The sequence below is a fragment of the Kitasatospora sp. NPDC030952 genome (assembly GCF_055571335.1).
The window spans coordinates 111497-226839 of sequence record NZ_JBVIFM010000010.1 but is presented as its reverse complement, the minus strand read 5'-3'; the positions used below and the strand labels follow the sequence as shown (position 1 = coordinate 226839).

The window sequence follows — 115343 nt, the reverse complement described above, 5'->3', positions numbered from 1 at the left end:
TCGGTTATCTGGTCTGGCACGACCGGGGGCCGAGTACCGGGCAGTCCGGGCAGGCCGGGCAGGCCGGCCCGTCCGCAGCCGCCACGGGCCTCGCCTGCGCCCCTGCCGACACGGCCGACACGGCGGTCGTCGGCTCGGACGGGATGGAGGCCGACCTGGTCAAGAAGTGGACGGCGGACTTCGGCAAGGCCTGCCCGAGCAACCGGCTCAGCTACCGGGCCCCGCTCGTCGGAGACCCGAACAACCCGTACAGCAACACCAACGTGGCCGACTTCGCCGCCGGCCGCCTCGAGGCCGCCACCGTCGATGAGGAGGCGCCCGACAGCCAACTGGGTACGTTCGGCAGGCATTGCGTCTCGGGACAGATGTCCCAAGTCCCGGTCGCGGTGCTGCCGGTCGCGGTCGTCTTCAACGTGCCGGGGGTGACGGATCTGGTGTTCGACGCACCGACGCTCGCCAAGATCTTCCGGGGCCAGATCCGGACCTGGAACGATCCGGCGATCAGGGCACTCAACCCGGCCACCGTGCTGCCCGGTTCATCGATCGACGTACGGGTCCCGACCGGCCTGTCCTGGTCCGCCTTCGTCTTCGCCCACTATCTCGGCAAGGCGGCACCCGCCGACTGGCCGTTCGATTCGGGCCCGGTCTGGGACTCCGGGGAGAAGACCGGGGCCGGCGCGACCGAAGCGGGCATCCCCGGTGCCATCGCGGGAGCCATGGGGTCGATCGGCTTCGTGCCGCTGAAGGACGTCGGCAGCCTCCACACGGCCCGGGTGCGGACCGGTGACGGCGACGTCGCCCCGAGCACCCCGGGCGCCAACGCGATGGCCGCGACCGGCACCGTGGCGGCCTCGGGCAGCAGGCTCTCGGTCGAGCTCGACTACCAGAAGCCGGTCAAGTCCGGTTACCCCGTGGTCGGTTTCGGCTACCTCGACTTCTGCGGGAGCGGTGGGGGCGCCGCCGTCATGGCGAGTTTCGCCTCCTACGCGGTCAGCGCGCCGGGCCAGGCGACGGGCGAGTCGCTGAAGTACGGCGCGTTGCCCCCGGCGATGACCCAGCAGGTGCAGGGCGTGCTGACCGCGCTGCGGTCCAAGTAGGGCCGCCCACTCGCCCGACCGTCCGTCGCTGCCTGCCGCCTGCTGCCTGCTGCCCGGTGCCCGGTGCCCGGTGCCGGTCAGAGGCTGCGGGCGGTGATGTCGCCGTTCGAGGTGGTGGCGCGGATCCGCAGCTCCGCACTGCCCCCGTTCCGGAGCGAGTCGGCGATCCGGCCGTGGCCGGTGCCGGCGTCCAGGGTGGCGGAGACGCCCGCGGCGGCGGCGACGGTGATGCTGCCGGACTGGGTGCTCAGCACCACCGCGCCGGGCCCGGCCTCGGCTATCCGGATGTCACCACGCGAAGTGCTGATGTCCGCCGTGCCGTTGATCCGGCCGACCTCGATGTCCCCGTCGACCGCGGTGAGGCGCAGGCCCGCGGCCTCGTCGACGCTGATCCGGCGGTACGCGCCCCGGTAGTCGACGTCGCCGAGTCGGCCGGCGGTGCGCAGCTCGGTGCTCTCCGTCCGGGCCTCGACCCGGGAGCCGGCGGGCAGCTGGACGGTGACCTCCAGCGCGCCGGGGCCGAGCAGCGCGTTCCCGGGGGCGGCGGTGTGGATCCGCAGCACGCCGTCGGCGTACTCGACGACGGCCTGCTCGGCGGTCTCCACGTCCCGCTTCTTGGCGGGGTCGGCGGGCCGCACCTCGACCACGGTGTCGGTGCGCTCGGAGGCGGCGAACCGGACGCGCCCGGCGGGGACGTCGAGGATGGCGGTGATCGCGGCGGGGGTGTCGAACTTCTGCATGATGCTCTCCTCGGTCTGCGGCGCGGGCCCCTGCGGCCCGTCGTTTCTGACAGTGGAAACGCTACGTTGCATTCGGTGAAGTGGCAACCGGTGAGCTGCCGTGAATCTGGATAGCAGCACGTAGATGACGGTAAATCATTGCAATGTGCTGGAGCGTAATGCAATGCCCCGACGAGGCATCGTTGCAATGGAATGGGAGTGAATGCTATGCCCGAGCCCATTCCGCCCGGCTCCCCGCCCCCCACCCCCACTCCCGGCCCCGGCCCCGGAAAACGGAACGCGCGCCCGGTCGCGATCGACCGGGCGCGCGGGGGTCCGCCGGGGCGTCTACTGCTCGACCCGGACCTTGTCGGCCTGCAGGCCCTTCTGTCCCTGGGTGACCTCGAAGGAGACCTTCTGGCCCTCCACCAGGGACTTGAAGCCGGTCGACTCGATCGACCGGAAATGCACGAACAGGTCGGGGCCGGACTCCGGGCTGATGAACCCGTAGCCCTTCTCGTCGTTGAACCACTTCACGGTGCCGTTCTGGCGCTCGGCCATGCCTACTCCTCGGGGTCGGATCACGGTGACCTCGCGTGATCTTCTCACGCAGGGCGCTCGGGCCGATACGAGGCGTAGTCGGCGCGCTGCGGTCGGCCGACGGGGAGGGGCTCCCGTCCGGGTGGGTGAGGGGCGCGGCGCCGACGTGACGGCTGGTCAGGGCCGGCCAGGGTGGGGCGACGTGGGCCCCGGGCTGCGCGACCACGCGCCGTCACCCCCTCGGGTCGATCGGGGTGAGGGTGCCGAGCCGGTCCTCGATGTGCTGGGCGGCGGCCAGGCAGAGGTCCTCGCGGAACGGGCGTCCGACGAGCTGCACCCCGGCGGGCAGGCCGTCGGCGTCCAGCCCGGTGGGGACGGCGACGGCCGGGACGCCGACGAAGCTGGTGACCGAGCAGAGCCGCATGGCCATGGCGACCCGGTCCCGTCCGGCCTGGTCCCGGGACTCCAGGCCGGGTTCGACCGGCGGCTCGGTGAAGACCGGGCCGAGCAGCAGCGGGTGCTCCGTCAGGAACTCCGTCCAGGAGCGGCGGACGTTCATCCAGGTGCTCATCAGCCGGATCAGCCCGGTGGCATCGGCGGGCGGGGCGCTGCGCATGGTCAGCTCGATGAAGCGGTCCCCGCCCTCGCCCAGCAGCTGCCGCACGGTGGGCCAGCTCGGGGCGAACTCGGTGACGGCGAGCCGGTGGTAGGTCTCCAGTGCCTCGTCGAGCCGGGGCACGTCGGGCACCTCCTCCACCTCGTAGCCGGCGTCGCGCAGCGCCGCCGCGGCGGCCTCGACCGCCCGGCGGACGGCCGGGTGGACGCCGTGGCCGCCCGGGTCGGCGACCACGGCGACCCGTGGCGGGCCCCCGAGCGGCTCGCCGTACAGCGGGGCGGGGACGGTGCGGGGGTCGCGCGGGTCGGGGCCGGCCAGGGTCTCGTAGGCGAGCCGGAGGTCGGCCACCGTCCGGGCCAACGGGCCGTCGGTGACCAGGACTTGGGAGGCCGGGCCGGGATCGTCCGGGCCCAGCATGCGCTGGTCGGCGGCGAACCGGCCGGTGGTCGGTGTGAGCGCGGCGACCCCGCAGAACGCGGCCGGGATGCGGACCGAGCCGCCGGAGTCGTCGCCGAGGCCGAGCGGGGCCATGCCGGTGGCCACTGCCACGCCGTCCCCGCCGCTGGAGCCGCCGGGTGTACGGGTGGCGTCCCAGGGGTTGCGGGTGTCGCCGTACAGCTCGCTGCGGGTGTGCATCCCGGCCAGGATCAGGGTCGGCATGTTGCTGTGCCCGATCGGGATCGCCCCGGCGTCGCGCAACCGGGCCACCGGGATGGCGTCGGTGGGGGCGGTGAGGTCGCGGAAGCGCGGGGTGCCGAAGGTGGTCGGGACGCCCTCGACGCGGATGCACTCCTTGACCGTGAACGGCACTCCGGCGAGCGGGCCGAGCCGCTCGCCGGCGGCGCGGGCGCGGTCGGTCTCCCGGGCGGCGGCGCGGGCGCGGTCGGCGAGGAGCTGGGTGACGGCGTTGGCCCGCGGGTTGACCTCGGCGATGCGGTCGAGATGGGAGTCCACCACCTCGCGGGCGGACACCTCGCCGCTGTGGACGGCGGCGGCGATGGCGAAGGCGGGGAGTTTCCACATGGGTCCTCCTGATGGGTTCGGAGTTCCGGGCTCTGGGTTCTGATGCGCTTGCATCGGAACCATAGTGGGCGAGCCGATACGCTTGCATCGGAATAAGCCGGAGCAAGGAAGGGAGGCGGGTGGCGGATGCCCAAGCAGGTCGACCACGAGGAACGGCGTCGGCACATCGCCGAAGCGGTGTGCGCGCTGATCGACGCCCAGGGGCTGGAGGGCGTTACCCTGCGGGACGTCGCCACCCGGGCCGACGTCTCCATGGGCGCCGTCCAGCGCTGCTTCCGCAGCAAGGAGGAGATGCTCCGGTTCGCCCTCGCCCACATCGGCGAACGCTTCACCGCACGGGTCCACCACCGGGTCCTGGCCGGCCCGGCCCAGTCCGCCGCGAGTACCGTCGGGCACGTCGCCGCCGAAGTCGCCCTGCTCCGCGAGGAACACCGCGCCGAAGCCCGGATCTGGCTCGCCTTCCTCGCCGCCGCCGCCGTCAACCCGGCCCTGGCCGCCGGCCTCCGCACCGGCTACGCGGACCTCGAAGGACTGCTCGCCCGGCTCGTCGCCGAGGCCGCCCCCGACCTCGACGCCCGGCGCGAGGCCCGTACCCTGCTCGCCCTCACCGACGGGCTCACCGCCCATGTCCTCATCGGTCACCGGACGGAGGCGGAGGCCGAGGAACTCCTCCACGCCCACCTCGCGGGGCTGTGGGAGCGGGTGGCCTAGGCCCTGACCGGCCGATCCTGCCGCGGGCTGATCCGCCGAGATCGGCCGGACAGGATCTGGATATCTCCGTTGCCAGGGAGGGGCGTTGCGGCGAGGATCCTGTTCGTGTCCGACTCCCGGCCCGAACTGACGCCCTATCCGAAGATCCCCGCGAAGGGGCGCCCCGGCCCACCCGGCAGCCGTGAGTGGATCGCGGCCGAGAAGGTGCACGGCGCGCACTTCGCCGTGGTCTGCGACGGGAGCTCCGTACGGGCCGCCAAGCGGCGCGACCTGCTCGGCGACGAGGACCTCGACGCCTTCTTCGGCGTCAGCCGGATCTGGCCGCAACTCCGGGTCGCCGCCGGGCGCTTCGCGGCGGTCGTGCTGCTGGAACACCCGGGCGCCGTCGTCACCGTGTACGGCGAGCTGGCCGGCGGCCGCTACCCGCACCCCGAGGTGCCCGCCGCCGACGGCGTCGAACCCGTCCAGACCGGCGTCTGGTACGCCCCGGGGCTGCGCTGGCTGCCCTTCGACGCCACGGTGGAGACGGACGAGGGCCGATGGTGGATCCCCGACCGCGAACTCCGGTCCGCGGCCGCCACCGCCGGGCTCACCTGCGTACCCCTGCTCGGGCGCGGCACCCTGAACGCCCTCCAGGACCTGCCCGTCGCCTTCCCCACCCGGGTGCCCGCCCTGTTCGGCCTGCCCGAACTGCCCGACAACCGCGCCGAGGGGTACGTCCTCAAGCCCGCCGGCGCCTGGCACGAGTCGGCGGCCGCCCGGCCGGTGATCAAGGTCAAGCAGCAGGCCTTCGCCGAGGACGAGCGCTACGACGGCGCCCGCCCCTACCTCCCCCCTCCCGAGGGCGCGGCCGGCGTCCCCGGCTGGCTCCTGGTCCAGGCCTCCGCGCTGCTCACCCCCGCCCGCGCCGCGGCGGCCGTCAGCAAGCTCGGCCCCCGCACCCCCGCGGCCGCAGTGGCCGCCGAGATCGCCCAGGACGTCACCGACGAACTCGCCGAAGCCCTCGGCGGCCTGGAGCCCCCCGTGCTCACCGCCCTCCACCGCGCCCTCGCCCCCGGCGCGCTCTCCCTCGCCGCCTTCGACGCCGCGGACCGGCACGGCCGCTGACTCCGCGTGGGTTCGGCGCCGCGCAGGGGGTTCTCGGGGACCGGCTCTTATTGTACTGTCCGTCTAATAAGCGGGTGAGCGGGAACCCGCAGGGGCAGGCACCAGGAGGCAGCCATGGCTCTCACCCGGCAGGCGGCGGCGGATCACGGTCACACGGCGGCCGACGACGACGTCTCGAAGCGGCTGCTGGAGTCGGCCGCCACCCTCTCCTACGACCCGATGACCGAGATCGACTGGGACGCCCCGCTCCCGGCGGAGCACTACGGCCTCAACCCCGAGTGGAGCACCCTCTACGGCACCCGGTTGTGGGACGAGATGACCGAGCAGCAGCGGGTCACCCTCACCCGGCACGAGGTCTGCTCGATCATGAACACCGGCATCTGGTTCGAGATGATCCTCCAGCAGATGGTGCTGCGCGACCAATACCTCAAGAACCCGGCCAACGCCGAGTTCCAGTTCGCGCTCACCGAGATCGCCGACGAGTGCCGCCACTCGATCATGTTCGCCCGCGCCTGCCAGAAGATGGGCGTCCCCGCCTACCGCCCCAACAAGGTGATCGCCCAGGCCGGGCGTGCCTTCAAGGCGCTCGCCAAGGGCGAACTCGCCTACGGCGGCATCCTGGTGGCCGAGGAGGTGCTGGACGTCATGCAGCGCGACTGGATGCGCGGCGAGAACGTCCTGGAGATCGTCCGCGGCACCTCCCGGATCCACGTGGTCGAGGAGTCGCGGCACATGAAGTTCGCCCGGCAGGAGATCCGCGAGCGGGTGCGCCACGCGAGCCCGGCCCGCCGCCGCACCTCGGCCACCGGCATCGCGATCGGCGCGTACGTCATCGTCAGCAGCATGGTGCACCCGGGCGTCTACAAGGCCGCCGGGCTGGACGTCGCGCGGGCCCTCGACGAGGTGCGGGGCAACGAGCACCGCAAGGCGATGATGCGCAACAGCTCCCGGCACCTGATGGCGTTCCTCGCCGAGACCGGGCTGATCACCAGCCGTGCGGCGGCGGTCTACCGCCGCGTGCACATGCTCTGACGGACCACCATCTCCAGCGAGGACGAGGACTCACCCCCGGCCATGGCCTACGCGATCACCCGGACCTGCTGCAACGACGCCTCGTGCGTGTCCGTCTGCCCGGTCAACTGCATCCACCCGACCCCGGACGAACCGGAGTTCGGCACCACCGACCTGCTGTACATCGACCCGCAGGCGTGCATCGACTGCGGCGCCTGCGCGGACGCCTGCCCGGTCGACGCGGTGTTCCCGGTCGACCGGCTGCGCGGGCCGGACGTCGTCTTCGGCGACCTCAACCGCGACTGGTACCGCGACCACCCCAACGACCACGCCTGGGGCGCGCCCAGCTTCCCGCGCAGTCTGCCGGGCGAGGTGGGCACCCTGCGGATCGCCGTGGTCGGCACCGGGCCCTCCGCCGGGTACACCGCGCAGGAGCTGCTGCGCTGCACCGGCGCCGAACTCACCATGATCGACCGGCTGCCGGTCACCGGCGGCCTGCTGCGGCACGGCGTCGCGCCCGACCACCAGTCCACCAAGCGGATCGCGGAGAGCTTCGCGAGCGTCTTCCACGACCCGCGGCTGCGGATGCACCTCAACCTGGAGGTCGGCACCGACGTCAGCCACCGGGAACTGGTCGCGCACCACCACGCGGTGGTCTACGCGGTCGGCGCGGCCGCCGACCGGCGGCTCGGCGTGCCCGGCGAGGACCTGCCCGGCAGCGTGCCCGCGACCTCCTTCGTCGGCTGGTACAACGCCGACCCGACGGTGCCGGCCGACGCCGTGGAACTGTCCGCCGAGCGGGTGGTGGTGGTCGGCAACGGCAACGTCGCGGTGGACATCGCCCGCATCCTGCTCACCGACCCGGACCGGCTCGCCGTCACCGACATCGCCGACCACGCCCTGGCCGCGCTGCGACGCAGCCGGGTGCGGGAGGTCGTGCTGCTGGCCCGGCGCGGGCCCGAGCAGGCCGCCTGGAGCACCCCCGAGTTCCTGGCGCTGCGCCGACTGCCGGGCGTCGAGCTGGTGGTCGAGGACCACCCGCGGGTGCGGGCCGCGATCGAGGCGGCCGCACCGGACTCCCGGGCCGCGCTGCTCGCCGACCTGCCGCTGGTGCGCCACGACGCGGCCGCGGCACCCGGGCCGGGGCGGCGGATCGTGCTGCGCTTCCTGTCGACGCCGGTCGAGCTGGCCGGGGAGCGGGGCCGGGTCTCGGGGCTGACCGTCGAGCGGACGATGCTGACCGGGGAAGGTGAGCCCGGCGGTTCGACGGGGGAGCGCGAGACCCTGCGCGCCGGACTGGTGGTGCGCTCCATCGGGCACCGGGGCGTGCCGGTGCCCGGACTGCCGTTCGACGAGCGGACCGGGACGGTCGCCCAACGCGGCGGACGGGTGGTCGACCCGGCCACCGGCCGGGCGCTGCCCGGCGCGTACGTGGTCGGCTGGGCCAAGCGCGGGCCGTCCGGCGGGATCGGCGCCAACCGGGCCTGCGCGCGGGAGACGGTGGACGCCCTGATGGACGACGCGGAGGCCCGGGCGCTGCCGGTGCCCACGGCGGGACAGGCGGAGTTCGAGCGGCTGGTGCGGCAGCGCCGGCCGGACGCGGTGGGGCTGCGGGAACTGCGCGCGGTGGACCGGGCGGAGCGCGAGCGGGGCGCGGCGCAGGGGCGGCCACGGGTGAAGCTGGCGACGGTCGCGGAGCTGCTGGCGGCGGGCCGGCGGCGCTGAGGCGGGGCTTCAGTGTGTCGGACGGCCCGCGTGGGGTGGACGCGCGGGCCGTCCGGTTGACGCGGCCGTGACCCGGGGCCCCTGGGGCGCGTTGGGCGGATGTGAGCAGTTTTGGGGTGATGCCGGCTTCCTGGCTTTGGCCGGCCGAAGAAACGATCCTGCCAGGCGCGGGGCGCCCTCCGGAACCTGGCCCTGGCCCGGAACCGGAACCGGACCCGGTGCCCGACCCCGGGGTGCCCATCTACGCCGAACTGGCCCGCCGCTGGCAGTCGGAGGGGCGGACGGTGCCCGGGCTGCCCGACCCCGTCTGGGAGTCGCTGGCCGCCCCCGCACCGTCTCCGGCCTCGATGCCCTCGGCGCCCTCGATGCCAGCGACGCCCTCGATGCCCTCGGCGCCCTCGATCCCGGCGGCGCCCGCGACGCCCTCGATCCCGGCGACGCCCTCCGGATAGAACTGCCGCGCCCAGCGCCGGAACAGCCCGATCGAGCGCTCCCCGGGCACGAGCCGCGGCTGCGCCAGGTACCGCTTGTGCGCCAGCACCGGCCGGTCCTGCTTGATGATCCGCACCGCGGCCCGCAGCGCCACCCAGGAGGCGGCCCGGTCCACGGCCCTCGCCGACCCGACCCCCGGCACCGGCACGGTGCTGGTCACGGCGAAGCGCACCAGGGTGCGCCAGGGCGCGAGCGGCGTCGGCAGCACCCACACCCGCAGCGTGCTGCCCAGTTCCGGCAGTTCGGCGGTCAGCCGCATCAGCCCCAGCCCGGCCAGCACCACCGGCTGCTCCAGGCTCACCGCGCCCAGCCCGGGGAACCGGGTGGTGGTGCGCTGGTGGACGGTGAACAGCGGGCCGTCCGGCTCCGGCGGCGCCGTCTCCCGGGTGTCCAGGCCGTGCAGCACCGCCACGTGCCGGAAGTCCACGCTGTTCTCCAGCACCTCCTGCGGATGCGAGAGCACCTCCCCGCTCCACCAGGCCAGCGGCCGTACACCGACCGCCGGCGGCAGCTCCCAGCCGGGCGCGGCACCGTCCGGCCCGCCCCGCCAGACGAACAACGCGCTGTCCCGTTCGACCAGTCGGCGCTTCGTCAGTTCACCCCGGAACCGGGTGCCGTCCGGCGAGCCGGTGCAGGAGCCGTCCGGGGCGAAGGCGAAACCGTGGAACGGGCAGACCAACTCCTCACCCCGGACCCGCCCGCCCGCGCCGAAGTGCGCGCCCAGGTGAGGGCAGTGCGGCCCGATCGCGCGCACCGCGCCCCGCTGCGTCCGGTACAGCACCACGTCCTCGCCCATCAGCCGGGCCGTGCGCACCCGGCCGGGCGGCAGGTCGCGGGCCCGGCCGACGCAGAACCAGCCGCTCGGGTACGGCAGCGGGGCGGAGTGCTCGTCCATGACGGTGGTCACCTCGAAGGCTTGACGGCGGTGTGAACGTACCAAACGACGTACTCGCGGATGGCGTACATCTCCACCGTGGAGCGGAGGTTGAGCCACTTCGCCGGATCGCCGCAGCGGCGCAGCAGCTCCCACGGAACGCGGAAGCAGGCGTGTACGGCCTCGGTGAACGGCCGGTAGTACGCGGTCGCGTCCAGCGCCTCCTCGACCTCGAAGCCGGCCTCGGTGAGCAGCCGCGGCAGGTTGCCCGCGTGGTAGAACCGGGCGCCGTTCATCGACATCGCGTCCAGGTACGGTTCGAGCAACTCGCCTGCGGCTGACGGGAGTTCCTCCAGCGGGCCGGGGGCCATCGGGCCGAGCAGCACCAGTCGCCCGCCCGGGCGCAGCACTCGGTGGAACTCGGCCAGGGCGCGGGCCGGGCGGTAGGAGTGGACCAGCGTCTCCATCGAGTACGCCCCGTCGAACTCCTCGTCACCGAAGGGCAGTTCGTGGTAGTCGGCCCAGGAGAAGGCGGTTCGTCCGTCCAGCGCGGCCCGGGCGCTCAGCCGGCGGGCCTCGCTGAGGTGGAAGTCCAGCACGTCGACCCCGGTGACCATCAGCCCGAACCGCGCCGCCATCGCCCGCGCCACCACCCCCGCCCCGCAACCCGCGTCCAGCACCCGCGCGCCCACCGGCAGCGCCAGCTTGCGCCCGAGCACGTCCTCCAACTGCCGCTGGGCCCGCCACAGCCGCCACTTCGACTGCCCAGGCTCCGTCCACCCCCAGTGCCGGGCGTTGCGCCCCACCCGGCGGTAGAACCACCGGCTCCCCGGCCGCCCGTACACCCGGCGCAGCCCGGTGAGATCGAGTTCCTGAACGCCCATGCGGGAACGCTAGCCGCGCACCCGCTCCCCTTCCCGGTGCCGCCACGCGCGACTGGGCCGCCGGAACGGATCGTGCGCTCGTCGGACGGGGTGACCATCCGACCGGGGCCTCCCGCGGCCGCGCACGATCAGCGCACGGTCAGCCCCATCGCCGCGCCGATCCGGGAGGAGGATCGGGTGCGCGACCGGTTCAGGCCGCGCCCGCCGCGGCGCGCGGGAGGGGCTGCCCGTCCCGGCCGCGCAGGGCCAGGGCCGTCGGGAGCACCGCCGCCGTCAGGGCGATCGCCGCGCAGGCGGCGGCGAGTGCGCCCATCGCCGTCCAGGGCACCATCGCGGGGGTCGGGCCGACCAGGGCGGTCAGCGCGGCCCAGGAGCCGCCGACGCTGATGGCGGTGCCGAGCACGCCGAGCAGGGTGCCGGCGGCCACGCACATCAGGGTCTCCACGGCGACGGTGCGCAGCACCTGGCCCCGGGTGGCGCCGGCCAGGCGGAGCAGGGCGAGCTCCGGCCGGCGGTCGCTGACCGTCATCACCAGGGAGTTGGCCAGGGCGATCGCCGCGTAGCCGATGGCCAGGCCGAGGATCATCAACAGGGCGTCCCAGGCGGCCTGTTCGGTGCTGTCGGAGGCGGCCGACCAGACCTCCTCGGGGGTGCTGAGCCGGGCGCCCAGCCCGGTCACGGCGGTCCGCAGCGCGGCGGCGGCCTGCTGGGGGTCGGTGCCGGGCAGCACCCGCAGGTCGATCCGGCCGGCGAGGGCCGGGCCGCCGACGCCGCCGGGGCCGTTGACGCCGGTGGTGACGGCGTCCGGGCCGGTCACCCAGGCCTGGACGGTCTCGGCGCCGCTGCCGAGCAGGGCGGCGACCCGGAGGTTCCGGGGGGTGCCGTCGGCCAGCCGGACCGCGACCTGCCCGCCGACCCGGGGCGAGCCCGGCCAGGTGCGGCTGAGCGCGACCGAGCCGGGGCCGAGGTCGGCGAGCGAGCCCGCGACCACCGGCAGCCGGTCGACCTCGGCCAGTGCGGCCGGGTCCGCCGTGGCGGCGCTGAGCGGCACCAGGGCCTGGCCGGTCGGGTCGACGGCCATCAGTGAGGTCGGGGTGATGACCAGCGCCCGCACCCCGGGGACGGCCTGGACCCGCTCCACCACGGCCGAGTTCAGCCCGGGGGTGCCGGCCGGGCTGACCACCAGGTCGGCGGCGGACAGCTGGTGGCGGACCTCGCTGACCTGCGCGCGGTTGATGGTGTCGATGCTGCCGAGCAGGCACCCGGTGAAGGCGATCACCAGCACCACCGGGGTGGTGGTCGCCGCGGTGCGCCGGAAGGCGGTCAGCGAGCTCTGCCGGGCGGTGGCCCAGACGATGCCGCCGGCCTCCTCGGCGGGGCGCCCGCGCAGCCGGCCCACCAGTGCGGGCAGTGCGGTCAGCAGCCGGATCGCCGGCCCGGCCAGGACGGCCGCGAGCAGCACGCAGCCGGCCACGACGGCCAGCAGCAGGGCCAGCGAGTCGGCGGCGTTGGCCGCCGCGTCCGGCCAGGTGCGGGCCGTCAGCACCAGGGCGACGATGCCGCCGCCCAGTACCACCAGGCCGCTCACCCAGCGGAACACCAGCGCGCCGCGCGAGCGCCGCTCCACGTCCGCGTCCGCGAGCGCCTCGCCGGGGCTGATCAGCCCGGCCCTGAGCGAGGAGATCAGCACGCCGCCGATCGCGGTCAGCAGCCCGACGGCGCCCGCGACCAGCAGCCCCCACCAGGTGACCGGGACGGTGAACTCGGCGGGCACCATGCCGTGGTCGACCAGCCAGCGGCCGGCCGGCGCCGCCCCGGCCGCGCCCAGTCCGCACCCGGCGGCGGAGGCCAGCACGCCGACCACCAGCGCCTCCCGGTTGACCAGGGTGCGCAGTTGCCGACGGGTGGCGCCGATCAGCCGCAGCAGCGCGAGTTCGCGGCGGCGCTGGGCGATGGACAGCGCGAAGGTGCCGGCCACCACGAACACGGCGGTGCCGCTGGAGACCGCGGCGGACAGGCCGAGCGGGGTCTGCACGTCGTCCAGCCGGCTGCTGACCTCGGCGTGGTGCGGGTCGACCTGGCCGCGCTCGGCGCCGGTGAGCACCCGGGCGACGCTCGCGCCGCCGGCCACGTCGACGGCCCGGCGCACCGCGTCGACGGGGCCGAAGGCGGCCAGCACGCCGACGGCGGGGCAGTAGCGGGCGGCCTGGGCGTCGGTGAAGAAGACGGCGTGCTCGAAGGCCTCGGCCGCGGTGACGCCGGAGACCGTCGCGGTGTGCGGGCCGTCGGCGGTGACGTACCGGACCTGCCGGCCGACCAGCTCCGGGCTCCCGCCGCCGATCACGACCTGGTCGTCGGCCGCGGGGGCGGTGCCGGCGGTGAGCCGGTAGCCGCCCAGGGCCGCGCCGGACCAGGCGCGTCCGACCTGGCCGCGCGGGCCGTCGGCGAGCTGGGCGTAGAAGGTGTGGTCGGCGACGGTCGGGCCGGTCGCGGCGACGGCGGTGATCAGGGCGGCGGGCAGGCCCGGCTGGGCGGGGACCGGGGTGGGCTGGGGGTCGCCGCCGCTCGCGGGGGTGAAGTCCACGTTCAGGTCGGCGGTCACCAGGACCGGGGCCTGGGAGAAGCGCTGACGGCCCTGGTCGGGGACGTCGGCGGTGGCGGCGATGACCAGCAGCGAGGTGGCCATCAGGGCGACGCCGCAGGCCAGCGCGATGAAGCTGCCGATGAACGAGGCCCAGCGGAGCCGGACGGAGGCGAGCGCGAGGGTCAGCATGCGACGGCCTCCAGCGAACCGGCGTCCAGGGAGTCGGCGTCCAGCGAACCGGCCGCCGGCGAATCGGCGTCCAGCGCGTCGGCCGCCGGCGCACCGGCCTCCAGCGCGGTCATCCGGGCTGCGACCTGCTCGGCGGTGGGCCGCTCCAGCGAGCCCGCCAGTCGACCGTCCCGGAGGAAGAGCACCCGGTCCGCGTAGGAGGCGGCGACCGGATCGTGGGTGACCATGACCACCGCCCGGCCCGGGTCGTCGGCCGTCCCGCGCAGCAGGGCGAGCACCTCGCGGCCACTGGTGGAGTCCAGCGCGCCGGTCGGCTCGTCGGCGAGCAGCACGGCGGGGCGGGCGAACAGCGCCCGGGCGATGGCGACCCGCTGCTGCTGCCCGCCGGACAGCTCGGCCGGTCGGTGCCCGGCCCGGTCGGCGAGGCCCACGGCGGCCAGTGCGGCGGTCACCTCGGCCGGCGCGGGGCGGCGGCCGGAGAGCCGGGCCGGGAGCGCGACGTTCTGGGCCGCGGTCAGCGCGGGCAGCAGGTTGAAGGACTGGAAGACGAAGCCGATCCGCTCCCGGCGCAGCACGGTCAGCTCCTTGTCGCGCAGCCCGCCGAGGACGGTGCCGTCGACCCGCACTTCGCCGCCGTCGATGGCCTCCAGACCGGCCGCCGACCGCAGCAGGGTCGACTTGCCGGAGCCGGAGGGCCCCATGACGGCGGTGAAGGTGCCGAACGGGAACCCGATGGTCACGTCGTCGAGGCCGATGACGGGTTCGGGCCCGCGCCGGTAGGTCCGGCGGACGGAGCGGAGTTCGACGGCGAGGTCGGTGGCGTTCATGATCCCCATCCCACCGTCCGGGGCGGGGGTGGCTCAATGGCCAGGGGTTCACTTCCGGGGGTGTAGCTGGCTACACCCCCCCCGCGCCACCTGCGCCTCGGCCGCACCCCCTCGGACCACCCGGCCTCGGCTACACCCCCTCGCGCCACCTGCGCTTCAGCTGCTCCCAGCGCGCCGACTGCTCCGGCGTCAGGGCGCCGCGCAGCTCCGCCAGCTTCAGCAGCTGGGCCTCGGCCTCGGCGCCGAGCGGCTGGGCCTCGGCCCGGTAGTGGTCGGTGAGCAGGGCGTCGAGTTCCGGCCGGGTGAGGGCGGGGTCGAGGCGCTGGGCGAGCTTGGCCATGTTGCGGTAGGAGCCCTGGAGCAGGAACGGCGGCTCGGTGCGGGCGCGGTCGTCCTGGGCGGCGGAGGCGAGGTAGGCGCGGTTGACGGCCAGCACGGTGCCGCGCAGGTGGAGCAGTCCGGCCAGTACGGCGGTCATCCGCTCGGCCTCGGCGGCCGGCCAGGCGCCGGCCAGGGTGCCGCCGGGGGTGCCGGAGGCGCGGGCGAGCAGGGTGTCCAGGTCGGCGCGTTCGGCGGTGGCCAGCGGGGCCAGGTGGGGGCTGGCGGGCAGGGCGTTCTCGACGAAGCTGAGGGCGAAGAGGTCCTCCCGACCGGCCACCGCGTCGCCGAGGTTCCAGACGTCGGCGCGGTAGGCGAGCATGTCGGGCAGCCGGAAGAGCCGGCCGGACTCGGTGTACGGGTTGGCGGCCATCACCACGGCGAAGCGCTTGCCGCGCAGGTCCCACTCACGGGCCTCGCCGTCCTGGACGCCGTCGATCCGGCGCTGGGCGTCGCAGAGCGGGATGAAGCGCTGCAGGAACTCGGGCGAGGTGTGCTGGACGTCGTCCAGGTAGAGCAGCACGTTGTCGCCCGCGTGCAGGGCGAAGTTGAGCTTCTCCAGCTCGCGCCGGGAGGTGGCGTCGGGGGCCTCGGCCGGGTCCAGTGAGGTCACCCGGTGGCCGAGGGCGGGGCCGCTGACCGAGACCAGCAGCAGGCCGAGCCGCTCGGCGAGGTACTCGACCAGGGTGGTCTTGCCGTAGCCGGGCGGGGAGACCAGCAGCAGCAGGCCGCTGCGGTCCACCGGCCCGCCGGTGTCGGCGGTGCCGAGCTGCTTGGCGAGGTTGTCGCCGATCAGCGGCAGGTACACCTGGTCGATCAGCCGGTTGCGGACGAAGCCGTTGAGCGGCGCGGGCCGGTACTGGTCGAGCCGCAGCCGGGCGTGCTCGGCGGTCAGCAGTTCGCCGCGCAGCCGTTGGTAGGCGCGCTGGCCGGGGGCGTCGACCCGCTCGAACTCGCGGACTCGGGAGAGCAGTTCGTCCAGTCGAAGGTCGAGTGACCCGCCGGTCAGCCGGGGGTGGTCGCCGAGCAGTCCGGTCAGCCGGGTGCCGACGGCGCCCTCGGCGGGGCGGCGCGGCAGGGCTGGGCAGAGCAGCACGGCGGCGGCCTCGGCGCGGTCGCCCGGGTCGGCGTCGCCGGCGGCCGACTCCAGCCAGGTGGCGGCCAGTTGGCGCCGTGCCGGGAGCAGCGAAGGGTCCTCGGGGAGGGCGGCCAGGGCCTGGGTCAGCCCGGCGGACTCGGGGGCGGCGTGGAACTTCTCCAGCAGCGCGCCGGCCCCGGCCGAGTGGGCGAAGCTCGGTGCGGCGGCGGCGAGTTCGGCCACCAGGTAGTCGCCAGCGCCGACCGCGCCGGGGGTGAACTCCGCTACGGCTGCGGAGAGTTCGCGAGCCAACTCGGTCAGCACCGGGACGGTTCCGCCGTACGCCTGCCGGGCGAGGCCGAGCGAGCGGGCACGGGTGTGCCAGACCAGCCGCTGCCGGTCGTCGGTGCCGTGCGCCCAGTACAGCTGGGCGGCCGCCCGGGCCTCCGCCGGGTGGCGCAACAGGCCTGCCTCGGCGTCGAGTTCGAGCAGGGCGCGGAGCACCAGCGCCGCATCGTGGTCGTGCACCCCGCGCTGGTAGCCCTCGTCCGGTCGCTGTTCGGCGGCCCGGCGGACGTACTCCAGGAGGTCCGCGTCGGAGGACAGCGAGCCCGCGTCGAAGGACAGCGCGCCCGGTTCGGCGGCCAGCAGCAGGCTGGCGGCCAGGTACTCGGCCCGGTAGAGCGCGGGTGTCTCGGAGGGCAGCGGGCGGGACCAGTAGCGCTCGGTGGCGGCGAAGGCCGGGTCGGTGACGGGGGCGCGGTAGCCGGTGCCGGTGAGGGTGAAGGCGGGGCGGCCGTGCCAGGGCAGCAGGGTGAGTTCGGGGCGCTGGGTGGTGACGGTGAACAGGTGGCGGCCGAGCCGCAGGGTGCCGGGGCCGTCCCCGGCGAGTTCGGCGCGGTCGCGCAGGGCGCGGTGGGCGCGGCCGCGGGCGGCGCGGAGCCGTCCGGTCAGCTCCTCGGCCCGGACGGTGTCGCCGAGTTCGGTCAACCGGCCGGCGAGGTCGCGGAGTTTGACGGCGGTCGGGTCGGCGGCCAGGGCGGCGTCGATCTCGGCGGCGGTGCCGAGGGCGGCGAGGCGCCGGTGCAGGGTGTCGAGGATGCGCTCGGCGGAGGCGGCCAGTCGGTCGGCGCGGCCGGCCCGCTCCTCCAGCAGGTGCTGGCGGCGGGCGGTGAGCGCGTCGTGGATCTCGGTGCGGCGTTCGGCGAGCTGTTCGCCGAGTGAGGGGTCGGCGTCGGCGAAGCGGGTCTCCAGCTGCTCGATCCGCAGCAGCAGTCGGCCGAGCCGGTCGTCGCAGGCCTCGGGGGTGTCGGCGGCGGCGAGGGCCGCGGTGACGGCCTGGGCGAGCAGCGCCGTCTCGGCGGCGAACTCGGCGGCGGCCTCGCGGGTGCGCAGTTCCCGGCGGCGGACGGTCAGTGTGGAGCGGCCCCGGTTGAGCAGCCCGAGCACGTCGGCGAGCCGGTCCAGGATCGCGGTGCGGGTGGTGGCGTCGGCCAGGTCGAGGGTGCCGACCAGCTCCGAGACGGTCTGCAGTGCCTCGCTCTGCTCGGCCAGTCGGGCGGACAGCGGCTCCGCCTCGGCGGCGGTGGTGATGCCCGCGCAGCGCTCGGCGAGTTCGCCGGCCCGGTGCCGGTGCGGCTCGAAGGCCGCGGGTTCGGCGAGCTGGCCGACGGCCCGGCCGGCGGCCTCGGCCAGCCCCTCGGCGAGGTGTGCGGAGAGTGCGTCGATCCGCTGGGGGTCGGCCCGGGGCAGGTCGCGCAGTGCCTCCACCCGGCCCTGGGCGCGGCGCAGGGCGGCCAGCCGGTCGACCCACTCGGCGGCGTCGGCGAGGGTCTCGCCGCGCGCGGTGCGCAGCAGGCCCTCGACGTGCTCGGCGGTCTCCTCGGTGCGGGCCGCGGCGTGCGCGGTGAGCTGGGCGATCGCCTCGTACTCGGCGATCACCTGCCGGGTGGTGTCGCGGATCCCGGCGAGCGGCGCGGCGAGGTCGCCGAGGCCGTCCTGGCCGAGCCAGTGGTGCCGGTCGGCGGTGCGGGCGCAGGCGGCGAGCACGGCCCGGTGCCCGGCCGGGGTGTCGGCGCCGGCGGCGGCCAGCCGGGCGAGGGCCAGGCAGTCGGCCAGGCCGCGGACCAGGTCGGCGTTGCCGATCCGGGCCAACGGGCCGGTGCCGGGCGGCTGTTCGGCGGCGTGCCGTTCGCTGGTGAACGGGCTCTGCCACAGCTGGACGGGGTGCAGCCGGGTGGGGCCGTCCTCGGCGGGGCGCAGCGCGATCAGGGTGCCGTCGTCGAGCAGCGCGTAGCCCTGGCAGGCGAGCGGGGTGGCGGCCTCCTGGCGGACGGAGTTGTACGGCTGGAGCAGCGCGTGCCCGTCGGTGGTGGAGCGGAACTCGTAGAGCACGTCCTCGCCGTTGGGGGAGAGGACGGTGCGCTCGTAGGCCAGGCCGTCCACCGGCTGGTCGAAGGTGCGCACGGTGCCGTCGGCGAGGTGGCAGCCGCCGGGGAAGGCGACGCCCTGGTCGGCGGGCAGTCGCAGGCAGGCCCGGCCGAGGGCGTCGATCCGGGTGACCTTGCCGGTGGGCAGGTGGACCACCAGGTGCCGGACGGTCTCCTCCTGGTACGGGCGCACCCGCACCAGCAGCAGGGTGGCGAGCCGGGCGTGGGCGATCTGGGCGTCGGCGAGGGTCTGCAGGGCCTCGGCGAGCGGCTCGTGGTGCAGTTCGCGGCCGTCGGGGGTGGTGAGGGTGAGCCGCCCGCCGTCCACGCCGAGGTGGACCTCCCCGGCGAGGTCGGCGCGCGGTGCGCTGCCGGGGGCGGCGGGCAGCTGGTCGTCGCGGGTGAGCGGCGTCCAGTCGAGCTGCTGGCCGTCGGCCGGGGTGTGGTCGCGTTCGCCGCGCCCGTCCTGGTAGTCGGCCCGGTCCTCGTCCAGGCGCCAGCGCAGCACCCGGACGTCGGCGGCGGCGGGGCCGGTGCGGAAGACGGCGAGCAGCCGGCCGCCGACCGGGCGCAGCCGTTCCAGCCGGGCGTCGCGGAAGTAGCGGCGCAGGTCGGCGAGGTCCTGGCGCAGCCGGGGGTCGTCCAGCAGGGCGCCGCCGGTGGGGGAGAGGTCGTCGGGCCGGTAGAGGCCGAGGACGTCGGTGAAGTCCTCGGCGCCGTCCAGTACTTCGGCCGGCCGGGTGCCGAGCAGCAGCCGGCCGCCGACGGCGGTGAGGTCCTGCGGCAGGCAGGGCCGGGCGGTGGTGAGCCGCCCGGTGCCGGTGAGCCGGAGCTCCCCGCCGCCGAACTCCTCGACCCGTCGGGCGTTCAACGCCTGTGCGCGGTCGGTGAGTTCGGCGGCGAACCGGGCGAGCCGGCGGCGCAGGACCTCGTAGCTGCCGGTGTCGGGCCGGGCGTCGTCGAGGGCTTCCACGGTCACGTTCCCCAGGTGCTCGGCGGGTGGCTACTTGCTGCCGTTCAGGGAGGCGCCGGCCAGCGCCCCGATCGGGGTCTCGGCGATCCCCAGCTTCTTGGCGGAGTCCAGCAGTTGGCGCAGCTGCCCGGCCTGCTCGCCGCCGCCGCCGATCAGCTTGAGCAGCAGCGCGGACACCGTGAGGTTCTGCACGTCCGCGGTGGACACCGAGGACAGCACCCGGGTGAGGTCCTCGGTGAAGCCGGCCCGGCCGTCCAGCCAGGGCCCGGCCAGGGCCTGGGCGGTCTGCGAGTGGCCGACGAAGGCGTCCACGCTCTTGCCGGCCGTCACCGACCGCACCAGCTTGTCGAAGAACACCGAGTCGCCGCCGACGATGTCGATCTTCGCCTTCTCCAGTCCGGTCGCGACCAGCGCGGCCTGGGCCTCGGCGATCTGCCGCTGCGTCTCCAGCCCGGCGAGCCGGACGTCCTTCTCGGCGGCCAGCCGCAGCCGGTACTCCTCGTGCCCGCGCGAGGCCTCGTCCAGCTTGGCCATCGCCGCGGCCTTCTCGGTCAGGCCCTCGGCCTCCGCCTTCAGCTTGGCGCCGACCTCCAGCGCGGCCGCCTTGGCCTTCTCGGCCTGGACGACGGCCTCGGCGCGGCCGACCTTCTCCACCGCCGCGGCCTCCTGCTCCCGCACCTGGACCCGGGCCAGCCCCTCGGCGGCGGCCTCCGCCCGGACGCCCTCGGCCAGCTTGACCTTGGCGGCGGCGTCCAGCTCGGCGGCCTGCTGCCGGGCCTCGGCCAGCACCAGCGACTCGCGGGCCTTGTGCGAGGCGGCCTGCTCGGCGGCCTCGGCGGCCTTGATGTCCTTGACGAGCCTCTCCTGCGCCTCCGCCTCGGCCTGGATGACGACGGCCTTGCGCACCCGCTCGGCCTCCTCGACGGCCCGCAGGGTCTTGACGGCCTCCTCCTGCTCGGCGACGGTGCGGTCGACCGCGACCCGCTCGCGGACCACGTCGGCGACCTCCCGGCGGCGCGACTCGACCTCCTTCTGCTTGGCCATGACGGCGAGTTCGGTCTCCCGCTCGCGGCCGACGACCTCCAGCAGCCGGTCCTTCTCGATCCGCTCGTTCTCCACCGCGATCACCCGCTCGCGGTTCTTCTGCGCCACCGCGACCTCGCGGGCCTGGTTCTCCCGCTGCACCCCGAGCAGTTCCTCGGTGCGCAGGAAGGCGGTCTGGGCGTTGAGCCGCTCCTCCTCCTGCACCCGGGCGATCACCGCGTCCTCCTTGGCCCGCAGGGTCTCGATCTCGCGGCGCTGGCGGATCTCGGCGTCGGCCTGGCGGCGTTCGAGCTCCAGGACGGTCTCCCGGGCGTCCACGTTCTGCCGGGTGATCTCCTTCTCCTCGGTGCGCTGGTACTCGTTGGTGCGCACGTGCTCGATCGCGGTCAGCTCGGTGATCTTGCGGATGCCCTGGGCGTCCAGGATGTTGTCGCTGTCCAGCTGGCTCATCGGGGTCTGTTCGAGGTGGTCGATGGCCGCGTCCTCGAGGGTGTAGCCGTTGAGGTCGGTGCCGATGACCGCGATGATCTGGTCCCGGAACTCGTGCCGGTGGGTGTAGAGGTCGGTGAAGTCCAGCTGCTTGCCGACGGTCTTCAGCGCCTCGGCGAACTTCGCCGCGAAGAAGTCCTGGATCGCCTGCGGGTCGGAGGCCCGGGCGGTGCCGATCGACTGCGCGACCTTGACGACGTCCTCGACGGTCTTGTTCACCCGGACGAAGAAGGAGATCCGGATGTCCGCCCGGATGTTGTCCCGGCAGATCAGGCCGTCCCGGCCGGCCCGGTGGATCTCCACCGTCTTCGCCGTGATGTCCATCAGCTCGGCCTTGTGCAGGATCGGCAGGACGATCGCGCCGGTGAAGGTGACGTCCACGCTCCTGGTCCGGGAGACGATCAGTGCCTTGCCCTGCTCGACCTTCTGGAACAGGCGGCCCACGAAGAGCAGCGCGGCGAGCAGGATGAGGAGCACGACGGCGATGAGTACGCCGAAACCCACGGCGATGGTGTCCATCACGGAGTCCTTTGACGGAGATGGTGGTGCGAAGTGGTTGTGGTCGGAGAAGAACTGACGTGACGTCAGAGACCTGGTGGGGACGGGTCGAACGGTGCGACCAGGAAGTGCTCGCGGTCCGCGTCGTAGTCGTAGATCAGCGCGGTGCGCCCGGCCGTCAATCCCGGCTCGGCGTCCGGGGTGCGGACCTGCACGGTCGCGGTGGAGCCGTCCTCGGCGGTCACCTCGGCCTGTCCGAAGTCGGCCGTTACCCGGCCGGTGCGGATCACGCAGACCCGGCCGACGAAGTCCCCCCGGGTGATCGGCCGGTCCTGCGGGAACAGTCGCCGCAGCGGCCGGACGAGCACCCGGGTGCCCGCCCAGGAGGCGACCAGCGCGACGGCGAACACGCCGCCGCGCGCCGGTGCCCCCGAGGTCAGGACGGTGCCGGCCAGGCTGACGAACCAGGCGAGCGCGACCAGCAGCGACACCGCCACCGTCGCGGGTACCCCGCCCAGCCCCAGCGCGTCCAGCACGCCCCCGTGGTGGCCGGTGCCCTGCCCCCCGTGGGCACCGTCGTGGGCGTTCCCCCCGCCGGCACCGTGCCCGCCGGACGCCCCGTGGGCCACGTGCCCCCCGACACCGTGCCCCCCGGCACCGTGTCCGACGTGACCCACCGGGCCCACGTGCCCGGCGTGCCCGGCACCCAGGTGGTGCCCGACGCCGTGCCCCCCGTGCAGGGCGTCGAACCCCAGGCCGCCGATCAGCATCAGCAGCCAGTACCCGATGACCACCACCAGCGCGAAGCTGAACAGCGCCGTCGGAAAGGCCAGCGCGGCCGCGAAGAAGTCCCCCGTCCCGGCCATGCCCCCCGCCCTTCCCACGGCGCCGCACGTCGGCGCCGGGGAGATCATGGCAGCGGGGGAGGCGTCCGCACATTGCCAGGATCCGGCAATCTTTACGGCCTTTTGACACCCTGGTACGCGCGCTCGCCATGACATTGCGACAACCGGGCAACAGGACGGCCCCGGGCGGGTCATCCGCGGTTTGCCGATCTCTCCCGGTGGCCCTTCCGGTGGCCCTCCTGCGCCCCTCCCGGTGGCCTCTCCCGGCGGCCCTTCCGGCGTTCCTTCCCGGCAGTCGTCCCGGCCGCGGCCTACAGCGGCTGCTCCGGCCAGTTCAGCAGCCGCGCCCCCATCGCCGCCGTCTCCAGGGTGAAGCGCTGCAGGGCGTCCGCCGGGTCGTAGCCGGTGAGCGCCCTGATCCGCTCCAGCCGGTAGCCGAGGGTGCGCACGCTCAGCCCCAGCCGGCGCGCCGCCTCCGCGTTCACGTACGCCGCCTCCGCCTGCACCGCGATGGTGTCCAGCAGCGGACGGGCGCCGCCGCGCGCCTCGGTCAGCGGGCCGAGCACGCTGCGCACCAGGTCGGCCATCGCCGCCCGGTCGCGCATCAGCACCGGGAAGACCAGCAGCTCCTCGGCCTTCAGCAGGCGGCCCGGCAGGCCGAGCCGCCGGGCGTAGTCCAGGGCGTCCAGCGCCTCGTCGTAGCTGCGCAGCACCCCGCTGGCGCCCGAGTGCCGGCGCCCGGTCGCCACCCGCAGCACCGGGCGGTAGCCGGAGCCGGGGCGCAGTGTGAGGTCCGCGAAGGCCTCCAACACGGCCCGCTCGGAGTCCGGGGCGATGCACACCAGCCGGCCGTCCTTGCTGGCCAGCAGGACGTCCCGCTCGCCGAACCGCCCGGCCAGCTCCCGCTCCACCCGGTGCACCAGCGGATGGACGTCCGCGAACGGCTCCTCGCCCACCGCCACCGCCACCGTGTACGCGCCCGCCAGTCGCAGCCCGAACCGCTCCGCGCGCTCGGCGAGCAGCCCGAGGTCGGTGCGGCCGTGCAGCAGGTCGTCGATGAACTCCCGTCTGGCCGCCTCCTCCTGACGGACCGCCAGGCGCTGGGACCGCTCGTGCCCCTCGCCCAGTGCGGCCAGTGCGGCGTCGGTGGCGGCCAGCACCGCGTCGCCCATCCGGCGCAGCTCGCCGACGCTGGCGGCGGCGGTCGTCCCGGGCAGCGTCTGCCAGGCCCGCCGGGCCGCCGCCAGGCAGTGCGCGACCACCTCGCGCAGCCCGTAGCCGGCCTCGGCGCAGTGCTCGCCCAGCCGGCGCAGGCCCTCCAGCTCGTCCCGGCGCAGCAGGCGCCCGGTGCGGGAGACGTCGGCGAGCAGGTGGAGGTAGGCCTCGGCCAGCTCGGTGGGTATGTCGTGCTCGTGCTCGTTCTCGTTGGTGTCGTTCACCGCGCGCTGCCAACCCCCGTGTGGCCTGGATTTTCGGCGGTGAACCTTATCAGGATCCTTACGGTCGGGGGCCCCGCGCGCGGCCCCGGTCCGCCGTTCCGAGGTGCCCCGGCGGGGTGGGGGCGGAGGATGGAAGGGGCGCCGCGGGAGGCCGTGGCTTGCCCGGCACCCCGGTGAGGCGTTAGACATCTAGATGTCCTGTTGGACGTCCTGCTCCGCCCGGCGCGGCTCCCCCCGAAAGGCCACCCGCATGTCCCTGGTCAACTTCCGCGATCCCGCCGTCCTGAGCGACCCCGAGGGCCTGCGGATCCGCCCCGGTGTGCTGTACCGCTCTGCCCAGCCCTACCCGGCCGCCGACGAGGCCGTCGTCGCCCAGCTGCGCTCCTGCGACATCCGCACCGTCGTCGACCTGCGCGACCCCCGGGAGACGCGCCCCGACGACTGGGCCGCCGCCGAGGCCGCGGGCATAGCCGTGGTCGCCGCCCCGGTGAACCCGGCCACCGACGTCCTCACCGCCCGCATGGCGACCATGACCACCGCCGCCGACCTCGGCGAGTTCTACCTGCTGCTCGCCGAGTCCGCCCCCGAGGCCGTCGCCGCCGCCGTCGAGGCCGCCACCCGCCCCGGCGCCGTCCTGCTGCACTGCGCCGCCGGCAAGGACCGCACCGGCCTGCTCACCGCGCTGCTCCTCGACCTCCTCGGCGTCCCCGCCGAGCGCATCGTCGCCGACTACGCCCGCACCACCGACGCCCTCCCGCAGATCTTCGCCAACCTCGCCGAGCGCCACCGCACCGCCCTCAACGGCCAGGGCACCACCCGCGTCACCGACTCCGACGGCCGCACCCTCACCATCCCCGCCCCGCTGCTGGAGGCTCCCGCTGAGGCGATGACCGTCTTCCTCGGCCAGGTCCGCTCCCGCCACGGCGGCGCCGAGGCCTTCCTCCCCGCCTGCGGCGTCCCGGCCGCCACCCTCGGGGCCTTCCGCACCAAGGCGGCGGTCACCACGGCCTGAGCCGGTCCCGCCGCCCCGCGCGCCCGCCCGAACGCCCGGAGCACCCGAACGCCCGAAACGCCCGCACCCGCTGCCCGCCGAGACCGGGTGGCGGCTCGGCGGGCAGCGGGTGCGGGAGGCCTCACACGTCCCGTCGGCGGACCACGGTCACCGTCACCGCCATCGCCACAACCGCCCACACGCCCATGGTGATCCACGAGTCCAGCACGCTCGGTGCCCACTTGCTGATCGTGGTCGAGGAGTCGGGGTTGTAGGTCAGCCGGTTCGCGGTCTCCATCGGCAGGTGGGCGCCGATCTCGTGCAGCCAGCGGTAGCGGTCCCCGCCGAACATCAGCGGCAGGATGAAGAACAGCATCACCAGGGAGACGATCGAGGCGGTGGCGTGCCGCAGCACCGCGCCCAGCGCCATGCCGATCAGCGCGCAGACCGGCACGATCGCCGCGTAGCCGAGGACGGCCCGCAGGCTGACCCCTTCGGTGATGGAGAGCCCGACGTGCCGGGAGGCCAGCATGGCGTTGCAGGCGAAGAAGGACACCGTCGACACCACCGCCCCGGCCAGCGCGGTGATCCCACCGATCAGCAGCACCTTGGCGCCGATCACCCCGCGCCGGTCGGGCACGGCGGCGAAGGTGGTGCGGATCATGCCGGTGGTGTACTCGCCGAACACGGTGATCGCCCCGAGGCTGCCGGCCGCGACGGCCATCAGATCGCAGGCGATGAAGCTGAGGCTGTGGTACAGGGCGTCGTACCGGTAGGGGGGGAAGCCGGGCATCGGGGCCGGCGGGTGGTCGATGTACGTCAGGTCGCTGTGGACGGCGTTCAGGTTGATCACGATCGCCGTCAGCGAGGCCAGCGCCAGCACCCAGTACGTCGAGCGCAGTGAGCGCAGTTTGATCCACTCGGCGGCGAGCAGGTCGGTGAACCGGGGCGCCGGGTCGGTGGCGCGGGCGGCCTCGGTCCGGATCATGGTCATGGTGCTCATCGGGTCTCTCCAGCCAGGTACTCGACGCTGTCGGCGGTCAGGGACATGAACGCCGACTCCAGGGACGACGTCCGGGCGGCCAGCTCGTGCAGCACCAGCCCCTCCCGCAGGGCCAGTTCACCGATCCGTTCGACGGCCATCCCGGTGACGATGCCGAACTGCGGCTCCACCAAGCCGACTTCGGCCCCCTCGGCGCGCAGGGCCTCGGCCAGCCGGGGGAGTTCCGGCGCCCGGACGGCCACGCTCGACTCCGCGTGGCGGGCCGAGAACTCGACCAGGGACTCGTCGGCGATCAGCCGGCCGCGGCCGATCACCACCAGCCGGTCCGCGGTGTGCTCCATCTCGGCCATCATGTGGCTGGAGACGAAGACGGTACGGCCCTCGTCGGCGAGCCGGCGGAACAGCCCGCGCACCCAGAGCACGCCCTCCGGGTCCAGCCCGTTCAGCGGCTCGTCGAAGAGGAGGACGGGCGGGTCGCCGAGCAGGGCGCCGGCGATGCCCAGGCGCTGCTTCATGCCCAGCGAGTAGCCGCCGATCCGCCGCCCCGCGGCCTTGCCGAGGCCGACCTCGGCGAGCACCTCGTCCACCCGCCCGAGCGGGATCCGGTTGCTGCGGGCCAGCGCCGACAGGTGGGCCCGGGCGCTGCGCCCGCCGTGCACGTCGCTCGCGTCCAGCAGTGCGCCGACGTGCCGCAGGCCGCGCGCCCGGCCGGCGAAGGGCACGCCGTCGACGGTGACGGTGCCCTCGGTGGGGGTGTTGAGGCCCAGGATCATCCGCAGCGTGGTGGACTTGCCCGCGCCGTTGGGGCCCAGGAAGCCGGTGACGGTGCCCGGCCGGACGGTGAAGGTCAACTGGTCGACGGCCGTGGTGCCGCCGTACCGCTTGGTCAGTCGCTCGATCTCGATCACGGGGACAACGGTGCCGGTCGGGGCCGTAGTCGGGCATCGGGCGGCGGGACACAACCGCGGGCCGCCACCCCCGCCCCCGGGATTACTCCCGCGGGCCAATGCGCCGCCACCGCGCCCGCCGCTACCATCGCGTCATGATCACCGAACCCCGCCCGCCCCTGCTCAGGCGCCTGCCCGCGGGCGTGTGGGTGGCGGCGTTCTGGACGGCCATCGTGGTGTTCCGGTTCTTCACCCGGGCCGACGAGTTGCACCACCTCTTCGACTACGACGGCAACACCGAGGACATGCCCCTGGTGGTCACCGCCGTGGTCACCACCCTGGTCGCCTTCCTGCTGGTCCGGCTGCCGCTGGCGGCCGTCGCGGCGGCGCTGGCGGGCGGCGTCTTCGCGCTCGGGATGTGGACGGTCGGGGCGACGTCGCCGGTGCAGTTCCTGATCGCCGAGGTGGTGGTCGGCTACTGCGTGGCCACTCGCTCCCGCCTGCTCTCGACGGTCGCGGTGGCGATGCCGCTGGCCGTGCTCGCCACGATGTACGCCTGGGGCACCGTCAACGACCACGTGGTGAACCCGTACGCCTTCCTGGGCCTCGCCGCCACCGTCCTGATCGCCTGGCTGATCGGCAACACCGTGCGCCAGAGCCGCGCCCACGCCGAGGCCCTGCGCGGCCGGGCCTCCGAGCAGGCCGTCACCGCCGAACGGCTGCGCATCGCCCGCGAGTTGCACGACATGGTGGCCCACAACATCGGCATCATCGCGATCCAGGCGGGGATGGGCAGCCGGGTCATGGACACCCAGCCCGCCGAGACCCGCAACGCGCTGGACGCCATCGAGGCCACCAGTCGGGAGACCCTGGCCGGGCTGCGCCGGATGCTCGGCGCGCTGCGGCAGGGCGACGGGGAGGCGGCGCCGCTCGAAGTCGCCCCCGGGCTGGACGAGTTGGACCGACTGGTGGAGCGGACGGCGGGCGCCGGGGTGCGGGTCGCGCTCACCCGGCGCGGCGAAGCCCGTGCGCTGCCGGCCGAGGTGGACCTCGCCGCCTTCCGGATCGTCCAGGAGTCGGTCACCAACGTGGTCAAGCACTCCGGAACCCGGGACTGCCACGTCACCGTCGAGTACGGCGCGGAACGGCTCGCCGTCACCGTCGTCGACCTGGGCGCGGGCACGGCCACCCCCACCCCCGGCACCGGCTACGGCCTGGCCGGCATGCGGGAGCGGGTCGCCCTGCTGCACGGCGAGTTCAGCGCCGGCCCGCGCCGCGAGGGCGGCTTCCGGGTCGCCGCCCTGCTGCCGATCCCGGCGGCACCGGTGGCACTCACTACGCCCGTAGTTCCTGCCGCACCGGCGGAGTCCACTACGCCCGTAGTGTCCGCCGCGCCCGCCGAATCCACTGCGCCCGTAGTGTCCGCCACGTCCACTACGCCCGCAGTACCCGCAACAGCCGCCGAATCCACTACGCCCGCAGTACCCGCAACAGCCGCCCTGGAGGTGGGACCGTGATCCGCGTCGTCCTGGTCGACGATCAGCCGCTCATCCGCACCGGCCTGCGGGTGCTGATCGCCGACGCCCCCGACCTGGAGGTGGTCGGCGAGGCCGGCAACGGCGCCGAGGCCGTCGAACTGGTCAGCCGACTGCGCCCGGACGTCGCCGTGATGGACATCCGGATGCCCGGCATGGACGGCATCGAGGCCACCCGCCGGATCCTCGCCGATCCGGAACTGCCCACCCAGGTCCTCGTCCTGACCACCTTCGACGACGACGACTACGTGTACGGCGCGCTGCGCGCCGGGGCGAGCGGCTTCCTGGTCAAGGACCTCGCCCTGGAGACCATCCTGGACGGCGTGCGGGTGGTCGCCGCCGGGGACGCCCTGCTCGCCCCCACCATCACCCGCCGCCTGATCGGCGAGTTCGCCGCCCGCCCGGAGGCGGCCGGCCGGCCCCGGAAGTCCGCCGAGGGCATCACCGAGCGCGAGCGCGAGGTGCTCACCCTGGTCGGCCGCGGCCTGTCCAACACCGAGATCGCCGAGGAACTCACCATCAGCGTGGCCACCGCCAAGGCGCACGTCGCCCGCCTGTTCACCAAGCTGGGTGCCCGGGACCGGGTCCACCTGGTCATCCACGCCTACGAGTTCGGCCTGGTCGCACCGTCCTGAGGCCCCCGGCCCGGGCCGAGAACCGCCCGGCCGGGACAGCGCGAAGCGCCGGGGCGGGTCCGCACAACCCGCCCCGGCGCCTCCACCCGCAACGGACCGTCAGGGCACGAGACCCCTCTGTCCCCTCGGATCCGCCGGATCAATCAGTCCCCGAGCCGCCCCACGCTGCTCAGGGAACGGTGGTCGGAGGGTGGTGCTCAGGGGACGATCGCGTGCGAGATCTGGCAGGAGCTGTTCACGTTCGACCAGGTCGACTGCATGGCGAACGAGCCGGTCGAGAAGGCCACGTTCTGCGCACCGCCGGTGCCGCCGACACCCTTCCAGGCGCACTTGTCGCCGTTCTCGGCGCCGGTGGAGTCGGTCCAACCCCCGGCCGGGTTCTGGTCGGTGACGGTCTCCGCGTACTCGTGGCCGTACACGATGGTCACGCCGTCCAGGGTGCCGGCGCTGCCGCTGTTGACGTAGCCCTGCCCGCAGGAGCTGCCCATGTCGGTCACGTACGGGTCGTTGCTGAACGCGATGTCACCGTACGGCGAGGGAGCCGCGCCGCCGGTCAGCGTGGTGTCGCCGTTCCAGTCGTGCCAGGCGCAGAAGTTGCCGCCGGTGGTGTTGAAGCCGTCCGGGTGGGTCCCGGTCGGCGAGAGCACCACGTACTGCGCGTTGCGGTTGGCGGCCGCGGTGGTGTTGCCGAAGTGTCCGGCGGCCTTCACGGCCTCGGCGGCGATCTGGTTGCCGGTGGCCTGGCCGGGGGCGGCGGCGGACTCGTCCACCCAGACGCCGGCCAGCGCGCCGCCGGTCGGGTAGCCGACGTGCGCGGCGGTCGATCCGCAGGTGGTGGAACCGGTGGAGACGCCCTGGCAGTACTGGGTCAGGACGCCGGACCAGAGCTCGCTGTTGGTGCCCAGGCCCTTGTACAGCTGCTGGGCGCGGACGGCCTCGCCGGACGGGTCGCCGGACATCGTGGTGTAGCCGTTGGCGTCGGTGCCCGCGGTGCCCCACTGGGAGCCCCAGATGACGACGTAGACCTTCGGGGCGCCGGTGGTGACGCCGATGCCGTCGACCCCGCCGCCGAACTTCAGGTTCGTCGTGCGGGCGGTGGCGGCGGAGTTCGCATTGGCGTGCGCGGCGGCCTCCTTGGTGGGAACGGTGCCGTGCCGGTACGGGTGGGAGTTGCCGGCGAACTCGCTGCCCGGCTGGTCGGCTTGGGCGGCCGGAGCGGCGGCGAATCCGGTGGCGGCCAGCGCCAGCGCGCTGAGCCCGGTCAGGGCCCGGACCCGCGTCCGGCGGGAGGTGGGGGACATGCCCATCGTGAGGGTTCCTCTCTGCATGCCGACCGCGCACCGGTAGGGCGCGGCGACACTGTGGGGGGACGACTGGGGAGGAGCGACGACGGCAGGCCGGAGGTCGCCGACCGTTCGTCATGAACAGTCAGCGAAGCGGGGATGGGGGACCGGTTCGCCGTCGGGGTCCGAAGCAAACCAGAGCAGCTGAAACCGGGTCAACGAGGGCAAGAGTAAGACCAACGCCAAGGGCGGCCCCGGAAAACGTATAGAACGCCAAAAGCCCCCAGCTGGCGACTCGTTGATGCGCGTAGCGCAGGCGAATCTCAACAGTTGAGGGGAGGTTCTACACCGTATGGCCCGCTACCGCATGGGCCGCGGCGGCCGTGCGCCGCCGCCGCCCGTTCCGCGACCGGTCAGCGGTTCACGCCGTCGGGGTCTCGATCTCGGCGATCCGCATGATCCGCCCGTGGGAGTCCAGCACCACGTCGTAGGCGTTGCCGTCGCAGGCGTACGGGTCGGCGGGGTCGCGCTCGGCGAGGCAGTCGTTGAGGTGGGTGACCAGGTCGTCGAGCCGGACGGGCTTGGCGGAGTCCCGGTGCGGGCGGTCGACCAGGGTGGCGGTGACGCCGGCGGCGGCGAAGCCGTAGTGGACGGGGGAGCCGGTGGCCTCGTAGCGCGGCGGGGTGCAGGCGAAGCGGGCGGGCTGGGCGGTGAGTTCGGCGGGGCCGGCGGCGACCACGATCAGCACCTGGTGGCCGGGGTCCGGCGCCGGGGCGGTGCACTCCGGATCGGCGGAGGGGTCGGCGGCGGCGGGGCCGGTGCCCGAGGGGCCGGTGCCCGAGGGGTCGGCGGCCGAGGGGTCGGCGTCGGAGGGCGCGGCGACGGTACCCGCGGTGGGGTACGTCCCGTCGTCGGCGAAGTCGTCATCGTCGTCGAGCAGCGGGTCGTCCAGGCCGTCGTCGGCGAGGGCCGCGGCCGAGGAGGCGGCGGCGACCGTCGGCCGGGAGTCGGCGGGCGTGCAGCCGGTGAGGCCGACGAGGGCGGTGCCGGTCAGCACGGCGGCGGCGAGGAGGATGCGGGGCACGGCCATGGCACAAGTCTCCCCGGGTGGCGGTGGTGGTCGGTACCCGGGTACACGAGCGGTGCGCGCCGCACGGTTCCCGCCCCCGCCGGATGTGCGGATCCGGCAGGGGCGGGAGGTCTCAGGGGGAGCGAGAGGCCTGCGGTGGACGGGCCGTCAGACGGCGACCGGCCGCTGCGCCTCGTACGCCTCGCGCACCCGGGCCTGCGCGTCCGCGCCCACGCCCAGGTGGTCGAGCCCGAGCAGCGCCGCGCCCAGCACCGGCGGCGCGACGACCACCCGCGGCTCGGCCAGCGGCGCGGCCTCCGCCAGTCGCGCCGTCACGTTGTCGAGCAGCAGCGGCTGCCGGGAGGCGAGCACCCCGCCGCCGAGCACCACCGGGGTCGGCGAGCCCAGCAGGTCCAGCCGGCCGAGGGCGACGGCGGCCAGCCGGACGATCTCGTCGGCCTGGCGGTCGATCAACTCCAGGGCGACGGCGTCCCTCTCGCCCGCGACCGCGAACAGCACCCGGACGATCTCGTGCAGCCGGGTGCCCGGCAGGTGCCCGAGGTGGACGGCCTCGGCGACGGCGCCGGCGCTGGGCAGGCCGAAGTGTTCGGCGATGGCGCGGGCCAGGCCGGTCGGCCCGCCCCGCCCGTCCTCCGCGCGCACCGCGTGCCACATGCTGGTGATGGCGAGTCCGGAGCCGCCGCCCCAGTCGCCGGTGAGTTCGCCCAGGGCGGGGAAGCGGGCGGTGCGCCCGTCCGGCAGCAGGCCCACGCAGTTGATCCCGGCGCCGCAGACCACCGCGACCCCGCGCGGGCCGTCGGTGCCGGCCCGCAGCAGGCCGAAGGTGTCGTTGACGACGGTGTTGCTGAGGCCCCAGGGGTGCGATTCGAGGGCGGCGCGCAGCGCCTCCTCCTCGACCGGCAGGTCGGCGTTGGCCAGGCAGGCGCTGACGTGGCTGGTGAGCACGCCGCCGGCGGCGGGGAGGCCGGCCGCCGCGGCGGCTTGCTCGACCAGTGGGGCGAGGCCGGCCACGGCGGCGGCGCCGCCGATCTTCTGGGGGGCGAAGCCGCCGCCGCGGGCGGTGCCGCGGACGGTGCCGTCGGCGCCGATCAGGGCGACGTCGGTCTTGGAGTTGCCCGCGTCGATGGCGAGGACGCCGGACAGGAGTGGTTCGGGCTGGTGGGTCATTCAGGTCCCCGCGGCTCGTACGTGGCCCGGCCGCAAGCCCCGGCCGGGGGCCGGGCCCTCCCAGAGGGCCCGGCTAGGGCGCTAGGGCCCGTCTTCGAACTCCCGTCTGCGGGCCGCCGCCGGGGCACGCACCTCGCCGCGTTGTCGTCGGTCGCCAATGCGCTGCATTGGGCTTCCTCCTCCGCCTTGCGATGCACGCACCCCAACGCCGCCCCGCCCGCCCTCCGGGCGAACGACGGGAGTTCGAAGACAGGCCCTAGGGCCCGGGTCCGCCTAGGCCCAGGCGAGGTGCTCGCGGTTGTGGGCGAGCAGCCGGTCCGTGAGCCGGTCGGCGAGTTCGATCTGGCCGACCAGCGGGTGGGCGAGCAGGGCGTCGAAGACCCGGTCGCGTCCGCCGCGCAGGGCGGCGTCGAGGGCGAGGTGCTCGTACGAGGTGACGGCGGCGATGAGTCCGGCGTACAGCGGTTCGACCGGCCGCTGCGGCAGCGGCCGTACGCCCCGGGCGTCGACCTCGGCCGGCACCTCGATGACGGCGTCGTCCGGCAGGAACGGCAGCACCCCGTCGTTGCGGGTGTTCACCACCTGGACGGACGTCCCGCCGCCGGTCCCGAGCAGGGAGGCGATCAGCTGGACGGCGGCCTCCGAGTAGAAGGCCCCGCCGCGCTGCCCGAGCAGCTCGGGCTTGGTGTCCAGCGTGGGGTCGGCGTACAGCTCCAGCAGCTGCCGCTCGATCTCGGCGACCTGCGCGGCCCGCGAGCCCTGCGCCTTGAGCTCCTCGACGACCGCGTCGTGCTGGTAGAAGTACCGCAGGTAGTAGGAGGGCACCACGCCGAGCCGCTGCACGAGGGCCTGCGGCAGGTGGAGGTCGTCGGCGATCTCCTTGCCGTGCGAGGCGAGCAGCTCCGGCAGCACCTCCCGCCCGCCGGCCGCGCCGGGGGAGTCGAGCAGGGTCACCCCGCGTTCCCAGGTGAGGTGGTTGAGCCCGACGTGGTCCAGCCGGACCAGCTCCGGGGCCACCCCCAGGTGGGCGGCGAACTTGCGCTGGAAGCCGATGGCGACGTTGCACAGTCCGACGGCCTTGTGCCCGGCGTCCTGCAGGGCGCGGGTGACGATGCCGACCGGGTTGGTGAAGTCGACGATCCAGGCGTCCGGGTTGGTCCGCCGGACCTGCTCGGCGATGTCCAGCACCACCGGGACGGTGCGCAGCGCCTTGGCGAGCCCGCCCGCGCCGGTGGTCTCCTGGCCGACGCAGCCGCACTCCAGCGGCCAGGTCTCGTCCTGGTTGCGCGCGGCCTGGCCGCCGACCCGCAGCTGGAGCAGGACGGCGTCGGCGTCGGCGATGCCGGCCACCAGGTCGGTGGTGACGGTGACCACCGCCGGGTGCCCCTGCTTGGCGAAGATCCGCCGGGCGAGGCCGCCGACCAGCTCCAGCCGCTCGGCGGCCGGGTCGATCAGCACCAGTTCGCCGATCGGCAGGCTGTCGCGCAGCCGGGCGAAGCCGTCGATCAGTTCCGGTGTGTACGTCGAACCTCCGCCGACGATGGCCAACTTGAGACTGGTAACGGAGGACATCAGCCCTTGACCCCTGTCAGTGTCACGCCTTCGATGAAGGCCTTCTGCGCGAAGAAGAAGAGGATGATCACCGGCGCCATCACCAGCAGGGTGGCGGCCATGGTGAGGTTCCAGTTGGTGTGGTGGGCGGCCTTGAACGACTCCAGGCCGTAACTGAGCGTCCAGGCCTCGTGGTTGTTGCTGGCGTAGATCTGCGGGCCGAAGTAGTCGTTCCAGCAGTAGAAGAACTGGAACAGGGCGACGGCGGCGATGGCCGGCTTGGCCATCGGCAGCACGACCCGCAGCAGGGTGCGCAGGTCGCCGCAGCCGTCGATCCGGGCGGCTTCGAGGTACTCCTTGGGGATGGTCATCAGGAACTGGCGCAGCAGGAAGATCGAGAACGCGTCGCCGAAGGCCATCGGGATGATCAGCGGCCAGAGCGAGCCGCCGAGGCCCATCTGCTTGGCCCAGAACAGGTACATCGGGATGACGGTGACCTGCGGCGGCAGCATCATCATCGCGATGACCGCCATCAGGGCCAGGTTGCGGCCGCGGAAGCGGAACTTGGCGAGGGCGTAGGCGACCGGCAGGCTGGAGACGACGGTCAGCAGGGTGCCGGCGCCCGCGTACACCAGGGTGTTGCGCCACCAGGTGAGGAAGCCGGGGGTGTCCCAGACCTGGGTGTAGTTGCCCCAGTTCCAGGAGGTGGGCCAGTAGTCGGTGGTGAGTGCCTGCTGGTCGTTCATCACCGAAGTGAGGAAGACGAAGACGAAGGGCAGCAGGAAGAACAGCGCGGCGGCGATGGCCAGCGAGTGCACGGCCACCCAGTTGAGCAGCGCGCGGCGCCGGGCGGTCCGGGCGGCGGCGGTGCCGGTGGCGGTACGGGCCGGCGGCTTGGTCAGGGTGGAGCTGAGAGTCATGACGGAGTCCTCATCGTCCTCATCGATCCGCTAGTCGTCGCTCGTCTAGTCGTCGCTGGCCATGAAGCCGGACTTGCGGCGGAGCAGGATCGAGGTGACGGCCATCGAGATGGCGAACAGCACCAGGGCGACGACGCAGGCCGCGCCGTAGTTGAAGCGCTGGAAGCCGAGGTTGTAGACCATCTGCGGCAGGGTCCAGGTGGAACCCTGCGGGTAGCCGGGCTCGAACTGCTGGCCGGAGTTGCCGGCGATGCCGCTGGCGACCTTCCCGGCCACGATCGCCTGGGTGTAGTACTGCATGGTCTGGATGACCCCGGTGACCACCGCGAACATGATGATCGGGGAGATGTTCGGCAGCGTGACGTACCGGAACCGCTGGAACGGGCCGGCACCGTCCAGCTCGGCCGCCTCGTACTGCTCCTTGGGGACGTCCAGCAGCGAGGCCATGAAGATGACCATCAGGTCGCCGATGCCCCACATGGCGAGCAGGGTGAGCGCGGGCTTGGACCAGCTCGGGTCGGCGAACCAGCCGGGCTGGGGCAGCCCCAGCTCGCCGAGCAGGTGGTTGAGCGGCCCGGTGCCGGGGTTGAGCAGGAAGGCGAAGGCCACCGTGGCGGCCACCGGCGGGGCCAGGTACGGCAGGTAGAAGACCGTGCGGAAGAAGCCGGCCCCGGTCTTGACCTTGGTGATCAGCAGCCCGATGCCGAGGCCGAAGGCGACCCGCAGGGTCACCATGATCAGCACCAGCCACAGGGTGTTGCGCAGGCCCTGCCAGAAGGTCGGCAGCTGGTTGAGGACGTAGTCCCAGTTCTTCAGGCCGTTGAAGGTCGGCGCGCCGAAGCCGTTGTACTGGGTGAAGGAGAAGTAGGCGGTGGAGATCAGCGGGTAGACGAAGAAGACGCTGAAGCCGATCAGCCAGGGGGAGAGGAAGGCGAGGGTGCGGGCCGCCTCCCGGCGGCGCTTCCGGCGCAGCAGGTGCTGCGTGGAGGGCGCCGCCGGGTCGGCCGTCCCGGCGCCCTTGCGGGTGCCGAACGCGAGTGACATGGGGAGCTCCGAGGGCCGTCGCCGCTACTTCGCCTGGGCGATGTCGGTGTCGATCTGCTTGGCGGTGGCGGCCAGTCCGGCCTTCAGGTCGGTCTGCTTGCCGGACTCGTAGTCGTAGCCGAGGTTCTGCAGCGAGACGATGTACCCTCCGCCGTTGACGCTGGCCGGGGTGGTGCCGGAGTTCGGGTTCTTGGCGACGTCCAGGAAGGTCTTGAAGTTGGGGTCGCTGACCAGCTTCGGCGAGTTGAGCGCGTCGAAGGTGCTGGGCACGTTGTGGATCGCGTTGGCGAAGTTGACCACCGCGTCGGTGTCGGTGGTCAGGAACTTGACGAACTCCCAGGCCGCGGCCTGCTTCTTGCTGGTGCTCGCGATGCCGACGATGGTGCCGGTCTGGTAGCCGCGGCCGTAGCTGGCGGCCTGGTCGTCCGGCACCGGGAAGGGCGCGGTGGCCCAGTCGAAGTCGGGCTTGTTCTCGGCGAGCGAGGCGGTGCGCCACTCGCCGTCGATGGCCATCGCGACCTGGCCGGTGTGGAAGGGGTTCTTGGCGCTGAACTCCTCGCCGAAGGTGGCGCGGTACTTGTCCAGCTTGGCGTAGCCGCCGAGCTGGTCGACCATGCCCTTCTGCCAGTCGAGCATCGCGGCGACCTTCGGGTCGGCGGCGAGGTTCGACTTGCCGTCGGCGCCGAAGTAGGTGGCGCCGTACTGGCCGAGGAAGTGCTCGGTGGTGGACTCGTAGCCGTGGTACAGCGGCATGAAGCCGAGCTGCTTGTACGAGTCGCCGTCGGCGACGGTCAGCGCCTTGGCGTCCGCGGCGAACTCGCTGAAGGTCTTCGGCGGGGCCGTGATGCCGGCCGCGGCGAAGGCCTTCTTGTTGTAGTACAGCCCGTACGCGTCGCCGAGCAGCGGCAGCGAGCACTGGTTGCCCTGGAACTGGGTGTAGTCGAGCATCGCGGCCGGGAAGGTCTTGGCCGCGTCGATGCCGCTCTTCTGCAGCTGGGGCTTGAGGTCGATGAACGCCTTGGTCGAGCAGAACATGCCGACGTTGTTGGTGGTGAAGGAGGAGACCACGTCCGGGGCGTCGTCGCCGCCGGCCCGCAGGGCCTGGTTGACCTTGTCGTCCGCGACGTTGCCGACCGGCTTGACGTGGATGTTGGGGTGGGCCTTCTCGAAGGCGGCGATGGTGTCGTTGATCGCCTTCACCTCGTTGTCCTGGCTCCAGCCGTGCCAGAAGGTGATGGTGACGTCCTTGCCACTGGCGGAGTCGTCGCTGCCGCCCGACTCGCTGGAACCGGTGCAGGCGGAGGCGAGCAGGGCCAGGACGGCGCTGCCGGCGACGGCGGCGACCGTGCGGCGGCCTCTGCGGGAGGTGATGGGGTGCACTTCGAGGTCCTCCTGGGGGTGCGCGGGCAGGCGTCATTGCCTCGGGGCCCGCGTAGGGGTTGGGGGAGAGGTGGGTGCAGGTGACAGGGGGAGCGTCAGTGGGTGGAGCAGTGGGCGGAGCAGTGGGCGGATCAGTGGCGGATCATCGGGTGGCTCAGTAGGTGGAGAAGACCGCCTCGCGGGCGTCCGAGAGGGCGCGCTGCAGGGCACCGAGGAGGACGGGCGAGCCGGGCAGGGCACTGCTGCGGATCTCCGGCCGGGCGTGGCAGACCCGGGCCAGTTCGTCCGCGACGAGCGCGCGCAGACGTTCGCCGCCCGCGCTCGGGACCGCGCCGGAGAGGACCACCAACTGGGGGTCGATCACGGCGACGATCACGGACAGCCCGACGGCGAGCCGTCCGGCGAGTTCGGTGAGGAACGCGTCACCGGCGCCCGGGGTCTCCAGGGCCTTGGCGACCGACTCCTCGGCAGTGGGCGCGCCGAGCCCGTGCCCACGGGCCAGGGCCCGGACGGCGACGGCACCGACCTGGTCCTGGAAGCCGCCGAACTTGCGGCGCCGGGCGTCCCACTGGACCGGTGAGCCCGGTACCGGCATGTACCCGACCTCCCCGGCACCGCCGGTGAAGCCCCGGTGCAGCCGCCCGGCGATCACGACCGCGGCGCCGACCCCCGACTCGGCCCAGAGCAGGACGAAGTCCTCGAAGCCGGCCGCCGCACCGGAGGCCTGCTCGGCGACCGCGGCCAGGTTCACGTCGTTCTCGATCGACACCGGCGCGCCGATCGCGGCGGTCAGTTCCTCCACCAGCCGGGGGGAGTGCCAGCCGGGCAGGTGGGAGGCGTAGCGCAGCTTCCCGGTCACCGGGTCCGGAGCGCCGCCGACCCCGATCGCGACGGTCCGCAGGCTCCCCTCCGACAGCCCGGCGGCGCGCACCGCCTCGCCGACGACCGCGGCCACGTGCGCCACCATCCCGGCCGCCGGGACGCCCTTGCTGGACACGCTGTGCTCGACGAGCGTGCCACCGGTGATGTCGGCGACGGCGACCCGGACCCCACTGGTGGTGACGTCCACCCCGGCGACGTACCCGGCGGCCGGATTCACCTGGTACAGCTGCGCGTTGGGCCCCGGCCCACCCTCCGTGGTGCCCACCGGCACCACCAGCCCGGCCGTCTCCAGCCGGGACAGCAACTGCGAGGCGGTGGGCTTGGACAGCCCGGTCAGGCTGCCGATCTGAGTGCGGGACAGCGGCCCGTTCTCCAACAGCAGTTCGAGCGCGGCGCGGTCGTTGATCGCGCGCAACAGACTGGGGGTGCCGGCGAGGGGAGCCTTGGCGGTGCTCTTGGTCATGCCCGGAATCCTCCCCTCCCGACTGATGGACCGGAACTGTTAGGAAACTTTCCAGTCGCTTGCCACAGGACCGTACGGTCCCCGTCAGCGGAGTGTCAATGGCCGGCCCCCCGGAGGATGCCGAAGCGTTACCGGCCCCCGCAGACCCCCGAAGGCCCCCGCCCCCACGCAAGGGGGGCCGGGCTCACGCTCGCCCGGCCCCCGAAAGAGCCCCCAGGAAGAGAAACGGGAGGAGAAAAACGTCAGGCCCCTGTGCAGGAAGTCGGCCTGGCCGACTTCCTGCGCACATGACGGAAAAGCCGCTGGTCAACCCACCTGCACTGCTGTGGCGGATTCGCCGAATGGGCAGGGCCGGTCAGCCGGTCGGCTCGGAGAAGACCCGGGCCAGCAGGGCCTGGAGGGCGTGGCGGTCCTCGTCGTCCAGCTGTTCCAGCCCGGTGAGGCCCGACATCATGTCGGCGCGGATCCGGCGGACGGTCTCCTCGCCCTCCTCGGTCAGCAGCACGTTCTTGACCCGCCGGTCGGCCGGGTCGACCTCGCGGCGGACCAGCCCGCGGGCCTCCAGGCGGTCGACGATCCCGGTGACGTTGGAGGCGTCGCAGGCGAGCAGGTCGGCGAGGGTGCGCATGGGCCTCGGCTCCCGGAGCAGGCTGAGCGTCTTGCCCTGCATCAGGGTGAGGCCGCGCTCGGCCGCCATCGCGGCGAAGTTCCGGTAGTAGGCCGCAGCGGCCCGCGCCAGCTGGTCCATGAGCTGGACGGACGTGGGGGTGCCCATGGGGGCGGACGTGGACGGGCCGGCGGGCTGCTGCATGACTCGAGTGTAAGCGAGATTGCTTGACATCCTCAATCATTCAGGTCTACCTTCGACCTATTGCTTGATGACATCAACTATCTAGGTCTTCAAGCCTCAGGCCCGGTCCCGCACCTCCGCGCGGCGGGCCCTCCCCGGAAGGACCCCCCTGATGAGCCACGCCCCTGCTGTCGGCCCGCCGAAACGCGGCAGCACCCCCCTGATCATGGCGCTCGGCCTGGCCGCGATGGTGGTGGCGATGGCGCAGACCCAGGTCGTCCCGATCCTCGCGCTGCTGCAGAAGGACCTGCACACCGGCGCCGCCGGCGTCAGCTGGGTGACGACCGCCGCGCTGCTCTCGGCGGCCGTCTTCACCCCGCTGCTGGGCCGGGTCGGCGACCAGTACGGCAAGAAGCGCACGCTGCTCGCGGTGCTCGGCGTGATGGTGGTCGGCTCGGTGATCGCCGCCACCACCACCTCGCTGGCCCTCCTGATCGTCGGCCGGGTCCTCCAGGGCTCCGCCACCGCGATCTTCCCGCTCGCCCTCTCGGTGATCCGCGACGAAGTGCCGCACGAGAAGCTGCACGGCGCGATGGCGCTGGTCAGCGGCACGCTGGCGTTCGGCAGCGGCCTCTCGCTGGTGGCCACCGGGCTGCTCACCCAGGGCGCCCACCCCGACTACCACCTGGTCTTCTGGTTCTCCACCGCGCTGACCGTCCTCGCCCTGGCCGCCGTCGCGTTCGTCGTCCCGCACGGCGGTTCGCCCGCCGGGGGCCGGATCGACGTCCTGGGCGCCCTCACCCTGGCCGTCTTCCTGGTCCTGCTGCTGCTCGGCATCTCCCAGGGCCACGAGTGGGGCTGGTCCTCCGCCCGCACGCTGGGCTCGCTGGGCGGGTCCGTCGTGGTCGCCGCGCTCTGGGTGCTGGTCGAGCGGCGGGTGGCCAACCCGCTGGTGGACATGCGGATGTTCGTCCACCGCCAGGTGCTCTTCACCAACCTGGCCGGACTCTTCGTCGGCTTCGCCTCCTTCGCGCAGTTCATCGGCATCTCGTACCTGGTCCAGATGCCCGGACGGCTCACCGGCTACGGCTTCACCGCCTCGGTGCTGCGGGCCTCCGTCGAGTACCTGCTGCCCAGCGCCCTGATCGCGCTGGCGGCGGCCCCGGTCGGCGGCCGGCTGGTCCGCCGGATCGGCGCCCGCTCCACCCTCGGGGTGGGCGCGCTGATCGGCGTCGCGGGCTTCGCCTGGCTCGCCTTCGGCCACGGCGCCGAGGGCTCGGTGATCACGGCCGGCATGCTCACCGGCATCGCGATCTCCTTCGGCTACGCCGCGATGCCCGCGCTGATCGCGGCCAGCGTGCCGCTGCACCAGACCGGCATCGCCAACGGCATCAACTCCATCTCCCGGTCGGTCGGCAGCTCGATCGCCAGCGCCGTGGTGACCTCGCTGCTCGCCTCCAAGGTGATCGATTACCCGGCGATCGGCGCGGCGCTCCCCGCCGAGAGCCAGTTCACGGTCAGCTTCGTCCTGGCCGCCGTGGCGCTGCTGCTGGCCGCGGCGGTCGCCTGGGCCGGGCTCAGCAGGCACCACCGGCCGCTCGCCGCCGCCCCCGCGCCGGCCGAGACCCCCGCGCCGGCCGAGGCCCCCGAAGCGGCGCCCTCCCACTCCTGACCGACTGACCGACTGACCGCCTGACCGCCTGACCGACTGACCGACTGACCGACCGTCGTCTTCCCTCCCGGAGCACCACATGACTTCCGTCCTCTTCGTCGTCACCGGCGCCACCCACTGGACCCTGGCCGACGGCACCGAGCACCCCACCGGCTTCTGGGCCGAGGAACTCGCCGAGCCCCACCGGATCTTCAGCGAGGCGGGCTACCGGATCACCGTCGCCACCCCCGGCGGCGCCCCCGCCACCGTCGACCGGGGCAGCCTGGCCGCCGAGGTCAACGGCGGCCAGGAGCAGGCCGACCGCCTCACCGCCTACCTCGCCTCGATCGGCGACGCGCTCCGGAGCCCGGTCGAGCTGTCCCGGATCGACCCCGACGCGTACGACCTGGTCTTCTACCCGGGCGGGCACGGCCCGATGGAGGACCTCGCGGTGGACGAAGTCTCCGGCCGGATCCTCACCCGCACCCTGGACTCGGGCAAGCCGCTGGGCGTCGTCTGCCACGCTCCCGCCGCGCTGCTCGCCGCCCGCCGCGAGGACGGCAGCTGGCCGTTCGCCGGCTACCGGATGACCGGCTTCACCAACGCCGAGGAGAGCGCCGTCGGGCTCGCCGCCAAGGCCGAGTGGCTGCTCCAGGACCGCCTGGTCGAGCTGGGCGCCGACTTCGCCGAGACCGCGCCGTTCACGCCGCACACGGTCATCGACCGCAACCTCTACACCGGCCAGAACCCGAGCTCCTCCGCCGCTCTGGCCCGTACGTTGGTCGACGCCGTCTCCACCGACCCGGCCACCGTGGTGGCGCGGCTGCGGAGCACCTTCGACACCGGCCGGACGAGGCCGCTCGCCTGGCGCCTCGCCCAGCTGGGCGCCCTGCGCGCGCTGCTCACCGAGCAGTCCGAGGAGTTCCTGGCCGCACTCCGGGCCGACCTGGGCAAGAGCGCGGCCGAGGCGTACCGGGGCGAGATCGGGTTCACCGTCAACGAGATCGACCACACGGTGGCCCATCTGGAGGAGTGGCTGGCCCCGGCGCCCGCCGCCGTCCCGGCCGCGTTCCTGCCCGCCGAGGCCCGCGTGGTCCGTGACCCGCTGGGCGTCGTGCTGGTCATCGCCCCGTGGAACTACCCGCTGCAGCTCGCCCTCGCCCCGCTGGTGGGCGCGCTGGCGGCCGGCAACACCGCCGTGGTCAAGCCCAGCGAGCTGACCCCGGCGACCTCCGCGGCGATGGCCCGGCTGCTGCCGCGCTACCTCGACCGGGAGACCGTGGCCGTCGTCGAGGGCGCCGTGGCGGAGACCACCGCACTGCTGGAGCAGCGCTTCGACCACATCTTCTACACCGGCAACGGCACGGTCGGGCGGATCGTCATGGCCGCTGCCGCCAAGCACCTCACCCCGGTCACCCTGGAGCTCGGTGGCAAGAGCCCCGCGGTGGTCGAGCCCGGCGCCGACCTGGCGGTCACCGCGCAGCGGATCGCCCGCGGCAAGTTCCAGAACGCCGGGCAGACCTGTGTCGCCCCCGACTACGTCCTCGCCATCGGCGACACCGCCACCGCGCTCGAAGCCGAACTGGCCACCGCGGTGGGCGCGCTGTACGGCGAGGACCCGGCGAGCAGCCCCGAGTACGGACGGATCGTCAACGAGCGCCACCACGACCGGCTCACCGCGCTGCTGGGCGACGGACGGGCCGTCACCGGCGGCGGCCACGACCGCTCCGCCCGCTACCTCGCCCCGACGGTCCTCGCCGACGTCTCCCCCGAGGCACCCGTGATGCAGGCGGAGATCTTCGGCCCGATCCTGCCGATCGTCACCGTGCCCGACCTCGACGCGGCGATCGCCTTCATCAACGAGCGGGACAAGCCGCTCGCCCTGTACGCCTTCACCGACTCCGAGCGGACCAAGCAGCGCCTGGCCCGGGAAACCTCCTCCGGCGGCCTCGTCTTCGGCCTGACCGTGTCCCACCTGGCCGTCCCCGAGCTGCCCTTCGGCGGGGTCGGCGAGAGCGGCATGGGCCGCTACCACGGGAAGTACTCGATCGACACGTTCAGCCACACCAAGGCGGTCCTGGACAAGCCCCTGGGCTGACCGCCGCCGACGGCGCCACCCGGCCCGGCCCGCATCCTGCCCGGCCCGCATCCTGCCCGGCCTGGCGCCACCCGGCCCGGCGCCACCCGGCCCGGCGCCACCCGGCCCGGCGCCACCCGGCCCGGCGCCACCCGGCCCGGTTCGGCCCCGCGAGGGCCGAGCCGGGCGCTGAACCGTTACGGCTTGGCCAGGTCGTCCGTCGGCGGCTTCGGCAGCGGGATCGGCTCCGCCGCCCGGTAGCGCGGCGAGGTCGGGTCGGCCAGGGCGGACGGCGGCGAGGGCTCCGCCGTCGTGATCGCCACCCCGGTGGCCACCGCCGCGGCCTCCTCCTTGACCTTGATGCCGGCCAGGTCGAAGGCCGTCTTCAGCCGCTGGCGCAGTGCCCGGGAGACCACCGGGGCCTTGCCCGGGGCCGTCCGGGCCTCGATCCGGACCATCACCGAGTCCGCCGCCACCGACTCCACGCCCAGGATCGACACCGGTGCCCAGACCAGCTCGTCGTACGGCGCCTCCTTGGACAGCTCCTCGGCGGTCTCCTGGATCAGGTCCTCGACCCGCTGGAGGTCCTCCTTGTACCCGACCTGGACGTCGACCGAGGCGGTCGCCCAGCCCTGGCTCATGTTGGCGATCCGCTTCACCTCGCCGTTGCGGATGTACCAGATCTCGCCGTTGCCCCCGCGCAGCTTGGTCACCCGCAGGCCGACCTCCAGCACGGTGCCGGTGGCCACCCCGGTGTCGATCTCGTCGCCGACGCCGTACTGGTCCTCCATGATCATGAAGACCCCGGAGAGGAAGTCCGTGACCAGGTTGCGGGCGCCGAAACCGATCGCCACACCCGCCACCCCGGCGCTCGCCAGCAGCGGCGCCAGGTTCATCCCGAGCGCGGAGAGCACCATCAGCGCGGCGGTGCCCAGGATGGTGAAGGACGCCATGCTGCGCAGCACCGAGCCGATCGCCTCCGAGCGCTGCTGGCGCCGCTCGGGGTTCACCACCCCGTGGTTGGCCAGCAGCCCGCCGAGCCGGCTCTCCTCCCGGTGGTCGTGGCTGCGCGTCATCCGCGCTATCAGCTGGGTGACCAGCTTGTTCACCACGGCCCGCAGGACCAGCGCCAGCAGGATGATCAGGACGATCCGCAGGCCGCCGGCCAGCCAGCTCTGCCAGTGGGTGTCGAACCAGCTGGCGGCCTGCTTGGTGGTGTCGGTGACCTCCTGCGCGCTGGTCGGGATGCGCAGCTGTGGCAGGTCCGGTGCGGTGGGCGAGGGGGCCGGCGTCGGGGTGGATAGCGTCGGGGACGCGTCGGTCGGACCGGTGGCGCCGGAGCGGAACACGTGCGGGGCCTTCCTTGCTGGGGGCGTGACCGGTCCGTGCCGCGCAGGCGGCCCGCGGACCGTGCGCGCTAGCCTATCCGGCACCGAACACCGGCCCGGACCGGCCGACCGGCGTGCGTCCCCGCCCGGACGCCCCGTCAACGCCCCGGTGCGCTCCCCCGGAGGAGCACCCCCGAGCCACCCCCGAGCCACCCCCGCACCACCGGCCACACCGCCCCCGGGCGGCCCCAGCCCGTCCGCCGTACGGCCCCCGGCGCTGCTCCGACCGGCCGAGCCGCACCCCCGGCCGGTCCGCCGTCCTCGCCCCGCTCCCGCCCCGGCCGCGCCCGGGTGCAACCGGACCTTCGCCCGGGCATACCGGGTATGACAGACACCACACCCGGAGTTCACGTCAGGTCCGTTACACAGGAGTGGTGGCGCCGTACGAAGGCGTAAGGCGACACTGGGGGAGATCACGCACTCGTTGCGCGATCCAACCGCTCGTCCCGGCGCGAGCCACGCGTCGCAGGCGTCCAAGGAGGCATCCGTGCCGCATGTCCTGGTCCTCAACGCGTCCTACGAGCCACTCGGCGTCGTATCGATGCGCCGCGCACTCATCCTGGTCCTCAACCACAAGGCGGTCAGCCTGGAGGACACGGGAGTCACTCTGCACAGCGCCACCAGCGCCCTTCCGGCGCCGTCCGTCGTCCGACTGACCCGCTTCGTCCGGGTCCCGTTCTGCGGGCCCGTCCCGCTCACCCGCCGGGCGCTGTTCGCCCGTGACCACGGCCGCTGCGTCTACTGCGGGGCCGCCGCCACCAGCGTCGACCACGTCATCCCGCGCAGCCGGGGCGGCCAGCACCGGTGGGACAACGTGGTGGCGGCCTGCCGCCGCTGCAACCACACCAAGGCCGACCGCCACCTGACCGAACTCGGCTGGCGGATGAAACGCCCACCGGCGCCGCCCAGCGGCCTCGCCTGGCGGATCATCGGCACCGGGATCAAGGACCCGCGCTGGCGGCCCTACCTGGAGCCCTACGGCGGCGGCGACCAACTGCGCGCCCCGCAGTGGGGCGAGTACGAGCACCACGACCATACGGAGTCGAGCCACTCCGTCCCGATCGGCCGGGCGCACACCGCCCACGCCGCCCACTCCGGCCCCGTCCGCCGCGGCGAGCAGCCCGAACCGCTCTCCGCCTGACCACAGCACCACAAGGGCCCGCCCGTCACACCGTCGGTACGCGCCTCATGGGCCGCCGCGCCCCCCACGAAGGGGAGCCCGGCGGCCCGCCGCTGTTTCCGGCCCCGCCGCGCCTACGGCTTCGTGGCCGGCGGGGCGGCCGGTGTCCCCGGCGTCCCCGGCTGGGCCGGCGGGTTGGCCGGCTGCTGCGGCGGGGCGGCCGGGGCGGTGACGGCGTACAGCTCGATGCCGTACAGCGAGTAGCCGAACTTGGTGGCCCGCGCCACGCCCTGCATCCGCACGTACCGGACGTTCGGGGCGTCGAAGCGCACCGTCTCGTCCCCGCCCTTGCCGTTGTCGACCGTCGCGGCGTCCGTCCAGGTGCTGCCGTCCGCCGAGACCTGGATCTTGTACGAGGAGGCGTACGCGGACTGCCAGTGCAGCACCGCCGCGCCCAGGTGACCGGCCTGCGGCAGGGCGAGCTGCACCCAGGCGTCGTCCTTGGCCGGTGAGGACCAGCGGGTCTTCGGGTCGCCGTCGGCGATCGCGGCGGCCGGGAAGTCCGGCGTCTCGTCGCCCGAGGAGGACGCCTGGGCGCCGTGCGCGAGGTCCGGACCGCCGGTCGGCGGGACGACGTGCACCTGCAGCACCTGCTTCACGGTGGTGCCGCCCGCCAGGTAGGACACCGGCACCTGGTACGTCCCGGACGGCGTGCCCGCCGCGGCCGTGACCAGCAGCGGCACGCCGACCCGCCCGCCGCGCGGCACGGTGACCGGGCCGGCCGGGGTGACGGTGAGGCCCTTGGCGGTGGCCGGCACGTCGATCCGCAGCTCGCCGGTGGTGCCCTCGGGACGCCCGGCCTCGACGGTGGCCTGGGTCTTGGCGGGGGCGGCGGCGCCGGTGACCACGTCCAGGGCCGGGTCGGTGAGGCTGAGCCGGGCCGCCGGGGCGTCGGCGTACCAGGGGATCACCTGGTTGACCACCGGCGGGTCGCCGCCGGGCTTCCAGGTCAGCCGGAACGCGTCGGCGGGCTGCCCGCCGGCCGGCAGCTCGTTGTAGCCGGGCTGCACGGTGCCGATGTCGACCCAGCCGCCGTCGGAGCGGCGCACCGCGACGGTGGCGGTGGCGTGCACGTTCGGGTCGGTGAGCACGGTGAGCCGGTCCAGCGGGCGGGCGGCGCCGAGTTCGACGGTGAGCGGCTCGTCCTGCGCGGTGGGCGCCTTGGCGGCGCGGTACGCGGTGTCCGGGTTGCCGTCCAGGACGGCCGCGGCCGAGGAGCCGGGCACCGCGGCGGGGCCGCCGGAGACGCTGGCCGGGGACTCGTCCGGGGCGGTGACGGTGAACTCGCGCACGGCGACGGCGGTCTTCTGGGCGGCGGTGGCCCGCAGCCGCACCGCCCGCACCACGGTGCCGGGCGGCAGCTGGGCGCTGACCGTCTTCTGGTTCTTCACCACGGCGAGCTGCTGCCAGCCGCCCGCGCCGGTGCTGTACTCCAGGACGCCGTCGCGGATGTAGTCGTCGGCGGCGTTCTGGGCGTCCGGGCCGTTGCCCCAGCCGCCCATCAGCACGGTGACGCCGCTGATCGGCCGGCCCGCGCCGAGGTCCACGCCGACCGAGTCGCCGGGCTGCGGGGGAGCGGAGCTCCAGTAGAAGGTGTCGGCCTGGCCGTCGGTCATCAGCGCGGGCAGGTGGTCGTGCGCGGTGCCCATGCTGCTGGTCGGGGTGACCCCGCCGCTGACCACGCCGGACCAGTTGTCGGCGGCGCGCACGGCCCGGTCCAGGAAGGGCGCGAGCACGCCCGCGCCGATGGTGGCCGGGGCCTGGGCGAGCTGGGCGCGCAGCTGGTTGAGCTGCACCCGGGCCTTCCAGGCGGCCGTGCCGTCGCCGCCGTGCTGGGCCAGCAGCATGTCCAGCGCGGCCTGCCCGGCCAGCCCGTAGTCGCGCAGCGGGCCGAGCCAGGGCCCGGCCTCGGCGGCGAGCTGGGCGGTGGCCTGGGTGCCGGCGAGGGTCTGCTGGGCGCCCGCCATCGCGGCGAAGGCGTCCCGCAGCGGGCCCGCGGCCGCTATCAACTTGGCGAGGTCGGGGGCGGCGCCGGAGGTGGGTTCGGCGTTGGCCCAGAACTGGTCGAGCAGCGGCTGGAGGTAGCCGGACTCCTGCTTGGCCAGCGGGGAGGAGGTGCTGTTGCCGGCCAGCGCGGTGACGGCGGACAGCACCGATCCGGCCGGGGTGGCGGCGGCGCCGGTCGGTCCGGCGAGCGAGCGCACCGCGGCCTGCCAGGAGTCGCCGGGCTTGTAGCCGGCGGGGTTCCAGGCGAAGTCCCCGGCGGTGGCGAGGGCTATCCGGGAGGCCACCGGCTGCTGCATGGCGCCGGTCAGCAGAACCGCGGAGCGGGTCGCCACCTCCGGGTCGCGGCCGGTGTAGGCGCCGAGGAAGAGCCGGTCCGGGCTGGCGTCGTTGACCGGGTAGTTGTCCATGGTGACCAACGGGTGCCCGTACAAGGTGCCGGTGTCCGAGGTCTGGGCGCCGGTGATCTTCTCCGGGATCACCGCGCCGCCGCTCCAGGCCACCTGCACGCCGGCGGGCAGCGCGTCGGCCAGCGCCTTGCGGTACGGCGTGGAGCCCTGCTTGTGGTACTCGGTGGGGACGATCGACAGCGGCGCCAGCCCGGGGTTCTTGGCGATCAGCCGGTCCTGCACCTTCTTGACCAGCGAGGCCTGCGCCTTGGCGGCGGCGGCCGGGCCGCGGCCGTACTCGTCCCGGTCGTCGTCGCAGTGCCACTCGTCGTAGCTGACGTCCAGGAACTGCAGCTGGAACGCGGTGAAGCCGAGCTTGCGCAGCCCGTCCAGCTTGGCGACCAGCGCGTCGACGTCCTTGCCGGAGCTGAAGCAGAGGGACTGCCCCGGGTCGATCGCGTAGCCGAGGGTGACGTGGTTCTGCCGGGCCCGGTCGCCGAGTTCGCGCAGCTCGGACTGCTGGTTGGCGGGGTAGGCGTCGCGCCAGCGGTTGAGTCGGAACGGGTCGTCACCGGGGGCGTAGAGGTAGAAGTTCTGCTTGGAGCGGCCCAGGAAGTCGACCTGGTCGAGCCGCTGCTGGGCGGTCCACGGGGTGCCGTAGAACGCCTCCGCGGTGCCGCGCGCCGCCGCGCCGCTCGGCCAGTCCCGCAGGGTGACCCCGGGCAGGCCGAGCCCGGCCGCGCCCGGCCCCTGGCCCTGACCGGCGGGTACGGCGGCGAGCAGCTGGCGCAGGCTCTGCGCGGCGTAGAAGGTGCCGGTCGCGTCGGCGCCCGCGAGCACCACCGCGCCGTACGTCCCGCCGCCCTGGGCGGGCAACTGGCCGACGGACAGCACGTAGCCGCCGGGCGGCATGCCCGCGGTCGAGGGTGCGGAGCCGTCCTTGCCGCCGGCCGCGGCGGCCAGCTGGCGCAGCGTCCGGTCGGTCTCGCCGTCGGCGCCCTCGGCGGGGCCGCCGATGTACACCACCAGCGAGCCGGCGGCGGGGGTGCCGCCGTCCGGCTGCGGGGTCACGGCGGTCGCCCCCGCGACGGTCAGCACCTCGCGCACGGCGTCCACCGCGCCCCCGTCCACCTTGGGCGCGGTCACCAGCGCCACGGCGGCCGGCACGGTGACGGCCTTGCCCGCCACCGTCTGCTCCTGCGGGTGCGGGAACACCTGAGGGTCGGTCACGCTGCCCAGCGGCGTCTGCGGCGCGGTGCTCACCACGTCCGGCCCCGGCCCGGCCGCGTACGCCGACGAGGGCAGCGGCCCGGCCAGCAACCCGCCGACGACCGCCGCGGTCACCACCCCGGCGGCGATCCGCACCGCCCGCCGCCCCGGCCGCCGCGCCGCCCGCTCCGCCCGCACCGACGCCAGCAGCGGCTCCGTCCCCTTCAGATCGGCGATCATCCGGTCCGCGGTCCGCGGCACCAGCTGACGGCACGTCCGCGCCGTGGCCCGCCGGGCCGCCAACGCCGCCGGATGGTCCAGCACCTCGCGCAACACCGGACTCTGCTCCAGCTGCTGCCGCAGCCGCCGCCCGGCCGCAACGGACACACGGGCTTGCACAGGGGCCTCCTCGCCAGGCCTGGACCACAACGGTCGCAACCCCACCAGCTACCCAACCCGGTGTCAACGTCACCGACGGCTATGCCGGTTTTGTCCTGCTTGATCCTCTGTCGGGACTGCCCCTGACAACCGATCGGGCCCGCCCGCCAGACGGCGGAGCGGGCCCGAGGTGCGGCGCTCAGGACACGGGGTCAGGAACGCGGTGGTGCGGGCTGCACGGCCGTCCGCAGGTTCGGGACGTACCACTGGTGGTTGGGGGCGAGCTGGTCGAGCTGGCAGTCCCAGAGCTGGAGCCGGGTGGCGTTGTCCGTGTGCCCGCCCGGCAGGTCGAGGCAGCGGCCGGAGGCCGGGTGGTACAGCACCTCGTTCGCGAGCGGGATCCACTTCTGCGCGGCGGTGCCGTCACAGGCGTGGTACTCCATCGGCGTGCCGTTGCCCGTACCGGCGTTCACCGGCGCCAGGCAGCCGTTCATGACCCGGACGCTGCCGTCACCCCCCAGCGAGAACTGCTGGGCGGGGCTCCCGTTGCAGTCGTAGAGCTGGATCGCGCTGCCGTTGCCGGCCGCGGCGCCGTTGAGGTCCACGCACTTGTTGATGTCGACGCGCGAGCGGATGACGCTGGTGGTGCCCGGCGCGGTCGGTGCCACCGCGAACGGGTAGACGGCGGTGCTGCTGATGCTGCCGTCGAAGGCGTCGCTCGGCTTCGACTGGTACCGGTAGCGGCCCAGCACGAACGGCCCCGACGGCGGCGGGCTGGTGCTCGCCCGGTGGTAGCCGGTCGTCGCGAGGACAGCCGCATCCGAGGCCCGTGCGGCCGAAGCAGCAGCCAAGGCAGCCGAAGAAAAAGCAGCAAAAGAAACAGCAGGAACACAGGAGGAGGCTGCAGCCAAGGAAGCCGACGATTCGGCGGCTGCCAGCCATCTCGGTGAAGCCGGATGACATGCCGCGCCCGCTCACGACAGAGCAGGCGATCGATGCCCCGCCAGGTACGAAGGACCCCACCGGATTCCCCACGACGGGCCAGGTGGTCACGAGAAGCTGGGGCCGAACACCCAGCAATTTCGCTGGTAGGGCCGGAGCTGCGACGCTCAACAAGATGCGTAGGGAGCTGTACGAGTGATGCTGGATGGGGAAGAGCACTGGAATGCGGTGCTGGCTGACATCCTGGTGAGCCCGAAGATCGGTGCAGTGCACGTGAAGTTGGTGGGCGACCTCCTTTCAGTCACCGCTCAACTGGACATGGCCGCACAGCGACGCCAACTCCTTCTCGATCTGGACAGTCAGATCGACTACGACGAGAGGGTCGGTCAGCTCGAAGAGGCATATCGGGAGGCCTGGCGGGCGCTGGAGGCCGCGCCAGACAGGGAGAGGCGCAATTCGGAGCGCCAGAAGCTTGCGGTCTCACTGGAGGCCGCAGTGGCGGGAATCACAGACTTTGCCCGTGAGTATGGTGTTGTGGTGCAGCTCTTCCGCTTTGACGACCCTCAGGTGTAGGTCATGGGCCCGGCTCGACCTGCCGAGCCGGGCCCGCGGTATTCCATCCGATCCACCGCCCGTACTCGTGTCGCACAGCGTGCTCGGCCCGTCACCCGGGTAGGACTTGGGAGTCCTGACCAGGCGTTGCCGAGACATCGCAGGAGCCGCGAGTGGCCGCTTACCACGACAGTGACGGAGCCGACGGGCTGAAGGTCCCGACGCAGGACGCGCCGCCGCCGCCCGCCGAACTGCTGGCACTGGCGCAGGCGTACGGGGTGGACACCCGGTATCCGGGGGCGGGCGGGCAGGCGGTGGGGGCGCGGACGCTGGTCGCCGTGCTGGCGGCGCTCGGGGTGGCGGCGGGGTCGCCGGAGGAGGTGCGGGAGGCGCTGGAGCGCCACCGCGCCGAGCAGCACAGCAGGTTGCTGCCGCCCTGCATCGTCGTGCGGCAGGGCCGCCGCACCGCGCTGGACGTTCCGGCCGATGTCCGGCTGCACATCGAGCTGGAGGACGGCGGCAGTTGGCAGCTGCCCCGCGGCCACTCGCACTGGCTGCCCGCCGACCTCCCGCTCGGCCGGCACACCCTCACGGCGGAGACCAGCGACAGCAAAGCAACAGCCCCCCTCATCGTCGCCCCGAACCAGCTTCCCCAACTCCCCGGCCGCAGCTGGGGTTTCCTCGCCCAGCTCTACTCCGTCCTGTCCTCCCGCTCCTGGGGCATGGGCGACCTCGGGGACCTCGCCGAACTCGCCCAGTGGGCCGGCGCCGAACTCGGCGCGGGCTTCGTCCAGATCAACCCACTCCACCAAGCCCTCCCCGCGGCCCCCGGCACCCCCTCCGACCCTTCCCCCTACCGCCCCTCCTCCCGCCGCTTCGCCGACCCGGTGCACCTGCGGATCGAGGCCGTCCCCGAGTACGCCTACCTGACGCCGGAACAGCGGACGGCGGCGGACGACCTCACCCGCCGCGCAGCCCGCCTCCGCGACGAAGTCCTCGCCCACGACGGCCTGGTCGACCGCGACGCCGTCTGGGCCCTCAAGCGGGAGGCCCTCCACCTCCTCCACGACGTCCCGCGCGGCCCCGGCCGCCAGGCCGCCTACGAGGCGTACCGGCGCCGCGAGGGGGAGTGGCTGCGCCGGCACGCCCTCTGGAACGCGATCGCCGAGGCGCACGGCGCCGACTGGCACCACTGGCCGAAGGGCCTGCGTCACCCGAACGGCCCACACATCGACCAGGCAGCCGAAGAACTCGAAGAGCAGGCCGAATTCCACCGCTGGCTCGCCTGGCAGGTCGACCAGCAGCTCGCCGCCGCCCAGCGCGCCGCCCGCGACGCCGGTATGCCGGTCGGCCTGATCCACGATCTCGCCGTCGGCGTCCACCCGGACGGCGCCGACGCCTGGGCGCTCCAGGACGTCCTGGCCGGCGGCATCTCGACCGGCGCCCCGCCGGACGCCTTCAACGCCCACGGCCAGGACTGGGGCCTGCCGCCCTGGCGCCCGGACGCCCTGGCGAGGACCGGCTACGCCCCGTACGCGGAACTCCTGCGAGCAGCGGTCCGGCACGCCGGAGCCCTCCGGATCGACCACGTGATGGGCCTCTTCCGCCTCTGGTGGGTCCCGAACGGCCACCCACCCACCGAGGGCGCCTACGTCCGCTACGACGCCGAGGCGATGCTCGGGGTGCTCGCGCTGGAGGCGCACCGGGCCGGCACCGCGGTGATCGGCGAGGACCTGGGCACGGTCGAGCCGGGCGTGCGCGAGGAACTGGCCGCCCGCGGCATCCTCGGCACCTCCGTCCTCTGGTTCGAACGGGACTGGAACGCCGCCGGACGGATCCTGCCCCCCGACCGCTGGCGCCCCGGCTGCCTGGCCACCCTCACCACCCACGACCTGCCGAGCACCGCCGCCCGGCTCTCCGGCGAGCACGTCGAGCTGCGCCACCGGCTCGGCCTGCTGGCCCGTCCGCTGCCGGAGGAGCAGCAGGAGGCTGCCGACGAGCTGGCCGACTGGCGGGCCGAGCTGACGGCCCTGGGCCTGCTCGCCCCCGACGAGCCCCTCTCCATGCCCGTCCTCTACCGCTTCCTCAGCCGGACCCCGGCCGAACTGGTCGGCCTCTGGCTGCCCGACCTGGTCGGCGACCCGCGCCCGCAGAACCTGCCCGGCACCTGGGACCAGTACCCGAACTGGCGCCTGCCGGTCGCCGACGGCGCGGGCGACCCGGTCACCCTGGACCGCCTCGCCGCCACCCCCGCCGCCCGCCTGCTCGCCCACCTCCTGGCCCCGCCCAGCCCCCACCACCCAACCCCGGAATCCACAAGCGGAACCCACAGCACCACCCCGACGCGCGCCCTCCCGTAAGCGGCGGGTAAGTTGGAAACGTGGACAAGAGGAACGCTTTGCGAGCCGGCGCGGTCTCCGCAACGGTCACGCTGATGATGCTGCTGTCGTCGCCCGCCATGGCCCTCACCAGGGACGACGGCGACGACCCGGGTGCCGGCCTGGGCGTCGGCCAGACCATCGGTCTGTACGTGCTGATCCCGCTCGCCGCGTTCGTCGTCATCGCGGCCCTCGCCGGTCTGCCGTACGGCAAGAAGAAGAAGTAACCGCCGCGTCCGCCCAGGACACGCAACCGGTCCACCAGGACCCGCAGGACCCGCACAACCCCGAAGGGGCGCCGGACGGTCCGTCCGGCGCCCCTTCAGGCGTTCATCAGCAGCAGGAGGTCACCGGCTCCCGGCGGCCTTGTCCACCGCCTGGGCCTTCAGCGCCCGCTCGATCCCGGCCCGCGACTCGACGACCTGACGCCGCAGCGCCGGCGCCGGCTCGGCCGAGGCCAGCCACTCGTCCGTCGCGTCCAGCGTCGCCTGGGAAACCTGGAGCGCCGGGTACAGCCCGACGATGATCTGCTGCGAGATCTCGTGGCTGCGGGTCTCCCAGATGCCCTTGACCGCGGCGAAGTACTTCTCCGCGTACGGCGCCAGCAGCTCCCGCTGGTCCGACTGCTGGAAGCCCGCGATGACGGCCTCCTGCACGTAGTTGGTGAGCTTGTCCGACTCCACCACCGCGGCCCAGGCCTCGGCCTTGGCCGCCGCGGTCGGGCGGGAGGACCGGCAGCTGGCCGCGTGCTCCTGGCCGGCCGCCGTGTTGTCCCGCTCCAGCTCCGCCACGATCAGGGATTCATCCGCCCGCCCGGTGGCGGACAGCCGGGACAGCAGGGTCCAGCGCAGCTCGGTGTCCACCGCCAGGCCCTTGAGCTCGACGGAGCCGTCCAGCAGCCCGGCCAGCAGGTCCAGCTGACCGTCCGTACGGGCGACCGAGGCGAGGGTGCGGGCCCAGGCCAGCTGGTGGTCGCTGCCGGGCTCGGCGGCGCGCAGGTGCTCCTCGGCGGCGGCGGCCCAGCGGCCGAGGCCCTCCTCGCGCCAGTCCGGGTCGGCGTAGGCGTCCAGGGCCAGCTTGACCTGGCGCTGGACGGACTGCACCACGCCGATGTCGCTCTCCCGGCCGAGGCCGGACAGCGCCAGCGACACGTAGTCGCGGGCGGCCAGCTCGCCGTCGCGGGTCATGTCCCAGGCGGAGGCCCAGCACAGCGCGCGCGGCAGCGAGTCGGTGAAGCCGCCGAGGTGCTCGGTGACGACGGCCAGCGAGTCCTCGTCCAGCCGGATCTTGGTGTACGTCAGGTCGTCGTCGTTGAGCAGCACGACGGCCGGACGGTGCCGGCCGACCAGCTCCGGCACCTCGGTGCGCGGGCCGTCGACGTCCAGCTCGATCCGCTCCGTCCGCACCAGCGAACCGTCCACCAGCTCGTAGAACCCGATGGCGATCCGGTGCGGGCGCAGCACGGCCTCGCCCTTGGCGCCGGCCGGCAGCGCGGGCGCCTCCTGCAGCACCGCGAACGACTCGATCTCACCGTCCGTGTTCAGTACCACCGACGGCCGCAGCACGTTGATGCCGGCCGTCTCCAGCCAGGACTTGGACCACGCCTTCAGATCGCGCCCGCTGGCCTCCTCCAGCGCCCCGAGCAGGTCGCTGAGCCGGGTGTTGCCCCAGGCGTGGCGCTTGAAGTACGCCCGGACGCCCTCGAAGAAGGCGTCCTGGCCGACGTACGCCACCAGCTGCTTGAGCACCGAGGCGCCCTTGGCGTAGGTGATGCCGTCGAAGTTGACCTGGACGTCCTCCAGGTCGTTGATGTCCGCCATGATCGGGTGGGTGGACGGCAGTTGGTCCTGCCGGTAGGCCCAGGTCTTCATCTGGTTGGCGAACGTGGTCCAGGAGTGCGGCCACTTGGAGCCGGGGGCCTCGGCCTGGCAGACCGCCTCGGCGAAGGTCGCGAAGGACTCGTTGAGCCAGAGGTCGTTCCACCACTCCATGGTGACGAGGTCGCCGAACCACATGTGGGCGAGCTCGTGCAGGATCGTCGCGGCGCGCGCCTCGTACGCGGCGTCGGTGACCTTGGAGCGGAACACGTACTGGTCGCGCAGGGTGACGGCGCCCGCGTTCTCCATCGCGCCGGCGTTGAACTCCGGGACGAAGAGCTGGTCGTACTTGGGGAACGGGTACGGGTAGTCGAACTTCGCCTGGAAGTAGTCGAAGCCCTGCTTGGTGACCTCGAAGATCGCGTCGGCGTCCAGGTACTCGCGCAGCGAGGGGCGGCAGTAGACGGCCAGCGGCACGCGCTGCTCGCCGTTCTCGTAGGTGTCGAAGACCCCCACGTACGGGCCGGCGATCAGCGCGGTGATGTAGCTGGAGATCCGGCCGGTGGGCTCGAACTTCCAGACCTGGGTGGCGCCTTCGCCGACCGGCTCGGGGGTGGGCGAGTTGGAGACCACGGCCCAGCCGGTGGGGGCGGTCACGGTGAACGCGAACGTGGCCTTCAGGTCGGGCTGTTCGAAGTTCGCGAAGACCCGCCGGGCGTCCGGCACCTCGAACTGGGTGTACAGGTAGGTCTCGCCGTCGACCGGGTCGACGAACCGGTGCAGACCCTCACCGGTGTTGCTGTAGGCGCAGTCGGCGACCACCCGCAGCTCGTTCTCGGCCGCCAGGCCGGGCAGCGGGATACGGCTGTCGGCGAAGCTCGCCGGGTCGAGCGCCACGCCGTTGAGGGTGATCTCCTCGACGCCGGGGGCGACGAGGTCGATGAAGCTGTCGGCGCCGGGGGTCGTGGCGGTGAACCGGACCACGGTCGTGGACCGGAAGGTGCCGCCGTCGCGGGCCGAGCCGAGGTCGAGCTCGATGTCGTACGCGTCCACCCGGATGAGGTCGGCCCGGGTGCGGGCCTCTTCGCGGGTCAGGTTGGTGCCGGGCACTCGCTGCACTCCTTCGTCAGGCTGATGGATCGAATCCTCGCATGCCCGACGGGCGGCCCGACCCGATAGGACGAAGGCGGGGCGGGCCGGGCCACCGGCCCGTTCCCGCCCCGCCTTCAGCAGCCGGAGCGCGTCACTTCCGCCACTTGGTCAGCGGACCGTCGGTGCTGGTGTAACGGCGGAACGCGTACACCGCGTTGCCGTCGTCCGAGACGAAGTACACCGAGGTGCTGGCGCTGATGTCGAACTTCCCGTTCGCGTTCGCCACGGTGCCGATGTCGGTCATCGACCCGTCGGTCGGCGAGAGCGTCACCAGCCGGGAGGGCTTGTCGTAGCCCTGCGAGACCACGGCCCGGACCTTGCCGTCCTTGTCGGTGCCGGTGACGATCCGGATGTCGCTGCCGCTGGTGGTGCCCGGGCTGGCCACCCACAGGCGCTTGCCGGTGTTCAGGTCGTAGGCGTTGATGGCCGGATTGGACGGGTTGACCTGGACGTACAGGGTGCTGCCGCTCACCACGTTGCGGGTGAACGCGGTGTCCTGGCCGGACAGGCGCAGGCTGTCGGAGCCGGGCTCCTTGACGGACATCTGGTTGCCCGGCTTGTTGTCCTTGTCGAACGGCAGGATGTAGTCGCCGTTCGGGCTGTTGGTGATCAGCAGGACCAGGGGCTTGTCCTGGATGACCGAGTCGACCTGCTCGATGGTGCCGGCCAGGGTGATCGGGGTGCTCGCGGGCTTGCCGGAGTCGGCGTTCACGATGACCAGCTGCGACTTCGGGCCGCTGGTCATGTAGCAGCGGTCGCTGATCGCGATCTGGTTGCCGGCGGCGCGGGCCCGCACGGTGCAGTCCTTGTCGCGCGGCTGGTACTGCCAGGCGGGCTGGCCGTTGGCGACGTTCAGCCCGGCCACCGCGTTGCCGCCGACCGCGACCACGTTGTCGGTGACGCTCAGGGTCGGCTGGGACAGCCGGTCGGCGGTGGCCTTGACGGTCCACAGCAGCTTGCCCTGGGCGAGGTCGATCGCGCCGACGGTGGAGCAGTCGTAGTCACCGGTGTTGAAGGCGACGGCGGCGATGTTCTTGGAGTTGGAGGTGTACGAGGCGCTGCACACCTCCTTGCTGCCGGACGGCACCGGGATGTTCCAGGCGGGCTTGCCGTCGGTCAGGTTGTAGGCCTTGACGCCGTCACCGTCGACGCGGACGGCGTACTTGTCGGTGCCCCAGATGCCGAGCAGCTGGTTGGAGGCGTCCGTGTTGGACGGCGTCGGGGCGTTCCACGCGACGTTGAACGTGGCCTTTCCACCGGTGTTGTTGTTCGGCGTCGGGTTGCCGGTGTTCCCACCGTTGTCACCGCCGACGGTGCTGGAACCGCTCGAGTTCGCCACCGGCCCGGGCCCCGGGTCCGGGTTCGGCTTGGGGCTCGGCTTGAGCAGCACGACCAGCCCGATCACGATCGCGATCGCCAGCACACCGCCGATGATCCCGCCCCACAGCATCACGGGGTTGCGCTGCTTGGGCGGCACCGGCACCGGCGCACCCGGGTAGGCGTACCCGCCCTGCTGCGGGTACTCGTACCCGCCGGTGGCGTACCCCTGGGCGGCGTCCGGCGCGGCGTAACCGCCGTTCACCGGGTCGTACGGACCGATCGGCGCACCGGCCGGCGGCGGCGGAGCCTGGGTGGGGATGCCGGGCGCCGTCGGCGCGTACGCCCCGTAGTCCACACCCCCCACCGGCGGCTGCGCGGGCGGCGCCGGCGGCTGGGCCGGAGGCGGCGGCGGGCCGGCGGGCGCGCCCTGCCCCGGCACCGCCGAGCCGTCCAGCTGAGTCATCTGATCCGCAACGGCGGCGGGGTCGACGCCACCCGCCGGGCGCCCGAACGAGACCCCCCGGTTGTCCTGCGGGCCGCTGCCCGGTGCTGCGCCTGCCCCCGGCGTAGGGTGATCCCCTGCCATCTGATACCCCGTCATGTCTGAATGCGTCCCCCTGCCGGAACCGTCCACGGTTCCGGTGGGACGGCTGAGATTGGGCACCATGCTAGTGGCGGGCGGTTTCAGGCCGCCGCCAGGACCGCCGAACCCCGCCCCCACACCCCCTGACCACGCAACACCTTCACCCCCCACCCACCCCACCCCCCCACCCACCCCGCACCCACGCCCCCGCGCCCCCAACCCGCACCCACCCACCCCCAGCACCCCCCAACCCGCAGCCACCCACCCACGCCCACCCACCCCTCACCCCCTCACCACCCGCCCCAGGCGAGAGGGACGCGCTGCGGGAGGGGGCGGTGGAGGGGGTGGGTGCGGAGAGGGGCGTGACGGGTGATTTTCAGACCGCCAACGGCGCCCGGCCATCTGCCCACAGGGTCGGCGGTCCGAAAATCACCCAGCCCCCGGAGCGCCCACCCCCGGAACCGCCCCCGGCCACCCACCCTCCCGAAAGCCCACCCCCGCCCCCAGCCCCGCGCAGCGCCCCCCACCCCGCAGGCCCGTAGGCTTCAGGAGTTGAAGGGGAAGCCCGGCGGAGGGTTCCCCACCCCTGGGAGGGTGGATCATGTCGACGGACACACCGGGCTCACAGTCGTCCCTGCACCGGGCGAACCTGGAACGGGTGCTCCGCGCGGTGCGGATGGCCGGCTCGCTCACCCAGGCCGAGATCGCCCGCGGCACCGGCCTCTCCGCGGCCACCGTCTCCAACATCGTGCGGGAACTGAAGGAGAGCGGCACCGTGGTGGTCGCCGACACCTCCTCCGGCGGCCGCCGCGCCCGCAGCGTCTCGCTGAGCGGTGACGCGGGCATCGTGGTGGGCATCGACTTCGGCCACACCCACCTCCGGGTGGCCGTCGGCAACCTCGCCCACCGGGTGCTGGCCGAGGAGAGCGCCCCGATCGACGTGGACGTCTCCGCCGCGCAGGGCTTCGACCGGGCCGAGGCGATGGTCGAGCGGCTGCTGACCCAGGCCGGCTTCCAGCCCGAGAAGGTGATCGGCGTGGGCCTGGGCGTGCCCGGCCCGATCGACGTGGAGACCGGCGCGCTGGGCTCGACCGCGATCCTGCCCGGTTGGACGGGCATCGCCCCGGGCCGGGAGCTGGCGGAGCGGCTCGGCATGCCGGTGCACGTGGACAACGACGCCAACCTGGGTGCGCTGGGCGAGCTGGTCTGGGGCGCCGGCCGCGGCCTGAGCGACCTCGCGTACATCAAGGTCGCCAGCGGGGTGGGCGCGGGCCTGGTGGTCAACGGCCAGATCTACCGCGGCCCGGGCGGCACCGCGGGTGAGATCGGGCACATCACCCTGGACGAGGCCGGCCCGGTCTGCCGCTGCGGCAACCGGGGCTGCCTGGAGACCTTCGTCGGCTCCCGCTACCTGCTCTCGCTGCTCACCTCCACCCTCGGCGCGGACCTCACCCTGCCCCGGGTGGTGGAGCTGGCCCACCAGGGCGACCTGGGCTGCCGCCGGGTGATCGCCGACGCCGGCCGCCAGATCGGTACGGGCGTGGCGACCCTGTGCAACCTGCTCAATCCGCGCCGGGTGATCCTCGGCGGTGACCTCGCCGAGGCCGGCGAGCTGGTGCTGGCCCCGATCCGGGACTCGGTGGCCCGCTACGCCATCCCCAGCGCCGCCCGCCAGCTCTCGGTGGTCCCGGGCACCCTCGGCGGCCGTGCCGAGGTGCTCGGCGCGCTGGCCCTGGTGATGAGCGAGATGGGCGAGTCCGGCGCCCTCGGCCGCCACTGACCTCCCCCCACCACCACCCACCACCCACCACCACCCACCCACCACCGACCGCCGCCCACCACCACCCACCACCAGCCACCCCCCCCACGCCCCCACCGCCTCACCCGGACGGCCGCAACCGCCGACGAACCCCCGTTCGTCAATACGGATTGACCACCACCCCCCGACCGACCTCCCGGAATGGCGGTAACCGGCCAGTGGCACCGGGCGCGCCGCTCGGTGTCCGCCAAGCGGACATTAGACTCGACCGGTCGGTACCGGCCGCGACCACCGGCCTGCCGCCGGACCGGGCGGCGACGCCCGTCGGACCGTCCGTGGTCCGCGAACACTGAACGAGGAGGAACGGGTGGCCCTGCTGACCCGCATTCGGGGACCGCGCGATCTCGACCGGCTCACGCCCGGACAGCTGGCCGCACTGGCCCAGGAGATCCGGACCTTCCTGGTGACCGAGGTCTCCAAGACGGGCGGCCACCTCGGGCCCAACCTCGGCGTGGTGGAGCTCACCATCGCGCTGCACCGGGTCTTCGACTCGCCGCGCGACCGCATCCTCTTCGACACCGGCCACCAGAGCTACGTCCACAAGCTGCTCACCGGCCGCCAGGACTTCTCCCGGCTGAAGATGAGCGGCGGCCTGTCCGGCTACCCCTCGCGCGCCGAGTCCGAGCACGACGTGATCGAGAACTCGCACGCCTCCACGGTCCTCTCGTACGCCGACGGCCTGGCCAAGGCCAACAAGATCCAGGGCAAGGCCGACCCGGTCGTCGCCGTCATCGGTGACGGCGCGCTCACCGGCGGCATGGCCTGGGAGGCGCTCAACAACATCGCCGACGCCAAGGACCTGCCGGTCGTCATCGTCGTCAACGACAACGAGCGCTCCTACTCGCCGACCATCGGCGGCCTGGCCAACCACCTCGCCACGCTGCGCACCACCCAGGGCTACGAGCGCTTCCTCTCCTGGGGCAAGGACGCCCTCCAGCGCACCCCGGTGGTCGGCCAGCAGCTGTTCGAGACCCTGCACGGCGCCAAGAAGGGCCTCAAGGACTTCATCGCCCCGCAGGGCATGTTCGAGGACCTCGGCCTCAAGTACATCGGCCCGATCGACGGCCACGACCTGACGGCCCTGGAGTCCGCGCTGACCAAGGCGCGCGGCTTCGGCGGCCCGGTGATCGTGCACTGCCTGACCGAGAAGGGCCGCGGCTACCACGCCGCCGAGAACAACGACGAGGACCGCTTCCACGCCGTCGGCGTGATCCACCCGGACACCGGCCTGCCGGTCAAGAACTCGGGCAAGGACTGGACGTCCGTCTTCGGCGAGGAGATGGTCGCCCTCGGCCACGAGCGCGAGGACATCGTCGCGATCACCGCCGCGATGCTCCACCCGGTCGGCCTGGCCCCCTTCGCCAAGGCCTTCCCAGACCGCATCTTCGACGTCGGCATCGCCGAGCAGCACGCCGTCACCAGCGCCGCCGGCCTGGCCACCAACGGCCTGCACCCGGTGTTCGCGGTCTACGCGACGTTCTTGAACCGGGCCTTCGACCAGGTCCTGATGGACGTCGCCCTGCACAAGCTGGGCGTCACCTTCGTGCTCGACCGGGCCGGTGTCACCGGTACGGACGGCGCCTCGCACAACGGCATGTGGGACATGTCGATCCTCCAGGTCATCCCGAGCCTGCGGCTGGCCGCCCCGCGCGACGCCGACCAGGTCCGCGCCCAGCTGCGCGAGGCCGTCCTGGTCGAGGACGCCCCGACGGTCGTGCGCTACTCCAAGGGCTCGGTCGGACCGGCCGTCCCCGCGGTCGGCCGGGTCGGCGGCATGGACGTGCTGCGCGCCGCCGAGGAGTCCTCCGGCGCCCACCGCGCCGACGTGCTGGTGGTCTCGGTCGGCGCGATGGCCCCGACCAGCCTGGAGGTCGCCGACCTGCTGGCCGCCCGGGGCATCACCGCCACCGTGGTGGACCCGCGCTGGGTCAAGCCGGTGGACGAGGCCCTGCCGGGCCTGGCCGCCGAGCACCGGGTGGTCGTCACCATCGAGGACAACGGCCGGGTGGGCGGCGTCGGCGCCGCCGTCGCCCAGGCGCTGCGGGACGCCGACGTGGACCTGCCGGTGCGCGACTTCGGCATCCCCCAGGAGTTCCTGGACCACGCCAGCCGGAACGAGATCCTGGCCGAGATCGGCTTGAACGCCCCCGACATCGCCGAGAAGGTGGCCGCCCTGGTCGCCAAGCTGGACGCGGCGCGGGTCGAGGCCTGAGCCACGGCCGACCGAACGGGTCACCTGGCGGTCAGCCGCCGGGTGACCCGTTCCGCCGCCGACCGATTGTCGTAGCCCTGTAACAGTTCGTCACGAAACAAGCCGACAATCGCACTGAATGGCGGGACCGGCGCCATCCACGCCGATCCCGCCCGGTAGGTTGTCAACCGTGCCCACCCCCACCCGCCTCCGCCTCGACGGACTGGTCGACCGCCTGCCCGCGCGCGCCCGTCACCACATCCGCCAGGGGTACTGGACGAGGCTGGTGCCGCTGCTCACGCTGGTCGCGGTGGCCACCCACATCCCGTCCTTCGCCCGCCCCGTCTGGAGCCCGGACGAGGGCTTCCTGGCCACCCAGGCCCGGATGCTCGCGGACGGCGGGGTCCTCTACGACACCGTGGTGGACCGCAAGCCGCCGCTGCTCCCCTGGCTCTACCAGGCCTGCTTCGCCGTCTTCGGCTCCGCCTCGCTGTGGCCGCTGCGCACCCTCGCGGTGGCGGCCCACCTGGTCACCGCGATCCTGCTGGCCTCGATCGCCCGCGGCCGCTGGGGCAACCGGGCCGGGGCCGGCGCCGGACTGCTCTACCTGCTGGTCTCCATCGGGCTCTCCCCGGAGGACACCCAGGCGGCGACCTTCGAGGTCTTCATGCTGCCCGCGATGGTGGCCGCCTTCCGCTACGCCGAGCGGCGCCGCTGGCTGGCCGCGGGCATCGCGGTCGCGCTCTGCTCGCTGACCAAGCAGACCGGCGGGGCGGTGCTGCTGCCGGTGCTCTGGATGCTCCTGCAGGACGCCCGCCGACGAGGGGTGCGCTGGCCGTCCGCGCTGTTCAAGATCGGGTTCGGTTTCGCGCTGCCGATAGCCCTGGTGGCGGTCATCCTGACCAAGCCCAAGGGCTTCCTCTTCTGGGTTGTCACCGGCAGCGGGGACTACGCCTCCTTCGGCGGCGCCTGGCTGCAGATGCTCGGCCGCGCCTTCGGCAACCTGGGCATCCTGGCCGCGGCGGGCCTCGGCTTCCTGTTCCCGGTCGGCCGCCGGCTCTGGTTCAAGTACCGCCACCGCCCGCTGCCGGTGGCCGGCGAGGAGCACGGCTCGACCGCCGACCTGTGGGTCTGGCTGCTCTCCTCGGCCGTCGCGGTCAGTGTGGGCTTCCACTTCTTCGGCCACTACTACCTGCAGCTGATGCCCCCGCTGGTGCTGCTGGGCACCGGCGCGGTCGCCACCTCGGCGATCCGCTGGAAGCCCGTCCTGGTGTACACCACGGTCGCCGCCACGGTGTTCTGGGCCCTGGCGCTGGCCTGGCCGGGGGAGCAGATGAGCCGCAACACCGAGGTCGCCACCGCGGTCGCCGCCCAGACCACCCCCAAGGACACCGTGCTGGTCTGGGGCATGCACCCCGAGCTGTACTGGCTGGCCGACCGCAAGCCCGCGAGCCGCTACCTGACCGCCGGCTTCCTCACCAACTACAGCGGCGGCAAGGACGGCAGCGCCAACGTGGGCGAGCAGTTCAGCGTCAACAACGCCTGGCAGACCTTCGACAAGGAGCTCGCCAACGGCCTGCCGGAGATCTTCGTGGACGACTCCGGCGTCGCCCCGTACCAGCCCGTGCTGGTCCCGCGGATCGAGAACCTGCTGGACACCCACTACGAGATGATCGGCGTCATCGGCGACACCGTCGTCTACCGGCTCAAGCACTGAGCCCCGGACGCCCGACACGGAAGGAGCCCCCGGCGACCAGGTCGCCGGGGGCTCCTTCCGTAGCGCTACGCCTTACGCGGGCACCGAGGCCACGCCGGGGGCGAGGAACCTCTTGCCGGTCACCCGCTCCGAGACGCCCTCACGGTCCAGGTACGGGGTGATCCCGCCCAGGTGGAAGGGCCAGCCGGCGCCGGTGATCATGCAGAGGTCGATGTCCTGGGCCTCGCCGACGACACCCTCCTCCAGCATCAGGCCGATCTCCTGGGCCACGGCCTCCAGGGCGCGGCTCAGGACCTGCTCCTCGGTGAGCACCGAGTCGCCGAAGGTCAGCAGTTCCAGCACCTCGGGGTCGAGGACCTGCTTGCCGTCCACCCAGGTGTAGAAGCCGCGCTTGCCGGCCTTGACCACCTTGCCGAGGTTCTCGGAGACGGTGAACCGCTCCGGGAAGGCCCCGGCCAGGGTCTCCGAGACGTGCAGGGCGATGGCCGGGCCGACCAGCTCCAGCAGCACGATCGGGGACATCGGCAGGCCGAGCGGCTCGACGGCCTTCTCGACGCTGGCGATCGGGGTGCCCTCGTCGATGATGCTCTGGATCTCGCCCATGAAGCGGGTCAGGATCCGGTTCACCACGAACGCCGGGGCGTCCTTGCACAGCACCGAGGTCTTCTTCAGCTTCTTCGACACGGCGAAGGCGGTGGCCAGCGACGCGTCGTCGGTCCGCTCGCCGCGGACGATCTCCAGCAGCGGCAGGATCGCGACCGGGTTGAAGAAGTGGAAGCCGACGACCCGCTCGGGGTGCTTCAGCTTCGAGGCCATCTCGGTGACCGACAGCGAGGAGGTGTTGGTCGCCAGCACACAGGTCGGCGAGACCACGTTCTCCAGGTCCGCGAAGACGGTCTGCTTGACGCCCATCTCCTCGAACACGGCCTCGATGACGAAGTCCGCGTCACCGAAGGCGATGGCCTTGTCCAGCGAGCCGGTGACCAGGCCCTTGAGGCGGTTGGCCTTGTCCTGGCCGATCCGGCCCTTGCCGAGCAGCTTGTCGATCTCGGCGTGGACGTAGCCGACGCCCTTGTCGATGCGCTCCTGGTCGATGTCGGTGAGGACCACCGGCACCTCCAGACGGCGGGCGAACAGCAGCGCCAGCTGCGAGGCCATCAGACCGGCGCCGACGACGCCGACCTTGGAGACCGGGCGGGCCAGCGACTTGTCCGGCGCACCGAACGGGCGCTTGGCCCGGCGCTGCACCAGGTTGAAGGCGTAGATGCCGCTGCGCAGCTCGCCGCTCATGATGAGGTCGGCCAGGGCCGCGTCCTCGGCGTCGAAGCCGGCCTGCAGGCTGGCCTTGTCGGCGAGGTCGGCGTCCTTGACGGCGGCGATGATGTCCAGCGCCTTGTAGGCGGCCGGGGCGGCGCCGTGCACCTTGGCGTCGGCGACCATGCGGCCCCAGAGGACGGCGTCGTCCCACGCCTTGCCGCGGTCGATCGCCTCGCGCTCGACGACCACGTCGCCCTTGAGGACCTTGGCGGCCCACAGCAGCGACTGCTCCAGGAAGTCGGCCGGCTCGAAGATCGCGTCGGCGATCCCCAGCTCGAACACGTCCTTGCCCTTGAGCTGCTTGTTCTGGTTCATCGAGTTCTCGATGATGACCTTCACGGCCTTACCGGCACCGATCAGGTTCGGCAGGATGGTGCAGCCGCCCCAGCCGGGGACGAGGCCGAGGAAGACCTCGGGCAGCGAGAAGGCCGGGACGCCCGCCGACACCGTGCGGTAGTCGCAGTGCAGGCCGACCTCGACGCCGCCGCCCATGGCCGCGCCGTTGTAGAAGGCGAAGGTCGGGACGGGCAGTGCGGCGATCCGCTTGAAGACCTCGTGGCCGCCCTTGCCGATGGCCAGCGCGTCGGCGTGCTGCTTGAGCAGCTCGACGCCCTTGAGGTCGGCGCCGACGGCGAAGATGAACGGCTTGCCGGTGATCGCGGCGCCGACGATCTTGCCCTCGGCCGCCTCGGCCTCGACCTGGTCCAGCGCCTCGGACAGCTTGAGCAGCGAGCCCGGGCCGAAGGTGGTCGGCTTGGTGTGGTCGAAGCCGTTGTCCAGGGTGATCAGGGCCAGCTTGCCGGCCTGCAGCGGCAGGTCCAGGTGGCGCACGTGCGCGGTCGTGACGACCTCGCCCGGGAACAGCTCGGCGCCGTGCTGGAGCAGCTCAGTCGTGGTGCTCATACTCACTTACCACCCTCGAAGTGGGGGTTCTCCCAGATGATGGTGCCGCCCATGCCGAAGCCGATGCACATCGTGGTGAGGCCGTAGCGGACGTCCGGGCGCTGCTCGAAGCGGCGGGCCAGCTGGTTCATCAGGCGCACGCCCGAGGAGGCCAGCGGGTGGCCGAAGGCGATCGCGCCGCCGAACGGGTTGACCCGCTCGTCGTCGTCCGCGATGCCGTAGTGGTCCAGGAAGGACAGCACCTGGACGGCGAAGGCCTCGTTGACCTCGAAGGCCTGGATGTCGTCGATGGTCAGACCGGCCTTGGCCAGCGCCTTCTCGGTGGCCGGCACCGGGCCGATGCCCATGACCTCGGGCTCGACGCCCGCGAAGGCGTAGGAGACCAGGCGCATCTTGACCGGGAGGCCGAGCTCCTCGGCGACGTCCTCGGCGGCCAGCAGCGAGGCGGTGGCACCGTCGTTCAGACCGGCCGAGTTGCCCGCGGTGATGTTGCCGTGCGGGCGGAACGGGGTCTTGAGGCCGGCCAGCGACTCCATCGTGGTGCCCGGGCGCATCGGCTCGTCCACGGTGGCCAGGCCCCAGCCGGTCTCGCCGACCTCGGGGTTGGTGTTGCGGATCGAGATCGGCACCAGGTCGGGCTGGATGTCGCCGTTGGCGTACGCCTTGGCGGCCTTCTCCTGGGAGCGCACGGCGTAGGCGTCGCAGCGCTCCTTGGTGATGTGCGGGAAGCGGTCGTGCAGGTTCTCCGCGGTCATGCCCATGAACAGGGCGGACTCGTCGACCAGCTTCTCGGAGACGAAGCGCGGGTTCGGGTCCACGCCCTCGCCCATCGGGTGGCGGCCCATGTGCTCGACACCGCCGGCCACGACCACGTCGTACGCGCCGAAGGCGATGCCGCCGGCGGTGGCGGTGACGGCGGTCAGGGCGCCGGCGCACATGCGGTCGATCGAGTAACCGGGGACGGACTTCGGCAGGCCGGACAGCAGGGCGGCGGTGCGCCCGATCGTCAGACCCTGGTCGCCGATCTGCGTGGTGGCCGCGATGGCGACCTCGTCGATGCGCTCGACGGGCAGGTTCGGGTTACGGCGCACGAGCTCCCGGATGCACTTGACGACGAGGTCGTCGGCGCGCGTCTCGTGGTAGATGCCCTTCGGGCCGGCCTTGCCGAACGGGGTGCGGACGCCATCGACGAAGACGACGTCCCTCGCGGTACGAGGCACGGGGGCTCTCCTCCCAGGGACCAACATTTGAGGTGGGCAGGCTGCCGCCGGAAGAACCGAGCGGCGCCGCGTCACGGTCATGCTACCCGCCGGTAACCAACCTGCCCAGGCCCCTCGGAGGGTTCTGACCATGTGTCCCGCGACACGTCCGCCGGTACGTCCGACCAGGAAGGGTTCCCGGAGACGCCGAAGGGGATGCCGTCCGTGCGGACGACATCCCCTCTTCGGAGCCTTTCGCGGCGTTCCGCCGGAGGATCAGCCCTCGGCGGTGGCAGTGGCGGCGGTGACGAAGGCGTTGGCCACCACCGGGGCCACCAGGTCGACCTGCCACTGCCGGGCGCCGAGCCGGCGCAGCGCGGCGGCCACGCCGTCGGCGCTCAGCTCGGCCGGCGGCTCCCAGGAGACCCGGCGCACCAGGTCCGGGGTGATCAGGTTCTCGGCCGGCAGGTGGTGGCGCTCGGCCAGCTCGCTGACCGCGGCACGGGCACCGGACAGCCGGGCGGCCGCGACCGGGTCCTTCTCCGCCCAGGCGCGCGGCGGCGGCGGGCCGTCGTGCGGGGCGGCGGCCGGCGGCAGCTGGTTCTCCGGGACCTCCCGGCCGCGCTGCACGGCCGCCAGCCACTGGTCCAGCTGGCGCCGGTGCAGCCGCGGACCGAAGCCCTGCACGGCCTGGAGCGCGGCGATGTTCAGCGGCATGGCCAGCGCGGCGTTGACGATCGCGGCGTCCGAGAGCACCCGGCCGGGGGAGACGTCGCGCTCCTGCGCCAGCCGGTCGCGGGCCAGCCACAGCTCGCGCACTACGGCCAGCTGACGGCGCCGCCGGACCTTGTGCAGCTGCGAGGTGCGCCGCCACGGGTCGGTGCGCGGGGCCGGGCGGGGCGCGGCGGCGATCGCGGCGAACTCCTCCAGGGCCCAGTCGAGCTTGCCCTGGGCGTCCAGCTCCTGTTCGAGTGCGTCACGCAGCTCGACCAGCACCTCGACGTCCAGAGCGGCGTAGCGCAGCCAGGGCTCGGGCAGCGGACGGGTGGACCAGTCGACGGCCGAGTGCTCCTTGGCCAGGCTCAGCCCGAGCACGTTCTCGGTCATCGGCCCGAGGCCGACCCGGGCGAAGCCGGCGATCCGCCCGGCGAGCTCGGTGTCGAAGAGGCGGGCCGGTCTCATGCCGACCTCGGCCAGGCAGGGCAGGTCCTGGGTCGCGGCGTGCACCACCCACTCGGCGTCCGCGATGGCGGCGCCCAGCCCGCTGAGGTCAGGGCAGGCGATCGGGTCGATCAGGGCGGAGCCGGCGCCGGCTCGGCGCAGCTGGATCAGGTACGCGCGTTGGCCGTAGCGATAGCCGGAGGCCCGCTCGGCGTCGACGGCGACCGGTCCGGTGCCCGCGCCGAAGGCGGCGATCGTGGCGGCCAGCGCCTGCTCGTCCGCCACGACGGGCGGGATCCCCTCCTTCGGTTCGAGGAGCGGGACCGGGGCTGCTTCTTCTGGGATGGCTGCTACGGCGTCGGTCACTCACCAAGGGTACGACGGTCACCGGAACTGGGAGTGTTGTCGGACTGGTCAGACTGTTGATCGCCCGCTCTCCTCCGGGCCGCTCGGACCCGGCGCCGACGGTCGGCGCTCCCTCGCTCCTGCGTCGCTCCCTCGCTTCTCCCTCTCGACACCGGCGCACCCCTTTGGCTCGGGGCGGGTGATCGCCCGCCCCGCCAGGAGCCCGCCCCGGGTCCTCCGCGGCCGTCGGACGAACGTGCGGCGGCCCAGGAGGAACGTTCCTCCTGGGCCGCCGGCGGTTCGACTAGTGCCTCGGTCCCGGCCGGCTCAGTGGATGATGCCGGTGCGCAGTGCGACCGCCACCATCCCGGCACGGTCGCCGGTGCCGAGCTTGCGGGCGATCCGGGCGAGGTGGCTCTTCACCGTGAGCGCCGACAGGCCCATCGCCACGCCGATCGCCTTGTTCGACTGGCCCTCGGCGACCAGCCGCAGCACCTCGACCTCGCGGCCGGACAGCTCGCGGTAGGCGGTCTGCTGCGGGCCGGGCGCTCCGGGTGCGCCGGGCGCACCAGGGGCTCCGGCTGCACCCGGCATGCCCGGCATCCCGGGGCGGCGCATCCGGCCGGCCAGCCCGGCGGCACCGAGCGGCAGGCCGGGGCGGCCGGGCATCGCGACATTGGTGCGGGTGCCGGTGACCACGTATCCCTTGACGCCTCCGGCCAGTGCGCTGCGGACGGCGCCGATGTCGTCGGCGGCGGAGAGGGCCAGGCCGTTGGGCCAGCCTGCGGCGCGGGTCTCGGCAAGGATGGTCAGCCCGGAACCGTCCGGCAAGTGGACGTCGGCGACGCAGATGTCACGCGGGGTGGAGACCCGGGGGCGGGCCTCGGCGATGGAGGACACCTCGATCACGTCGCGGACGCCGAGCGCCCAGAGGTGGCGGGTGACGGTGTTTCGGACGCGGGGATCAGCGATGACCACCATGGCGGTGGGCTTGGTCGGGCGGTAGGCGACCACGTTTGCGGGGTGCTCAAGAAGGACCGACACCAGGCCTCCTGCGGGGAGTGGCGGACGGAACCCCGAGGGGGCGGTCGGAGTGTTCCGCGTTCGGAAAGGGTCACAGTCTGCTTCGGCAGCTACCGTGCCCGGCTTTAGCGAAAGATCACGATCTAGTGAGTAACAATACGGACAAATCGCGCATATGACTGATGCAACATGCCTGGAATTCGTACAAAATCGATCAGATTCGTCACGAATCGGTCGTGGTTGACCAGGTAATTGACGCAGAGCGGGATCGAAGTCACACTCCGTCAGCCCTGGGGGTGGCCGGCGGGGCCGGAGGTGCCGTTCGGCCCGGACACCACCCGTCAGTGCGACCGGGGGCGTCGCCGGGCGGGCATCGGGACCACTCCACCGAGTGACGTGACCTCGCTCGGGCCCTGTGGGGCCGGGGTGACCGGCGGCAGGCCGGCGCTGATGCAGAGCAGGTCGCCCCAGGCCGCCAGGTGCCGCTCGAAACGGCCGTCGGCCGGGGTCCAGGAGGCCCGGATCTCGATCTCGGTCGAGGAGGGGCGGTCCGCCAGACCGCCGAAGTACTGCGAGGCGCAGCGGGTCACCGTGCCGGACGGCTCCGCGTAGCCGGCGCCGTGCGCCTGCAGGGCGTCCAGCAGCCAGGCCCAGCCGACCTCGGAGAGCATCGGGTCGCCGGCCATCTCCGGCTCCAGCTCGGCCCGGGTCATGGTGACCACCCGGAACTCCCCGTTCCAGGCCTCCTGCCCGGCGGGGTCGTACAGCAGCACCAGCCGGCCGTCGGCCAGCTCCTCGCCGTCCACCTCCACGGTGGCGGTCAGCGCGAACGCGTGCGGGGCCAGCCGGCGCGGGGCCGGCGCGGGGGAGAGCTGGACCTCGGGCCGCAGCCGCGCCCCGTCGAGGGCCTCCACGGCGGCCCGGAACTCGCTCGGCGCCCCCTCCCGACCCGTTCCGCCACCTGTTCCGCCACCCTGTGCGGGGTGCCCGCCGACCGCTGCCATGACCCGAAGACTAGGTCGAAAACCCGGGTTATCGCCGCAACTTCCGTCCGAGCGGCGTGCCGGAACGGCAAACCCGGCCAGATCTTGGAGGAACCGACGAGACCGCCCGAGAGGGGCGCCCCCGGGCGCATGCGAAGATTTGACCCGTGAGCGAGACTACGGCAGACCCGACGGCGGCCACCCTCGACGGCCGAACCACCCCCGCGCCCCGCGGCGCCGCGTACGACTCCGCGTTCCTCCGCGCCTGCCGGCACGAGCCGGTGCCGCACACCCCGGTGTGGTTCATGCGCCAGGCCGGCCGCTCGCTGCCCGAGTACCTGAAGGTGCGCGAGGGCATCCCGATGCTGGACTCCTGCATGCGGCCCGAGCTGGTCAAGGAGATCACCCTCCAGCCGGTGCGCCGGCACAAGGTGGACGCGGCGATCTTCTTCAGCGACATCGTGGTGCCGCTCAAGGCCGTCGGCATCGACGTGGACATCAAGCCCGGCATCGGCCCGGTCATCGCCGACCCGATCCGCAGCTTCGAGGACCTCCAGCGGCTGCGCCCGCTGGAGCCCGACGACGTCCCCTACATCACCGAGGCCGTCGGCCTGCTGGTGGACGAGCTCGGCGGGACCCCGCTGATCGGCTTCGCGGGCGCGCCGTACACGCTCGCCAGCTACCTGATCGAGGGCGGGCCGTCCAAGAACCATGAGAACACCAAGGCCATGATGTACGGGCAGCCCGAGCTGTGGGCCGCCCTGATGGACCGGCTCGCCGACATCACCTCCGCCTTCCTCAAGGTGCAGATCGAGGCCGGCGCCTCCGCGATCCAGCTGTTCGACTCCTGGGTCGGCGCGCTCGCCCCGGACGACTACCGCCGCTCGGTCATGCCCGCCAGCACCAAGGTCTTCGACGCCGTCGCCTCCTACGGGGTGCCGCGGATCCACTTCGGCGTCGGCACCGGCGAGCTGCTCGGGCTGATGGGCCAGGCCGGCGCGGACATCGTGGGCGTCGACTGGCGGGTGCCGCTGAACGTCGCGGCCGAGCGGGTCGGCCCGGGCAAGGGGCTGCAGGGCAACCTCGACCCGGCGGTGCTGTTCGCGCCCACCAAGGTCGTCGAGACCAAGGCCCGTGAGGTGCTGCACGCCGCCCAGGCGGTCGGCAGCAGCGGCCACATCTTCAACCTCGGCCACGGCGTGATGCCGTCCATGGACCCGGACGCGCTCAGCCGGCTGGTCGCCTTCGTGCACGAGGCCAGCGCCCGCTGACGCCCCGCGGTGGCGGGCCCCCGGGGAGCCGGGGGCCCGCCACCGTCGCGTACCGGTCCGGTCAGTCCTCGGCGCCGCGACCTCGCGGCGGACCTCCAGGGCCGTCTCCGCCCACGCTCCGGCCGGGATCTTCCGGGGCGGGCTCGAACGCCCGGTGCCGTTCCCGATCGCGATCGGCCTCCGGTGTGCAGCGGATTGAGGGTCCGGCGTAAAGACCTGCGAGACTGCGAGGCATGTCGGATGCACAGGTCGTCGTCGTCGGTGGTGGGATCGCGGGGCTGGCTGCGGCCGCCTTCCTGAGCGGGGCGGCCGGGGGAGCCGCGCGGGCCCGGGTGACGGTGCTGGAGGCGTCCGGGCGGGTCGGCGGGAAGCTGTGGGGCGGCGAGGTCGGCGGGGTCCGGGTGGACCTCGGGGCCGAGTCGGTGCTGGCGCGGCGGCCGGAGGCGGTGGAGCTGGCGCGGGCCGTCGGGCTGGGGGACGAGCTGGAGCCGCCGACCACCGCGAAGGCGGCGATCTGGACCAGGGGGGCGCTGCGGCCACTGCCCGGCGGGCAGGTGATGGGTGTCCCGGGTGACCTGGAGGCGCTGGCCGCCTCGGGGGTGCTCAGTGCCGAAGGGCTGGAGCGGGCCGGGCACGAGCGGGCCACCGAGGTCGGGTCGGACGTCGCGATCGGCCGCTACGTCGCCGACCGGCTCGGCCAGGAGGTGGTGGACCGGCTGGTCGAGCCGCTGCTGGGCGGCGTCTACGCCGGGCGCGCCGAGGAGATCTCGCTGCGCGCCGCGGTGCCGCAGCTGCTGCCGATCGCCCAGGGCGGCGGCTCGCTGGTCGCGGGGGTGCACGAGCTGGCGTCCCGGCCGCAGGTGGTCGGCACCCCGGTGTTCCAGGGCCTGCGCGGAGGCCTCGGCACCCTGCCCGAGGCGGTGGCCGCGGCCTGCGTGAAGGCGGGTGTGGACCTGCGCACCGACACCCCGGTGGAGGAACTGCGCCGCACCCCCGGGGGCTGGCGGGTGGTGGCCGGCGGCGAGGTGCTGACCGCCGACGCCGTGGTGCTGGCCGTGCCGGCGCCCGCCGCGGCCCGGCTGCTGCGCGCGGACGCCCCGGCGGCCGCCGCCGAGCTGGACGCCGTCGAGTACGCGGGCATGGCACTGGTGACCCTGGCGTTCCGCCGGGCCGACCTGGCCGAGCCGCCCCGCGGCAGCGGCTTCCTGGTGCCGCCGGTGGACGGCCGCCGGATCAAGGCCTCGACCTTCTCCTCCAACAAGTGGGGCTGGCTGGAGCGTTCCGCCCCGGACGCCTTCCTGCTGCGCACCTCGCTCGGCCGCCACCGCGAGGACGCGGTGCTGGAGCTGCCGGACGAGGAGCTGGTGGCCCGCTCGCTGGCGGACCTGGAGGAGGCGATCGGGCTGACCGCCCGGCCGTACGACACCTTCGTGTCGCGCTTCACGGCCGGCCTGCCGCAGTACCCGGTGGGCCACCCGGAGCGGGTGGCCCGGGTGCGGGCGGCGGCCCGGGGGGTGGGGGCGCTGGCGCTGTGCGGCGCCGCGTACGACGGGGTGGGGATCCCGGCCTGCATCGGTTCGGCGGCCGCCGCCGCGGCGGCCATCGGCGGGCACATCGACAGACTGTTGACCCCGGCGACCGGGGACGGTTCCACGGAGAGGACAATGGGCGCATGACTGAGAGCGTTGAGCGGGAGCCCGAGCAGCGGCCCGAGAAGAAGAAGGCGCGCGACCTGAACCAGGTCATCCGCTACACCATGTGGTCGGTGTTCAAGCTCAAGGGCGCCCTGCCCGAGGACCGCACCGCCCTCGCCGCCGAGGTGGACGAGCTGTTCGCGCAGCTGGACGCCAAGGACGTGACGATCCGCGGCACCTACGACGTGTCCGGGCTGCGCGCGGACGCCGACATCATGGTCTGGTGGCACGCCGAGGACTCGGACGACCTCCAGGAGGCGTACAACCGCTTCCGCCGCACCGGCCTCGGCCGCCAGCTGGAGCCGGTCTGGTCGAACATGGCCCTGCACCGCCCGGCCGAGTTCAACAAGTCGCACATCCCGGCCTTCCTCGCCGACGAGCACCCGCGCGACTACGTCTGCGTCTACCCGTTCGTCCGCTCCTACGAGTGGTACCTGCTGCCGGACGCCGAGCGGCGCGCGATGCTCGCCGAGCACGGCCAGATGGCCCGCGGCTACCCCGACGTGCGGGCCAACACGGTGGCCTCGTTCGCGCTCGGCGACTACGAGTGGCTGCTCGCCTTCGAGGCCGACGAACTGCACCGCATCGTCGACCTGATGCGCGACCTGCGCCCGTCCCGCGCCCGCCTGCACGTCCGCGAGGAGGTGCCGTTCTTCACCGGCCGCCGCAAGCCGGTGAGCGAGCTGCTGAACGGCCTGGTCTGACGCGTACTTCCGGAACGGGGTCCGCTTCGGCGGGCCCCGTTCCGGCATGTCAGGTGCGGTGGGGGCGGAGGGCGGCGCGCAGGCGGGGGTCGAGGAGGGCGGCGGGACCGTTCATGGCGACGGCGGTGAGGAGTTCGCGCTCCTCGTCGTCGGCGAGGCCGTGCTGGCGGGCGGGGCGGACCTCGCGGAGGACCTCCTGGCCGATCGGGGAGGCCCAGCGGGTGTACGGGTAGACGTCGACCCGGGCCATCAGCAGGGTGCCCGCGGTGAGCACCAGCGGCAGCGAGAACCAGGCGAGCGGGGCGACGGTGTCACCGCCGGTGAAGCCGCTGACGGACAGCGCGGCGGCGAGCAGCACCACCGTCAGCAGCATCGCGTGCCGGACGTGGCGGACCACCACCACGGTGTTGCGCTGGACCAGCGCCGGGGTGGCCAGCCCGGCCAGCGAGAGCCGGGCGCCGATCTCCAGCACGGTGGGGTGCTCGCCCATCGCCCGGCGCAGGTCGTCCGTACGGCACTGGCCCTCGGGACCGACGGTGGTGATCACCGCGCGCTCCAGCCGGCTGCGGCCCCTGGGGTCGACCACCGTCGTCCAGCCGGTGTGGGCGAGGTGCAGCCGGCCGCGGCCGGCCATCAGGACGAGGGCCAGTTCGACCACCCGGTCCGGGCCGCCGGCCAGGTACGCCGTCTCGTACAGCCCTATGCCGACGGCTTCCGGTGGGCGTAGCCGCTCCTGGTCGGCGAGGGCGTCGGCGGTGGCGGTCATCCGCACCAGCCGGAGGCAGGACAGCACCGCCGCGACACAGGCCGGTATCAGGAACAGCAACCACATGGGCTTGTTCTATGCCTGGGGCCGTGGCGCGCGGAACGGCTTCCGGGAGCGCGATACCGAACTGTGACGTCAGGAGCCGCCGCAGCTGCTGCCACAGCTCGAACCGCAGCTGCTCCCGCAACTGGAGTGGGAGGAGCCGCAGCTGCTGGAGTGCGAGGAACCGCACGAGGAGTGGTGCGAGGAGCCGCAGGAGGAGTGGTGGTGGGTGGAGCCCGAGTCGGAGGAGGCGCCGCACGAGCTGACCGAGGTGCCGCAGGAGGAGCTGCTCGACGAGACCGAGGCCGAGGAGGAGGACGAGGCCGAGGAGGACGAGGAAGAGAGGAAGGCGGACGAGGAGGAGGCCTGCCGAACCGCCTCCTCCTCGGCCACCGCGGCCAGCATCGCGGCCTCCAGCTCCGGGTTGTCCAGCGAGGCCGCGGCCAGTCCGCCGAGGGCGACCGCGCCGAGCATCGCGCCGCCCGTGAGCCGGGGCGAGACGCCGGAGCTGGGCGACCACGGGGTGCTGCCCTGCATCAGGCTGAGCTGGCGGTGCCCGGCCGGGGTGACCCGGCCGTTCGCCGGGATGCTGGTGAGCAGGGTGACGGCGCCGACGAACAGCAGCAGGCCCGGGTACCAGAGGTTGGCGCGGTCGTAGCCGGCCTCGTGGTCGTCGAGCAGCAGGGCGAGCCCGGCGGAGAGCAGGACGATCAGCATCGCGAGCCAGAGCAGCCGACGGGCCAGGAGGGCCCGGCGCAGCCGCTCGGGGCGGCGCATCAGGCCGCGGTCGGCGAGCCGGTCGCCGATCTCCTGGACGGCGGCCGAGTGGGTCACCGTGCGCCGCAGCGAGCCGAGGGCCCGGCTGCCGGTCGGGCCGACGGCGTCGTGGACCGCCTGGTCGACGGCGTCGTACGGCTTGGAGCCGGTGAGGGTGACCAGGCCGGCCCGGTTGATCACGACCTGCTCGCTCAGGTGCATCCGGACCAGCGCGGTGTCGAAGACCCGGCCGGGGCCGCCGGCGAGGAAGGCGGTGTCCAGCAGCGGCAGGCCGCGGCCGGGCAGGCCCTGCGGCTTCGGGACGTGCCGGACCCGCTGCCGGGTCTGCGAGGCGTACAGGGCGGCCGCGATCAGCAGGGCGGCCGGGATCAGGAAGTAGCTGTTGTGCCACATGGGCGGTTCCCCCGGGAAGACGTCGGTTCAGTGGCGGCGCAGGGCCCGGCGCAGCCGGGCGAGCGGTCCGGCCGGCTGCGGTGCCGGGTGGAGCCAGTGCTCCAGGGCGCGGCGGTGGTCGGCGGCGGGCGGGCCGCCGTCGGTGAGCACCCACGTGGCGAAGGCCCGGGCGTCGGCGCGGTAGCCGCCGGTCTGCGGGTGGGTGCGGGCGTAGCGGAGGAAGAGCGGCCCGTACTCCGCCCCGAGCAGGCGGGGCAGGTCGGGGGCGACCTTCGCGGTGGTGTCGCGCCGTTTGGCGGCGAGGCCGGTGGACTGGGCGCTGACCTGGTCCGGGTCGAAGCCGGGCGGGACGGGGCCGCCGGCCACCAGGGCGGCCAGCAGTTCCGTCTGGCGCCGGGCGAGGCGCTCCCGGGCCGGGCTGTGCTCGGCCTCGCCGAGGTCCAGGTCGTTCATCGCGGGGTGCTCCCCTCCAGCACCCGGCGGATGGCGTCCAGTTCACCGGCCAGTTCGGAGGGCGGCGGGAAGTCGGCGTCCCGTTCCAGCAGGACGCCGGGCGGTGCGACCCGCGCGCAGAGTTCGGCCAGGACCTCCAGCACCGGTTCGGTGACGGGGTGGGCGTGGGTGTCGTGCCACACGCCGTCGACCAGGGTGCCGCCGGCGACGTGCACGTAGGCGAGTGCCTCCAGCGGCAGCCGGTCGAGTTCGGCGGCCGGATCGGTGCCGAGGTTGACCCGGTTGGTGTGCAGGTTGGCGACGTCGATCAGCAGTCGGACGCCGGTGCGCGCGACCAGTTCGGCGAGGAACTCGCCTTCGGTGAACTCGTCGTCGGGCCAGGCGAGTTGGGTGGCGATGTTCTCCAGTGCGAGTGGCACCGGGAGGTGGTCCTGGGCGATCCGGATGTTCTCGGCGATCACCCGCAGCGAGTCCCGGGTGCGGGGGACGGGCAGCAGGTGCCCGGCCTCCAGGCCGCCGGCCCGGACGAAGGCCAGGTGCTCGGTGACCAGCGGGGAGCCGAGCGCGAGCGCCGCCCCGGCGAGCCGGTCGAGCCGGTCCGGGTCGGGCCGGTCCGCGCCGCCGAGGCCGAGGCCGACGCCGTGCGGGACGACGGTGACGCCGCGTCCGCGCAGGGCGGTGAGCGAGTCGGGCAGGTGGTCGGCGCAGATGTTCTCGGCGACCACCTCGATCCAGTCCAGGCCGGGTTGACGCTCGACCACGGTGTCGATCTCGCTGCGCCAGCCGAGGCCGATGCCGAGCCGGGGCGTGGTGCCGACGGTGGTGGCGGCGACGGTGGTGGCGGCGACGCCGGCGGCGTTGGGCAGGTTCAGGCCAGGGGAAGTCATCGGTTCGCCCCCTTCGGAGGGCTGGACGGGGAGGCCGTCGGGCGGTGCGGGCGTCGTCGCCAGGACCGCGCGGCCGTGCTGCTGAGGATGTCCCCGGGCGGGGTGGCTGCCAAGCCTCACCCGGTCTTCTCAGAGCATTATTTGAGCTTGCCGTCCTGGTGATCGGGGACTCCGACCCCTGGCCGGTACGGTCCCGCAGGTGGGGTGCGGCTCCGGGTGCGGCTCCGGGTTCGGCTCCGGGGGCGGCGAAAACCGGAGGCGGCGCCGGGTGCGTCGAGGCTACCGTGCGGACCGATGACTGAGAAAACGCTGACGATCCGTGACTTCCGCCCCGACGACGCCGAGGCCGTGGCCGCCGCCCACCGGGCCGGGCGCGAACATCTGGTGATGACCGCCGAGGCCCTGCTCTGGCTGAACGCCCGGCAGGATCCCGAGCAGCACTTCCGTACCTTCGTCGCCGAGCTGGACGGCCGGGTGGTCGGCGCGGTGCGCTGCGGGGTGGTGCTCGGGACGACGACCACCGGCGTCGGCTACGCCAACGGCAGCGTGCTGCCGGAGTTCCGCCGGCGCGGCGCGGCCACCGCGCTGCTGGCCGCGGCCGAACGCCACCTGAGCGGCCACGGGGTGGCCGAACTGCACACCTGGCTGGACGACGAGCCGGCCTCGCTGGCCTTCGGCCCCGCCCGGGGTTACGAGCTGCGGAGTTCCGCGCAGTTCGGCGGCCGGGACCTGACGCTGCCGCTGCCGCCCGCGCCGCCGCTGCCGGCCGGCGTGGAGCTGCGCCCGGCCACCGACTGGGCGGACGACCCGCGCCCGCTGTTCCTGGTGGAGGCGGACGCGATCCGGGACGAGCCGGGCGAGGTGCCGATGGACGCCCTGGAGTACGAGGCGTGGCTCCGCGGCGACTGGGCCCGGCCGGACCTCGACCGGGGGCTGACGACGGTCGCCGTGGTGGACGGCGAGCCGGCCGCGCTCACCCTGGCGCAGACCGACGGGGTGGACCGCTACTGGTCCGCGTTCACCGCCTGCCGCCGGGAGTTCCGCGGCCGCGGCCTGAGCAAGCTGGCCAAGCTGGAGTCGCTGCGGCTCGCGGCGGCGGCGGGCTACCGGCGCGCGTACACCAGCAACGACACCACCAATGCGCCGATGCTGGCGATCAACGCCTGGCTGGGGTACGAGCGTTGCGCGGGGGAGCGGAAGGGGATCAAGCGACTGGGGTGACAACCGGCGCGGTGGCCGCCGCACTCCGATCGCCGCCGAGGGGGTATTTCCAGCCACGGGCGGGGACATGACCAGGGCGCACAGTTCGTGGTCGAGTCTTCCTCCAGGGGGATCATATGGAGATCCTGCTGCAGGTGCTGATCGCATCGGTTCCGGCCGTGATCGGCTTCCTCGCGGCCCGCTCGCTCGCCCGTACCAGGCTGTTCCTGCGCTACGGCTTCCTACGGGCGATGCTGGCGCCGTACGGCCGGGTGCAGATCGTCATCCCCAGTCTGGAGGTGGCGGAGTTCGCCGTCACCTCGGACGGCTGCCAGCTGACCAGCCGCGGGCCGAAGAACGTGCTGTTCGTGCCGATGGCCGAGGCCCGGGCGATAGCGGAGCTGACCGACCTGCTGCGGAAGGTCAACCGCAAGGCGACGATCGAGCTGGTGGTGGCCGGGGCGCAGGATCCGCGGATGCCGACCTTCTCGATCGGCGGTCCGAGCGTCAACTCCTACTCCGGCGGCGTGCTGGACGCGGTCTTCCCGGACTTCGCCGTCGAGTACCCGGACGCGGCCCGCGCCCGCTGGGGCGGGATGACCTTCGAGGCGTTGTACGGCCCGACCGGGGAACTGGTCCGCGACCACGGCTTCATCTTCGTCACCCGCACGCCCCGGCACGCGCCCTGCGTGGTGCTCTGCGGGGTGTTCGCCTTCGGCTCGGCGATGGCGGTGGAGGCGCTGACCTCGGCGAACCGGAGTTCCCCGCTGGCGGTGCTGTTCCGCTCGGGGGAGAAAGGATTCGTCGCGGTGGAGGGGCGGGTGATCGGCCTGGACACGGTGGACGTCACGGTCGAGGTCTGCCGGGTCCTGCCCGCGCCGCGGTCCGACGTGCCGTCCGGGTTCCGGGGTGAAGTGTCCATCAGTCGTCCCGAACAGTGAGACGATTGGTCTCGACCACACGGTGCGAATCCGGACAGTGCGGGAGAGACCGGGGCACGAACTCCAGCCGGTCGTACAGCTTTTGCCCCATCCCTGACACAACATGGGCATAATCGCGCGCATGACGATCAACCGTGCGAACGTGAGCGCGATTGCCGAGGACCTGTATGTGTGGCTCCCCCCGAAGCGGGGCTGGGGCCTGGCCAACTGCGGCCTGCTGGCCTCCGAGACCACCGCGCTCTGGATCGACACCCCGTACGACCCCTCGCTGGCCGGGGAGTTCCTGGCCGCCAGCCGACGCCTGCTGCCGACCGGGGTCGACATCGACCGGGTGGTCGTCACCCACGCCAACGGCGACCACCTGTGGGGCGCCGGGGTGCTCCCGGACGCCGAGGTGATCGCCACCCGCGAGGCGCTGGAGCACATCCACTGGGAGCCCACCCCCCAGCAGCAGCACGCCCTGCTCACCAACAGCGACCCGGACTCCCCGCTCGGCGGCTACCTCCGGGAGCACTTCGGCCGCTTCGACTGGTCCACCACCGAGCCGGTGCACCCGGACACCGTCTTCACCGGCGAGCTGGAGCTCAAGGTCGGCCGCTACCCGGTGCAGATCACCAGCCTGCCCGCCGCCCACACCGGTGGTGACCTGATGGTCCACCTCCCGCACCAGCGCGCGGTGTTCACCGGCGACGTGATCTTCTCCTCCAGCCCCGAGCAGCCCGGCGACCACCCCTCGCACTGGGCCGGCCCGCTGGAGAACGTCATCGGCGCCTGCGAACAGGCCCTCGCCACCGGCGCGGAGATCTTCGTCCCCGGCCACGGCCCGGTGCTCGACCGCGACGGCGTCCAGGAGCACATCGGCTACCTCGAGTACGTCCGCGAGCGCGCCCACGAGCTGCACGCCGCCGGGATACCCGCGCTGGACGCCGCCCGGCGGGTGATCGCCGAGCAGCGCCACCCCGAACTCGGCCTGCCCGAGCGGCTGGTGCTCACCGTCGCGGCCGAGTACCGGCACCTGGACGGCTCCGAGCTGCCCGGCATCCTGGACGCCATGGGCCAGGTCGCCCTGGTGGCCCGCGAACTGGCCGAGGACTCCGCCCGCATCCCGCGTCCGCGCGCCGCCGGGAGCTGACGGCCGGGGCACCGGCAGTCGCCCGTACGCTCCGCACCCGCGCTCCGCACTCGCACCCGCGCTCCCCGCTCGCACCCGCGCTCCCCGCTCCCGCCCGAAACCGAAGCCCGAAGCCCGAACTCCGGGCGACGGCCCGGGCCCAGCAGCAAGGACACCCGAGGACTCCGATGACGCAGATCGCGCTGATCGCCCTGGCGCTGGTCGCCGCCGCGGCCACGGTCGTGCTCTCCCGCAGCCGGGCCAAGGCCGTCGGCCGGGCGGTGGCCGCCGAGGCCGCGCTCGGCCACGACGCGCAGCAGGCCCGCGCCGCGGAGGCCAAACTCGCCCGCGCCGAACGACAGTTGAACGAGGCCCAGGAGGCCGTACGGAACGCCGCCGAGCAGGCCCGGCGGGCCGAGGAGCACACCCGGGCCGCCGACCAGCGGGGCGCCGCCGCCAACGCCCGGGCCAAGGAGGCGAACGCCGGCGTCGAGGAGGCGAACGCCCGCGCCGAGGAGGCCGAGGCCCGGCTGGCCGCCGCCGACCGGCGCGCCGCCGCGCTGCTCGCCGAGATCGGCCACCTCGCCCAGGAACGGGTCTCCGCCACCGCCGTCCGGCTGACCCACACCAACGCCCCGGCGGTCGGCCCGCTGGACGCGCAGGCCATCGGCCCCGCGGGCGTCCGGGCCCTGCAGTCCGTCCTGGACGCCACCACCGCGGCCCTCGCCGACGAGCGCGAGCGGGTCGACGCCGCCGCCCGGGCCGCCATGCGCGGCGCCACCTCCCGGATCCAGACCCTGCTGTACCAGATCCAGAGCCTGGTCCAGCAGCTCCAGCACGACAACGACGACCCCCGGCTGCTGGAGGTCGACTTCCGCAACGAGGTCGCACTGCGCCGGATCCAGACCGTCGCGGTGCTCTGCGAGGCCTGGCCGGGCCTGGCCCGGACCGACTCCCCGCTCGCCGAGGTGGTCGTCGGCGCGCTCTCCCGGGTGCCCGGCTACGCCCGGATCAAGGTCGCCAACCACCTGCGCGAGCAGCGGCTGGCCGTGGTCGCCCGGGCCGCCGAGCCGATCGCCATCGCCATCGCCGAACTGCTCGCCAACGCCACCGCCTACTCCCACCCGGAGACCGACGTCCCGGTGACCGTCCAGCAGGGCGGCCGCGGCGCGCTGGTGATCGTCGACGACAGCGGCATCGGGATGGACGAGGACCAGCTGCGCCGGGCCCGCCGGCTGCTGGCCGGCCCGTCGGACGTGCTGCTCACCGAGCTGGGCAACCCGCCCAAGACCGGCTTCGCGGTGGTCGGCAAGCTGGCCCGCCAGTACGGCTTCACCTGCCACATCGAGCCCTCGCCGTACGGCGGCATGCGGACCATCCTGCGCATCCCGGCCGCGCTGGTGACGACGGTGGACGACGAACAGCCGCTGTCGGTGCTCACCCCGCTGCCGCTGCGGGCCGGAAACGGCCCGGCCCAGGCGCCCGCCGTCGCGGCCGTCCCGCCGATGCGCGACGCCGACGAGCAGGACGCCCCGGTGCTCGCCGACCGCCACAACCAGCCCGGCCCGCACCCGGCGCCGGCCATCCACGTGGTGCCCGACCCCGAGCCGGGCGCCGGCCCCGACGGGGACGGCAGCGGCCTGCCCAGCCGGCGCCGCCGCCGTCCGCTCGCCGCCGAGGAGCCGGGCACGGCCCCGGGGGCACCGGCGGCCGGGGCCGCGGACGGCCCGGAGGAGCGGCCCGCACCGTACGTCCGCAGCCCCGAGCAGGCCGCCGCCCACTGGCAGGCGCTGCAGCGCGGCACCGACTCCGGCCGGGCCGCCGCGGCCCAGGCCGCCCCCGGCGGCGCCCGGAGCGCCGGGAGCACGGCGACCGCCGGAGCCGGTGAGTCGGGCGCCACCGCCGCCACGGCTTCCACGACCGCCCCGACTTCCACGACCACCGCGACCGGCAGCACCGCCGCGGTCGACAGCACCGCCGCGACCAGCGGTACCGGCAAGAGCAGCAGCACCGGCGACCGCACCACCGGACCGACCTTAGAAGGAGTCGAGCAGTGAGCAGCTCGCCCAGCCCGACCGCCACCGACGAGATCTCCTGGGTGCTGAGCCCGCTGCTGGAGCTGCCGGGGGTGCTGCACGCGGTGGTCGCCACCGGTGACGGCCTCGTCGAGGCCGCCTCCGACGGCCTCGGCCGGGCCTCCGCCGAGCGGGTCGCCGCGATGACGGCCACCGTGCACGCCGCCGCCCGCGCCTTCACCACCGCCTTCACCGACACCGAGCGGCCGCGGCTGGCCCAGACCGTGGTGGAGTCCGACCTCGGCTACGCCATCGTCGTCCCCGCCGGGGAGAACACCTCGCTCGCCGTGTTCACCGCCCCGGACGCCCAACTCGGCAACGTGGCCTACCAGATGCAGCTCCAGGTCGCCGCCCTGGGCCGGGCGCTGGCGAGCCCGTCCCGGCAGCAGGGCGCCGGGTCACCGGCCGCCGGGGGACCGCGCACCGGGCGGCGGGTCACCGGGTCGCAGGGCGCCCCCGCCGGGTCATGAGCGAGCGAATCGTCAAGAGGCGCGCGTGGGCGAGTGCCCCTGCCGGGCGAAGCGGGGTGGGCGCATGAGTGAGCGCAGCGAGCGAATCGTGAACAGGTGCGTGTGGGCGAATGCCCCTGCCGAGCGAAGCGAGGTGGGCGCATGAGTGCCGTCCCCCGCAGGCGGATGGTGCCCGCCTACCTGGCCACCGGAGGCCGCGCCCGCCCCGGCACCGAGGGTTTCGAGCGGCTGACCGTCCTGTTCGCCGACCGGGCCGACCGGGCGGAACCGCCGGCCGACCTCGAACCCGAACACCGTCGGCTCTGGGAGCTGCTGCGTCCCGGCGCGCTGACCGTGGTGGAGGCCGCCGCGCACCTGCGCCTGCCGGTCAGCGCCACCGTCTTCCTGGCGGCCGACCTGGTCGAGGCGGGCTGCCTGCACGCCCGCGCGCCGATCCCGCGCGCCCAGCAGACCGACCGCTCCATCGTCGAGAGGCTCCTCGTTGGACTCCGTGCGCTCCGGTGAGCCCGGCCCCGGCTTCCCCGCCGGGCGGCCGAGCCGGGTGGGCTACCTGCCCGACCGGGACCAGACGCTGATGAAGCTGCTGGTCGCCGGCCCGTTCGGGGTCGGCAAGACCACGCTCATCCGCACCCTCTCCGAGATCGCCACCCTGCACACCGAGGAGGCGATGACCGAGACCGGACGGCCGGTGGACGACCTGGCGGGCCTGCCGGAGAAGTCCACCACCACCGTCGCGGTGGACTTCGGCCGGCTCACCCTGCCCGGCAACACGGTGCTCTACATGTTCGGCACCCCCGGCCAGCGGCGCTTCTTCCCGCTCTGGCAGGACATCGCCCGCGGCGCCCTGGGCGCCCTGGTGCTGGCCGACACCCGCCGGCTGGCCGACTCCTTCGAGATCATGGACATGGTCGAGGAGCAGGGCCTGCCGTACGCCGTCGCCGTCAACCGCTTCCCGGACTCCCCGGCCCACCCGCCCGAGGTGCTGCGCGCCCACCTGGACCTGCACGCGGCGACCCCGCTGCTGCTGTGCGACGCCCGCGAGCGCGGCAGCAGCATCGACGCGCTGATCGCCCTGGCCGAGCACGTCCTCGACACCCTGCCCGTCGGCCTCGACACCCACGAGGGACAGTGACCACCGAAACCCGACCGACCCCGATCTACGGCCCGGTCTTCGCCGCCGACCCCCAGCTGGTGTACGAGCGGCTGCGCCGCCACGGCGCCGTCGCCCCGGTGGAGATCGCCCCCGGGGTCGAGGCCCTGCTGGTCACCGACTACCAGGCCGCCCTGGACCTGCTGCGCGACACCGACACCTTCTCCAAGGACTCCCGCGCCTGGCAGGCGACCGTCCCGCCGAACTCCCCGCTGCTGCCGGTGCTCGGCTACCGCCCCACCGCGCTGTTCAGCGACGGCGCGACGCACGCCCGCTACCGGGCGGTGATCACCGACGGCCTCGCCCTGTTCGAACCGCACCGGCTCCAGCGCCAGGTCGCCGAGGCCGCCCACCAGCTGATCGACCGCTTCGCGGCGGTCGGCAGCGCCGACCTGATCGCCGAGTACGCCCGCCAGCTGCCCGCCTTCGTGCTGACCACCTGGTTCGGGGTGCCCGAGGAGGAGCACGCCGAGGTGGTCGCCGCGATCACCGGGCTGATCGAGTCCACCGCGAAGGCCGGCGCCGCGTACGGGAAGCTCGTCGCGGTGGTCACCGCGATGGTCGCCGAGCGCCGTGAGCGCCCCCGGCACGACCTCGCCTCCTGGTTCGTCACCCACCCGGTCGGGCTGGACGACGACGAGGTGATCCGGCAGATCACCCTGACCATGATTGCCGGGCACGAGCCGACCACCAACCTGATCGGCAACGCCCTGCTGCGCCTGCTCACCGACGCCCGCTACGCCGGCTCGCTGTTCGGCGGCGCGATGACCGCCCACCAGGCGATCGACGAGGTGCTGTGGCACGAGCCGCCGCTGGCCAACCTCTCCGCCCACTACCCGCGCTACGACATCACCTTCCACGGCCGCCAGATCGCGGCGGGCTCGCTGGTGCTGGTCTCGTACGCGGCCGCCAACTCCCAGGCCGCGCCGCCGACCGACGGCGACGGGCTGCGCAGCGGCGAGAGCGCCCACCTGGCCTGGGCGGCCGGCCCGCACGCCTGCCCGGCCCGTGACCCGGCCCTGCTGATCGCGATCACCGCCATCGAGCAGCTGACCAGTCGCCTCAGCGACCTCGAACTCGCCACCCCGGCCGAGGAGTTGCTCTGGCGCCCGGGCCCGTTCCACCGCGCCCTGGTGCACCTGCCGGTCCGCTTCGCACCGCTGGCCGGATAGCCGCTGGCCGGAAAGTCGGGGCCGGACAGCCGGGGCCGGACAGCCGGGTCCGGACAGCCCGAGGGCCCGGACGGAGACCGTCCGGGCCCTGGGCCCGCAACAACAAGCTGCTACTCGGCCGGCCGCAGCGTCAGCGAGATGCTGTTGATGCAGTACCGCTGGTCGGTCGGCGTCCCGTAGCCCTCGCCCTCGAAGACGTGCCCCAGGTGCCCGCCGCACTTGGCGCAGCGCACCTCGACCCGGCGCATGCCGAGCGTGCTGTCCTCGATGTACTCGACCCGGTCCTCGGCCAGCGGCGCGTAGTACGAGGGCCAGCCGCAGTGGCTGTCGAACTTGGTCTCGGAGCTGAACAGCTCCGCCCCGCAGGCCCGGCAGCCGTACACGCCGACCGTCTTGGTGTCGGTGTACTCGCCGACGAACGGCCGCTCGGTGCCCGCCTCGCGGAGCACGTGGTACTCCTCGGGGCTGAGCTGGGCGCGCCACTCGGCCTCGGTCTTCTCGATCTCGTAGCTCATCACGACTCCCGCTCGGCGTACGTCAGACGTTGGAGGCAACGTTCGCGAGGTGCTCCAGAATTTCTGGGCCCAGGTTGGTGACGTCGCCGGCGCCCATGGTGAGCAGCAGGTCGCCCGGGCGGGCCAGGCCGGCCAGCAGGGCGGGGGCGGCGGCGAAGTCGTGCTCGGGGGTGACGTCGGCGCCGGCCCGGCGGGCGGCGTCGATGATCAGCTCGCTGGTGATGCCCGGGATCGGGTCCTCGCGGGCCGGGTAGATGTCCAGCACCACCGAGGCGTCGGCCAGGGCCAGGGCCTGGCCCATCTCCTCGGCGAGCTGCTGGGTGCGGCTGAACAGGTGCGGCTGGAAGACCACCAGCACCCGGCCCTCGCCCTCCAGGCCCTCGCGGATGGCCTCCAGGTCGGCGGTCATCTCGGTCGGGTGGTGGGCGTAGGAGTCGATCACCTGGACGCCGGCCGCCTCGCCCTTGAGCTGCAGGCGGCGGCGCACGCCGGTGTAGGCGCCGAGCGCCTTGGCCAGGTCGGCGGCCGGGACACCCAGCGCGACGCCGGCGGCCAGCGCGGCCACCGCGTTGTGGGCGTAGTGCCGGCCGGGCACCGAGACGGTGAAGGTCAGTTCGGCGCCGTCCAGCAGGACGGTGACCTCGCTGGTCATGCCGTGGGCGACCACGGACAGGACGCGCAGGTCGGCGTCCTCGGCGGCGCCGACGGTGACCACGTTGAGCCCCTCGCGGCCGGCCACCCGGGCGGTCAGCTCGCGGGCGCCGTCGTGGTCGGCGGAGACCACCAGGGTGCCGCCGGGGGTGATCCGGCCGACGAAGGTCTCGAAGGACTCGTAGATCTCGTCGATCGAGGCGTAGTTGGCGTGGTGGTCCAGCTCCACGTTGAGCACGATCGCCACCTCGGGCGCGTACTTGTGGAAGCTGCGGTCGCTCTCGTCGGCCTCGGCGACGAAGATCTCGCCGGCGCCGTGGTGGGCGTTGGAGCCGGGGGCGTCGAGGTCGCCGCCGATCGCGTAGGACGGCTCCAGGCCCAGCTCGCCGAGGGCGACGGCGAGCATGCTGGTGGTGGTGGTCTTGCCGTGGGTGCCGGCCACCGCCAGCGCCCGGCGGCCGCCCATCAGCGCGGCCAGCGCGTCGGAGCGGTGCACCACCGGGATGCCGCGCTCGTGGGCGGTGACCAGCTCCGGGTTGTCGGCGCGGATCGCGCTGGAGACCACGATGCTGCTGGCGCCGTCCGGCACGTGCTCGGCGGCGTGGCCGACGTGCACCGTGGCGCCGAGGGCGCGCAGCGCGAGGACGGTCTCGGACTCCTTGGAGTCGCTGCCGGAGACGCTGGCACCGCGCACTGCGAGGATCTTCGCCAGGCCGGACATCCCGGCGCCGCCGATGCCGATGAAGTGCGGGGCGTGCAGGTCGTGCGCGGCGTCGTTCAAGGCGTGGCTCCGTACGGGCGATGGCGGTGTGGGCAGATGGGTCCGGCGGGGTGCGGGACGCGCGAGAGGTGGGACGCGTACGAGACGCGCGAATCGTCCTCGCGGACGGACCGCAAGGACGATTCTGCACCACCGGCGCGCGGTGCCACACGGGGCTACGAGTCGCTGGCGAACAGCCTCAGCACCGGCACCCCCACCTTGTGGCGGGCCTGGGAGGCCCAGTCGCGGTGGAAGAACTCCTCCACGAAGTGCGGTGAGGTGAGCACCACCACCTCGTCGGCCCGGTGCTCCTCGACCGCCGCGCGCAGCCGGTCCAGCGGCTTCTCCTCGACCAGCTCGCCGATCGCCTCGGCCCCGGCCCGGCGCAGGTGGCGCAGGCTGTGCTCGAGCGATTCGCCGGCCACGGTCGGGCCGCCCTCGGACTCGTCGTGCTCGTGCACCACCTTGTCGAGGTGGCCGAGGGCGACGTCGTCGAGCGCCCGCAGCAGTTCGTCCTGCTTGCCGCGCGGCTGCATCAGGACGACGAAGGACACCTTCTCGTCGCTGTGGAGCGTGGTGACCAGCTCCACGTCCGCGTCCGAGAGCGCCTTTTCGATCATCAGTACCGTCTTGAACACGTGAGTCCCTTCCAGTGGCCGGCCCCCGGGCCCCGGCATCGCATAACGGGATCACGATCGGGGGGTCACGGGGTCATCCGAACCCAGGTGACGCAGGTAGCGGGTGAAGAGGAATCCTTTCTGCTCGATCAATGAGACCAGCCGCATCCGCTGCACGTCAGGCATTTCCGCATCGCGGACGATGCGCGGCGCGTCGCCGCCGGTGAGCAGCGGGGCCAGCGACAGGCACAGCTCGTCCAGCAGGTCCGCCGCCGCCAGCTGGCCCAGCAGCCGCGGCCCGCCCTCGGTCAGCAGCCGCGTCCAGCCCCGCTCCACCAGGGCCGCCACGCCCGCCCGCAGGTCCACCGAGCCGCGCCCGGCGAGCACCAGGTCGGCCACCGCGGCGACCTCCCGGCGGCGCTCCTCGGGGGCGTCCTCGACGGTGATCACCACCGTCCTGACCAGCGGTTCCGTGAACAGCGGCGCACCCAGGTCGAGGTTCAGCGAGCGGCTCACGATCGCGATCGCCGGGGCCGCGGACTGCCCCGCCGCCGCCCGCGCGGCCGCGAACTCCCGGCGGGCCCGGGCCGGCCGGTAGCCCTCCGCCCGGACCGTCTCGGCGCCCACCAGCACCGCGTCCGACAGGGCCCGCAGCACCCCGAAGATCCGCTTGTCGGCGTCGCCGGACAGCCCCTCGGACAGTCCGTCGAGCTTCGCCCCGCCGTCCAGCCCGGCCACCATGTTGGCGCGCAGCCAGGGGCGCCCCCGATTCACCTGGTCGGGGTACGCGTAGACGGCGGCGAGCGATTCCAGGTCGGACGGATCCGCGACCGGAGCGCCCAGCGGGCTGATCAACTGTTGCATGCCCTCAGTGTTCCACCGCGGGCCCGCCGAGGGGGGCCGGGAGCCGGTTCGGAGGGGGCGGGGGCGGGGCGTACCCTCTACTAACGTGCCCGCAGCCTCCCGCCCCGCCACCGCGACCGAGTCGATAGCCGCCGCGAGCCCGGCCGGCGCCCCGATCGCACTCACCGACCGCCGCCCCGTCGTGCCCGCCGAGCGGCTGGTCGCCGAGATGGTCCCGCCGCCCCGGTTCGCCGACGTGAGCTTCGGGACGTACATCCCGGACCAGACCCAGCCCAGCCAGTACGAGGCCGTCCAGGTCCTGGAGCAGTTCGCGGCGACCCTCGGCGGAGGAAACGGTTCCGCGCCCAAGCGCAGCTGGTTCCGCCGCTCCGCCCCGGCGCCCACCGGCCCGGCCGGGGTCTACCTCGACGGCGGCTACGGCGTCGGCAAGACCCACCTGCTCGCCTCGCTCTGGCACGCCGCCCCCGGCCCCAAGGCCTTCGGCACCTTCGTCGAGCTGACCAACCTGGTCGGCGCGCTCGGCTTCCAGCAGGCCGTCCGGACCCTCTCCGGGCACACCCTGCTGTGCATCGACGAGTTCGAACTGGACGACCCGGGCGACACCGTGCTGGTCTCCACCCTGCTCGGCCGGCTGGTCGAGAACGGCGTCAAGCTGTGCGCCACCTCGAACACCCTGCCGGAGAAGCTCGGCGAGGGCCGCTTCGCCGCCGCCGACTTCCTGCGCGAGATCCAGGGCCTGTCCGCGCACTTCCGCCCGATGCGGATCGACGGCCAGGACTACCGCCACCGCGGCCTGCCCGACGCCCCGCCGCCGTACGCCGACGACGTAGTCGAGGCCACCGCCGCCCGCACCCCCGGCGCCTCGCTGGACGACTTCGACGCCCTGCTCGCCCACCTCTCCGCCGTCCACCCCAGCCGCTACGGCGCGCTGCTGGACGACGTCTCGGCGGTCTGCCTGCGCGGCGTGCGGCAGGTCGACGACCAGTCCACCGCGCTGCGCCTGGTCGTCCTCGCCGACCGGATGTACGACCGCGAGCTGCCCATCACCGCCTCCGGCCTGCCCTTCGACCAGGTCTTCCCGGAGGACATGCTGCGCGGCGGCTACCGCAAGAAGTACCTCCGCGCCGTCTCCCGCCTGGTCGCCCTCGCCCGCGACAGCGCCAAGCTGGGGTGAACTCCTTCCGGGGCGGGGGCCACGAGCTCGAACTCGGCAACGGCGCCACCGAGGCGCTGGTCGAGGTCCTGATGCTCGCGGTCACCGCCCTGGCCCGGGAGGACTGGCACCACGCCTTCGCCGCCGAGCTGGCCGGCCAGGACCAGTACCTGATGGGCCGCGGCGCGGTCGGCCTCGACCTCGACGCGCTCGACTGGGGCCCCGACCCGGAACGCGGCCGCGCCTTCGCCCTCGACGTCGTCGACCTCGCCCTCACCCGCCACCGCTGGGACGAGCTGGGCTACCACCCCGCGTACGCCGAGGCCGACCTCCGGGCCCTGCGCCGCCTGCTGACCGCCCTGCGCCCCGCCCCCGGCCCGCCCGCCGGGGCCGCCGAGCCCGCTGAGGTCATGGCCGCCTCCTGCCGCCACCACCGCATCCTCACGCCCGTCCCCTGGTACCCCGCCTGCGTCCGCTGCTCCTCGGCCTGAGCGGAACGGCGCCGGTTGTCAGTGCCGGGCCGTACGGTTGGAAGCGTGCGTCCCATCACGAGTATTGAGCGGTCCGTGGCGCCCTTCGAGGTCGTCAGCCCCTTCCAACCGAACGGTGACCAGCCGGCGGCGATCGCCGAGCTGGAACGGCGGATCAGGGCGGGGGAGAAGGACGTCGTGCTGCTCGGTGCCACCGGCACCGGCAAGTCGGCCACCACGGCCTGGATGATCGAGAAGCTGCAGCGCCCCACCCTGGTGATGGCGCCGAACAAGACCCTGGCGGCCCAGCTGGCGAACGAGTTCCGCGAGCTGCTGCCGAACAACGCGGTCGAGTACTTCGTCTCGTACTACGACTACTACCAACCCGAGGCGTACGTCCCGCAGACGGACACCTACATCGAGAAGGACTCCTCGATCAACGAGGAGGTCGAGCGGCTGCGGCACTCGGCGACCAACTCGCTGCTCACCCGCCGCGACGTGATCGTGGTCGCCTCCGTCTCCTGCATCTACGGCCTCGGCACCCCGCAGGAGTACGTGGACCGGATGGTCCCGCTCAAGGTCGGCCAGGAGATCGACCGCGACGTGCTGCTGCGCCGCTTCGTGGACATCCAGTACGCCCGCAACGACGTGGCCTTCACCCGCGGCACCTTCCGGGTCCGCGGCGACACCATCGAGATCTTCCCGGTCTACGAGGAGCTGGCCGTCCGGATCGAGATGTTCGGCGACGAGATCGAGTCGCTCTACACCCTGCACCCGCTCACCGGCGAGATCATCAGCCAGGACGAGCAGATCTACGTCTTCCCCGCCTCGCACTACGTGGCCGGCCCCGAGCGCATGGAGCGGGCGATCACCGGCATCGAGCAGGAGCTGGAGCAGACGCTCGCCAAGCTGGAGAAGCAGGGCAAGCTGCTGGAGGCCCAGCGGCTGCGCATGCGCACCACCTACGACATCGAGATGCTGCGCCAGATCGGCACCTGCTCGGGCGTCGAGAACTACTCGATGCACTTCGACGGCCGTGAGCCCGGCTCGGCGCCGAACACCCTGCTGGACTACTTCCCGGAGGACTTCCTCCTGGTCATCGACGAGTCGCACGTCACCGTCCCGCAGATCGGCGCGATGTACGAGGGCGACGCCTCGCGCAAGCGCACCCTGGTCGAGCACGGCTTCCGGCTGCCGTCCGCGATGGACAACCGCCCGCTGAAGTGGGAGGAGTTCCTGGGCCGGGTCGGCCAGACGGTGTACCTGTCGGCGACGCCGGGCCCCTACGAGCTGTCGCGCGGCGACGGGCAGGTCGAGCAGATCATCCGCCCGACCGGTCTGATCGACCCCGAGGTGATCGTCAAGCCGACCGAGGGCCAGATCGACGACCTGGTGCACGAGGTCCGCAAGCGGGTCGAGCGGGACGAGCGGGTCCTGGTCACCACGCTGACCAAGAAGATGGCCGAGGACCTCACCGACTACATGCTGGGCCTGGACATCCGGGTCCGGTACCTGCACAGCGACGTGGACACCCTGCGCCGGGTGGAGCTGCTGCGCGAGCTGCGGGCCGGCCGGTACGACGTGCTGGTCGGCATCAACCTGCTGCGCGAGGGCCTGGACCTGCCCGAGGTGTCCCTGGTGGCGATCCTGGACGCGGACAAGGAGGGCTTCCTGCGCTCCGGCACCTCCCTGATCCAGACGATCGGCCGCGCCGCCCGCAACGTCTCCGGCCAGGTGCACATGTACGCGGACCGGATCACCCCGTCGATGGAGAAGGCGATCGACGAGACCAACCGCCGCCGGGCCGTGCAGCAGGCCTACAACAAGGAGCACGGGATCGACCCGCAGCCGCTGCGGAAGAAGATCGGCGACATCCTGGACACCCTGGCCCGCGAGGACGTGGACACCGACGAACTGCTCTCCACCGGCTACCGGGGCCAGGGGAAGGGCAAGGCCCCGGTGCCGATGCTGGGCGGGGAGCGCAAGCCCGCCAAGTCGCTGCCGGCCGCCGAGCTGGCCGAGCTGATCCAGGAGATGACGGACCGGATGCACACGGCCGCCGCGGACCTCCAGTTCGAGGTGGCGGCCCGGCTGCGCGACGAGGTCAAGGAGTTGAAGAAGGAGCTGCGGCAGATGCGCGAGGCCGGTGTGGCGTAGCCACACCGTCGGGGCGCCGCCTTTCCCCGTCCGCGCGGGGGTCAGCCGCGCGGAGGTGTCTCATCCTTGCCACAAACAGGGAAACGTGGGGGAGACGGTGGTGCCGCAGGCCCTAGGCTGGCCTGCGGCATCGCGCCCTCGGGACGGGGTCGCGGGCCGTCAGCAGAGGGGGCCTCAGCCGGGGGACGGCGACGGGGTGTTCCACCGGGGAGCCGTGCGGCAGCGACCGCGTGGCCGGCAGAGAGGACAACGTCGTGTCGGTGAACCTGGCCAAGGGGCAGCGGGTGAGCCTCCAGAAGGGGGCGGGCGCCACCCTGACCGTGGTGCGGATGGGGCTGGGCTGGCAGGCCGCCCCGAAGCGGGGCCTGTTCGGCAGCCGGACCAGGAAGATCGACCTGGACGCCTCGGCACTGCTGTACGCCGAGAAGACCCCGTCCGACGTGGTGTTCTTCCAGCACCTGGAGTCCACCGACGGTTCGGTGCGGCACACCGGGGACAACCTGGAGGGCGGTTCGGGGGACGAGGACGACGAGGCGATCCTGGTCGACCTGATGCACGTGCCGCCGCACATCACCCAGGTGGTGTTCACGGTCAGCTCGTACACCGGGCAGACCTTCGCCGAGGTGCGCCAGGCGCACTGCCGGCTGGTGGACGAGGCCACCGGGGTGGAGCTGGCCCGGTACGAGCTGGCGGGCGGCGGGCCGCACACCGGGCAGATCATGGCGAAGGTGGTCCGGGACGGCAACGGCGGCTGGGAGATGCAGGCGATCGGCGCACCGGCCAAGGGCCGGACCTTCCAGGACCTGCTGCCGGCGATCGACCCGTTCCTCTAGCCCCCGGCGGCCCGCCCGCGGGGCCGTCCTTTACCTTCTTTACCTTTCTTTGCCTTCCCTGTTACTCTCGATGGCAGCGGAGGGGAGTATTCCCCAAGCAGTCGACCCCGTCATCACGGGCGCCCGTCGCGGCGCCCCGGGGCACTGGTCCGGCGCGGGCACGGCCCGACGGGCGGAAGAGACCTCCGGCAGTGACGATGTCTGTCTCGCCTAGCTGCCGGAGGAGCAGTAATGGACGTTTCCGTGACCATGTGGGCCACCACGATCGGTGTGCTGATCGCACTGATCGTGGCGGACTTCTTCATCGGCGGGCGCAAGCCGCACGAGGTCTCGATCAAGGAGGCCGGGATCTGGACGGTCGTCTGGGTCGTGCTGGCGCTGCTCTTCGGCGGCTTCCTCTGGTGGCACTCCGGCGGGCAGCCGGCGGGTGAGTTCTTCGCCGGCTACATCACCGAGAAGTCGCTCAGCGTCGACAACCTCTTCGTCTTCATCCTGATCATGGGCAAGTTCGCGGTGCCGCGGATCTACCAGCAGCGCGTGCTGATGTTCGGTGTGATCATCGCGCTGGTGCTGCGGGCGGTGTTCATCGCCGGCGGGGCCGCGCTGGTCACCCAGTTCTCCTGGGTGTTCTTCATCTTCGGCGCCTTCCTGATCTGGACCGCCTGGAAGCTGGTCAAGGAGGCCGGGGCCGACGAGGAGGAGGAAGAGTTCGAGGAGAACCGGCTGCTCAAGTCGATCACCCGGCGCTTCCCGGCGACCGACGAGTACCGCGGCACCAAGCTGTTCGTCCGGGAGAACGGCCGCCGGCTGATCACCCCGATGCTGATCGTCATGCTGGCCATCGGCACCACGGACGTGCTGTTCGCGCTGGACTCGATTCCGGCCATCTTCGGCCTCACCCAGGACCCGTACATCGTCTTCACCGCCAACGCCTTCGCCCTGATGGGCCTGCGCCAGCTGTACTTCCTGATCGGCGGGCTGCTGAAGAAGCTGGTCCACCTGAGCTACGGCCTGTCGGTGATCCTCGGCTTCATCGGAGTGAAGCTGGTGCTGCACGCGGCCCACGAGGCCGGCGCGAACGTCCCGGAGATCGGCATCCCGGTCTCGCTCGGCTTCATCGTGGTGGTGCTGGCCGTGACGACGGTGACCAGCCTGATGGCCTCGAAGAAGGCCGAGCAGGCCGAGCAGGCCGAACAGGCCGGGCAGGCCGAGCCGGCCGGGCGGCAGGAGCAGGAGAAGCTGGACGCCTGAGCCTCCCGAAGAGCCACGGAGGGCCCCCGCGACGCGCACCGCGCCGCCGGGGCCCTCCGCGCGTCCGGGCGGGCTACCAGCCGCGCTCGCGCCACTCGTCGAGGTGCGGGCGCTCCGCGCCGATGGTGGTGTCGTTGCCGTGGCCCGGGTAGACCCAGGCCTCGTCCGGCAGCACGTCGAAGATCTTCTCGTTGACGTCCCGGAACAGGCTCTTGAAGGCCTCCGGGTCGCCCCAGGTGTTGCCGACGCCGCCCGGGAAGAGGCAGTCGCCGGTGAAGACGTGGGGGTGGCCCTGGGGGTCGTCGTAGATGAGCACGATGGCGCCCGGGGTGTGCCCGACCAGGTGCCGGACGGTGAGCTCGACGTCGCCGACCCGCAGCTTGTCGCCGTCCGAGAGCAGCAGCTCGGTGGGCACGTCGATGCCCTCGGCGTCGTGCTGCCCGGCGGCGGTGCGGGCGCCGGTGGTGGCGACCACCTCGGCGAGCGCGCCCCAGTGGTCGTGGTGCCGGTGGGTGGTGACCACGGTTTCGAGGTCGTCCCCGACGGTCTCCAGCAGCACCGGGGCGTCCGCGGCCGCGTCGATCAGCAGCTGCTCGTCGGTGGCCCGGCAGCGCAGCAGGTAGGCGTTGTTGTCGTACGGGCCGACGGCCACCTTGGTGATGATCAGGTGGGCCAGCTCCCGCACGTCCGGCGGTCCGCCGACCTTGACCGCTCCGTGGTACGTCATCCGTCCGCTCCTCGTCCGGGTCCGGCTACTACAGGGTTCAGGATCATCCTCGCGCCGTCAGCCCAGCGGGGGAAGCTGGGGGAGCGCGGTGTCGGGGGTGCGGCTCAGGTCGGCGCCGTCGGAGCGGCCGGAGAGCCAGGCGAGCAGGGCGCGGACGGGGCCGCGGACGGTCAGGGCGGGCTCGCCGGAGCCGATCAGGCCGATGTCCTTGGTGTCCTCGGCGGTCAGCTCGACGCGGGGCAGCTCGGCGCCGTGCAGCCGCTGGGCGAGCTTGTGGAACTCGGTGACGGCGAACTCCTCCGGCCAGCGGGCGGGGGTGTAGTCGGCGCCGAGGTCGACCAGGTGGTACTCCAGTTCGCCAAGGCGCTTCCAGACGAGTTCGCACGCGGGGAAGACCGCGCCCGAGCGGTGGCGCACCTCGGCGGCCCAGTCCTCGTCGGTCATCAGGGCGGCGGCCTCGGCGAAGCGCTCGTGGGACTCGCGCAGGTCGGCGAGCTGGGCGTCCAGCGGGCGGCCGGCGCCGTCCTGGATGCCCTGCTCGCGGGCCTGCTCGCTGGCGTACTGGGGGATGTCGGTGCCGGTGCGGACGCCGGTCAGCAGGTTGACCAGGGAGTCGGCGTTGCGGGCGAGGTGGGCGAGTACGTGGCCGCGGGTCCAGCCGGGGAGGGCGGAGGGCTCGGCGACGGCGTCGGGCTTGAGCTGGGCGACGGTCTCCAGCATGGCCCGGGTGCTGTCCTCGACCAGGCCCAGGTGCTCGGCGGCGACGGAGGCTGCGGACTGCGGGTCGGTCATCGGATCTGCCTTCTGTACGGGACGGCGCGTTGCCCGGAGCGGGCCCCGCTCGTTGACCAACCGACGCTACCGCCGAATCCGTGCCCTGAGCAGGGGCTTTTTCGGTCCGGGTACGGACGGTCGAACCGGGGCCCTCACTCGTTCGGGTGGACTCCGCTGGACAAAGTCGAGATTCGAACGTCTGAGCTATAGGCTGGCTGCCGCATCCTGGAAGAAGAACACCCCACACACCGCAAGCCCTCTCGTCCGGAGAAAGGCGCCAGAAGCAGTGGCCGACCGCCTCATCGTCCGCGGTGCTCGCGAGCACAACCTCAAGAACGTCTCGCTCGACCTGCCCCGCGACTCCCTCATCGTCTTCACGGGCCTCTCCGGCTCCGGCAAGTCCTCGCTCGCCTTCGACACGATCTTCGCCGAAGGCCAGCGCCGCTACGTCGAGTCGTTGTCCTCCTACGCCCGTCAGTTCCTCGGGCAGATGGACAAGCCCGACGTGGACTTCATCGAAGGCCTCTCCCCGGCCGTCTCGATCGACCAGAAGTCCACCAACCGCAACCCCCGTTCGACCGTCGGCACCATCACCGAGGTCTACGACTACCTGCGCCTGCTGTTCGCCCGGATCGGCAAGCCGCACTGCCCGCACTGCGGCCGCCCGATCGCCAAGCAGTCGCCGCAGGCGATCGTCGACAAGGTGCTGGAGCTCGCCGAGGGCACCCGCTTCCAGGTGCTCAGCCCGGTGGTGCGCGAGCGCAAGGGCGAGTTCGTCGACCTCTTCGCCGACCTCCAGTCCAAGGGCTACTCCCGCGCCCGGGTCGACGGCGAGACGATCCAGCTCGCCGAGCCGCCGAAGCTGAAGAAGCAGGAGAAGCACACCGTCGAGGTGGTCATCGACCGCCTGACCGTCAAGGAGAGCGCCAAGCGGCGGCTCACCGACTCGGTGGAGACGGCGCTGCGGCTGTCCGGCGGCATGGTCGTGCTCGACTTCGTCGACCTCCCTGAGGACGACCCGGAGCGCGAGCGGATGTACTCCGAGCACCTCTACTGCCCGTACGACGACGTGTCGTTCGAGGAGCTGGAGCCGCGCTCGTTCTCCTTCAACTCGCCGTTCGGCGCCTGCCCGGACTGCTCGGGCCTGGGCAACCGGATGGAGGTCGACCCGGAGCTGGTCGTGCCGGACCCGGAGCGCTCGCTGGACGAGGGCGCGATCCACCCGTGGTCGGCCGGGCACGCCAAGGAGTACTTCCAGCGCCTGATCGACGCGCTCGCCGAGGAGCTCGGCTTCCGCACCGACATCCCCTGGGCCGGGCTGCCCGCCCGCGCCAAGAAGGCGCTGCTGTACGGCCACAAGCACCAGGTGCAGGTCCGCTACCGCAACCGCTTCGGCCGCGAGCGCTCGTACAGCACCGGCTTCGAGGGCGCCGTCCCGTTCATCCAGCGCCGGCACACCGAGGCGGAGAGCGACAGCAGCCGCGAGCGCTTCGAGGGCTACATGCGCGAGGTGCCCTGCCCGACCTGCCAGGGCACCCGGCTCAAGCCGGTGGTGCTCGCGGTCACCGTCGAGGAGAAGTCGATCGCCGACGTCTCGTCGATGTCGATCAGCGACTGCGCCGAGTTCCTGGGCGCGATGAAGCTCAACGACCGGGACAAGCAGATCGCCGAGCGGGTCCTCAAGGAGGTCAACGAGCGGCTGCGGTTCCTGGTCGACGTCGGCCTGGACTACCTGTCGCTGGACCGCGCGGCCGGCACCCTGTCCGGCGGCGAGGCCCAGCGCATCCGGCTGGCCACCCAGATCGGCTCCGGCCTGGTCGGCGTGCTGTACGTGCTGGACGAGCCGTCCATCGGCCTGCACCAGCGGGACAACCACCGGCTGATCGAGACGCTGGTGCGGCTGCGCGACATCGGCAACACCCTGATCGTGGTCGAGCACGACGAGGACACCATCAAGACCGCGGACTGGGTGGTGGACATCGGCCCGGGCGCCGGCGAGCACGGCGGCAAGGTGGTGCACTCCGGTTCGCTGAAGCAGCTGCTCACCAACAAGGAGTCGCTGACCGGCCAGTACCTCTCCGGCAAGCGCTCCATCCCGATCCCGGCCGGCCGCCGCGACCGGGACAAGAAGCGCCAGCTGACGGTGCACGGCGCCCGCGAGCACAACCTCAAGGACGTCACGGTCGGCTTCCCGCTCGGGACGCTCACCGCGATCACCGGGGTCTCCGGCTCCGGCAAGTCGACGCTGGTCAACGACATCCTCTACACCCACCTCGCCCGGGAGTTGAACGGCGCCCGCAGCGTGCCCGGCCGGCACACCCGGATCACCGGCACCGACCTGGTGGACAAGGTGGTGCACGTCGACCAGTCGCCGATCGGCCGCACCCCGCGGTCCAACCCGGCCACCTACACCGGGGTGTTCGACCACGTCCGCCGGCTCTTCGCGGAGACCCAGGAGGCCAAGGTCCGCGGCTACCTGCCCGGGCGGTTCTCCTTCAACGTCAAGGGCGGCCGCTGCGAGAACTGCACCGGCGACGGCACCATCAAGATCGAGATGAACTTCCTGCCGGACGTCTACGTCCCGTGCGAGGTCTGCCACGGCGCCCGGTACAACCGGGAGACGCTGGAGGTGCACTACAAGGGCAAGTCCATCGCCGAGGTGCTGGACATGCCGATCGAGGAGGCGCTGTCCTTCTTCGAGGCCGTCCCGGCGATCGCCCGCCACCTGCGGACGCTCAACGACGTCGGCCTCGGCTACGTCCGGCTCGGCCAGTCCGCGCCGACGCTCTCCGGCGGTGAGGCGCAGCGCGTCAAGCTCGCCTCCGAGCTGCAGAAGCGCTCCACCGGGCGGACGGTCTACGTGCTGGACGAGCCCACCACCGGCCTGCACTTCGAGGACATCAGCAAGCTGATCAAGGTGCTCAGCGGGCTGGTCGACAAGGGCAACACGGTGATCGTGATCGAGCACAACCTCGACGTGATCAAGACCGCCGACTGGGTCGTCGACATGGGCCCCGAGGGCGGCTCCGGCGGCGGCACGGTGGTCGCCGAGGGCACCCCGGAGCAGATCGCGGCCGTCTCGGAGAGCCACACCGGCAAGTTCCTGCGGGACATCCTGCCGGGCGACTTCGCGGACGCCCCGGTGGCCGCGCCCGCCAGGAAGGCACCGGCCAAGAAGGCGGCCGCCAAGAAGGCCCCGAGCAAGCGGGCCGTCGCGGCGAAGAAGTGACCCGACCGCTCCGCCGCTCCCGGGATGTCCGGGAGCGGCGGGGCGGGCGCGGCATAGACTTCCGTGGTCCCTCGCAGCAGCAGCAACCGTAGGAGCGCACCGATGTCCGAGGCCCCCGAGACCAGCCCCGCCACCTCCCGCCGCACCCTGCTCTGCGGCGCCGCGGCCGTGCTGGCGGCCGGCGGCACCGTGGCGGTCAGCGGCTGCGGTCCCTCGGCCGGTTCCGGCGACTCGTCGGACAAGAGCAGCGCCGCCAAGGGCCCGGTGGACCTCGGCCCGGCCTCGGCGGTGCCGGAGGGCGGCGGCAAGGTGTTCCGCGAGCAGAAGATCGTGGTGACCCAGCCGGCCGCCGGCCAGTACAAGGCCTTCAGCGCCAAGTGCACCCACGCCGGCTGCATCGTCGACCAGGTCAAGAACCAGCAGATCCAGTGCCCCTGCCACGGCAGCCGCTTCGCCATCGCCGACGGCGCGGTGCAGGACGGCCCGGCCCCCAGCCCGCTGCCCGCCTACACCGTCACGGTCGAGGGCGGGAACCTCAAGGTGACCCCGAGCTGAAGCAGTTGAGCGCTTCCCGACCCAGGCCCTGTCCGAACCCCTCCCCGCGGCCCCGACCGCACTCGGTACGGTGGACCCATGGCTGACCCGAGCACCTACCGCCCGGCGCCGGGGGCGATCCCGACCTCCCCGGGCGTCTACAAGTTCCGTGACGCCCACGGCCGGGTCATCTACGTCGGCAAGGCCAAGAGCCTGCGGCCGCGGCTGTCGTCCTACTTCCAGGACCTCGCCGGGCTGCACCCGCGCACCGCGACCATGGTCACCACCGCCGCCTCGGTGGAGTGGACCGTGGTCGCCACCGAGGTCGAGGCGCTCCAGCTGGAGTACTCCTGGATCAAGGAGTTCGACCCCCGGTTCAACGTCAAGTACCGCGACGACAAGAGCTATCCGGAACTCGCCGTCACCCTCGACGAGGAGTACCCGAGGGTCCAGGTGATGCGCGGGGCGCACAAGAAGGGCGTGCGCTACTTCGGCCCGTACGGGCACGCCTGGGCGATCCGCGAGACGGTCGACCTGCTGCTGCGCGTCTTCCCCGTCCGCACCTGCTCCAACGGCGTGTTCAAGCGCGCCCGGCAGGTCGGTCGCCCCTGTCTGCTCGGCTACATCGGCAAGTGCGCCGCGCCCTGCGTCGGCAAGGTCTCGGCGGACGAACACCGGGCGCTGGCCGAGGACTTCTGCGACTTCATGGCCGGGCGCACCGGCAACTACCTGCGCCGGCTGGAAGAGCAGATGCAGGAGGCCGCCGTCGAGATGGAGTACGAGAAGGCGGCCCGGCTGCGGGACGACATCGGCGCCCTCAAGCGCGCGATGGAGAAGAACGCCATCGTGCTCGCCGACGCCACCGACGCCGACCTGCTGGCCGTCGCCGAGGACGAACTCGAGGCCGCCGTCCAGATCTTCCACGTCCGCGGCGGCCGGGTGCGCGGCCAGCGCGGCTGGGTCACCGACAAGGTCGAGGACGTCGACACCGCCGGCCTGGTCGAGCACGCGCTCCAGCAGCTCTACGGCAACGCCGCCGCGGACGAGCGCAACGAGGCCGTCCCGCGCGAGGTGCTCGTCCCGGCGCTGCCCGAACCGGCCGCCCCGGTCCGGGAATGGCTCAGCGGACTGCGCGGCAGCCAGGTCGACCTGCGCGTCCCGCAGCGCGGCGACAAGAAGGACCTGATGGCCACCGTGCAGCGCAACGCCCAGCAGGCGCTGGCGCTGCACAAGACCAAGCGCGCCTCCGACCTCACCACCCGCAGCCGCGCCCTCCAGGAGATCGCCGACGCGCTGGAGCTGGACTCCGTCCCGCTGCGCATCGAGTGCTACGACATCTCCCACCTCCAGGGCGAGGACGTGGTCGCCTCCATGGTCGTCTTCGAGGACGGCCTGGCCCGCAAGAGCGAGTACCGGCGCTTCCAGATCAAGGGCTTCGCGGGCCAGGACGACGTCCGCTCGATGCACGAGGTGATCAGCCGGCGCTTCCGCCGCTACCTCCAGGAGCGCGAGCAGACCGGCGAGTGGGCCGTCCCCGAGGAGGACGAGCACGAGCCCGAGTCCGGCACCGGCACCCGCGACGAGGAGGGCCGCCCCAAGCGCTTCGCCTACCCGCCGCAGCTGCTGGTGGTCGACGGCGGCCAGCCGCAGGTCGCCGCCGCCCAGCGGGCCCTGGAGGAGCTGGGCATCGACGACGTCGCGCTGTGCGGCCTGGCCAAGCGCCTGGAGGAGGTCTGGCTGCCCGGCGAGGACGACCCGGTCGTGCTGCCCCGCTCCAGCGAGGGCCTCTACCTGCTCCAGCGGGTGCGCGACGAGGCCCACCGCTTCGCGATCGGCTACCAGCGCGCCAAGCGTTCCAAGCGACTCACCGCCGGGGAGCTGGACTCCGTCCCGGGCCTCGGCGAGACTCGCCGCCGGGCGCTGCTCAAGCACTTCGGCTCGCTGAAGAAGCTCCGGGCCGCCACCGTCGACGAGATCTGCGCGGTACCCGGCATCGGGCGCCGCACCGCGGAGACTGTTGCGGCGGCGTTGGCGTCCCGTACACCCGCCGCACCCGCGGTCAACACCGCGACCGGCGAGATCATCGAGGACGGGGTCGACCTGGCCGCCGAGCCGGTGGCCGCAGCACCCCAGACCGCACCATCCCAGGAGACGCCATGACGGCCGACGCCGCCCGTCCGTCGGCGCGCCCCGACCCCGCCCGCCTGTCCGGGCCGGGGAAGGGCGGCCGTGCCGTGCGCGTTCTCCCCAGCAGAAAGACCGAGAGCGGGGAACCGAAGTGACCGTGTCAGACGTGGCCGAGAACGCGCCGGAGCTGGTGATCATCTCCGGCATGTCCGGAGCCGGCCGTTCCACTGCCGCGAAGTGCCTGGAGGACCTGGGCTGGTTCGTGGTGGACAACCTGCCGCCGGCCCTGATCCCGACCATGGTCGACCTGGGCGCCCGCTCCCAGGGCAACGTCGCCCGGATCGGCGTGGTCGTGGACGTCCGCGGCCGGCAGTTCTTCGACGACCTGCTCACCTCGCTCGACGAGCTGGAGAAGCGCGGCGTCCGCCTCCAGGTGGTCTTCCTGGACTCCTCCGACGACGCCCTGGTTCGCCGCTTCGAGAGCGTGCGCCGCCCGCACCCGCTGCAGGCCGACGGCCGGATCGTGGACGGCATCGCCCAGGAGCGCGACCTGCTGCGCGACCTGCGCGGCGAGGCCGACCTGGTGATCGACACCTCCAACCTCAACGTGCACCAGCTGCGCGCCAAGCTGGACGCCCAGTTCGCCGACCACGACGAGCCCGAGCTGCGGGCCACCGTGATGTCCTTCGGCTTCAAGTACGGCCTGCCGGTCGACGCCGACCTCGTGGTGGACTGCCGATTCCTGCCCAACCCGCACTGGGTGCCCGAGCTGCGGGCCCGCACCGGCACCGACGCGGACGTCGCCGACTACGTGTTCCAGCAGCCCGGGGCCAACGAGTTCCTGGACGGCTACGCCCAGCTGCTGCGCATCATCACCGAGGGCTACCGGCGGGAGGGGAAGCGCTACATGACGCTTGCCGTAGGCTGCACCGGTGGCAAGCACCGTAGCGTCGCCATGTCCGAGCGTCTGACCAAGCGTCTCATCGCCGACGGAGTCGAGACGGTGCTCGTCCACCGTGACATGGGACGGGAGTAACCGCCGCCTTCTCTGCCGGGCCGCCGGCGGAGCCGGTGGCGGGGCTGAGGAACGCGAGGTGATTGTGGCGGGATACGTGCCCGGGCGGCAGCCGCAGAGCAGGACCGGCGAACGGGCGGGCAGCCCGTCGCCGAACCGTCCGCGGAGCAGTCCCGCCCGGGCCAACCCGGCCCCCAGGATCACCGCGCTCGGCGGCGGCCAGGGCCTGTCCGCCTCGCTGTCGGCGCTGCGCCGGCTCACCAGCGACCTCACCGCGGTGGTCACCGTCGCCGACGACGGCGGCTCCAGCGGGCGACTGCGCGAGGAACTGGGCGTGCTGCCGCCCGGGGACCTGCGCAAGGCGCTGGCCGCGCTGTGCGGGGACGACGACTGGGGCCGCACCTGGTCCGAGGTGATCCAGCAGCGCTTCACCGGCAACGGCGAGCTGGGCGGCCACGCGGTCGGCAACCTGCTGATCGTCGCCCTCTGGGAGAAGCTCGGCGACCCGGTGGCGGCGCTGGACTGGGTCGGCCGGCTGTTGAACGTCCAGGGGCGGGTGCTGCCGATGTCGGCGGTGCCGCTGGACATCGAGGCCACCGTGCGCGGCCACGACCCGGACCGCCCGGCCGAGGTCTCGGCCGTCCGCGGCCAGGCCAGCGTCGCGGTCACCCCCGGCACCGTGCAGTCGATCCGGCTGCTGCCGGACGGGCCGCCCGCCGTCCCGGAGGCGGTCACCGCCGTCCAGGAGGCGGACTGGGTGGTGCTCGGCCCCGGCTCCTGGTTCACCAGCGTGCTGCCGCACCTGCTGGTGCCCGACCTGGCCAAGGCGCTGGTCGAGACCCGCGCCCGCCGCCTGCTCACCCTGAACCTGGCCCCGCAGCCCGGCGAGACCGAGGGCTTCACCCCGCAGCGCCACCTGGAGGTCATCGCCGACCACGCCCCCGACCTCGCGGTCGATGCGATCCTGGTGGACGAGCGCGCCGTCACGGGCGGCGCCTTCGGCCAGGCGGACCTGGCCGGTTTGGAGAAGGCCGCCGAGCGGATGGGCGCGGCTCTGGTGCTCGGCACGGTGGCCCGCGCCGACGGCACCCCGCGACACGACCCGGAGCTGTTGGCAGCCGCGTACGACCGGATTTTCCGGACACATGGAAGGATCGGGCCATGGCGATGACTCCAGCGGTGAAGGACGAGATCAGCCGGCTCCCGGTCACCCGGGCCTGCTGTCGCAAGGCGGAGGTGTCGGCGATCCTGCGGTTCGCGGGCGGGCTGCACATCGTGAGCGGCCGCATCGTGATCGAGGCGGAGCTGGACACCGGGGCGGCGGCACGGCGGCTGCGCAAGGACCTGCTGGAGATCTTCGGGCACTCCTCCGACCTCGTGGTGATGGCCCCCGGCGGGCTGCGGCGCGGCAGCCGCTTCGTCGTCCGGGTGGTCAAGGACGGCGAGCTGCTGGCCCGCCAGACCGGCCTGGTCGACGGCCGAGGCCGGCCGATCCGGGGCCTGCCCCCGGCGGTCGTCTCCGGCGCCACCTGCGACGCCGAGGCGGCCTGGCGCGGCGCCTTCCTCGCCCACGGCTCGCTCACCGAGCCGGGCCGCTCCTCCTCGCTGGAGATCACCTGCCCCGGCTCCGAGGCGGCACTGGCGCTGGTCGGCGCGGCCCGTCGGCTCGGCATCCCGGCCAAGGCCCGCGAGGTGCGCGGGGTGGACCGGGTGGTCATCCGCGACGGCGACGCCATCGGCGCGCTGCTGACCCGGCTCGGCGCCCACGAGTCGGTGCTCGCCTGGGAGGAGCGCCGGATGCGCCGCGAGGTCCGGGCCACCGCCAACCGGCTCGCCAACTTCGACGACGCCAACCTGCGCCGCTCGGCCCGCGCCGCGGTGGCGGCCGGTGCCCGGGTGCAGCGCGCGCTGGAGATCCTCGGCGAGGAGGTGCCGGAGCACCTGGCCGCGGCCGGCCAGCTGCGGATGCAGCACAAGCAGGCCTCGCTGGAGGAGCTGGGCGCCCTCGCCGACCCGCCGCTGACCAAGGACGCGGTGGCCGGCCGGATCCGCCGCCTGCTGGCGATGGCCGACAAGCGCGCCGCCGAGCTCGGCCTGCCGAGCACCGAGGCCAACCTGACCGACGAGATGGCGCTGAACTGAGGTGACCGACTGCGGCCGGTGTCCGGATTCCGGGCACCGGCCGCAGTCGTGTCCGGGGCCGGCCGGAGATCCAAAATTGGTCAAGACCACTTGACCAGGACCAACGGCCCGGGCGGGCAAGGACGGAGGGCCCCGAAAGACGCCACGCCACGTCTTGCCAGGTGGCGCGATGTGCCCTCCCAGGGTCCGGAGAGGTAGGGTCGTAGGCGGTCGGGGACTTCCCAAATCTCATCCCCGTCGGCTCAGCGCCGGCGTACCTAACGAGGAGATCGGTTCGTGACGATCCGGGTAGGCATCAACGGCTTCGGCCGCATCGGCCGCAACTTCTTCCGCGCCGTCAAGGCCCAGGGCGCGGACATCGAGATCGTCGGTGTCAACGACCTCACCGACACGAAGACCCTGGCTCACCTGCTCAAGTACGACACCACCCTGGGGACCCTCCAGGCCGAGGTCTCGCACACCGAGGACAGCATCACCGTCGACGGCCACACCTTCAAGGTGACCGCCGAGCGTGACCCGGCCAACCTGCCGTGGGCCGCCCTGGGCGCCGACATCGTCGTCGAGTCCACCGGCATCTTCACCAAGGCCGAGGCCGCGAAGAAGCACCTCGCCGCCGGCGCGAAGAAGGTCATCATCTCGGCGCCCGCCACCGACGAGGACGTCACCATCGTCCTGGGTGTCAACGACGAGAAGTACGACGCCGCCAACCACCACATCATCTCCAACGCCTCCTGCACCACGAACTGCGTGGCGCCGATGGCCAAGGTGCTGAACGAGAGCTTCGGCATCGTCAAGGGTCTGATGACCACCGTCCACGCGTTCACCAACGACCAGGTGACCCTGGACTTCCCGCACAAGGACCTGCGCCGTGCTCGTGCGGCCTCGCAGAACATCATCCCGACCTCGACCGGTGCCGCCAAGGCGACCGCGCTGGTCCTGCCGGAGCTGAAGGGCAAGCTGGACGGCACCTCGCTGCGCGTCCCGGTCCCGACCGGCTCGATCACCGACCTGGTCGTCACCCTCGAGCGCGAGGTCACCAAGGACGAGGTCAACGCGGCCTTCCAGAAGGCCGCGCAGGAGGGCCCGCTCAAGGGCATCCTGGCCTACACGGAGGACCCGATCGTCTCCTCGGACATCGTCAACGACCCGGCCTCGTGCATCTTCGACAGCCAGCTCACCATGGTCCAGGGCAACCAGGTCAAGGTGCTCGGCTGGTACGACAACGAGTGGGGCTACTCGAACCGCGTCGTCGACCTGGTCGCCCTCGTCGGTGGCCAGCTCTGACGCAGTGGGAGCTGACGTGATGTAGGGACGAGGGCCCGGACGGCGAGAACGCGCCGTCCGGGCCCTCGTTCTGCGTACAAGGACTTCTCAGGCGGCCCCTGCGCCGTGCCGCCTCTGCGCATCAACCATCTCCCCAGGAGACAGAAGAACCCGTGAAGACCATCGAAGACCTGGACGTCGCCGGCAAGCGCGTCTTCGTGCGCGCCGACCTGAACGTCCCGCTGTCGGACGGCCGGATCACCGACGACGGCCGGATCCGCGCCGTCGCACCGACCATCGCCAAGCTCGTCGAGCGCGGTGCCAAGGTCGTCGTCGCCTCCCACCTCGGCCGCCCGAAGGGCGCGCCGGACCCGCAGTTCTCGCTCGCCCCGGTGGCCGCGCGCCTCGGCGAGATCCTCGGCAAGCCGGTCGCCTTCGCCACCGACACCGTGGGCGAGTCCGCCACGGCCACCGTCGCCGCGCTGGCCGACGGCGAGGTCGCGCTGCTGGAGAACCTGCGCTTCAACGCCGGTGAGACCAGCAAGGACGACGCCGAGCGCAAGGGCTTCGCCGAGCAGCTGGCCGCCCTGGCGGACCTGTACGTCGGCGACGGCTTCGGTGCCGTGCACCGCAAGCACGCCTCCGTCTACGACCTGCCCGGCCTGCTGCCGCACGCCGTCGGCGACCTGATCGCCACCGAGGTCGGCGTGCTGAAGAAGCTGACCGAGGAGGTCGAGCGCCCGTACGTGGTCGTGCTCGGCGGCTCCAAGGTGTCCGACAAGGTCGGCGTGATCGACAACCTGCTCGGCAAGGCCGACCGCATCCTGATCGGCGGCGGCATGGCGTACACCTTCCTGTACGCGCTGGGCAACGAGGTCGGCATCTCGCTGCTGCAGAAGGACCAGGTCGACACCGTCCTGGAGTACCTGGAGCGGGCGAAGCAGAACGGCGTCGAGTTCGTGCTGCCGGTGGACGTCGCGGTCTCCGCGTCCTTCCCCGACACCAAGACCCACCGGCCGGTCGAGGACTTCGAGATCGTCGACGCGGACAAGATCCCCGCGGAGAAGGAGGGCCTGGACATCGGCCCGAAGACCCGCGAGCTGTTCGCCTCGAAGCTGGCCGACGCCAAGACGGTGTTCTGGAACGGCCCGGTGGGGGTCTTCGAGCACCCGACCTTCGCCGAGGGCACCAAGGCCGTCGCCCAGGCCCTGGTCGACAGCGACGCGTTCACCGTGGTCGGTGGCGGAGACTCCGCCGCGGCCGTCCGCATCCTGGGCTTCGACGAGACGAAGTTCGGGCACATCTCGACCGGCGGTGGCGCGAGCCTCGAGTACCTGGAGGGCAAGACCCTCCCCGGTCTCGCCGCCCTGGAAGGCTGAAAGCATGACTGAGCGTCTCCCGCTGATGGCGGGCAACTGGAAGATGAACCTCAACCACCTCGAGGCCATCCAGCACACCCAGAAGCTGGCGTTCGCGCTGGCCGACAAGGACTACGAGGCCGTCGAGGTCGCCGTCCTGGTGCCGTTCACCGACCTGCGTTCGGTGCAGACCCTGGTCTTCGGCGACAAGCTGAAGATCAAGTACGGCTCGCAGGACATCTCGCAGCACGACGGCGGCGCCTACACCGGCGAGGTCTCCGGTCCGATGCTGGCCAAGCTGCAGTGCACCTACGCGGTGATCGGCCACTCGGAGCGCCGCCAGTACCACGGCGAGAACGAGGAGATCGTCAACGCCAAGGTCAAGGCCGCCTACCGGGCCGGGGTCACCCCGATCCTGTGCATCGGCGAGCCGCTGGAGATCCGCAAGGCCGGCACCCACGTCGAGTACACCTTGGCCCAGCTGGACGGCGCCCTGGAGGGCGTCCCGGCGGACCAGGCCGAGTCGATCGTGGTCGCGTACGAGCCGGTCTGGGCGATCGGCACCGGCGAGGTGGCCACCCCGGAGGACGCGCAGGAGGTCTGCGGCGCGATCCGGGCGCGGCTCGCCGAGCTGTACTCCGCCGAGCTGGCGGACAAGGTCCGTGTGCTGTACGGCGGTTCGGTCAAGTCGTCCAGCGCGGCCGGTCTGATGGCCAAGCCCGACATCGACGGCGGCCTGGTCGGCGGTGCCTCGCTGGACGCCGAGGAGTTCGTCAAGATCGTGCGCTACCGTGAGCAGGCAGTAGGCTAACGCCGCCGCAGCAACGTAGGCTTTGGGGCCGGACCGCCGTACGCGGCCCGGCCCCTTCGCGAAGATACGAGAGAGTTGGTCCCGTCGTGGTTCTCGGGTTCTCGATTGCCCTGATCATCTTCAGTGCGCTGATGATCCTCTTGGTGCTGCTGCACAAGGGGAAGGGCGGCGGTCTTTCCGACATGTTCGGCGGTGGCGCGATGTCCACCGGCGGCGGTTCGGCGGTGGCCGAGCGCAACCTGGACCGCATCACCATCGTGGTCGGCGTCGGCTGGTTCGCCTGCATCATGGTGCTGGGCCTGGTCCTGAAGTACAAGAGCTGACACAACCCTGACGCCCCGTCGCCCGAGCGCCTATCCTGGGACGGTCGGGGGCGGAGGCGATGGTGGCGGAACCTTAAGTCCTGCTTACACTAGGACGACTTTCGCCACCGACGCGCACCGCGGCGGGTCGGCGCAACAGCACGCAGGGAGTCAGACCGTGGCAAGTGGCAACGCCATCCGTGGCAGCAGGGTCGGGGCAGGCCCGATGGGGGAGGCGGAGCGCGGCGAGTCCGCTCCGCGCAACAGGATCTCCTTCTGGTGTGCCAACAAGCACGAGACCCGGCCCAGCTTCGCCGCCGAGGCCGTCATCCCGGACACCTGGGACTGCCCGCGCTGCGGATTCCCGGCCGGGCAGGACGAGGACAACCCGCCCGCGCCGTCGCGCAACGAGCCGTACAAGACCCACCTCGCCTACGTCCGGGAGCGGCGCACCGACGCCGACGGGGAGGCGATCCTCGCCGAGGCGCTGGCCAAGCTGCGCGGCGAGATCTGAGCACCGGACAGGCTGACGAGAAAGGGCGCCCACCGTCTTCGTGACGGGGGCGCCCTTCGGCGTTTCCGGCCGTTACGCCGAGGCCGGCGGGTACAGCTGGGGCGGGATCCGCTCGGCGGCGGCGCGGTCCAGCAGCCACAGGGTGCGGCTGCGGCCGTACGCGCCGGAGGCCGGGGCCTGCAGTTCGCCGGGGCCGGACAGGGCCAGCGCGACCGCGCCCGCCTTGTCCTCGCCGGCGGCCAGCAGCCAGACCTCACGGGCCGCCCGGATCGCCGGGAGGGTGAGCGAGATCCGGGTCGGCGGGGGCTTGGGGGCCCCGCGCACGCCGATCACGGTCAGCTCGGCCTCCCGCACGCCCGGGTGCTCCGGGAAGAGCGAGGCGACGTGGGTGTCCGGGCCGACGCCGAGCAGCAGCACGTCGAAGGCCGGGACGCCGAACCGGTCGCCCGGTCCGGCGGCCTTCGCCAGCTCCTGCGCGTAGCGGGCGGCCGCCGCCTCCACGTCCGAGCCGTCCACCCCGTCCGAGGCGGGCATCTCGTGCACCCGCGCCGGGTCGAGCGGGACGGCGTCCAGCAGCTCGGCGCGGGCCTGGACGGCGTTGCGGTCCGGATCCGCGGCGGAGACGAAGCGCTCGTCGCCCCACCAGAGGTCCAGCCGGCCCCAGTCGACCGCGTCGCGCGCCGGGGAGGCGGCGATCGCGGCCAGCAGGGCGTTGCCGTTGCGGCCTCCGGTGAGCACCACCGAGGCGGTGCCGCGGGCGGCCTGGGCGTCCACGATCCGGGTGATCAGCCGGGCCGCGGCCGCCTGGGCCATCAGCTCCTTGTCCCGGTGGACGACCAGCTGCGGGGTCGCGGCGGTCATGCGCTGCCCTTGGCGGCGCGCTTGCCCGCGGCCTTCTTCGCGGTGGACTTCTCCACGTCGGCGGTCACCCGGGCCGGGTTGGCCACCGCGGCGTCGGCGGCCGCGGCCGCCGCGTCCGCGACGGGTTCGGCCGCGGCCGCCGACGCGCTGGTCGGCTCGGCGGGCTCGCGCAGCCGCTCGACGGGCGTGCGCACGGCCGTCGAGTAGATGTCGTCCGGGTCCAGCCGGCGCAGCTCCTCGGCGATCAGCTCCGAGGTCTCGCGCCGCTTGAGCGCCACCTGGCGGTCCGGCGAGCCGGGCATGGAGAGCGTGCCCATCAGGCCGTCAGGGCGGTCCAGGGTGATGTCCCCGTCCTTGGTGCGCAGGTGCACCGCGGTGATGCCGGGGCCGCCGGTGACGACCCGCTCGACCGGCACGCTCAGCCGGTTGAGCAGCCACAGGCCGAGCAGCTCGACGCTGGGGTTGTAGGACTCGCCCTCGACCATCACCGAGGTGATGGCGGACGGCCGCTGGTCCAGCGCGGCGGCCAGCATCGAGCGCCAGCCGGTGATCCGGGTCCAGGCCAGGTCGGTGTCGCCCGGGGTGTAGCTCTGGGCCCGCTGGGCGAGCTGGCCGACCGGGGACTCGGCGGTGACGGCGTCGGTGATCCGGCGCTGGGCGAGCGCGCCCAGCGGGTCCTGCGCCGGGTGCAGCGGCGCGTTGTCCGGCCACCAGACCACGGTCGGGGCGTCCGGCAGCAGCAGCGGCAGGACCACCGACTGGGCGTGCGAGACGAGTTCGCCGTGCATGCGCAGGATGACCGTTTCTCCGGAGCCGGCGTCCGTGCCGACCAGGATCTCGGCGTCCAGCCGCGTCTCGGCGCGGGCCCGGGGCGAGCGGCCGGCGCGCTTGATCACCGCGAGGGTGCGCATCGGGTGCTCGCGGGAGGCATCGTTGGCGGCCTTGAGGGCGTCGTACGCGCTGCCCTCGTCGGTCACGATCACCAGGGTGAGCACCATGCCGGCGGCGGTGGAGCCGCTGGTCCGGCGCGCCTCCATCAGCGCGGCGTTGATCTTGCTGGACGTCGTGTTGGTGAGGTCGATCTTCATGGCCGCCGCCAGCTCCTGCCGTCTCGTGCGAGCATCTCGTCCGCCTCGGCCGGGCCCCAGGTGCCCGCCGAGTACTGGGCGGGCTTGCCGTGGGCGTCCCAGTACTTCTCGATCGGGTCGAGGATCTGCCAGGAGAGCTCGACCTCCTGGTGACGCGGGAACAGGTTGGCGTCGCCGAGCAGCACGTCGAGGATGAGCCGCTCGTACGCCTCCGGGCTGGACTCGGTGAAGGACTCGCCGTAGGCGAAGTCCATCGTGACGTCCCGGACCTCGAAGGAGGTGCCCGGCACCTTGGAGCCGAACCGCACCGTCACGCCCTCGTCCGGCTGGACCCGGATGACCAGGGCGTTCTGCCCCAGCTCCTCGGTCGCGTAGGAGTCGAAGGGCAGGTACGGGGCGCGCTGGAAGACCACCGCGATCTCGGTGACCCGGCGGCCCAGCCGCTTGCCGGTGCGCAGGTAGAACGGGACGCCCGCCCAGCGGCGGTTGTTGATCTCCAGCTTGATGGCCGCGTAGGTGTCGGTCTTGGAGTCCGGGTTGATGCCGTCCTCGTCCAGGTAGCCGACCACCTCCTCGCCGCCCTGCCAGCCGGCCGCGTACTGGCCGCGCACGGTGTGCCGGCCGAGGTCCGCCGGGAGCTTGACGGCGCTGAGCACCTTGAGCTTCTCGGCCACCAGCGCCTTCGGGTGGAAGGACGCCGGCTCCTCGATGGCGGTGAGCGCCATCAGCTGCAGCAGGTGGTTCTGGATGACGTCACGGGCGGAGCCGATGCCGTCGTAGTAGCCGGCCCGGCCGCCGATGCCGATGTCCTCGGCCATGGTGATCTGCACGTGGTCGACGTACGACCGGTTCCAGATCGGCTCGAACATCTGGTTGGCGAAGCGCAGCGCCAGGATGTTCTGGACCGTCTCCTTGCCCAGGTAGTGGTCGATCCGGAAGACCTCGTCGCGCGGGAAGACCTCGTGGACGACCTTGTTGAGCTCCTGAGCGCTCTCCAGGTCGTGGCCGAAGGGCTTCTCGATGACGGCGCGGCGCCAGGAGCCCTGCGGCGGGTCGGCCAGGCCGTGCTTCTTGAGCTGCTGGACGACGGTCGGGAAGAACTTCGGCGGGACGGACAGGTAGAAGGCGAAGTTGCCGCCGGTGCCCTGGGCCTTGTCCAGCTCCTCGATGGTCTCGCGGAGCTTGTCGAAGGCGTCGTCGTCGTCGAAGGTGCCGTGGACGAAGCGCATGCCCTTGGCGAGCTGCTGCCAGACCTCCTCCCGGAACGGGGTCCGGGCGTGCTCCTTGACCGCGTCGTGGACCTCCTGGGCGAAGTCCTCGTCGTCCCACTCGCGGCGGGCGAAGCCCACCAGGGAGAAGCCCGGCGGCAGCAGGCCGCGGTTGGCCAGGTCGTAGATGGCCGGCATCAGCTTCTTGCGGGACAGGTCGCCGGTGACCCCGAAGATGACCAGGCCGGACGGCCCCGCGATGCGCGGGAGCCGCCGGTCGGAGGGGTCACGAAGCGGGTTGACGGGGGCGGGCGGGAGGTCGTCCGCGTCCGATTCCGATGTCAACTCAGGGAAATCAGTGCTCACTTGGTGTGCTCCGCTTTCGTGCGCTGGCTGTGTGAGCGGTGGTCACTTCTCGTTGGCGAAGGAGGCCAGCGAGGCGGTGACGGTGTCGAGCAGTTCCTGCCAGGACTGCTCGAACTTCTCCACGCCCTCGTCCTCCAGCACCTGGACGACGTCGTCGTAGTCCACGCCGGCGGCCGCGATGGCGTCCAGGACGGCCTTGGCGTCGGCGTAGTTGGGGACGATGGTGTTGCCGGTGATGACGCCGTGGTCGCCGGTGGCGTCCAGGGTGGCCTCGGGCATGGTGTTCACGGTGCCGGGGGCGACCAGCTCGGTGACGTACAGGGTGTCCGGCAGGGCCGGGTCCTTGACACCGGTCGAGGCCCAGAGCGGGCGCTGCGGCTTGGCGCCGGCGGCCTCCAGGGCCTTCCAGCGGGCGCTGCCGGCGGTCTTGCCGTCGACCGAGCCGAAGACCTCCTCGTACGCCTGGTAGGCGAGGCGGGCGTTGGCCAGGGCGGCCTTGGAGCGCAGGTTCCTGGCGTCGCCGCCGATCTTGTCCAGGCGCTTGTCGATCTCGGTGTCCACACGGGACACGAAGAAGGAGGCGACCGACTCGATCTGGGAGAGGTCCAGGCCCTTGGCCTTGGCGGTCTCCAGGCCGGTCAGGTAGGCGTCGATGACGGCCTTGTAGCGCTCCAGGGAGAAGATCAGCGTGACGTTCACGCTGATGCCCAGGCCGATGACCTCGCTGATGGCGGGCAGGCCGGCCTTGGTGGCGGGGATCTTGATGAAGACGTTCGGGCGGTCGACCAGCCACCACAGCTGCTTGGCCTCGGCCACGGTCGGGGCGGTCTCGTGCGCCAGCCGCGGGTCGACCTCGATGGAGACCCGGCCGTCGCGGCCGTTGGAGGCGTCGTAGACCGGGCGCAGCACGTCCGCGGCGTCGCGCACGTCCGAGGTGGTGATCATGCGGATCGCCTCGTCGGTGGTGACCTTGCGGACGGCGAGGTCGCGCAGCTGGCCGTCGTAGGAGCTGTCGCCGCTGCCGGCGATGGCCTTCTGGAAGATGGTCGGGTTGGTGGTGACACCCACCACGTGCTTGTTCTGCACCAGCTCGGCCAGGTTGCCGGAGTTCAGCCGCTTGCGGCTGAGGTCGTCCAGCCAGATCGCAACGCCTTCGTCGCTGAGGCGCTTCAGTGCGTCAGTCATGGTGCTTCAGTCCCTTTTTCTTCTGCTTCGTGGGGTAGTCAGAGGGGCCGGGGCGCCGATGTGCGGTCGGTACCCCGGCCGGGTGCGGCTAGCGGTTGACGGCTTCGAGGGAGCGCAGGGCGTTGTGCGCCTCGGCGACCACGCGCTCGGCGGTCAGGCCGAACTCCTCGAACAGCACCTTGTAGTCGGCGGAGGCACCGAAGTGGTCCAGCGAGACGATCCGGCCGTGGTCGCCGACCAGCTCGCGCCAGCCCTGGGCGATGCCTGCCTCGACCGAGACGCGGGCCTTGACCGACGGCGGCAGCACGCTGTCGCGGTAGGCCTGGTCCTGCTCCTGGAACCACTCGAAGGACGGGACGGAGACCACGCGGGTGGCGACGCCCTCGGCCTCCAGGACCTCACGGGCCTGGACGGCCAGCTGGACCTCGGAACCGGTGCCCAGCAGGATCAGCTGCGGGTCGCCGTTGCCGGCCTCGGCCAGCACGTAGGCGCCCTTGGCGGTGCCCTCGGCGGAGGCGAAGACCTCGCGGTCGAAGGTCGGGACGTTCTGGCGGGTCAGCGCCAGGCCGACCGGGCCGGGGTGGCTGGTGT

The 115343-nt window shown here is 73.1% G+C and carries 88 protein-coding genes and 2 pseudogenes (2 of these 90 running past the window's edge); 44 read left to right on the top strand and 46 right to left on the bottom strand.

From position 1 onward, the window contains the following. A protein-coding gene (locus tag ACZ47G_RS19755; RefSeq protein WP_465744310.1) for a serine/threonine-protein kinase crosses the window boundary here: on the top strand, positions 1–1097 show its 3' portion. It extends 1063 nt beyond the left edge of the window; only the last 1097 of its 2160 coding nucleotides appear in the window; its start codon lies off the left edge, out of view; the stop codon is at positions 1095–1097. 77 nt (positions 1098–1174) lie between these two features. Here ACZ47G_RS19755 and ACZ47G_RS19750 read toward each other — a convergent pair whose 3' ends face one another. The 3 genes from ACZ47G_RS19750 to ACZ47G_RS19740 all read right to left on the bottom strand — a co-directional run bounded on the left by ACZ47G_RS19750 (position 1175) and on the right by ACZ47G_RS19740 (position 3995). Then, positions 1175–1837 (bottom strand): DUF4097 family beta strand repeat-containing protein, encoded by a 663-nt coding sequence (locus ACZ47G_RS19750; protein ID WP_465744308.1) that lies wholly within the window; start codon positions 1835–1837, stop codon positions 1175–1177. A gap of 327 nt (positions 1838–2164) precedes the next feature. Beyond that, complete coding sequence (locus ACZ47G_RS19745) at positions 2165–2377, bottom strand: cold-shock protein (RefSeq protein ID WP_380461499.1); 213 nt, start codon at positions 2375–2377, stop codon at positions 2165–2167. Positions 2378–2588: 211 nt separating this feature from the next. Further along, positions 2589–3995, bottom strand: a complete 1407-nt coding sequence (locus ACZ47G_RS19740; protein WP_465744306.1) for an amidase — start codon at positions 3993–3995, stop codon at positions 2589–2591. Between the two features lie 126 nt (positions 3996–4121). On the opposite strand from ACZ47G_RS19740, the gene ACZ47G_RS19735 reads away from it, so the two are divergent. The 4 genes from ACZ47G_RS19735 (at position 4122) to ACZ47G_RS19720 (ending at position 8549) form a co-directional block, all read left to right on the top strand. Beyond that, positions 4122–4706 (top strand): TetR/AcrR family transcriptional regulator, encoded by a 585-nt coding sequence (locus ACZ47G_RS19735; protein WP_465744304.1) that lies wholly within the window; start codon positions 4122–4124, stop codon positions 4704–4706. A 105-nt stretch (positions 4707–4811) separates the two neighbouring features. Continuing rightward, positions 4812–5813, top strand: coding sequence for an RNA ligase family protein (locus tag ACZ47G_RS19730; RefSeq protein WP_465744302.1), 1002 nt, complete (start codon positions 4812–4814; stop codon positions 5811–5813). Between the two features lie 114 nt (positions 5814–5927). Next, a complete protein-coding gene (locus ACZ47G_RS19725) occupies positions 5928–6845 on the top strand; it encodes an AurF N-oxygenase family protein (protein WP_465744300.1) in 918 nt (305 codons plus the stop codon). 42 nt (positions 6846–6887) lie between these two features. After that, positions 6888–8549 (top strand): 4Fe-4S binding protein, encoded by a 1662-nt coding sequence (locus ACZ47G_RS19720; protein WP_465744298.1) that lies wholly within the window; start codon positions 6888–6890, stop codon positions 8547–8549. A gap of 241 nt (positions 8550–8790) precedes the next feature. Here ACZ47G_RS19720 and ACZ47G_RS19715 read toward each other — a convergent pair whose 3' ends face one another. From ACZ47G_RS19715 to ACZ47G_RS19680, 8 genes are all read right to left on the bottom strand, one after another. Then, the gene (locus ACZ47G_RS19715; protein WP_465744296.1) at positions 8791–9936 is read right to left on the bottom strand and encodes an aromatic ring-hydroxylating oxygenase subunit alpha; all 1146 of its coding nucleotides are present in this window, start codon (positions 9934–9936) and stop codon (positions 8791–8793) included. An 8-nt stretch (positions 9937–9944) separates the two neighbouring features. Continuing rightward, positions 9945–10799, bottom strand: coding sequence for a class I SAM-dependent methyltransferase (locus ACZ47G_RS19710; protein WP_465744294.1), 855 nt, complete (start codon positions 10797–10799; stop codon positions 9945–9947). A 190-nt stretch (positions 10800–10989) separates the two neighbouring features. After that, positions 10990–13572, bottom strand: a complete 2583-nt coding sequence (locus ACZ47G_RS19705) for an ABC transporter permease (RefSeq protein WP_465744292.1) — start codon at positions 13570–13572, stop codon at positions 10990–10992. Further along, on the bottom strand, positions 13566–14399 hold the full coding sequence (locus ACZ47G_RS19700; RefSeq protein WP_465744290.1) for an ABC transporter ATP-binding protein: 834 nt from the start codon (positions 14397–14399) through the stop codon (positions 13566–13568). The genes ACZ47G_RS19705 and ACZ47G_RS19700 overlap by 7 nt, the downstream gene beginning before the upstream one ends. 130 nt (positions 14400–14529) lie before the next feature. After that, positions 14530–19263 carry a DNA repair ATPase gene (locus tag ACZ47G_RS19695; protein ID WP_465744288.1) on the bottom strand — a complete coding sequence of 1578 codons (4734 nt, stop codon included), beginning with the start codon at positions 19261–19263 and terminating at the stop codon, positions 14530–14532. 24 nt (positions 19264–19287) lie between these two features. Beyond that, complete coding sequence (locus ACZ47G_RS19690) at positions 19288–21309, bottom strand: flotillin family protein (RefSeq protein WP_465744286.1); 2022 nt, start codon at positions 21307–21309, stop codon at positions 19288–19290. A gap of 65 nt (positions 21310–21374) precedes the next feature. Beyond that, a complete protein-coding gene (locus ACZ47G_RS19685) occupies positions 21375–22154 on the bottom strand; it encodes a hypothetical protein (RefSeq protein WP_465744284.1) in 780 nt (259 codons plus the stop codon). 290 nt (positions 22155–22444) lie between these two features. Next, complete coding sequence (locus ACZ47G_RS19680) at positions 22445–23572, bottom strand: PucR family transcriptional regulator (RefSeq protein WP_465744282.1); 1128 nt, start codon at positions 23570–23572, stop codon at positions 22445–22447. A gap of 250 nt (positions 23573–23822) precedes the next feature. On the opposite strand from ACZ47G_RS19680, the gene ACZ47G_RS19675 reads away from it, so the two are divergent. Beyond that, positions 23823–24584, top strand: coding sequence for a tyrosine-protein phosphatase (locus ACZ47G_RS19675; RefSeq protein ID WP_465744280.1), 762 nt, complete (start codon positions 23823–23825; stop codon positions 24582–24584). A 121-nt stretch (positions 24585–24705) separates the two neighbouring features. Here ACZ47G_RS19675 and ACZ47G_RS19670 read toward each other — a convergent pair whose 3' ends face one another. Continuing rightward, positions 24706–25566 carry an ABC transporter permease gene (locus tag ACZ47G_RS19670; protein ID WP_465744278.1) on the bottom strand — a complete coding sequence of 287 codons (861 nt, stop codon included), beginning with the start codon at positions 25564–25566 and terminating at the stop codon, positions 24706–24708. Beyond that, positions 25563–26474: an ABC transporter ATP-binding protein gene (locus ACZ47G_RS19665; RefSeq protein ID WP_465744276.1), complete on the bottom strand. Its 912-nt coding sequence runs from the start codon at positions 26472–26474 to the stop codon at positions 25563–25565. The genes ACZ47G_RS19670 and ACZ47G_RS19665 overlap by 4 nt, the downstream gene beginning before the upstream one ends. Positions 26475–26608: 134 nt before the next feature. Here ACZ47G_RS19665 and ACZ47G_RS19660 point away from each other — a divergent pair, with 134 nt between their 5' ends. Continuing rightward, entirely contained in the window at positions 26609–27970 is a 1362-nt protein-coding gene (locus tag ACZ47G_RS19660) for a sensor histidine kinase (RefSeq protein WP_465744274.1), read from the top strand. After that, positions 27967–28623, top strand: a complete 657-nt coding sequence (locus ACZ47G_RS19655; RefSeq protein ID WP_465744272.1) for a response regulator — start codon at positions 27967–27969, stop codon at positions 28621–28623. Before ACZ47G_RS19660 ends, ACZ47G_RS19655 begins: the two co-directional genes overlap by 4 nt. A 197-nt stretch (positions 28624–28820) precedes the next feature. Here ACZ47G_RS19655 and ACZ47G_RS19650 read toward each other — a convergent pair whose 3' ends face one another. The 9 genes from ACZ47G_RS19650 to ACZ47G_RS19610 form a co-directional block, all read right to left on the bottom strand. Then, a complete protein-coding gene (locus tag ACZ47G_RS19650) occupies positions 28821–29924 on the bottom strand; it encodes a hypothetical protein (protein WP_465744270.1) in 1104 nt (367 codons plus the stop codon). A gap of 403 nt (positions 29925–30327) precedes the next feature. Further along, a complete protein-coding gene (locus ACZ47G_RS19645; protein WP_465744268.1) occupies positions 30328–30996 on the bottom strand; it encodes a hypothetical protein in 669 nt (222 codons plus the stop codon). A gap of 147 nt (positions 30997–31143) precedes the next feature. Next, positions 31144–32163, bottom strand: a complete 1020-nt coding sequence (locus ACZ47G_RS19640) for an N-acetylglucosamine kinase (RefSeq protein ID WP_465744266.1) — start codon at positions 32161–32163, stop codon at positions 31144–31146. A 273-nt stretch (positions 32164–32436) separates the two neighbouring features. Next, positions 32437–33735 carry a 6-phospho-beta-glucosidase gene (locus ACZ47G_RS19635; protein WP_465744264.1) on the bottom strand — a complete coding sequence of 433 codons (1299 nt, stop codon included), beginning with the start codon at positions 33733–33735 and terminating at the stop codon, positions 32437–32439. Next, positions 33735–34634: a carbohydrate ABC transporter permease gene (locus ACZ47G_RS19630; protein ID WP_465744262.1), complete on the bottom strand. Its 900-nt coding sequence runs from the start codon at positions 34632–34634 to the stop codon at positions 33735–33737. The genes ACZ47G_RS19635 and ACZ47G_RS19630 overlap by 1 nt, the downstream gene beginning before the upstream one ends. Before the next feature lie 45 nt (positions 34635–34679). Further along, positions 34680–35678, bottom strand: a complete 999-nt coding sequence (locus tag ACZ47G_RS19625) for a carbohydrate ABC transporter permease (RefSeq protein ID WP_465744260.1) — start codon at positions 35676–35678, stop codon at positions 34680–34682. Between the two features lie 24 nt (positions 35679–35702). Further along, positions 35703–37049: an ABC transporter substrate-binding protein gene (locus tag ACZ47G_RS19620; protein ID WP_465744416.1), complete on the bottom strand. Its 1347-nt coding sequence runs from the start codon at positions 37047–37049 to the stop codon at positions 35703–35705. A gap of 163 nt (positions 37050–37212) precedes the next feature. Next, positions 37213–38403 (bottom strand): ROK family transcriptional regulator, encoded by a 1191-nt coding sequence (locus tag ACZ47G_RS19615; RefSeq protein WP_465744258.1) that lies wholly within the window; start codon positions 38401–38403, stop codon positions 37213–37215. 355 nt (positions 38404–38758) lie between these two features. Next, on the bottom strand, positions 38759–39214 hold the full coding sequence (locus ACZ47G_RS19610; protein ID WP_465744256.1) for a MarR family winged helix-turn-helix transcriptional regulator: 456 nt from the start codon (positions 39212–39214) through the stop codon (positions 38759–38761). 151 nt (positions 39215–39365) lie between these two features. On the opposite strand from ACZ47G_RS19610, the gene ACZ47G_RS19605 reads away from it, so the two are divergent. After that, a complete protein-coding gene (locus tag ACZ47G_RS19605) occupies positions 39366–40865 on the top strand; it encodes an MFS transporter (RefSeq protein ID WP_465744254.1) in 1500 nt (499 codons plus the stop codon). Positions 40866–40944: 79 nt separating this feature from the next. Next, positions 40945–42942, top strand: a complete 1998-nt coding sequence (locus ACZ47G_RS19600; RefSeq protein ID WP_465744252.1) for an aldehyde dehydrogenase family protein — start codon at positions 40945–40947, stop codon at positions 42940–42942. A gap of 176 nt (positions 42943–43118) precedes the next feature. Here the strand turns inward: ACZ47G_RS19600 and ACZ47G_RS19595 are convergent, their stop codons facing one another. After that, entirely contained in the window at positions 43119–44270 is a 1152-nt protein-coding gene (locus tag ACZ47G_RS19595; RefSeq protein WP_465744250.1) for a mechanosensitive ion channel family protein, read from the bottom strand. A gap of 526 nt (positions 44271–44796) precedes the next feature. Here ACZ47G_RS19595 and ACZ47G_RS19590 point away from each other — a divergent pair. After that, positions 44797–45300, top strand: a pseudogene (locus ACZ47G_RS19590) (HNH endonuclease); the annotation flags it as partial. Between the two features lie 263 nt (positions 45301–45563). Here the strand turns inward: ACZ47G_RS19590 and ACZ47G_RS19585 are convergent. Further along, positions 45564–49490, bottom strand: coding sequence for a beta-N-acetylglucosaminidase domain-containing protein (locus tag ACZ47G_RS19585; RefSeq protein ID WP_465744248.1), 3927 nt, complete (start codon positions 49488–49490; stop codon positions 45564–45566). 191 nt (positions 49491–49681) lie between these two features. Continuing rightward, positions 49682–50320 (bottom strand): ricin-type beta-trefoil lectin domain protein, encoded by a 639-nt coding sequence (locus ACZ47G_RS19580; RefSeq protein WP_465744246.1) that lies wholly within the window; start codon positions 50318–50320, stop codon positions 49682–49684. A 289-nt stretch (positions 50321–50609) separates the two neighbouring features. On the opposite strand from ACZ47G_RS19580, the gene ACZ47G_RS19575 reads away from it, so the two are divergent. From ACZ47G_RS19575 to ACZ47G_RS19565, 3 genes are all read left to right on the top strand, one after another. Next, on the top strand, positions 50610–50984 hold the full coding sequence (locus ACZ47G_RS19575) for a hypothetical protein (RefSeq protein ID WP_465744244.1): 375 nt from the start codon (positions 50610–50612) through the stop codon (positions 50982–50984). Between the two features lie 152 nt (positions 50985–51136). Next, a complete protein-coding gene (gene malQ / locus ACZ47G_RS19570) occupies positions 51137–53323 on the top strand; it encodes a 4-alpha-glucanotransferase (RefSeq protein WP_465744242.1) in 2187 nt (728 codons plus the stop codon). A 20-nt stretch (positions 53324–53343) separates the two neighbouring features. Then, a complete protein-coding gene (locus ACZ47G_RS19565) occupies positions 53344–53568 on the top strand; it encodes a hypothetical protein (protein WP_380407886.1) in 225 nt (74 codons plus the stop codon). 120 nt (positions 53569–53688) lie between these two features. Here ACZ47G_RS19565 and pepN read toward each other — a convergent pair whose 3' ends face one another. Next, positions 53689–56268, bottom strand: a complete 2580-nt coding sequence (pepN, locus tag ACZ47G_RS19560; RefSeq protein ID WP_465744239.1) for an aminopeptidase N — start codon at positions 56266–56268, stop codon at positions 53689–53691. A 133-nt stretch (positions 56269–56401) separates the two neighbouring features. After that, entirely contained in the window at positions 56402–58093 is a 1692-nt protein-coding gene (locus tag ACZ47G_RS19555) for an outer membrane protein assembly factor BamB family protein (RefSeq protein WP_465744237.1), read from the bottom strand. A 721-nt stretch (positions 58094–58814) separates the two neighbouring features. Here ACZ47G_RS19555 and ACZ47G_RS19550 point away from each other — a divergent pair. From ACZ47G_RS19550 to ACZ47G_RS19540, 3 genes are all read left to right on the top strand, one after another. Beyond that, positions 58815–59993, top strand: a complete 1179-nt coding sequence (locus tag ACZ47G_RS19550) for an ROK family transcriptional regulator (RefSeq protein ID WP_380463600.1) — start codon at positions 58815–58817, stop codon at positions 59991–59993. A gap of 346 nt (positions 59994–60339) precedes the next feature. After that, positions 60340–62244, top strand: coding sequence for a 1-deoxy-D-xylulose-5-phosphate synthase (dxs, locus tag ACZ47G_RS19545; RefSeq protein ID WP_380463598.1), 1905 nt, complete (start codon positions 60340–60342; stop codon positions 62242–62244). Positions 62245–62413: 169 nt separating this feature from the next. Beyond that, entirely contained in the window at positions 62414–63940 is a 1527-nt protein-coding gene (locus ACZ47G_RS19540; protein ID WP_465744234.1) for an ArnT family glycosyltransferase, read from the top strand. A gap of 72 nt (positions 63941–64012) precedes the next feature. Here ACZ47G_RS19540 and ACZ47G_RS19535 read toward each other — a convergent pair whose 3' ends face one another. The 5 genes from ACZ47G_RS19535 to ACZ47G_RS19515 form a co-directional block, all read right to left on the bottom strand. Next, positions 64013–66160, bottom strand: coding sequence for a 3-hydroxyacyl-CoA dehydrogenase NAD-binding domain-containing protein (locus tag ACZ47G_RS19535; RefSeq protein ID WP_465744232.1), 2148 nt, complete (start codon positions 66158–66160; stop codon positions 64013–64015). 2 nt (positions 66161–66162) lie between these two features. Next, on the bottom strand, positions 66163–67380 hold the full coding sequence (locus tag ACZ47G_RS19530) for a thiolase family protein (RefSeq protein WP_465744230.1): 1218 nt from the start codon (positions 67378–67380) through the stop codon (positions 66163–66165). Between the two features lie 255 nt (positions 67381–67635). Continuing rightward, on the bottom strand, positions 67636–68886 hold the full coding sequence (locus tag ACZ47G_RS19525; RefSeq protein ID WP_465744228.1) for an HRDC domain-containing protein: 1251 nt from the start codon (positions 68884–68886) through the stop codon (positions 67636–67638). A gap of 306 nt (positions 68887–69192) precedes the next feature. Continuing rightward, on the bottom strand, positions 69193–69909 hold the full coding sequence (locus tag ACZ47G_RS19520) for a response regulator transcription factor (RefSeq protein WP_350511717.1): 717 nt from the start codon (positions 69907–69909) through the stop codon (positions 69193–69195). A gap of 320 nt (positions 69910–70229) precedes the next feature. Beyond that, entirely contained in the window at positions 70230–70892 is a 663-nt protein-coding gene (locus ACZ47G_RS19515; protein ID WP_465744226.1) for a DUF3000 domain-containing protein, read from the bottom strand. A gap of 146 nt (positions 70893–71038) precedes the next feature. Between ACZ47G_RS19515 and hemE the strand changes: the two genes are divergently transcribed. The 3 genes from hemE (at position 71039) to hemQ (ending at position 74540) form a co-directional block, all read left to right on the top strand. Beyond that, complete coding sequence (gene hemE, locus ACZ47G_RS19510) at positions 71039–72142, top strand: uroporphyrinogen decarboxylase (protein WP_465744224.1); 1104 nt, start codon at positions 71039–71041, stop codon at positions 72140–72142. Between the two features lie 233 nt (positions 72143–72375). After that, entirely contained in the window at positions 72376–73818 is a 1443-nt protein-coding gene (gene hemG / locus ACZ47G_RS19505) for a protoporphyrinogen oxidase (protein WP_465744222.1), read from the top strand. Then, complete coding sequence (gene hemQ / locus ACZ47G_RS19500) at positions 73815–74540, top strand: hydrogen peroxide-dependent heme synthase (RefSeq protein ID WP_188306042.1); 726 nt, start codon at positions 73815–73817, stop codon at positions 74538–74540. Before hemG ends, hemQ begins: the two co-directional genes overlap by 4 nt. Positions 74541–74589: 49 nt before the next feature. On the opposite strand, the gene ACZ47G_RS19495 is transcribed toward hemQ, so the two are convergent. From ACZ47G_RS19495 to ACZ47G_RS19485, 3 genes and pseudogenes are all read right to left on the bottom strand, one after another. Next, the gene (locus tag ACZ47G_RS19495; protein ID WP_465744220.1) at positions 74590–75372 is read right to left on the bottom strand and encodes a TIGR04222 domain-containing membrane protein; all 783 of its coding nucleotides are present in this window, start codon (positions 75370–75372) and stop codon (positions 74590–74592) included. A gap of 69 nt (positions 75373–75441) precedes the next feature. Further along, positions 75442–76518 (bottom strand): TIGR04222 domain-containing membrane protein, encoded by a 1077-nt coding sequence (locus ACZ47G_RS19490; protein WP_465744218.1) that lies wholly within the window; start codon positions 76516–76518, stop codon positions 75442–75444. Positions 76519–76545: 27 nt separating this feature from the next. Then, positions 76546–77837, bottom strand: a pseudogene (locus ACZ47G_RS19485) (MbnB/TglH/ChrH family RiPP precursor modification enzyme). Positions 77838–78152: 315 nt separating this feature from the next. On the opposite strand from ACZ47G_RS19485, the gene ACZ47G_RS19480 reads away from it, so the two are divergent. The 8 genes from ACZ47G_RS19480 (at position 78153) to ACZ47G_RS19445 (ending at position 85977) form a co-directional block, all read left to right on the top strand. Next, positions 78153–79079, top strand: a complete 927-nt coding sequence (locus ACZ47G_RS19480; protein WP_465744216.1) for a GNAT family N-acetyltransferase — start codon at positions 78153–78155, stop codon at positions 79077–79079. Between the two features lie 116 nt (positions 79080–79195). Then, the gene (locus ACZ47G_RS19475) at positions 79196–79999 is read left to right on the top strand and encodes a hypothetical protein (protein ID WP_465744214.1); all 804 of its coding nucleotides are present in this window, start codon (positions 79196–79198) and stop codon (positions 79997–79999) included. 121 nt (positions 80000–80120) lie between these two features. Then, the gene (locus ACZ47G_RS19470) at positions 80121–81131 is read left to right on the top strand and encodes an MBL fold metallo-hydrolase (RefSeq protein WP_465744212.1); all 1011 of its coding nucleotides are present in this window, start codon (positions 80121–80123) and stop codon (positions 81129–81131) included. A gap of 167 nt (positions 81132–81298) precedes the next feature. Next, the gene (locus tag ACZ47G_RS19465; RefSeq protein WP_465744210.1) at positions 81299–83167 is read left to right on the top strand and encodes an ATP-binding protein; all 1869 of its coding nucleotides are present in this window, start codon (positions 81299–81301) and stop codon (positions 83165–83167) included. Beyond that, positions 83164–83655: a roadblock/LC7 domain-containing protein gene (locus ACZ47G_RS19460; protein ID WP_465744208.1), complete on the top strand. Its 492-nt coding sequence runs from the start codon at positions 83164–83166 to the stop codon at positions 83653–83655. The genes ACZ47G_RS19465 and ACZ47G_RS19460 overlap by 4 nt, the downstream gene beginning before the upstream one ends. A gap of 141 nt (positions 83656–83796) precedes the next feature. Further along, positions 83797–84159: a DUF742 domain-containing protein gene (locus ACZ47G_RS19455; RefSeq protein ID WP_465744206.1), complete on the top strand. Its 363-nt coding sequence runs from the start codon at positions 83797–83799 to the stop codon at positions 84157–84159. Positions 84160–84229: 70 nt separating this feature from the next. After that, a complete protein-coding gene (locus ACZ47G_RS19450) occupies positions 84230–84787 on the top strand; it encodes a GTP-binding protein (protein WP_380461870.1) in 558 nt (185 codons plus the stop codon). After that, on the top strand, positions 84784–85977 hold the full coding sequence (locus ACZ47G_RS19445) for a cytochrome P450 (RefSeq protein WP_465744204.1): 1194 nt from the start codon (positions 84784–84786) through the stop codon (positions 85975–85977). The genes ACZ47G_RS19450 and ACZ47G_RS19445 overlap by 4 nt, the downstream gene beginning before the upstream one ends. A gap of 110 nt (positions 85978–86087) precedes the next feature. On the opposite strand, the gene msrB is transcribed toward ACZ47G_RS19445, so the two are convergent. The 4 genes from msrB to ACZ47G_RS19425 all read right to left on the bottom strand — a co-directional run bounded on the left by msrB (position 86088) and on the right by ACZ47G_RS19425 (position 89384). Further along, on the bottom strand, positions 86088–86492 hold the full coding sequence (gene msrB / locus ACZ47G_RS19440) for a peptide-methionine (R)-S-oxide reductase MsrB (RefSeq protein WP_380461852.1): 405 nt from the start codon (positions 86490–86492) through the stop codon (positions 86088–86090). Between the two features lie 22 nt (positions 86493–86514). Continuing rightward, on the bottom strand, positions 86515–87924 hold the full coding sequence (gene murC, locus ACZ47G_RS19435; RefSeq protein WP_465744202.1) for a UDP-N-acetylmuramate--L-alanine ligase: 1410 nt from the start codon (positions 87922–87924) through the stop codon (positions 86515–86517). 155 nt (positions 87925–88079) lie between these two features. Beyond that, positions 88080–88541, bottom strand: a complete 462-nt coding sequence (locus tag ACZ47G_RS19430) for an indole-3-glycerol phosphate synthase (RefSeq protein WP_188308921.1) — start codon at positions 88539–88541, stop codon at positions 88080–88082. A gap of 51 nt (positions 88542–88592) precedes the next feature. Continuing rightward, on the bottom strand, positions 88593–89384 hold the full coding sequence (locus tag ACZ47G_RS19425) for a pyrimidine reductase family protein (protein WP_465744199.1): 792 nt from the start codon (positions 89382–89384) through the stop codon (positions 88593–88595). Positions 89385–89508: 124 nt separating this feature from the next. On the opposite strand from ACZ47G_RS19425, the gene zapE reads away from it, so the two are divergent. The 5 genes from zapE (at position 89509) to ACZ47G_RS19400 (ending at position 95248) form a co-directional block, all read left to right on the top strand. Further along, positions 89509–90558, top strand: a complete 1050-nt coding sequence (zapE, locus tag ACZ47G_RS19420) for a cell division protein ZapE (protein WP_465744414.1) — start codon at positions 89509–89511, stop codon at positions 90556–90558. Continuing rightward, positions 90555–91028 carry a hypothetical protein gene (locus tag ACZ47G_RS19415; RefSeq protein WP_465744197.1) on the top strand — a complete coding sequence of 158 codons (474 nt, stop codon included), beginning with the start codon at positions 90555–90557 and terminating at the stop codon, positions 91026–91028. The genes zapE and ACZ47G_RS19415 overlap by 4 nt, the downstream gene beginning before the upstream one ends. 45 nt (positions 91029–91073) lie before the next feature. Beyond that, positions 91074–93164, top strand: coding sequence for an excinuclease ABC subunit UvrB (gene uvrB, locus ACZ47G_RS19410; RefSeq protein ID WP_465744195.1), 2091 nt, complete (start codon positions 91074–91076; stop codon positions 93162–93164). A gap of 254 nt (positions 93165–93418) precedes the next feature. Beyond that, positions 93419–93997 carry a TerD family protein gene (locus tag ACZ47G_RS19405; protein WP_465744193.1) on the top strand — a complete coding sequence of 193 codons (579 nt, stop codon included), beginning with the start codon at positions 93419–93421 and terminating at the stop codon, positions 93995–93997. Positions 93998–94228: 231 nt separating this feature from the next. Further along, the gene (locus ACZ47G_RS19400; RefSeq protein WP_465744191.1) at positions 94229–95248 is read left to right on the top strand and encodes a TerC family protein; all 1020 of its coding nucleotides are present in this window, start codon (positions 94229–94231) and stop codon (positions 95246–95248) included. A gap of 73 nt (positions 95249–95321) precedes the next feature. Here ACZ47G_RS19400 and ACZ47G_RS19395 read toward each other — a convergent pair whose 3' ends face one another. After that, a complete protein-coding gene (locus tag ACZ47G_RS19395; RefSeq protein WP_465744190.1) occupies positions 95322–95975 on the bottom strand; it encodes an MBL fold metallo-hydrolase in 654 nt (217 codons plus the stop codon). A 57-nt stretch (positions 95976–96032) separates the two neighbouring features. After that, a complete protein-coding gene (locus ACZ47G_RS19390) occupies positions 96033–96767 on the bottom strand; it encodes a maleylpyruvate isomerase family mycothiol-dependent enzyme (RefSeq protein WP_465744189.1) in 735 nt (244 codons plus the stop codon). Between the two features lie 268 nt (positions 96768–97035). Between ACZ47G_RS19390 and uvrA the strand changes: the two genes are divergently transcribed. The 11 genes from uvrA (at position 97036) to ACZ47G_RS19335 (ending at position 110044) form a co-directional block, all read left to right on the top strand. Next, entirely contained in the window at positions 97036–99978 is a 2943-nt protein-coding gene (gene uvrA, locus ACZ47G_RS19385; protein ID WP_465744188.1) for an excinuclease ABC subunit UvrA, read from the top strand. Positions 99979–100080: 102 nt separating this feature from the next. After that, complete coding sequence (locus ACZ47G_RS19380; RefSeq protein ID WP_465744186.1) at positions 100081–100533, top strand: Rieske (2Fe-2S) protein; 453 nt, start codon at positions 100081–100083, stop codon at positions 100531–100533. A gap of 78 nt (positions 100534–100611) precedes the next feature. Further along, positions 100612–102672, top strand: a complete 2061-nt coding sequence (gene uvrC / locus ACZ47G_RS19375) for an excinuclease ABC subunit UvrC (RefSeq protein ID WP_465744184.1) — start codon at positions 100612–100614, stop codon at positions 102670–102672. 118 nt (positions 102673–102790) lie between these two features. Then, a complete protein-coding gene (rapZ, locus tag ACZ47G_RS19370) occupies positions 102791–103675 on the top strand; it encodes an RNase adapter RapZ (RefSeq protein WP_317621418.1) in 885 nt (294 codons plus the stop codon). A gap of 64 nt (positions 103676–103739) precedes the next feature. Beyond that, on the top strand, positions 103740–104825 hold the full coding sequence (locus ACZ47G_RS19365) for a gluconeogenesis factor YvcK family protein (protein ID WP_465744412.1): 1086 nt from the start codon (positions 103740–103742) through the stop codon (positions 104823–104825). After that, a complete protein-coding gene (gene whiA / locus ACZ47G_RS19360; protein ID WP_188308910.1) occupies positions 104816–105796 on the top strand; it encodes a DNA-binding protein WhiA in 981 nt (326 codons plus the stop codon). The genes ACZ47G_RS19365 and whiA overlap by 10 nt, the downstream gene beginning before the upstream one ends. 276 nt (positions 105797–106072) lie before the next feature. Then, a complete protein-coding gene (gap, locus tag ACZ47G_RS19355) occupies positions 106073–107080 on the top strand; it encodes a type I glyceraldehyde-3-phosphate dehydrogenase (protein WP_359912922.1) in 1008 nt (335 codons plus the stop codon). A gap of 152 nt (positions 107081–107232) precedes the next feature. Then, positions 107233–108438, top strand: coding sequence for a phosphoglycerate kinase (locus ACZ47G_RS19350; RefSeq protein WP_465744181.1), 1206 nt, complete (start codon positions 107233–107235; stop codon positions 108436–108438). Between the two features lie 4 nt (positions 108439–108442). Then, positions 108443–109228: a triose-phosphate isomerase gene (gene tpiA, locus ACZ47G_RS19345; RefSeq protein ID WP_465744179.1), complete on the top strand. Its 786-nt coding sequence runs from the start codon at positions 108443–108445 to the stop codon at positions 109226–109228. A gap of 86 nt (positions 109229–109314) precedes the next feature. Continuing rightward, entirely contained in the window at positions 109315–109551 is a 237-nt protein-coding gene (secG, locus tag ACZ47G_RS19340; RefSeq protein ID WP_465744177.1) for a preprotein translocase subunit SecG, read from the top strand. Positions 109552–109708: 157 nt separating this feature from the next. Beyond that, complete coding sequence (locus tag ACZ47G_RS19335; RefSeq protein ID WP_184938344.1) at positions 109709–110044, top strand: RNA polymerase-binding protein RbpA; 336 nt, start codon at positions 109709–109711, stop codon at positions 110042–110044. Between the two features lie 72 nt (positions 110045–110116). On the opposite strand, the gene pgl is transcribed toward ACZ47G_RS19335, so the two are convergent. The 5 genes from pgl to tkt all read right to left on the bottom strand — a co-directional run. After that, positions 110117–110905, bottom strand: coding sequence for a 6-phosphogluconolactonase (gene pgl, locus ACZ47G_RS19330; RefSeq protein ID WP_465744175.1), 789 nt, complete (start codon positions 110903–110905; stop codon positions 110117–110119). Next, a complete protein-coding gene (gene opcA / locus ACZ47G_RS19325) occupies positions 110902–111993 on the bottom strand; it encodes a glucose-6-phosphate dehydrogenase assembly protein OpcA (protein WP_465744173.1) in 1092 nt (363 codons plus the stop codon). Before opcA ends, pgl begins: the two co-directional genes overlap by 4 nt. Further along, positions 111990–113546 (bottom strand): glucose-6-phosphate dehydrogenase, encoded by a 1557-nt coding sequence (zwf, locus tag ACZ47G_RS19320; RefSeq protein WP_465744171.1) that lies wholly within the window; start codon positions 113544–113546, stop codon positions 111990–111992. The genes opcA and zwf overlap by 4 nt, the downstream gene beginning before the upstream one ends. 63 nt (positions 113547–113609) lie before the next feature. Then, positions 113610–114752, bottom strand: a complete 1143-nt coding sequence (gene tal, locus ACZ47G_RS19315; protein ID WP_465744169.1) for a transaldolase — start codon at positions 114750–114752, stop codon at positions 113610–113612. A gap of 88 nt (positions 114753–114840) precedes the next feature. Beyond that, on the bottom strand, positions 114841–115343 hold the 3' end of the coding sequence (gene tkt, locus ACZ47G_RS19310; RefSeq protein WP_465744167.1) for a transketolase. Its footprint extends 1597 nt past the window's final position; the window shows 503 of its 2100 coding nt (coding positions 1598–2100); its start codon lies beyond the right edge, outside the window; the stop codon is at positions 114841–114843.

What these genes read in the sequence shown, in the direction of transcription:
- ACZ47G_RS19495 (WP_465744220.1), bottom strand. Translation starts at nt 75,372, where the DNA reads ATGTGGTTGCTGTTCCTGATACCGGCCTGTGTCGCGGCGGTGCTGTCC.
- ACZ47G_RS19750 (WP_465744308.1), bottom strand. Translation starts at nt 1,837, where the DNA reads ATGCAGAAGTTCGACACCCCCGCCGCGATCACCGCCATCCTCGACGTC.
- uvrC (WP_465744184.1), top strand. Translation starts at nt 100,612, where the DNA reads ATGGCTGACCCGAGCACCTACCGCCCGGCGCCGGGGGCGATCCCGACC.
- hemQ (WP_188306042.1), top strand. Translation starts at nt 73,815, where the DNA reads ATGACTGAGAGCGTTGAGCGGGAGCCCGAGCAGCGGCCCGAGAAGAAG.
- ACZ47G_RS19380 (WP_465744186.1), top strand. Translation starts at nt 100,081, where the DNA reads ATGTCCGAGGCCCCCGAGACCAGCCCCGCCACCTCCCGCCGCACCCTG.
- tal (WP_465744169.1), bottom strand. Translation starts at nt 114,752, where the DNA reads ATGACTGACGCACTGAAGCGCCTCAGCGACGAAGGCGTTGCGATCTGG.
- ACZ47G_RS19455 (WP_465744206.1), top strand. Translation starts at nt 83,797, where the DNA reads ATGAGTGCCGTCCCCCGCAGGCGGATGGTGCCCGCCTACCTGGCCACC.
- ACZ47G_RS19515 (WP_465744226.1), bottom strand. Translation starts at nt 70,892, where the DNA reads ATGGCAGCGGTCGGCGGGCACCCCGCACAGGGTGGCGGAACAGGTGGC.
- ACZ47G_RS19475 (WP_465744214.1), top strand. Translation starts at nt 79,196, where the DNA reads ATGGAGATCCTGCTGCAGGTGCTGATCGCATCGGTTCCGGCCGTGATC.
- tpiA (WP_465744179.1), top strand. Translation starts at nt 108,443, where the DNA reads ATGACTGAGCGTCTCCCGCTGATGGCGGGCAACTGGAAGATGAACCTC.
- ACZ47G_RS19640 (WP_465744266.1), bottom strand. Translation starts at nt 32,163, where the DNA reads ATGACCCACCAGCCCGAACCACTCCTGTCCGGCGTCCTCGCCATCGAC.
- ACZ47G_RS19390 (WP_465744189.1), bottom strand. Translation starts at nt 96,767, where the DNA reads ATGACCGACCCGCAGTCCGCAGCCTCCGTCGCCGCCGAGCACCTGGGC.
- ACZ47G_RS19725 (WP_465744300.1), top strand. Translation starts at nt 5,928, where the DNA reads ATGGCTCTCACCCGGCAGGCGGCGGCGGATCACGGTCACACGGCGGCC.
- ACZ47G_RS19635 (WP_465744264.1), bottom strand. Translation starts at nt 33,735, where the DNA reads ATGTCCTCCGTTACCAGTCTCAAGTTGGCCATCGTCGGCGGAGGTTCG.
- ACZ47G_RS19425 (WP_465744199.1), bottom strand. Translation starts at nt 89,384, where the DNA reads ATGCAACAGTTGATCAGCCCGCTGGGCGCTCCGGTCGCGGATCCGTCC.
- ACZ47G_RS19670 (WP_465744278.1), bottom strand. Translation starts at nt 25,566, where the DNA reads ATGAGCACCATGACCATGATCCGGACCGAGGCCGCCCGCGCCACCGAC.
- ACZ47G_RS19395 (WP_465744190.1), bottom strand. Translation starts at nt 95,975, where the DNA reads ATGACGTACCACGGAGCGGTCAAGGTCGGCGGACCGCCGGACGTGCGG.
- opcA (WP_465744173.1), bottom strand. Translation starts at nt 111,993, where the DNA reads ATGAAGATCGACCTCACCAACACGACGTCCAGCAAGATCAACGCCGCG.
- ACZ47G_RS19740 (WP_465744306.1), bottom strand. Translation starts at nt 3,995, where the DNA reads ATGTGGAAACTCCCCGCCTTCGCCATCGCCGCCGCCGTCCACAGCGGC.
- ACZ47G_RS19600 (WP_465744252.1), top strand. Translation starts at nt 40,945, where the DNA reads ATGACTTCCGTCCTCTTCGTCGTCACCGGCGCCACCCACTGGACCCTG.
- whiA (WP_188308910.1), top strand. Translation starts at nt 104,816, where the DNA reads ATGGCGATGACTCCAGCGGTGAAGGACGAGATCAGCCGGCTCCCGGTC.
- ACZ47G_RS19705 (WP_465744292.1), bottom strand. Translation starts at nt 13,572, where the DNA reads ATGCTGACCCTCGCGCTCGCCTCCGTCCGGCTCCGCTGGGCCTCGTTC.
- ACZ47G_RS19555 (WP_465744237.1), bottom strand. Translation starts at nt 58,093, where the DNA reads ATGACTCAGCTGGACGGCTCGGCGGTGCCGGGGCAGGGCGCGCCCGCC.
- ACZ47G_RS19615 (WP_465744258.1), bottom strand. Translation starts at nt 38,403, where the DNA reads ATGACCAAGAGCACCGCCAAGGCTCCCCTCGCCGGCACCCCCAGTCTG.
- ACZ47G_RS19710 (WP_465744294.1), bottom strand. Translation starts at nt 10,799, where the DNA reads ATGGGCGTTCAGGAACTCGATCTCACCGGGCTGCGCCGGGTGTACGGG.
- ACZ47G_RS19480 (WP_465744216.1), top strand. Translation starts at nt 78,153, where the DNA reads ATGACTGAGAAAACGCTGACGATCCGTGACTTCCGCCCCGACGACGCC.
- ACZ47G_RS19685 (WP_465744284.1), bottom strand. Translation starts at nt 22,154, where the DNA reads ATGGCCGGGACGGGGGACTTCTTCGCGGCCGCGCTGGCCTTTCCGACG.
- ACZ47G_RS19660 (WP_465744274.1), top strand. Translation starts at nt 26,609, where the DNA reads ATGATCACCGAACCCCGCCCGCCCCTGCTCAGGCGCCTGCCCGCGGGC.
- ACZ47G_RS19715 (WP_465744296.1), bottom strand. Translation starts at nt 9,936, where the DNA reads ATGGACGAGCACTCCGCCCCGCTGCCGTACCCGAGCGGCTGGTTCTGC.
- ACZ47G_RS19630 (WP_465744262.1), bottom strand. Translation starts at nt 34,634, where the DNA reads ATGACTCTCAGCTCCACCCTGACCAAGCCGCCGGCCCGTACCGCCACC.
- ACZ47G_RS19645 (WP_465744268.1), bottom strand. Translation starts at nt 30,996, where the DNA reads ATGGCCGTGCCCCGCATCCTCCTCGCCGCCGCCGTGCTGACCGGCACC.
- ACZ47G_RS19720 (WP_465744298.1), top strand. Translation starts at nt 6,888, where the DNA reads ATGGCCTACGCGATCACCCGGACCTGCTGCAACGACGCCTCGTGCGTG.
- ACZ47G_RS19735 (WP_465744304.1), top strand. Translation starts at nt 4,122, where the DNA reads ATGCCCAAGCAGGTCGACCACGAGGAACGGCGTCGGCACATCGCCGAA.
- ACZ47G_RS19625 (WP_465744260.1), bottom strand. Translation starts at nt 35,678, where the DNA reads ATGTCACTCGCGTTCGGCACCCGCAAGGGCGCCGGGACGGCCGACCCG.
- ACZ47G_RS19535 (WP_465744232.1), bottom strand. Translation starts at nt 66,160, where the DNA reads ATGAGCACCACGACTGAGCTGCTCCAGCACGGCGCCGAGCTGTTCCCG.
- ACZ47G_RS19690 (WP_465744286.1), bottom strand. Translation starts at nt 21,309, where the DNA reads ATGGACACCATCGCCGTGGGTTTCGGCGTACTCATCGCCGTCGTGCTC.
- hemG (WP_465744222.1), top strand. Translation starts at nt 72,376, where the DNA reads ATGTCGGATGCACAGGTCGTCGTCGTCGGTGGTGGGATCGCGGGGCTG.
- ACZ47G_RS19700 (WP_465744290.1), bottom strand. Translation starts at nt 14,399, where the DNA reads ATGAACGCCACCGACCTCGCCGTCGAACTCCGCTCCGTCCGCCGGACC.
- ACZ47G_RS19400 (WP_465744191.1), top strand. Translation starts at nt 94,229, where the DNA reads ATGGACGTTTCCGTGACCATGTGGGCCACCACGATCGGTGTGCTGATC.
- ACZ47G_RS19650 (WP_465744270.1), bottom strand. Translation starts at nt 29,924, where the DNA reads ATGTCCCCCACCTCCCGCCGGACGCGGGTCCGGGCCCTGACCGGGCTC.
- ACZ47G_RS19610 (WP_465744256.1), bottom strand. Translation starts at nt 39,214, where the DNA reads ATGCAGCAGCCCGCCGGCCCGTCCACGTCCGCCCCCATGGGCACCCCC.
- ACZ47G_RS19450 (WP_380461870.1), top strand. Translation starts at nt 84,230, where the DNA reads ATGAAGCTGCTGGTCGCCGGCCCGTTCGGGGTCGGCAAGACCACGCTC.
- ACZ47G_RS19675 (WP_465744280.1), top strand. Translation starts at nt 23,823, where the DNA reads ATGTCCCTGGTCAACTTCCGCGATCCCGCCGTCCTGAGCGACCCCGAG.
- ACZ47G_RS19470 (WP_465744212.1), top strand. Translation starts at nt 80,121, where the DNA reads ATGACGATCAACCGTGCGAACGTGAGCGCGATTGCCGAGGACCTGTAT.
- ACZ47G_RS19490 (WP_465744218.1), bottom strand. Translation starts at nt 76,518, where the DNA reads ATGTGGCACAACAGCTACTTCCTGATCCCGGCCGCCCTGCTGATCGCG.
- ACZ47G_RS19550 (WP_380463600.1), top strand. Translation starts at nt 58,815, where the DNA reads ATGTCGACGGACACACCGGGCTCACAGTCGTCCCTGCACCGGGCGAAC.
- pgl (WP_465744175.1), bottom strand. Translation starts at nt 110,905, where the DNA reads ATGACCGCCGCGACCCCGCAGCTGGTCGTCCACCGGGACAAGGAGCTG.
- ACZ47G_RS19605 (WP_465744254.1), top strand. Translation starts at nt 39,366, where the DNA reads ATGAGCCACGCCCCTGCTGTCGGCCCGCCGAAACGCGGCAGCACCCCC.
- msrB (WP_380461852.1), bottom strand. Translation starts at nt 86,492, where the DNA reads ATGAGCTACGAGATCGAGAAGACCGAGGCCGAGTGGCGCGCCCAGCTC.
- ACZ47G_RS19465 (WP_465744210.1), top strand. Translation starts at nt 81,299, where the DNA reads ATGACGCAGATCGCGCTGATCGCCCTGGCGCTGGTCGCCGCCGCGGCC.
- ACZ47G_RS19575 (WP_465744244.1), top strand. Translation starts at nt 50,610, where the DNA reads ATGCTGGATGGGGAAGAGCACTGGAATGCGGTGCTGGCTGACATCCTG.
- ACZ47G_RS19745 (WP_380461499.1), bottom strand. Translation starts at nt 2,377, where the DNA reads ATGGCCGAGCGCCAGAACGGCACCGTGAAGTGGTTCAACGACGAGAAG.